This window comes from Hyphococcus luteus (assembly GCF_002943565.1).
Classification (GTDB): domain Bacteria; phylum Pseudomonadota; class Alphaproteobacteria; order Caulobacterales; family Parvularculaceae; genus Hyphococcus; species Hyphococcus luteus.
The window spans coordinates 167,934-282,330 of sequence record NZ_PJCH01000017.1 but is presented as its reverse complement, the minus strand read 5'-3'; the positions used below and the strand labels follow the sequence as shown (position 1 = coordinate 282,330).

General features: G+C 62.2%; 99 protein-coding genes and 1 riboswitch (2 of these 100 only partly in view). Of the genes, 66 read left to right on the top strand and 33 right to left on the bottom strand.

What is annotated here, in order from left to right; all coding sequences use genetic code 11:
- From CW354_RS23765 to CW354_RS21780, 3 genes are all read left to right on the top strand, one after another.
- Nucleotides 1–94 carry the end of a VPLPA-CTERM sorting domain-containing protein gene (locus CW354_RS23765; protein ID WP_207764949.1) on the top strand. Its footprint begins 590 nt before the window's first position, so 94 of the gene's 684 nt are visible here — the last part of the coding sequence; its start codon lies off the left edge, out of view; the stop codon is at nt 92–94.
- A 576-nt stretch (nt 95–670) separates the two neighbouring features.
- Nucleotides 671–1,192: an REP-associated tyrosine transposase gene (locus tag CW354_RS21785; RefSeq protein WP_104832213.1), complete on the top strand. Its 522-nt coding sequence runs from the start codon at nt 671–673 to the stop codon at nt 1,190–1,192.
- A 274-nt stretch (nt 1,193–1,466) separates the two neighbouring features.
- Complete coding sequence (locus CW354_RS21780) at nt 1,467–3,041, top strand: hypothetical protein (RefSeq protein ID WP_133162412.1); 1,575 nt, start codon at nt 1,467–1,469, stop codon at nt 3,039–3,041.
- A 21-nt stretch (nt 3,042–3,062) separates the two neighbouring features.
- Here the strand turns inward: CW354_RS21780 and uvrB are convergent, their stop codons facing one another.
- The gene (gene uvrB / locus CW354_RS21775; RefSeq protein WP_104832211.1) at nt 3,063–5,468 is read right to left on the bottom strand and encodes an excinuclease ABC subunit UvrB; all 2,406 of its coding nucleotides are present in this window, start codon (nt 5,466–5,468) and stop codon (nt 3,063–3,065) included.
- 96 nt (nt 5,469–5,564) lie between these two features.
- On the opposite strand from uvrB, the gene CW354_RS21770 reads away from it, so the two are divergent.
- On the top strand, nt 5,565–5,942 hold the full coding sequence (locus CW354_RS21770) for a hypothetical protein (protein ID WP_104832210.1): 378 nt from the start codon (nt 5,565–5,567) through the stop codon (nt 5,940–5,942).
- A 25-nt stretch (nt 5,943–5,967) separates the two neighbouring features.
- On the opposite strand, the gene CW354_RS21765 is transcribed toward CW354_RS21770, so the two are convergent.
- The 4 genes from CW354_RS21765 to CW354_RS21750 all read right to left on the bottom strand — a co-directional run bounded on the left by CW354_RS21765 (nt 5,968) and on the right by CW354_RS21750 (nt 10,374).
- Nucleotides 5,968–6,888 carry a transglutaminase family protein gene (locus tag CW354_RS21765; protein ID WP_104832209.1) on the bottom strand — a complete coding sequence of 307 codons (921 nt, stop codon included), beginning with the start codon at nt 6,886–6,888 and terminating at the stop codon, nt 5,968–5,970.
- Between the two features lie 102 nt (nt 6,889–6,990).
- Entirely contained in the window at nt 6,991–7,950 is a 960-nt protein-coding gene (locus tag CW354_RS21760; protein WP_104832406.1) for an alpha-E domain-containing protein, read from the bottom strand.
- The gene (locus tag CW354_RS21755) at nt 7,935–9,377 is read right to left on the bottom strand and encodes a circularly permuted type 2 ATP-grasp protein (protein ID WP_104832208.1); all 1,443 of its coding nucleotides are present in this window, start codon (nt 9,375–9,377) and stop codon (nt 7,935–7,937) included. The genes CW354_RS21760 and CW354_RS21755 overlap by 16 nt, the downstream gene beginning before the upstream one ends.
- A gap of 238 nt (nt 9,378–9,615) precedes the next feature.
- Entirely contained in the window at nt 9,616–10,374 is a 759-nt protein-coding gene (locus tag CW354_RS21750) for a TorF family putative porin (protein ID WP_165793894.1), read from the bottom strand.
- Between the two features lie 368 nt (nt 10,375–10,742).
- On the opposite strand from CW354_RS21750, the gene CW354_RS21745 reads away from it, so the two are divergent.
- The 20 genes from CW354_RS21745 to leuB all read left to right on the top strand — a co-directional run bounded on the left by CW354_RS21745 (nt 10,743) and on the right by leuB (nt 38,383).
- The gene (locus CW354_RS21745; RefSeq protein WP_104832206.1) at nt 10,743–11,081 is read left to right on the top strand and encodes a P-II family nitrogen regulator; all 339 of its coding nucleotides are present in this window, start codon (nt 10,743–10,745) and stop codon (nt 11,079–11,081) included.
- A gap of 27 nt (nt 11,082–11,108) precedes the next feature.
- Nucleotides 11,109–12,428 carry an ammonium transporter gene (locus CW354_RS21740; protein ID WP_104832205.1) on the top strand — a complete coding sequence of 440 codons (1,320 nt, stop codon included), beginning with the start codon at nt 11,109–11,111 and terminating at the stop codon, nt 12,426–12,428.
- A 33-nt stretch (nt 12,429–12,461) separates the two neighbouring features.
- On the top strand, nt 12,462–13,892 hold the full coding sequence (locus CW354_RS21735) for an NAD(P)-dependent oxidoreductase (protein WP_104832204.1): 1,431 nt from the start codon (nt 12,462–12,464) through the stop codon (nt 13,890–13,892).
- A gap of 50 nt (nt 13,893–13,942) precedes the next feature.
- A complete protein-coding gene (gltB, locus tag CW354_RS21730) occupies nt 13,943–18,457 on the top strand; it encodes a glutamate synthase large subunit (protein ID WP_104832203.1) in 4,515 nt (1,504 codons plus the stop codon).
- A 123-nt stretch (nt 18,458–18,580) separates the two neighbouring features.
- Nucleotides 18,581–19,765, top strand: a complete 1,185-nt coding sequence (locus CW354_RS21725; protein WP_104832202.1) for an LL-diaminopimelate aminotransferase — start codon at nt 18,581–18,583, stop codon at nt 19,763–19,765.
- A gap of 255 nt (nt 19,766–20,020) precedes the next feature.
- Nucleotides 20,021–20,863, top strand: a complete 843-nt coding sequence (locus CW354_RS21720) for an AraC family transcriptional regulator (protein ID WP_104832201.1) — start codon at nt 20,021–20,023, stop codon at nt 20,861–20,863.
- 18 nt (nt 20,864–20,881) lie between these two features.
- Entirely contained in the window at nt 20,882–22,153 is a 1,272-nt protein-coding gene (locus tag CW354_RS21715; RefSeq protein ID WP_104832200.1) for a SulP family inorganic anion transporter, read from the top strand.
- A gap of 108 nt (nt 22,154–22,261) precedes the next feature.
- A riboswitch (SAM riboswitch) is annotated at nt 22,262–22,386 on the top strand.
- Between the two features lie 88 nt (nt 22,387–22,474).
- Nucleotides 22,475–23,467: a homoserine O-succinyltransferase MetX gene (gene metX / locus CW354_RS21710; protein WP_104832199.1), complete on the top strand. Its 993-nt coding sequence runs from the start codon at nt 22,475–22,477 to the stop codon at nt 23,465–23,467.
- Nucleotides 23,464–24,690, top strand: a complete 1,227-nt coding sequence (metB, locus tag CW354_RS21705) for a cystathionine gamma-synthase (RefSeq protein WP_104832198.1) — start codon at nt 23,464–23,466, stop codon at nt 24,688–24,690. The genes metX and metB overlap by 4 nt, the downstream gene beginning before the upstream one ends.
- Complete coding sequence (locus tag CW354_RS21700; protein ID WP_104832197.1) at nt 24,681–25,712, top strand: homoserine dehydrogenase; 1,032 nt, start codon at nt 24,681–24,683, stop codon at nt 25,710–25,712. The genes metB and CW354_RS21700 overlap by 10 nt, the downstream gene beginning before the upstream one ends.
- An 11-nt stretch (nt 25,713–25,723) precedes the next feature.
- Nucleotides 25,724–26,881 carry a glutamate 5-kinase gene (proB, locus tag CW354_RS21695; RefSeq protein ID WP_104832196.1) on the top strand — a complete coding sequence of 386 codons (1,158 nt, stop codon included), beginning with the start codon at nt 25,724–25,726 and terminating at the stop codon, nt 26,879–26,881.
- The gene (locus CW354_RS21690) at nt 26,881–28,152 is read left to right on the top strand and encodes a glutamate-5-semialdehyde dehydrogenase (protein ID WP_104832195.1); all 1,272 of its coding nucleotides are present in this window, start codon (nt 26,881–26,883) and stop codon (nt 28,150–28,152) included. The genes proB and CW354_RS21690 overlap by 1 nt, the downstream gene beginning before the upstream one ends.
- A gap of 400 nt (nt 28,153–28,552) precedes the next feature.
- Complete coding sequence (ilvD, locus tag CW354_RS21685; RefSeq protein ID WP_104832194.1) at nt 28,553–30,232, top strand: dihydroxy-acid dehydratase; 1,680 nt, start codon at nt 28,553–28,555, stop codon at nt 30,230–30,232.
- 20 nt (nt 30,233–30,252) lie between these two features.
- Nucleotides 30,253–31,263 carry a ketol-acid reductoisomerase gene (gene ilvC, locus CW354_RS21680; protein ID WP_104832193.1) on the top strand — a complete coding sequence of 337 codons (1,011 nt, stop codon included), beginning with the start codon at nt 30,253–30,255 and terminating at the stop codon, nt 31,261–31,263.
- 8 nt (nt 31,264–31,271) lie between these two features.
- Nucleotides 31,272–33,068: an acetolactate synthase 3 large subunit gene (locus CW354_RS21675; RefSeq protein WP_104832192.1), complete on the top strand. Its 1,797-nt coding sequence runs from the start codon at nt 31,272–31,274 to the stop codon at nt 33,066–33,068.
- Nucleotides 33,065–33,619, top strand: a complete 555-nt coding sequence (gene ilvN / locus CW354_RS21670) for an acetolactate synthase small subunit (RefSeq protein ID WP_104832191.1) — start codon at nt 33,065–33,067, stop codon at nt 33,617–33,619. The genes CW354_RS21675 and ilvN overlap by 4 nt, the downstream gene beginning before the upstream one ends.
- A 120-nt stretch (nt 33,620–33,739) precedes the next feature.
- On the top strand, nt 33,740–35,338 hold the full coding sequence (locus tag CW354_RS21665; RefSeq protein ID WP_104832190.1) for a 2-isopropylmalate synthase: 1,599 nt from the start codon (nt 33,740–33,742) through the stop codon (nt 35,336–35,338).
- On the top strand, nt 35,335–36,765 hold the full coding sequence (leuC, locus tag CW354_RS21660) for a 3-isopropylmalate dehydratase large subunit (protein WP_104832189.1): 1,431 nt from the start codon (nt 35,335–35,337) through the stop codon (nt 36,763–36,765). Before CW354_RS21665 ends, leuC begins: the two co-directional genes overlap by 4 nt.
- Nucleotides 36,765–37,343 (top strand): 3-isopropylmalate dehydratase small subunit, encoded by a 579-nt coding sequence (leuD, locus tag CW354_RS21655; RefSeq protein WP_104832188.1) that lies wholly within the window; start codon nt 36,765–36,767, stop codon nt 37,341–37,343. The genes leuC and leuD overlap by 1 nt, the downstream gene beginning before the upstream one ends.
- Nucleotides 37,343–38,383 carry a 3-isopropylmalate dehydrogenase gene (gene leuB, locus CW354_RS21650; RefSeq protein ID WP_104832187.1) on the top strand — a complete coding sequence of 347 codons (1,041 nt, stop codon included), beginning with the start codon at nt 37,343–37,345 and terminating at the stop codon, nt 38,381–38,383. The genes leuD and leuB overlap by 1 nt, the downstream gene beginning before the upstream one ends.
- 109 nt (nt 38,384–38,492) lie before the next feature.
- Here the strand turns inward: leuB and CW354_RS21645 are convergent, their stop codons facing one another.
- Nucleotides 38,493–38,939, bottom strand: a complete 447-nt coding sequence (locus CW354_RS21645; protein WP_104832186.1) for a nucleoside deaminase — start codon at nt 38,937–38,939, stop codon at nt 38,493–38,495.
- 81 nt (nt 38,940–39,020) lie between these two features.
- Here CW354_RS21645 and upp point away from each other — a divergent pair, with 81 nt between their 5' ends.
- Nucleotides 39,021–39,656, top strand: a complete 636-nt coding sequence (gene upp / locus CW354_RS21640) for a uracil phosphoribosyltransferase (RefSeq protein WP_104832185.1) — start codon at nt 39,021–39,023, stop codon at nt 39,654–39,656.
- A 292-nt stretch (nt 39,657–39,948) separates the two neighbouring features.
- Here upp and ccmE read toward each other — a convergent pair whose 3' ends face one another.
- Nucleotides 39,949–40,398, bottom strand: a complete 450-nt coding sequence (gene ccmE / locus CW354_RS21635; protein WP_104832184.1) for a cytochrome c maturation protein CcmE — start codon at nt 40,396–40,398, stop codon at nt 39,949–39,951.
- 123 nt (nt 40,399–40,521) lie between these two features.
- Here ccmE and ccmA point away from each other — a divergent pair, with 123 nt between their 5' ends.
- From ccmA to ccmD, 4 genes are read left to right on the top strand one after another with little or no spacing between them, the layout of a single operon-like run.
- Nucleotides 40,522–41,139, top strand: a complete 618-nt coding sequence (gene ccmA, locus CW354_RS21630; protein ID WP_104832183.1) for a heme ABC exporter ATP-binding protein CcmA — start codon at nt 40,522–40,524, stop codon at nt 41,137–41,139.
- Nucleotides 41,136–41,804, top strand: coding sequence for a heme exporter protein CcmB (locus tag CW354_RS21625; protein ID WP_104832182.1), 669 nt, complete (start codon nt 41,136–41,138; stop codon nt 41,802–41,804). Before ccmA ends, CW354_RS21625 begins: the two co-directional genes overlap by 4 nt.
- A 7-nt stretch (nt 41,805–41,811) precedes the next feature.
- On the top strand, nt 41,812–42,582 hold the full coding sequence (locus tag CW354_RS21620; RefSeq protein WP_207764948.1) for a heme ABC transporter permease: 771 nt from the start codon (nt 41,812–41,814) through the stop codon (nt 42,580–42,582).
- Nucleotides 42,582–42,725, top strand: a complete 144-nt coding sequence (gene ccmD, locus CW354_RS21615) for a heme exporter protein CcmD (protein WP_104832180.1) — start codon at nt 42,582–42,584, stop codon at nt 42,723–42,725. The genes CW354_RS21620 and ccmD overlap by 1 nt, the downstream gene beginning before the upstream one ends.
- Before the next feature lie 98 nt (nt 42,726–42,823).
- Here ccmD and CW354_RS21610 read toward each other — a convergent pair whose 3' ends face one another.
- The 3 genes from CW354_RS21610 to CW354_RS21600 form a co-directional block, all read right to left on the bottom strand.
- The gene (locus CW354_RS21610) at nt 42,824–43,666 is read right to left on the bottom strand and encodes a DsbA family protein (protein WP_133162411.1); all 843 of its coding nucleotides are present in this window, start codon (nt 43,664–43,666) and stop codon (nt 42,824–42,826) included.
- A gap of 53 nt (nt 43,667–43,719) precedes the next feature.
- Nucleotides 43,720–45,198 (bottom strand): M48 family metalloprotease, encoded by a 1,479-nt coding sequence (locus CW354_RS21605; RefSeq protein WP_104832178.1) that lies wholly within the window; start codon nt 45,196–45,198, stop codon nt 43,720–43,722.
- Nucleotides 45,199–45,349: 151 nt separating this feature from the next.
- Entirely contained in the window at nt 45,350–48,262 is a 2,913-nt protein-coding gene (locus CW354_RS21600; RefSeq protein ID WP_104832405.1) for an Rne/Rng family ribonuclease, read from the bottom strand.
- 160 nt (nt 48,263–48,422) lie between these two features.
- Here CW354_RS21600 and CW354_RS21595 point away from each other — a divergent pair, with 160 nt between their 5' ends.
- The 4 genes from CW354_RS21595 to prfB all read left to right on the top strand — a co-directional run bounded on the left by CW354_RS21595 (nt 48,423) and on the right by prfB (nt 54,542).
- Entirely contained in the window at nt 48,423–48,800 is a 378-nt protein-coding gene (locus tag CW354_RS21595; RefSeq protein ID WP_133162410.1) for a hypothetical protein, read from the top strand.
- A gap of 200 nt (nt 48,801–49,000) precedes the next feature.
- Nucleotides 49,001–50,296, top strand: a complete 1,296-nt coding sequence (locus CW354_RS21590; protein WP_165793893.1) for an N-acetylmuramoyl-L-alanine amidase — start codon at nt 49,001–49,003, stop codon at nt 50,294–50,296.
- A gap of 539 nt (nt 50,297–50,835) precedes the next feature.
- Nucleotides 50,836–53,343 carry a penicillin-binding protein 1A gene (locus tag CW354_RS21585; protein ID WP_104832404.1) on the top strand — a complete coding sequence of 836 codons (2,508 nt, stop codon included), beginning with the start codon at nt 50,836–50,838 and terminating at the stop codon, nt 53,341–53,343.
- A gap of 88 nt (nt 53,344–53,431) precedes the next feature.
- Nucleotides 53,432–54,542, top strand: a protein-coding gene (gene prfB / locus CW354_RS21580) for a peptide chain release factor 2 (RefSeq protein WP_104832175.1) whose coding sequence is annotated in 2 segments (ribosomal slippage) — nt 53,432–53,500 and nt 53,502–54,542 — 1,110 coding nt in all. Because the reading frame shifts where the segments join, the coding sequence is not laid out codon by codon here.
- A 506-nt stretch (nt 54,543–55,048) separates the two neighbouring features.
- Here prfB and CW354_RS21575 read toward each other — a convergent pair.
- From CW354_RS21575 to CW354_RS21550, 6 genes are all read right to left on the bottom strand, one after another.
- A complete protein-coding gene (locus CW354_RS21575) occupies nt 55,049–56,464 on the bottom strand; it encodes an amidohydrolase (protein WP_104832174.1) in 1,416 nt (471 codons plus the stop codon).
- A gap of 141 nt (nt 56,465–56,605) precedes the next feature.
- Nucleotides 56,606–57,244, bottom strand: coding sequence for an outer membrane beta-barrel protein (locus CW354_RS21570; RefSeq protein WP_104832173.1), 639 nt, complete (start codon nt 57,242–57,244; stop codon nt 56,606–56,608).
- Nucleotides 57,245–57,392: 148 nt separating this feature from the next.
- Nucleotides 57,393–59,747 (bottom strand): S8 family peptidase, encoded by a 2,355-nt coding sequence (locus CW354_RS21565; protein WP_104832172.1) that lies wholly within the window; start codon nt 59,745–59,747, stop codon nt 57,393–57,395.
- Nucleotides 59,748–60,069: 322 nt separating this feature from the next.
- The gene (locus tag CW354_RS21560; protein WP_104832171.1) at nt 60,070–60,573 is read right to left on the bottom strand and encodes a hypothetical protein; all 504 of its coding nucleotides are present in this window, start codon (nt 60,571–60,573) and stop codon (nt 60,070–60,072) included.
- A gap of 121 nt (nt 60,574–60,694) precedes the next feature.
- The gene (gene cobS, locus CW354_RS21555; RefSeq protein ID WP_104832170.1) at nt 60,695–61,684 is read right to left on the bottom strand and encodes a cobaltochelatase subunit CobS; all 990 of its coding nucleotides are present in this window, start codon (nt 61,682–61,684) and stop codon (nt 60,695–60,697) included.
- 121 nt (nt 61,685–61,805) lie between these two features.
- The gene (locus CW354_RS21550; protein WP_165793892.1) at nt 61,806–62,459 is read right to left on the bottom strand and encodes a J domain-containing protein; all 654 of its coding nucleotides are present in this window, start codon (nt 62,457–62,459) and stop codon (nt 61,806–61,808) included.
- A gap of 72 nt (nt 62,460–62,531) precedes the next feature.
- Here CW354_RS21550 and CW354_RS21545 point away from each other — a divergent pair, with 72 nt between their 5' ends.
- The 3 genes from CW354_RS21545 (at nt 62,532) to CW354_RS21535 (ending at nt 64,019) form a co-directional block, all read left to right on the top strand.
- Nucleotides 62,532–62,810, top strand: a complete 279-nt coding sequence (locus CW354_RS21545) for a BolA family protein (protein ID WP_104832168.1) — start codon at nt 62,532–62,534, stop codon at nt 62,808–62,810.
- 25 nt (nt 62,811–62,835) lie between these two features.
- The gene (locus CW354_RS21540) at nt 62,836–63,432 is read left to right on the top strand and encodes a rhomboid family intramembrane serine protease (protein WP_104832167.1); all 597 of its coding nucleotides are present in this window, start codon (nt 62,836–62,838) and stop codon (nt 63,430–63,432) included.
- 152 nt (nt 63,433–63,584) lie between these two features.
- A complete protein-coding gene (locus tag CW354_RS21535) occupies nt 63,585–64,019 on the top strand; it encodes a hypothetical protein (RefSeq protein WP_104832166.1) in 435 nt (144 codons plus the stop codon).
- A gap of 3 nt (nt 64,020–64,022) precedes the next feature.
- On the opposite strand, the gene CW354_RS21530 is transcribed toward CW354_RS21535, so the two are convergent.
- Together CW354_RS21530 and CW354_RS21525 are read right to left on the bottom strand one after the other, a co-directional pair.
- On the bottom strand, nt 64,023–64,565 hold the full coding sequence (locus CW354_RS21530) for a J domain-containing protein (RefSeq protein WP_104832165.1): 543 nt from the start codon (nt 64,563–64,565) through the stop codon (nt 64,023–64,025).
- Between the two features lie 90 nt (nt 64,566–64,655).
- On the bottom strand, nt 64,656–64,877 hold the full coding sequence (locus tag CW354_RS21525) for a DUF2842 domain-containing protein (RefSeq protein WP_104832164.1): 222 nt from the start codon (nt 64,875–64,877) through the stop codon (nt 64,656–64,658).
- A gap of 71 nt (nt 64,878–64,948) precedes the next feature.
- On the opposite strand from CW354_RS21525, the gene CW354_RS21520 reads away from it, so the two are divergent.
- Nucleotides 64,949–66,040, top strand: coding sequence for a COX15/CtaA family protein (locus CW354_RS21520; RefSeq protein ID WP_104832163.1), 1,092 nt, complete (start codon nt 64,949–64,951; stop codon nt 66,038–66,040).
- 143 nt (nt 66,041–66,183) lie between these two features.
- Here CW354_RS21520 and CW354_RS21515 read toward each other — a convergent pair whose 3' ends face one another.
- Nucleotides 66,184–67,242 carry a class I SAM-dependent methyltransferase gene (locus tag CW354_RS21515; protein WP_104832162.1) on the bottom strand — a complete coding sequence of 353 codons (1,059 nt, stop codon included), beginning with the start codon at nt 67,240–67,242 and terminating at the stop codon, nt 66,184–66,186.
- A 96-nt stretch (nt 67,243–67,338) separates the two neighbouring features.
- Nucleotides 67,339–68,457, bottom strand: a complete 1,119-nt coding sequence (locus CW354_RS21510) for a hypothetical protein (RefSeq protein ID WP_104832161.1) — start codon at nt 68,455–68,457, stop codon at nt 67,339–67,341.
- 287 nt (nt 68,458–68,744) lie between these two features.
- On the opposite strand from CW354_RS21510, the gene rplM reads away from it, so the two are divergent.
- Both rplM and rpsI read left to right on the top strand, forming a co-directional pair.
- Nucleotides 68,745–69,218, top strand: a complete 474-nt coding sequence (gene rplM, locus CW354_RS21505; RefSeq protein WP_104832160.1) for a 50S ribosomal protein L13 — start codon at nt 68,745–68,747, stop codon at nt 69,216–69,218.
- Between the two features lie 3 nt (nt 69,219–69,221).
- Complete coding sequence (rpsI, locus tag CW354_RS21500) at nt 69,222–69,713, top strand: 30S ribosomal protein S9 (protein ID WP_104832159.1); 492 nt, start codon at nt 69,222–69,224, stop codon at nt 69,711–69,713.
- Between the two features lie 233 nt (nt 69,714–69,946).
- On the opposite strand, the gene CW354_RS23600 is transcribed toward rpsI, so the two are convergent.
- Together CW354_RS23600 and CW354_RS21490 are read right to left on the bottom strand one after the other, a co-directional pair.
- Nucleotides 69,947–73,771 carry a translocation/assembly module TamB domain-containing protein gene (locus tag CW354_RS23600; RefSeq protein WP_104832158.1) on the bottom strand — a complete coding sequence of 1,275 codons (3,825 nt, stop codon included), beginning with the start codon at nt 73,769–73,771 and terminating at the stop codon, nt 69,947–69,949.
- A complete protein-coding gene (locus tag CW354_RS21490) occupies nt 73,771–75,576 on the bottom strand; it encodes an autotransporter assembly complex protein TamA (RefSeq protein WP_104832157.1) in 1,806 nt (601 codons plus the stop codon). The genes CW354_RS23600 and CW354_RS21490 overlap by 1 nt, the downstream gene beginning before the upstream one ends.
- Before the next feature lie 453 nt (nt 75,577–76,029).
- On the opposite strand from CW354_RS21490, the gene CW354_RS21485 reads away from it, so the two are divergent.
- The 5 genes from CW354_RS21485 to CW354_RS21465 all read left to right on the top strand — a co-directional run bounded on the left by CW354_RS21485 (nt 76,030) and on the right by CW354_RS21465 (nt 80,684).
- Nucleotides 76,030–77,178 carry a sulfotransferase family protein gene (locus CW354_RS21485; protein ID WP_104832156.1) on the top strand — a complete coding sequence of 383 codons (1,149 nt, stop codon included), beginning with the start codon at nt 76,030–76,032 and terminating at the stop codon, nt 77,176–77,178.
- A complete protein-coding gene (locus tag CW354_RS21480) occupies nt 77,159–78,220 on the top strand; it encodes a hypothetical protein (protein WP_104832155.1) in 1,062 nt (353 codons plus the stop codon). The genes CW354_RS21485 and CW354_RS21480 overlap by 20 nt, the downstream gene beginning before the upstream one ends.
- The gene (locus tag CW354_RS21475; RefSeq protein ID WP_104832154.1) at nt 78,217–79,203 is read left to right on the top strand and encodes an NAD-dependent epimerase/dehydratase family protein; all 987 of its coding nucleotides are present in this window, start codon (nt 78,217–78,219) and stop codon (nt 79,201–79,203) included. The genes CW354_RS21480 and CW354_RS21475 overlap by 4 nt, the downstream gene beginning before the upstream one ends.
- A 44-nt stretch (nt 79,204–79,247) precedes the next feature.
- On the top strand, nt 79,248–80,114 hold the full coding sequence (locus CW354_RS21470) for a phytanoyl-CoA dioxygenase family protein (protein ID WP_104832153.1): 867 nt from the start codon (nt 79,248–79,250) through the stop codon (nt 80,112–80,114).
- A 90-nt stretch (nt 80,115–80,204) separates the two neighbouring features.
- On the top strand, nt 80,205–80,684 hold the full coding sequence (locus CW354_RS21465; RefSeq protein WP_104832152.1) for a universal stress protein: 480 nt from the start codon (nt 80,205–80,207) through the stop codon (nt 80,682–80,684).
- Between the two features lie 7 nt (nt 80,685–80,691).
- Here CW354_RS21465 and CW354_RS21460 read toward each other — a convergent pair whose 3' ends face one another.
- Complete coding sequence (locus CW354_RS21460) at nt 80,692–81,858, bottom strand: glycosyltransferase (protein ID WP_104832151.1); 1,167 nt, start codon at nt 81,856–81,858, stop codon at nt 80,692–80,694.
- Nucleotides 81,859–81,934: 76 nt separating this feature from the next.
- On the opposite strand from CW354_RS21460, the gene hpnC reads away from it, so the two are divergent.
- From hpnC to CW354_RS21440, 5 genes are read left to right on the top strand one after another with little or no spacing between them, the layout of a single operon-like run.
- The gene (gene hpnC / locus CW354_RS21455) at nt 81,935–82,831 is read left to right on the top strand and encodes a squalene synthase HpnC (protein WP_104832150.1); all 897 of its coding nucleotides are present in this window, start codon (nt 81,935–81,937) and stop codon (nt 82,829–82,831) included.
- A gap of 4 nt (nt 82,832–82,835) precedes the next feature.
- Complete coding sequence (hpnD, locus tag CW354_RS21450; RefSeq protein ID WP_104832149.1) at nt 82,836–83,723, top strand: presqualene diphosphate synthase HpnD; 888 nt, start codon at nt 82,836–82,838, stop codon at nt 83,721–83,723.
- Complete coding sequence (gene hpnE / locus CW354_RS21445; protein WP_104832148.1) at nt 83,720–84,991, top strand: hydroxysqualene dehydroxylase HpnE; 1,272 nt, start codon at nt 83,720–83,722, stop codon at nt 84,989–84,991. Before hpnD ends, hpnE begins: the two co-directional genes overlap by 4 nt.
- Nucleotides 84,988–85,194 (top strand): hypothetical protein, encoded by a 207-nt coding sequence (locus CW354_RS23230; protein ID WP_133162409.1) that lies wholly within the window; start codon nt 84,988–84,990, stop codon nt 85,192–85,194. The genes hpnE and CW354_RS23230 overlap by 4 nt, the downstream gene beginning before the upstream one ends.
- Complete coding sequence (locus CW354_RS21440; RefSeq protein ID WP_104832147.1) at nt 85,172–85,963, top strand: phosphorylase family protein; 792 nt, start codon at nt 85,172–85,174, stop codon at nt 85,961–85,963. Before CW354_RS23230 ends, CW354_RS21440 begins: the two co-directional genes overlap by 23 nt.
- A gap of 308 nt (nt 85,964–86,271) precedes the next feature.
- On the opposite strand, the gene hpnH is transcribed toward CW354_RS21440, so the two are convergent.
- Nucleotides 86,272–87,426 (bottom strand): adenosyl-hopene transferase HpnH, encoded by a 1,155-nt coding sequence (gene hpnH, locus CW354_RS21435; protein ID WP_104832146.1) that lies wholly within the window; start codon nt 87,424–87,426, stop codon nt 86,272–86,274.
- A gap of 42 nt (nt 87,427–87,468) precedes the next feature.
- The gene (gene ispH, locus CW354_RS21430) at nt 87,469–88,461 is read right to left on the bottom strand and encodes a 4-hydroxy-3-methylbut-2-enyl diphosphate reductase (protein WP_104832403.1); all 993 of its coding nucleotides are present in this window, start codon (nt 88,459–88,461) and stop codon (nt 87,469–87,471) included.
- A gap of 332 nt (nt 88,462–88,793) precedes the next feature.
- Between ispH and CW354_RS21425 the strand changes: the two genes are divergently transcribed.
- Both CW354_RS21425 and CW354_RS21420 read left to right on the top strand, forming a co-directional pair.
- Entirely contained in the window at nt 88,794–89,453 is a 660-nt protein-coding gene (locus tag CW354_RS21425) for a type III secretion system chaperone family protein (RefSeq protein ID WP_104832145.1), read from the top strand.
- A 177-nt stretch (nt 89,454–89,630) separates the two neighbouring features.
- A complete protein-coding gene (locus tag CW354_RS21420; protein WP_104832144.1) occupies nt 89,631–90,518 on the top strand; it encodes a polyprenyl synthetase family protein in 888 nt (295 codons plus the stop codon).
- A gap of 14 nt (nt 90,519–90,532) precedes the next feature.
- On the opposite strand, the gene CW354_RS21415 is transcribed toward CW354_RS21420, so the two are convergent.
- From CW354_RS21415 to CW354_RS21405, 3 genes are read right to left on the bottom strand one after another with little or no spacing between them, the layout of a single operon-like run.
- A complete protein-coding gene (locus CW354_RS21415) occupies nt 90,533–90,757 on the bottom strand; it encodes a hypothetical protein (RefSeq protein ID WP_133162408.1) in 225 nt (74 codons plus the stop codon).
- Between the two features lie 29 nt (nt 90,758–90,786).
- Complete coding sequence (locus CW354_RS21410; RefSeq protein WP_104832142.1) at nt 90,787–91,296, bottom strand: hypothetical protein; 510 nt, start codon at nt 91,294–91,296, stop codon at nt 90,787–90,789.
- A 4-nt stretch (nt 91,297–91,300) separates the two neighbouring features.
- Nucleotides 91,301–91,927 carry an MlaC/ttg2D family ABC transporter substrate-binding protein gene (locus CW354_RS21405; RefSeq protein ID WP_104832141.1) on the bottom strand — a complete coding sequence of 209 codons (627 nt, stop codon included), beginning with the start codon at nt 91,925–91,927 and terminating at the stop codon, nt 91,301–91,303.
- Between CW354_RS21405 and CW354_RS23965 the strand changes: the two genes are divergently transcribed.
- Entirely contained in the window at nt 91,920–92,045 is a 126-nt protein-coding gene (locus CW354_RS23965; protein ID WP_279303137.1) for a hypothetical protein, read from the top strand. The genes CW354_RS21405 and CW354_RS23965 overlap by 8 nt on opposite strands.
- A 69-nt stretch (nt 92,046–92,114) precedes the next feature.
- Here the strand turns inward: CW354_RS23965 and CW354_RS21400 are convergent, their stop codons facing one another.
- The gene (locus CW354_RS21400) at nt 92,115–94,697 is read right to left on the bottom strand and encodes an MMPL family transporter (protein ID WP_104832140.1); all 2,583 of its coding nucleotides are present in this window, start codon (nt 94,695–94,697) and stop codon (nt 92,115–92,117) included.
- A 62-nt stretch (nt 94,698–94,759) separates the two neighbouring features.
- On the opposite strand from CW354_RS21400, the gene CW354_RS21395 reads away from it, so the two are divergent.
- The 6 genes from CW354_RS21395 (at nt 94,760) to CW354_RS21370 (ending at nt 102,497) form a co-directional block, all read left to right on the top strand.
- Nucleotides 94,760–96,076 carry a hydrolase gene (locus tag CW354_RS21395; RefSeq protein ID WP_341476493.1) on the top strand — a complete coding sequence of 439 codons (1,317 nt, stop codon included), beginning with the start codon at nt 94,760–94,762 and terminating at the stop codon, nt 96,074–96,076.
- A complete protein-coding gene (locus CW354_RS21390) occupies nt 96,076–97,086 on the top strand; it encodes an arginine N-succinyltransferase (RefSeq protein ID WP_104832138.1) in 1,011 nt (336 codons plus the stop codon). The genes CW354_RS21395 and CW354_RS21390 overlap by 1 nt, the downstream gene beginning before the upstream one ends.
- A 4-nt stretch (nt 97,087–97,090) precedes the next feature.
- Nucleotides 97,091–98,554: a succinylglutamate-semialdehyde dehydrogenase gene (gene astD / locus CW354_RS21385; protein ID WP_104832137.1), complete on the top strand. Its 1,464-nt coding sequence runs from the start codon at nt 97,091–97,093 to the stop codon at nt 98,552–98,554.
- A gap of 94 nt (nt 98,555–98,648) precedes the next feature.
- A complete protein-coding gene (locus CW354_RS21380) occupies nt 98,649–99,074 on the top strand; it encodes an endonuclease domain-containing protein (protein ID WP_104832402.1) in 426 nt (141 codons plus the stop codon).
- Nucleotide 99,075: 1 nt separating this feature from the next.
- Nucleotides 99,076–100,383, top strand: a complete 1,308-nt coding sequence (gene astB / locus CW354_RS21375; RefSeq protein ID WP_104832136.1) for an N-succinylarginine dihydrolase — start codon at nt 99,076–99,078, stop codon at nt 100,381–100,383.
- 281 nt (nt 100,384–100,664) lie between these two features.
- Nucleotides 100,665–102,497 carry an ATP-binding protein gene (locus CW354_RS21370; protein WP_133162407.1) on the top strand — a complete coding sequence of 611 codons (1,833 nt, stop codon included), beginning with the start codon at nt 100,665–100,667 and terminating at the stop codon, nt 102,495–102,497.
- 10 nt (nt 102,498–102,507) lie between these two features.
- Here CW354_RS21370 and CW354_RS21365 read toward each other — a convergent pair whose 3' ends face one another.
- Nucleotides 102,508–102,984: an Lrp/AsnC family transcriptional regulator gene (locus CW354_RS21365; protein ID WP_104832134.1), complete on the bottom strand. Its 477-nt coding sequence runs from the start codon at nt 102,982–102,984 to the stop codon at nt 102,508–102,510.
- A gap of 154 nt (nt 102,985–103,138) precedes the next feature.
- On the opposite strand from CW354_RS21365, the gene CW354_RS21360 reads away from it, so the two are divergent.
- The 6 genes from CW354_RS21360 (at nt 103,139) to CW354_RS21335 (ending at nt 108,288) form a co-directional block, all read left to right on the top strand.
- Entirely contained in the window at nt 103,139–104,206 is a 1,068-nt protein-coding gene (locus CW354_RS21360) for a Glu/Leu/Phe/Val dehydrogenase dimerization domain-containing protein (RefSeq protein ID WP_104832133.1), read from the top strand.
- A 35-nt stretch (nt 104,207–104,241) separates the two neighbouring features.
- Nucleotides 104,242–105,429: an acetyl-CoA C-acyltransferase gene (locus tag CW354_RS21355; protein WP_104832132.1), complete on the top strand. Its 1,188-nt coding sequence runs from the start codon at nt 104,242–104,244 to the stop codon at nt 105,427–105,429.
- Nucleotides 105,429–105,785: a nuclear transport factor 2 family protein gene (locus CW354_RS21350; RefSeq protein WP_104832131.1), complete on the top strand. Its 357-nt coding sequence runs from the start codon at nt 105,429–105,431 to the stop codon at nt 105,783–105,785. The genes CW354_RS21355 and CW354_RS21350 overlap by 1 nt, the downstream gene beginning before the upstream one ends.
- A gap of 49 nt (nt 105,786–105,834) precedes the next feature.
- Nucleotides 105,835–106,542: a DUF4336 domain-containing protein gene (locus CW354_RS21345; RefSeq protein ID WP_104832130.1), complete on the top strand. Its 708-nt coding sequence runs from the start codon at nt 105,835–105,837 to the stop codon at nt 106,540–106,542.
- 1 nt (nt 106,543) lies between these two features.
- The gene (locus CW354_RS21340) at nt 106,544–106,975 is read left to right on the top strand and encodes a DUF1810 domain-containing protein (protein WP_104832129.1); all 432 of its coding nucleotides are present in this window, start codon (nt 106,544–106,546) and stop codon (nt 106,973–106,975) included.
- A gap of 113 nt (nt 106,976–107,088) precedes the next feature.
- On the top strand, nt 107,089–108,288 hold the full coding sequence (locus CW354_RS21335; protein ID WP_243396505.1) for an acyl-CoA dehydrogenase: 1,200 nt from the start codon (nt 107,089–107,091) through the stop codon (nt 108,286–108,288).
- Between the two features lie 256 nt (nt 108,289–108,544).
- Here the strand turns inward: CW354_RS21335 and CW354_RS21330 are convergent, their stop codons facing one another.
- The 3 genes from CW354_RS21330 to CW354_RS21320 form a co-directional block, all read right to left on the bottom strand.
- Entirely contained in the window at nt 108,545–109,600 is a 1,056-nt protein-coding gene (locus tag CW354_RS21330; RefSeq protein ID WP_165793891.1) for an NAD(P)/FAD-dependent oxidoreductase, read from the bottom strand.
- 71 nt (nt 109,601–109,671) lie between these two features.
- Nucleotides 109,672–111,789: a S9 family peptidase gene (locus CW354_RS21325; RefSeq protein WP_207764947.1), complete on the bottom strand. Its 2,118-nt coding sequence runs from the start codon at nt 111,787–111,789 to the stop codon at nt 109,672–109,674.
- 81 nt (nt 111,790–111,870) lie between these two features.
- On the bottom strand, nt 111,871–112,866 hold the full coding sequence (locus CW354_RS21320; RefSeq protein WP_104832128.1) for an NADPH:quinone oxidoreductase family protein: 996 nt from the start codon (nt 112,864–112,866) through the stop codon (nt 111,871–111,873).
- Between the two features lie 95 nt (nt 112,867–112,961).
- Between CW354_RS21320 and CW354_RS21315 the strand changes: the two genes are divergently transcribed.
- Entirely contained in the window at nt 112,962–113,273 is a 312-nt protein-coding gene (locus tag CW354_RS21315; protein WP_104832127.1) for a hypothetical protein, read from the top strand.
- A protein-coding gene (locus tag CW354_RS21310) for a spinster family MFS transporter (RefSeq protein ID WP_104832126.1) crosses the window boundary here: on the top strand, nt 113,270–114,397 show its 5' portion. It continues 186 nt past the right edge of the window; 1,128 of the gene's 1,314 nt are visible here — the first part of the coding sequence; the start codon lies at nt 113,270–113,272; its stop codon lies off the right edge, out of view. The genes CW354_RS21315 and CW354_RS21310 overlap by 4 nt, the downstream gene beginning before the upstream one ends.

The window sequence follows — 114,397 nt, the reverse complement described above, 5'->3', positions numbered from 1 at the left end:
TTCCGAAGTTCCGCTTCCGGCCGCGCTGCCCTTGTTCCTCGCGGGCGTCGCCGGCTTCGGCTTCGCCGGGCGCAAGCGCAAGGCCGCCGCTTAAACCGGACGGCTTCAGCACTGAACAAAGACCCCCGCTGCGGCGGGGGTTTTTTGTTGCGGGGGGCGCCGGACGCGCGCCGGACCGTGAAACAATCCGCGTGAAACATTTTGACGTGAAACCATCGCGCGATGTTTTTAAACGGCGTATTTGCTGGCTTTCGGAAGAGTTTGGCGCCATTTGCGCAAAATGTTCCACGGGGGCTTCTGGCGCTCCTTTTTTGTCTGCGCCCCGCGCAAATGCAGAGCGCCCGGCGCGCATTATGCGCCCGCCGGAAAGGCCGGGGACGGAATTTCATATATTAAATTTCATCCTCGCTTTCGCGTTCGGGCTTATCCTGGAAGGTTTGCCGGAAAAGCGGGAACCGCCGAAAACAGGAGCGATGACAGGCTTGCCCGCCCGGCGGCGGTCTATGGACCCTCGCGCTTAAAGCGCGGGGAGGCGGGCCCGCCGGGCGGAACCGTAGGGCGGGTTGAAGCCGCAGGCGCAAACCCGCCGATGGCGCATCAGCCGCGGGGCGGAACGGCCCTGCGCCGATAGCCGCTTTGCCGCCCCTTTCGGCTCCGGCATGCTTTGCCCATGCCCAATTACCGGCGCGTTTTCGTCGAAGGCGGAACCTATTTCTTCACCGTCAATCTGCGCGATCGGCGGCGCGGGGTTCTTGTGGACCGGATTGCGGATATGCGCGCCGCCTGGCGCGAAACCGCTGCGGCCTGGCCGGTTGAAACCGTTGCTGCGGTCGTCCTGCCCGATCATCTGCATTTCATCTGGCGTCTTCCGGAGGGCGACAGCGATTTTTCAACGCGCATCCGGCTTATCAAGGCGGGCTTTACGCGCCGCCTCCCGGCCGGTGAAAAGTCCGACGGGCGCAAGGGCGAGCGCGGCGTTTTTCAGAGTCGCTTCTGGGAGCATCTGATCCGTGACGAAAGTGATTTCGACCGGCACGTCGATTATGTGCATTTCAATCCGGTGAAGCATGGATATGTGACGCGCCCGGAGGATTGGCCGCATTCGACGTTTCAACAATGGCGCCGCGAGACCGGGCGCCCCATAACCACGCCGCCGGAAGATTGGCGCCCTTGCCATCTCGGCGAACGGTAAAGTAGGGCGGGTTGAGGCCAAAGGCCGATACCCGCCGATCACGCGTGAGGCGAGGGGAGATGGCGGAGAGGCCGGGAAAGCGTAGGGCGGGTTGAAGCCGCAGGCGCAAACCCGCCGATAAGCTGCGGCGGGGAATGGCGGGTATCGCTGCGCTCAACCCGCCCTACTTGCTACTTGCTTTGCCGGCTGGCGAGCCCCAGCAAATCAGATCTACTTGCTTGCTGTTTGTCTGGTCTATAGTAATTAAAATGCATTATTTATGGGAGGGATAATCTTGTCGGGCGCTCTTTTTAACGATGATGTTCAAGATTTGATTACGCTCATTGAGGAGTCCACGCGTGCGAGTAGCCTTACCTCACAGTACTTTGTTGAACCTGCGCCAGGTGTTCTTTCTCGTGCTAAATCACGTCGACATCACATTCTCTTTGGCAGAAGGGGTTCGGGAAAATCTAGTTTGCTAAATAAGATTCACTCTGAAAATTTAATTCAACGGACGCCGTCAGCTTTTGTGGATTTGGAGAAATTCAAGGGGCATATATATCCCGATGTCTTGCTGAGCATTTTGATTGAGACATTCACAGCCTACGAAGCATGGCTTAAGGAGGCTGCTATAGCTCCAGCCAGTAAAAAATCATTTTGGAGCAAGATAGCGCAGATTGGGCCGACAAAAAGAAAAGCAGAAAAGGCAAAAGCTAAAGAGCTTTCTGAAGAATTACGGGTAGAGATAGACACTTTAAATCAGCTTCTACAACAAGAAGAGAGAATATCCGTAGAAGATACAGCACATAATGAAGCCGAAAACTCTGATGAAGTTCAGATGGGGGCAAATCTTAACGGAGGGGGCGGTTCACTAGAAGCGTCGGCTTCTGCGGGGAGAAGAAGTCTTACTTCTCGAGAGAAACGGAAATCATATGAGACGCAGAAACATCAAATTCTGCAACGAAATATACTACGCTATCAGAGTCTTTTTGCGAAGATTAAGTCAGTTTCCGCATCTGAAGTGTTTCTAATATTTGATGATTTATATCATATTATAAGGTTAGATCAGGCAGACGTTATAGACTATTTTCATAAGATCGCAAAAGGTGGAAGCTTTTGGCTAAAGATAGGTACAGTACGGCATCGAACGAGCCATTATCGCAATGGAAACCCGCCTGTAGGGGTGAAGTTAAGCGATGATATTGATGCTATTGATCTAGATTTAACTTTAGAGAAATACGCAACCACAAAAAAATTCCTATTTGAAGTGCTTTCAGGATATGCAAACACGCACGATGTTCAGATAGCCAGTATTCTTACAGATGGTGCTCGGGACCGTTTAGTGCTGGCTAGCGGTGGTGTTGCTAGGGATTTTCTGAGCTTGTTTCGTAATTCGATTTATGAAGCGAGAGAGAGGCTTAATTCTGGTGACGTGGCGCGTGGCGAAAAGGTGACTGCTGAAGATGTTAATCGCGCGTCAGGGCAGTACTATAACGATAAACTTCAAGAGCTTGAGCGTGACACCGCGGAAAACGATCAGCATCAAATAGAGAGCGAAATTGAAAATTTAAGATCCTTTTGCTTTGAAAAATCAAATTCAAATATCGTCTTGATAAGGAAGGATGCTAATACCGAATTGCGGAATGTTATTGGAGAACTAGTGGATTTGAAAATCATCCATCAAGTGCGATCTGGAGTAAGTATTCGGACTGAGCCAGGAGTACGGTATGACGCTTTTATGCTGGACTATAGTTTTTATACTGGTGACCGAACAAAGAGGGGTTTTGAGATAATCGATTTTTGGAAATCTAAAACGCGAGACGATGAAATTAGAAAAAAGAGATTCGTTTATGTTCCAAAAGAGACGTAAAATGTGTTCGGGACTACAAGTCTAGCGCCGTTTCCTCTTCGCCCCCCGCGGCTTACTCCGCACATTGCTCACCGTGCCTTCAGACTTCTTGATCCTTCCCTCCGAGGCTTCTTCGACGCGGGCTTCCACTGTGGACTGACGCGCTAATGGATCGTCGGCGACGGCGAGCTCCACTTCCTGCAGGCGCTTGATTTCGTCCCTTAGGCGGGCGGCGGTTTCGAATTCGAGGTTGGAGGCGGCCTCGCGCATTTCTTTTTCGAGATGGGAGAGGACGGCCTTCAAATTGTGGCCCGCGCCGGCGAACTCGGCGCCGTCTTCGGCGAAGCCCGCCGCCATTTCGCCGCCATGGGCGCTGCGGACATTGCGGTGGCCGACGAAAGTCTGGCCCATGGCGGCTTTCGCGCCTTCGTCGTCGCTCTCGGCGATTTCGGCGATTTTCGCCTTCACCGTGGCCGGGGTGATCCCGTGCGCCTTGTTGTGGGCGAGCTGTTTTTCGCGCCGCCGCTCGGTCTCGCCCATGGCCCGCTCCATGGAGCCGGTGATGTTGTCCGCATAGAGAATGACCCGGCCGTCGACATTGCGCGCCGCGCGCCCGATGGTCTGGATCAGCGAGGTCTCCGACCGCAAAAACCCTTCCTTGTCGGCGTCGAGGATCGCCACGAGCTGGCATTCGGGAATATCGAGCCCCTCGCGCAGCAGGTTGATGCCCACCAGCACGTCAAATGCGCCGAGGCGGAGATCGCGGATGATCTCGATCCGCTCCAGCGTGTCGATGTCGGAATGCATGTAGCGCACGCGCACGCCCTGTTCGTGCATATATTCGGTGAGGTCTTCGGCCATGCGCTTGGTCAGCGTCGTGACCAGCACGCGCCCGCCCTTTTTCGCGACCGCCTTGCACTCGGCGATGACGTCGTCGACCTGGTTCGATTTGTCTCCCGTCACCGGGCGGATTTCCACCTCCGGGTCGACGAGGCCGGTGGGGCGGATCACCTGTTCGGTGAAGACGCCGCCCGTGCGGTTCAGCTCCCAGTCGCCGGGCGTCGCGGAGACATGCACCGTCTGCGGGCGCATCTTCTCCCACTCCTCGAATTTCAGCGGCCGGTTGTCCATGCAGGAGGGCAGGCGAAAGCCGTATTCGGCGAGCGTTCGCTTGCGGTTGAAGTCGCCGCGGAACATGGCGCCGATCTGCGGCACGGTGACATGGCTTTCGTCGCAGAAGATGAGCGCGTTTTCCGGGAGATATTCGAACAGGGTCGGGGGCGGCTCGCCCGGCTGGCGCCCGGTGAGATAGCGCGAATAGTTCTCGATGCCGTTGCAGGCGCCGGTCGCCGCCATCATCTCGAGGTCGAACTGCACGCGCTGTTCGAGGCGCTGGGCTTCGAGCAGGCGGCCTTCCTCGCGCATGATCGGCAGGGTCTCGTTCAGCTCTTTCTTGATGCCGGCGATGGCCTGCTGCAGCGTCGGGCGCGGCGTCACATAGTGGGAGTTGGCGTAGAGCGTCACTTCCTCGAGATCGCCGGTCTTCTGGCCCGTCAGCGGGTCGAACTCGGTGAGGCTCTCGATCTCGTCGCCGAACATGGAGACGCGCCAGGCGCGGTCTTCATAGTGCGCCGGGAAGACTTCGATGGTGTCGCCGCGCGCCCGGAACGCGCCGCGGGCGAAAGCGTTGTCGTTGCGCTTATATTGCAGGGCCACGAGATCGGCGAGCAGCTTCTTGCGCGAGAGCTCCTGCCCGACCTTCAGGGAAAAGGTCATGGCCGTATAGGTCTCCACCGAGCCGATGCCGTAAATGCACGAAACGCTAGCGACTATAATCACGTCGTCGCGCTCGAGGATCGCCCGCGTCGCGGCGTGGCGCATGCGGTCGATCTGCTCGTTGATGGAGCTTTCCTTCTCGATATAGGTGTCCGTGCGCGGAACATAGGCTTCCGGCTGGTAATAGTCGTAGTAAGAGACGAAATATTCGACCGCGTTGTCGGGGAAGAACGCCTTGAACTCGCCATAGAGCTGCGCCGCGAGGGTCTTGTTCGGCGCGAGGATCAGCGCCGGGCGCTGGCACGCCTCGATGACCTTGGCCATGGTGAAGGTCTTGCCCGTGCCCGTGGCGCCGAGCAGGACCTGGTCCCATTCATGGGTCTTGATCCCCTCGGAAAGCTCCTTGATCGCCTGGGGCTGGTCGCCGGCGGGCTCATAGTCCGAGACGACGCGCAAAGGCTTCGACAGGCCGGATTTCTCCGGGCGCTCGGGCCGGTGCGGGACCCATTCGTCGAGCGGCACAGCGAGCCGGTCGTGATAGGCGGCGACGGCTTCGGAAAAGCCGCCGGGCGTCACCGCCGCGCTGTCGGTGACGGGCTGGCTCGCGGGCCGTTTGGCTTTCGGGTCGTATCCGGGGCGGTGTCTGGATTTGGCTTTCGAGTCTGGGGGCATGGGCAGAACATAATGCGAACCCGCCGAAAGGGAAGGGGGGCGGGCGCCCGGAACCGGCTTGCGGCCGCCGTGTTTCCTGCGAAAAAGGAGGTTGTTATGACCCGCTGGATCACCGCCCTTGCGGCGATCGTAGCCCTGATCCTCATTTTCGTGTTTTTCACCGGCGAAGAGCCCTCGGAAAGAACCGAGCTGCCGGCGGCGGACGCGCCCGGCGCGGCGCTGGAAAGCAGCGACGGCGCCGACACGGAAATGGAGGTCAATCCGCAGCCAGGCGATCTCAGGCTCGAGACAGATCCCATTGAGCCCGGCGTGGGTGAAGACAAGCCGGACGCAGAGGCGCTCGACGTGACCATGCCGGAAGGCGAAAGCCGGCTCGACGGCGAGCTTCAGGACGCGCCGGGCGAATCCGGCCTTGCCGAGGAAGACGAAGAAGAAACCGGCGTGACCGGCGAAGACGAAGACCCGCAGCGCTAAGGCCGCGCAGCTTTAAGCGCCGCCCTTAGCTGTGCAGCGTCGGGGCGAGGGCCAGGATCTGCACGTCCACATCCATGCCGGTGAAGGCGTCCGTGGCGCCGTGGAACGAACCGTCCAGCGGCACGGCCTGACTTGGCGTGCGCGCCACGCCGGTGCGGATCAGATTGCCGCTCGCGACGAGGCCGTTGGTGGGGTCGAACTCGATCCAGCCGGCGCCGGGCAAGAACACCTGCACCCAGGCGTGGGTCGCGCCGGTGCCTTGAAGGGCGCCGCTCTGGCTGGCGACCGGATCGTAGAGATACCCGGTGACGAAGCGCGCCGCGAAACCGAGCTGGCGCACAGCCTCTATCATCAGGATCGCGAAATCCCGGCAGGAGCCGTGCCCGAGGTCAATGGTTTCACGCGGCGCCTGAATGCCCGGTTCCTCGCGTCGCCGGTATTCGAATGTTTTGTGTATCGTATTGTTGATTGTGGTCAGGATGGTCCAGGTGTCGGCGCCGGCTTCGCGCAGCAGCTTGTTCGCCCACTCGTTCACCGCTTCCGCCGGGTGATCGTATTCGGGCCGGATTAGCGCGATCAGATCGGGGATCTGTTCTTTCGGATAATCGAACGGATAGTTCTGCGCATTGAGCGCGATCGGAAAGACCGGCGCATAGACGCTGGTGCGAATGACATTAAAGACGCACAATATTTCCAGCGTGTCAGACAATGGCGCAGCATCGAAATTGAGGATGACTTTTGAGTTGGAAAACACGTCATGAACCCAGTGCTGCTTTGCGGGCGGGTTCGTCGTGATGTCAAAAGCCGTCAGGCGCAGGTCATTGCTTTCATGCGGCCTGAACATGGCGCGATGCGGACCGAAGGCGACAGGCTCGCTGTAGCGATAGCGCGTCGTGTGTCGCACTTGCAGAATATCGGTGCTGACATTCGGTGTGGGAGCGTTCATGTTCGGGTCTGACACAATTTTTTATACGGTTACTGTTTTGTGCGCCGGCATTTAAGGTCAGGCGCCCTGACGATTGGTTAACACCGCCCGGCCGGCATGCGCTCAGGCCGGCGAAAAATAGCGGTCATCGAGGACGTTGGCGAGGGTTATGATCTCCTGCTGGATCTGGTCGAGATACCGGTGGAGAGAGCGCCCCGAAAGCCGCGCCGGCGGGGCGTCGAGCCGCTCCCGCAGGGCCTTGGCGGCGCGGGAGACAGCGGCCCCCGGCCGGGCGCCGAAATCCTCGTCGAGGCGGGCGAGCTGTTCGCAGGCGGCCTCGACCGCATTCGTCACAGACAGCGGCAAGTGCTTGTCGCAAATAAGAAAACGGGCTGCATCCGCAGGGTCTGCATTAAAAGAATACCGGCGCTGGAAGGCGTGATAGCCGGAGGCCGAGCGCAACAGGGTGTTCCACCAGGCGACGTCCGGCGGGGCGGGCTCGTCATCGTCGTCGTCGCGGTCGAAGCGGAAATATTTGATGTCGATGAGGCGGGTCGACTGGTCCGCCCGCTCGAGCGCCGCGCCGAGCTGCAGGAAGCGCCAGACCTCATCGCGATAGCAGGTGGCGTCGAGGACGCCCCTCAAGGTGCACGAGCCGTCGCGGATGTCGGCGCAGATTTCGCTCATCTTGGAGAGGGCGAAACGGCGCTTTTGCAGGGCGGCGACGCTTTTTTGGAAAAGCGAGACCTGGCGCCAGCTTTCGGTGCTGAGAAGATGACGCAGGGACCGCGCATTCTCTTTCATCATGGTCGCGGCGAGAATGACCGAATTCGAATTGTTCGGGTCGGCGAGATAAAAGCGCGCGACATTGAGCGCGGTGAGCGGCTTGCCGCGTTCGGAGAAAGCGTCCGTATCTGCGAAGACCTGAAGAATCGGCGCCCAGGCTTCGTCGCTTTCCTGATCGGCGGCGAAACTTTCGGTCACCATCAATAGGCGCGCAAGACTTTCGGCCCGCTCCAAATAGCGGCCCATCCAGAAAGCGCTGTCGGCGAACCGCGAGAGCAACATCAGCGCATCACCCATGTGTCTTTGGAGCCGCCGCCTTGCGAAGAATTGACGACGAGCGAGCCCTCGCGCATGGCGACGCGGGTGAGCCCGCCGGGCAGGACCCAGGGCTCTTCGCCGGTGAGCACGAAAGGACGCAAATCCACATGGCGCGGGCGAAGCCCCGCCTTGGTCAGGGTCGGCGAAACGGAAAGGCGGATCATCGGCTGGGCAATGTAATTCGACGGATTCTTTTTCAGCTCGCGGCGCACGGCGGCGAGTTCGGCCTTGGTCGCCATGGGGCCGATGACGATGCCGTAGCCGCCGCTCTCGCCCACGGGTTTCACCACCAGGTCCTCGAGATGCTCGAGCACATAGGCGAGCGCGTCTTTCTCGCGGCAGATCCAGGTCTCCACATTGTTGAGCACCGGGTCTTCGTCGAGATAATATTTGATGATGCGCGGCATATAGGCGTAGACCGCCTTGTCGTCGGCGACGCCGGCGCCGACCGCATTGGCGATGGCGACCTTGCCGGCTTTGAGCGAGCGCATGAGGCCCGGCGCGCCGAGCATCGAATCCTTGCGGAAGACTTCCGGGTCGAGAAACGCGTCGTCGATGCGCCGGTAAATCATGTGGACGCGCTCAAGCCCTGAGATGGTTTTCATGAAGACCCGGTCTTCCTCGTCGACGACGAGGTCGCGGCCTTCGACCAGCGGCACGCCCATCTCCCGGGCGAGAAAGACATGTTCGAAATAGGCGGAGTTGAAGACGCCCGGCGTTAACAGCACGACCTGCGGGTTCTGGTATCGCGCCGGGGTGGTTTCGGTGAGCGTGGCTTTCAGCCGCTTGCCGTAATCGGAGACCGGCATGACTTTCACGCCTTCCATGAGGTCGGGGAAGGAGCGCATCATCAGGTGGCGGTTCTCAATCACATAGGAAACGCCCGAGGGAGACCGGCAATTGTCTTCGAGGACGAGAAATTCGCCATGCTCGTCGCGGATGAGATCGACGCCGCTGATATGGGTGTAGGTGCTGTGGGGCAGCTTCACCCCGACCATTTCCTTGCGGAAATTCTTGTTGCCGGTGACGAGGGCCTTCGGGATGATCTTGTCTTTGAAGATCTTCTGTTTGCCGTAGACATCGGCGAGAAAGGCGTTGAGCGCCATGACGCGCTGACGGCAGCCTTTTTCGAGCACCTTCCAGTCGGCCTGCGAAATCTGCCGGGGAATCGGGTCGAAGGGCAGGATGCGGTCGATGGCGCCGGAATCGGAATAGACGGTGAAAGTGATTCCGAGATTGTGCAATTCGCGCTCGGCGGCGCTGTTGCGCTGGTTGAGCGTGCGGATGTTGTATTTGGAAAGTCTTTGTGCAAGCGGGTTTTGGGTCTGCTTGCCGTCCGCCGGGCCGAAGATCTCGCAAAAGTCGCCGTCAGGGTCGTATCCCTGAAACGCATCGTTCTTCTTCATGGATGAATGTCTAAATCATTCCGTGGTTGATGGCAAACAAAGCGCGCTGTTTTATTTAAACGCTGCCGGGGAACTTTTCGGCGGCGACGGTGTTGACGGCGGCTGGCGGGAATTCATTGCACGGATGAACCGGATGGAATCATGGCCGGCGGTCGCCCGCCGGCCATGATGTTTGCGCAAGGAATGCTCCTGCCTTGCGCCGGACGCCCCCGATGCGCCCGAACTCTTGACTTAAGCTTTAGAACGACGCGTTGAAGCCGAGCCCCCACCAAACGGCGCTCGACTTGGTCGTGCCGGCGATGGAGTCGTCGATGACGGAGCCGCCCGGAAGGTCGGAGCCGCCGTACCGCACGCCCGCATAGAACGAGCCGTTGTCGGAAATCGCGTAGGAAATGTCGGCGGACGCCGTGCCGTAGACATAGTCCGTGCCGCCCGTGTCGTCGATCACGTAGCCGATATAGCCGCCGACATCGAAGCTGGTCTTTTCGGCGAGCGGAAAGGAATATGACCCGTTGGCCTGGAAGGTCGTCGTGTCGAAATTGAAGTCATGATAGACATAGATCGACGGCGACAGCGGGATGTCGAAGGCGAGGCCGGCGTAAGGCTCGAGCGTGTTGGCGCCCATGCCGTCGCCGTCTTCTTCGTAAAGATCGAAGAAGCCGCTCGCGAGATCCGGGAAGGTGTAATAGGTCAGGCCCACATCGAATGAGACGACGTCGCTTATGGGCGCGCTGTAGCCGACCACGAGGTCGAGCTCTTCGCCGCCGGGCGTCACAACGAGGTCGTCATCGCCGATCGGCAGGTTCAGCCAGGCGGTTCCATAGAAATTGCCGTAGCCGAGGTTGATGGCGGGCTGAAAGCTTGTTTCGGCGAACTGAACGCCGCGGAACAGGTAACGTGATTCAAAGCCGACAGTGGTGGAAACCTCCAGGGATTCCGCGGCCGCCGGAAGGGCGACGGTTGACAGAACTAGTGCAGTGGCGAGTGAGCGCAGCATAGACTCCTCCTTTTTTTTGCTCGTTTTCTGGGAAACGAGGTATACGGAACACATAAGTTTGTTTACGGAGAAAGCTTGTCCAAGAATGCCGCATCGCACAATAACATTTTTGCAACAGCTGCCATGAACTGCGAAAAACGCAAGAAATCTACCTATAATTAGAGTATATGGTTATAAATATAGCATTATATTCCAATTCAATTGGTTTTTTTTCGCCCCTGCAGCAAAATTCAGTTGCGTGACATATTTATGATTGTTAGCGTTGCTTCCGAATCGGCGCCGTCGAGGCGGCCTTGGGGCGGCGGTTGGAACGGCGTAAAGTAAAAAAGAGGCCGCAAAAAATAGAGTGCGGGAAAGGGGCTAAAACGATGAAATATATAATAGCTGTAGTTAAGCCGCATCGTCTGGACGAGATCAGGACCGCTCTGACCTCGATCGGCGTCGAGGGCATGACCGTCTCGGAGGTCAAAGGCTTCGGTCGGCAAAAAGGCCATAGCGAAGTTTATCGGGGTGCGGAGTATCAGGTTGATTTCGTGCCGAAAGTGAAGCTTGAGATCGCCGTGGAGGCGAGCCAGGCGGCGAAGGTCGTCGAGGCGATTCGGGACGCGGCCAAGACCGACCGGATCGGCGACGGCAAGATCTTCGTTCTCGCTCTGGAAGACGCCGTGCGCGTGCGCACCGGCGAAAGCGGCGCGGCGGCGCTGTAGACTTAGAACAAGAACAGGAAAATCATCATGAAAAAGAAACTGTCTCTCGCCGCGCTCGGCGGCGCAGCCCTGGCGACGTTTGCGCCTGCAATGGCGTTCGCGCAGGAAGCCGCGCAAGCGGCCCCCGCGCCCGCGTCCGACACCTCTTTGTTTGTTTTCAACACGCTCTTGTTCCTCATCATGGGAATGGTCGTCATGTTCATGGCGGCCGGCTTTTGCATGCTCGAGGCGGGGCTCGTTCGCTCGAAAAACGCGGCGACCATCTGTCTGAAGAACATTGCGCTTTATTCCGTGGCCGGGCTGATGGTCTATTTCATCGGCTACAACCTGATTTACGGGATCGCCGAAGGCGGCGTCATCGCGCCGTTCGACTTCTTCTGGGCGGCTGACGATTCCGATCCTATGGGCGTCGGTTACGGCTCGCACTCGGACTGGTATTTCCAGATGGTGTTCGTGGCGACGGCGGCCTCGATCGTCTCCGGCACGCTCGCCGAGCGCATCAAGTTGTGGCCCTTCCTGATCTTCACGGCGCTCCTGACCGGCTTCATCTACCCGATCCAGGCCTCCTGGGAATGGGGTGCGGGCTGGCTCGACGCCATGGGCTTTTCCGATTTCGCCGGATCGACTCTGGTGCATTCCACCGGCGGCTGGGCGGCGCTTGCAGGCGCGCTCGTGCTGGGCCCGCGCGTCGGCAAATATGTCGGCGGCAAGGTGCATCCGTTTCCGGGCTCGAACCTGCCGCTCGCGACGCTCGGCACGTTCATTCTGTGGCTCGGCTGGTTCGGCTTTAACGGCGGTTCGCAGCTTGCGCTCGGCACCATTGACGACGCGGTTGCGGTGGGCCGGATCTTCGTCAACACCAATACGGCGGCCTGCGCCGGCGTGGTGACGGCGATGATCGCGACCCAGCTGGTCTACAAGAAGGTCGACCTCACCATCGCGCTCAACGGCGCGATCGGCGGTCTCGTCTCGATCACGGCGGAGCCGCTGGCGCCGACCATCGGCTTTGCGATTTTCGTCGGCTTTGTGGGCGGGCTCATCGTCACCTTCGCCGTGCCGGTCCTCGACAAGCTGAAAATCGACGATGTCGTCGGCGCGATCCCGGCGCACCTTCTGTGCGGCATCTGGGGCACCTTCATTGTCCCGGCGTCGAACGCCGAAGCGACCTATGGCGTGCAGCTGCTCGGCATCGTCGCCATTGGTGTTTTCGTGTTCTTTGTTAGCTTAATCTGCTGGCTTGCGCTGAAATACACGACTGGAATCCGTGTCAGCGAGGAACATGAGCGTGAGGGGCTCGACAAAGTCGAACTTGGACTTGAAGCTTATCCAGAATTCTCTAAAGGGTGATTTGAACTCTGGGAGGCTCATATTTCTGAGCGCATGCTGAAATTCGTCTCGCGCGACCGCGAGACCCCGACGAAGCGAAATCCCGGCGTAAGGCGCCGGGATTTTGATGAGATCTATGCGCCTTTCGCCCGGGATCGCGCGGCGGCGCAGGCTGCGCGCTGTTCGCAATGCGGGATCCCGTTCTGTCAGGACCATTGCCCGCTCGGCAACGACATTCCCGACTGGCTGAAGCTGGTCGCAGAAGGCCGCCTCGAAGAGGCCTACGCCGTCTCCTCCGCCACCAACAACATGCCGGAAGTGTGCGGCCGGATCTGTCCGCAGGACCGGCTTTGCGAAGGCTCCTGCGTCATCGAACAGTCCGGCCACGGCACGGTGACCATCGGCGCGGTGGAGCAGTTCATCACCGAAACCGCCTGGGAGGAGGGCTGGATCAAGCCGGTTAAGCCCGCCGTCGAGCGCGCTGAATCCGTCGGCATTATCGGCGCCGGCCCCGCCGGTCTCGCCGCCGCCGAAGAGCTGCGCAAGGAAGGCTTCCAGGTCAAAGTTTACGACCGTTACGACCGCACCGGCGGGCTCCTCGTTTACGGCATTCCGAATTTCAAACTCGACAAACACGTCGTCGGCCGGCGCACGGAGCATCTCGAAAAGAGCGGCGTCGAGTTCGTGCGCAATGTGGATATCGGCAAGGATATGGCGTTCGGCGAAATCCGCGCCGAGCATGACGCGGTGCTGATCGCCACAGGCGTTTACAAGGCGCGCGATCTCGTCTGCCCCGGCTCGGGCAGCGCAGGCGTCGTCGCCGCGCTCGATTATCTCACCGCCTCGAACCGCGAAGGCCTGGGCGACAAGGTCGACGCGTTCGATTCGGGCGAACTCAATGCGGACGGCAAAAAAGTCGTCGTCATCGGCGGCGGCGACACCGCCATGGACTGCGTCAGGACCGCCGTGCGCCAGGGCGCGACGTCGGTCACCTGTCTTTACAGGCGCGACCGCAAGAACATGCCGGGCTCGGCCCGGGAAACCGCCAACGCCGAAGAAGAGGGCGTCATTTTCGAATGGCTCGCCGCGCCGAAAGCGGTCCGCGGCGACGCGGCGAAGGCCGCCGGCATCCGCGTCGCGCGCATGGAGCTTGGCGCGCCGGACGCGAGCGGAAGGCGCGCGCCGGTGGAGATCGACGGCGCGGAATTCGATCTTGAGGCCGACCTCGTCGTCAAGGCACTCGGTTTCGAGCCGGAAGACATGCCGGCGCTGTTTGACGCGCCGGAACTGAAGACGACCGCCTATGGCACGTTGCGGGTCGATGGGGAAACCCTCGAAACCGCGCTGCCGGGGGTTTATGCGGCGGGCGATATTGTCCGCGGCGCCTCGCTCGTAGTATGGGCGATTGTGGACGGGCGGAAAGCCGCCGCGGCCATTACAGAGCGGCTTAAAGACGCGCGAACGCGTCCTCTCGCCGCCCAGTAAGCCGCCGCCAAACCCCGCCCTCGCAACAACAAAATAAGAAGACCAAGCCGATGACTGACTGCGTATCGACCTATCTGCGCCGCCGCGACCGCCTGATCGAGGCGAACGCCTATGATCCGTCGTCCGAGCATGACGCCTGCGGCGTTGGTCTCGTCGTGGCGCTGGACGCCGAGCCCCGCCGGGAAATCGTCGACATGGCGATCGAGGCCCTGAAAGCCGTCTGGCACCGGGGCGCCGTGGACGCAGATGGAAAAACGGGCGACGGCGCGGGGATCCGCCTCAACGTCCCGCAGGATCTTTTCCGGTCTTTCGTGGAGCGCACCGGCCATAAGGCGGGCGAGGAAGACATCTGCGTCGGCATGGTGTTTCTGCCGCGCACCAATTTCGGCGCGCAGGATGCGGCGCGCGCGATTGTCGAATCCGAAATCCTGCATCGCGGCTTTTACATCTATGGCTGGCGCCAGGTCCCGGTGCAGTCGCGCGTGCTCGGCGACAAGGCGAACGCGACGCGTCCCGCCATCGAACAAATCCTGTTCTGCGATCCGAAAGGCCGCAGCCAGGAAGAGCTCGACCGCATTCTCTATGTGGTCCGCCGCCGCATCGAAAAGCGCGCGCGCGAAAAGGGGCTGCACGAGCTTTACGTTTGCTCGCTCTCCTCGCAGGACATCGTCTACAAGGGCATGTTCCTCGCCGAGGAAATCGATAATTTCTACACGGACCTTAAGGATCCGCGCTTCATCTCCCGCGTGGCGATCTTCCACCAGCGCTATTCGACGAACACCTTCCCCGAATGGCGCCTCGCCCAGCCTTTCCGCATGCTCGCCCATAATGGCGAGATCAACACGCTGAAAGGCAACGTCAACTGGATGAAGAGCCATGAAATCCCCATGGCCGCCGAAGTCTTCGGCGACGACGGCGAGGACATCAAGCCGGTGATCCAGCCGGGCTCGTCGGATAGCGCGACCCTCGACCAGGTGTTCGAGCTTCTGGTGCGCGCCGGCCGCACGGCGCCCATGGCGAAAACGCTGCTGATCCCTGAGGCGTGGTCGAAGCGCCTCGGCGCCCTGCCGGACAAATGGCGCGCGCTTTACGAATATTGCAACGCCGTGATGGAGCCCTGGGACGGGCCGGCCGCGATCGCCGCCTATGACGGCAAATGGGCGGTGGCGGGGCTCGACCGCAACGGTCTTCGCCCCTTGCGTTACGCCATCACCGAGGACGGCATTCTCGCCGTCGGCTCCGAAACCGGCATGTGCCCGCTCGACGGGCGCGAAGTGAAAAAGCGCGGCGCGCTCGAGCCGGGGCGCATGATCGCCGTCGATCTCGAAAGCGGCGAATATTACGGTTCGGGCTCCATCGTCGATCTCCTCGCCGATAAACATCCCTATACGGAATGGCTGGAAAACATCGTCGAGCTCGAACAGAAAATCGGGCCGGGACCGGAAGAGCGCCTTTACGAAGGCGATGAGCTTTTGCGCCGTCAGGGCGCGGCCGGCTACGATCTCGAAGAGCTCGAGCTCATTCTTCGCCCCATGGCCGAAGACGCCAAGGAGACCATCGGCTCCATGGGCGACGACACGCCGATCGCCGTCCTGTCGGAAAACTATCGTCCGCTGTCGCATTTCTTCCGCCAGAATTTCAGCCAGGTGACGAACCCGCCCATCGATCCGTTGCGCGAAGACGGGGTGATGAGCCTCAAGACCCGGTTTAAAAATCTCGGCAATATTCTGGTTACGGATAAAACCCAGACCGATGTTTTCGTGCTGGAAAGTCCGATCCTGACCAACGGCATGTTCAAACGGCTGTGGGACTATCTCGACACCAAGATCGTCGAGATCGACTGCACCTATGACGTCGCCGACGTCAAGAACAACGGAGAAGCGCTCGCCGCCGCGCTCGACCGCATCCGCAAGGATGCGGAAGAGGCGGTGAAAGACGGCGCCGGCTCGATTGTCCTGACCGACGAACGTCAGGGGCCGGAGCGTCTCGCCGTCCCGATGATCCTCGCCGCCGGGGGCGTGCACGCCCATCTCACCAATGTCGGCGTCAGAACCTATTGCTCGATCATCGTGCGCTCGGCCGAGTGCATCGACTCCCATTATGCGGCGGTGCTGGTCGGCGTCGGCGCGACGGTGGTGAACCCTTATCTTGCTTTCGACTCGCTGGCCCAGGCGCATGCGCAAGGCCGCTTCGACGGCATGTCCATGGGGCGGTGCGCCTACAATTATAAAAAAGCGCTGGAAGCCGGGCTCCTCAAGATCATTTCGAAGATGGGCATCTCGGTCATCTCCGCCTATCGCGGCGGCTGCAATTTCGAGGCGCTCGGCCTGTCGCGCACGCTGGTGCAGGAATTCTTCCCGGGCATGACCAGCCGCATTTCCGGCATCGGTCTCGCCGGTCTTGAAAAACAGTCGGCGGCGCTGCATGCGCGCGCCTGGGAAAGCGGCGTCGCGCGCCTGCCGGTGGGCGGCTTTTACCGTCACCGCCGCCGCGGCGAACAGCATATTCTCGAAGCCGATCTGATCGCCGATTTGCAGGAGGCGGTCCGCAATGACGACGCGAGCGCCTATGCGCGCTATTCGGCGGCGCTGGAAAAGCAGCGTCCGGCGCAGATCCGCGATCTTCTCGATCCGCATCCGCTGCGCGACCCCATCGGCGTCGACAAGGTCGAAACCGCGAACGACATTCGCCGCCGCTTCGTGACGCCCGGCATGTCGCTGGGGGCGCTTTCGCCGGAAGCCCACGGCGCGCTCAACATCGCCATGAACCGCATCGGCGCGAAGTCGGTGTCGGGCGAGGGCGGCGAGGTGCCCGAGCGCTATCAGCCCCTGCCGAACGGCGACAACGCCAATTCCGCGATCAAGCAGGTCGCTTCAGGCCGTTTCGGGGTGACCGCGGAATATCTCAATCAATGCCGTGAGTTGGAGATCAAAGTTGCGCAAGGGGCGAAGCCCGGCGAGGGCGGCCAGCTCCCAGGCTTCAAGGTCACCGAATTCATCGCCCGGATGCGCCATTCGACGCCGGGCGTCACCCTGATCTCGCCGCCGCCGCATCACGATATTTATTCCATCGAGGATCTGGCGCAGCTGATTTACGATCTGAAACAGATCAACCCGGAAGTGCGGGTCTGCGTGAAGCTCGTCTCCATGACCGGCATCGGCGCCATCGCGGCGGGCGTGGCGAAAGCCAAAGCCGACATCATCCTGATCTCCGGCAATGTGGGCGGCACCGGCGCCTCGCCGCAGACCTCGATCAAATTCGCCGGCGCGCCCTGGGAGCTCGGTCTTTCCGAAGCCCATCAGGTGCTGACGCTGAATAACCTGCGCGACGGCGTGACCTTGCGCACCGACGGCGGCATCCGCACCGGCCGCGACGTCGTCACCGCCGCGATGCTCGGCGCCGAGGAATACGGCGTCGGCACGGTCTCGCTCCTGGCGCTTGGCTGCCTCATGGTGCGCCAGTGCCATTCCAACACTTGCCCTGTCGGCGTGTGCACCCAGGATGACGCTTTGCGCGCGCGTTTCACCGGCTTGCCGGAACATGTGGTTCATCTGATGACCTTCATCGCCGAGGAGACGCGCCAGATTCTGGCCTCGCTCGGCGCGACCTCGCTTGAAGAGGTCATCGGGCGCTCGGACCTTCTCGATCAGGTCTCGCGCGGGGCGCAGCATCTCGACGATCTCGATTTGAACCCAATCCTCACCCTCGTTGACGCCGGCGAGCGGCCCATGCGCTCGACCCGCACCGGGCGCAAGGAAGTCACCGATACGCTCGACCAGCGCATTGCGCCGGATCTCGCGCCGTTCTTCGAGCGCCGGGAGAAAGTGCAGCTTTCCTATCCGGTGAAGAACACCGACCGCGCCATTGGCGCGCGCACCTCGTCCTTCATCACGCGCAATTACAAGCGCGAGGATCTGACCGAAGACCACGTCACCATCCGCCTGAAAGGCTCGGCCGGCCAGTCGCTCGGCGCCTTTTCCGCCTACGGCCTCAAGATCATCGTCGACGGCGACGCCAACGACTATGTGGGCAAGGGGCTTTCCGGCGCGACGCTGGTCGTCCGGCCGGAAGAGCAGAGCGTCGACCGCAATGACGCGATCATCGGCAACACCTGTCTTTACGGCGCCACGTCGGGCGCGCTGTTTGCGGCGGGCCGGGCCGGCGGGCGTTTCGCGGTGAGGAATTCCGGCGTCCATACGGTGGTCGAGGGCTGTTCGGCCAATGGCTGCGAATATATGACCGGCGGCGTTGCGGTGATCCTCGGCGCCGTCGGCGCCAATTTCGGCGCGGGCATGACCGGCGGCAAGGCCTATGTCTATGACGATAAGGGCGACTTCGAAGAAGCCGTGAACCCGGAGAGCGTCGTCATTCGCGGTTTCCTCGACGGCGAGGACGACCAGGAATGCCTGGCGCTGATCGAACGCCATTGGCGTGAGACCAAGTCGCCGAAGGCGCGCGGCGTTCTCGACGACTGGGCCAATGCAAGGGCGAAATTCTGGGTGATCGAACCGCGCGAGATTCTTGCGCGCCAGAAAAAACTGGAAGCCGCCGCCAAATCGGCGTGACGATGGTTTGTACGCCCCGGGCGCCTTCTTTAAATCAAGGCAAGGCCCCGGCGGCGCCTTGAAACCGCGCCATTCGCCCGCAATAAGCTTTGTTGTAGTCAGGATCGGGCAAGCCCAGCCATCATGCCGACAGAAGAAGAATTCTACCGCATCCAGAAGCTGCCTCCTTACGTCTTCGAGGAGGTGAACAAGCTGAAGGCGAAGCTGCGCGCCGAAAAGCACGACATCATCGATCTCGGCATGGGCAATCCCGACATGCCGACGCCGGCGCATATCGTCGACAAGCTGTGCGAGACCGCGCGCAATCCGAAGGCGCATCGCTATTCCGCCTCGCGCGGGATCGTCGGCTTGCGGCGCGCCATGGCCCGTTATTACGAGCGCCGTTTCAACGTCTCGCTCAATCCCGAAACGGAAATCGTCGCCACCATCGGCTCCAAGGAAGGCTTTGCGAACCTCGCCCAGGCGATCACCGGGCCGGGCGACGTCATCCTCGCGCCGAACCCGGCCTATCCGATCCACGCTTTCGGTTTCATCATCGCGGGCGGGGTGATCCTGCCCGTGCCCGCGCCGTCGCCGGAGGACTATCTTTCCGGCTTGTCCGAAGCCATCGGCAAGGCGCATATGAAGCCGCGGGCGATGGTGTTGAATTATCCCTCGAACCCCACGGCGCAGACGGTCGGCCTCGATTTCTACAAGGACGCCGTGGCGCTCGCGAAAAAGCACGAGATCATCATCCTCTCCGACCTCGCTTATGGCGAGATCTATTTCGGGGACGTTCCGCCGCCGTCGATCCTCGAAGTCGAGGGCGCGAGAGACATCGCCGTCGAGATCAACTCCCTGTCGAAAACCTTCGCCATGGCGGGCTGGCGCGTCGGCATGGCGGTCGGCAATGAACGGCTCATCAATGCGCTCGCAAGGGTGAAATCCTATCTCGACTACGGCGCCTTCACGCCGATCCAGGTCGCGGCGGTCGCCGCGCTCGACGGGCCGTGGGAGTGCGTCGAGGAAATCCGCGAGACTTATAAGCGCCGCCGCGACGTTCTGATCGACGCTTTCGCCATGGCCGGCTGGGACATCCCGACGCCCGAAGCGTCCATGTTCGCCTGGGCGGAGATCCCGGAAAAATACAAGGCCATGGGGTCGGTCGAGTTCTCCAAGATGCTGATCGAGCGCGCCGACGTCGCCGTCGCGCCGGGGCTCGGCTTCGGCGAATATGGCGAAGGGTTTGTGCGCATCGGGCTTGTCGAAAACCAGCAGCGCATCCGCCAGGCGGCGAGAAACCTGCGCAGAGTGTTTCAGGGAAACTGAAACGCTCCGCGCAGGCGCCAAGGGGGACTAACCCTTACCTGTCTGTTCGCATTCGCAGCGCGCAGCCAATTGCGCCGTCGCCTCGAAGGCGAAGCGCAGCTGCTTTACGCAACTCATCGTAATTTTTCGCCGCGACATTTTTACGGCCATGGCGATCATGGCTTCAATCGCATGCGGAGGATTGTAAATTCTCGACACCAACCCTTAAAAGCAGGGAAGACGAATTTGGCGCGCCGACGCCCATGGAGCGGTTGAGTGGAATTTTCGTATTATGAACCCGCGCCGGCCCTGAGGGAGCTCGTCAGCAGTTATTATTTCGTATCGCTCCCCTTTGAGGTTTCCGACATCATGCGCGCGGAGATCGCTAATGTGCGGTTCATTCTGCAGGGGCATGTGGCGTCCAATCTCAGCGGCGAAGACGCCGATTTCCAGCCGGGCGACGCGGCGCTTTGCGGGCCGACCTATGGCTGGAGCCGGATCAAGTTCGCGGCCGGCACCCGCATTTTCGGCGCTGCGATCACGCCGCTCGGCTGGCGGCGCCTGTTTTCCGTCAGCGCCGAAAAGCTCGCCGACGACCACGCCCCGCTTCAGGAATATGTGCCGTCAGCGGCGAAACCGCTGATCGCGGAAATCTTCGGCCAGAAGGACAATGACGCCGTCGTCCGGGCGGCGGACGCTCTGTTTTCGTCCTTCGTATCCGAAAAACGTCTGGTTCATGACGATTTTATTGAGCAGGCGACGCATTGGATCGTCGATCCCGAGCCGAACGAGATCGAACATCTCCTCGACCATGTGGACCTGTCTCACCGGCAGATCGAGCGGCTGTGCAAGGCCTATTTCGGGGCCGGGCCGAAACGGCTTCACCGCAAGTTCCGGGCCTTGCATGCGGCGAACCGGCTCACCTGGATGAACCTTTCCGACTGGCGCGACATCGCCCGGGCCGCTTATTATGATCAGGCGCACTTCATTCGCGAGTTCAAACAGTTTAATGGCCGCACGCCGCAGGAATTCATCAACGGGCCGCATATCCTCGTGCGCATGACCCTTGAAGAACGGCTCAAGATCAATCACGGCTCGCCCTTCAGCCTGGTCGGGTGAGGGACAAGACGCCAGCTCATGAAGCCCAAACTACTGACGACCCTTGAAAACTACTCGCTGAAGCTTTTTTGGGGCGACCTCTTTGCCGGCGTCACCGTCGCCATGGTGGCGATGCCCCTGAGCCTCGCCATCGCGATTGCGTCGGGCGCGAGCCCCGAAAAGGGGATCGTCACAGCGATCATCGGCGGCTTTCTGATTTCGGCGCTCGGCGGCAGCCGGTTCCAGATCGGCGGACCGACCGGCGCCTTCATCGTCGTCGTCTACGACGTCATCGCCAATCACGGCTATGACGGGCTGGTGCTCGCGACCTTCATGGCCGGGATCATCCTTCTGGTCTCGGGGGTTTTGCGCGCCGGCCGGCTGATCGCCTTCGTGCCTGAGGCGGTGGTCAACGGCTTCACTATCGGCATCGCCGTCCTGATCGCCTTCAGCCAGGTCAAGGACCTCTTTGGGCTTTCCGCCGATCACCTTCCCGCGGCGTTTTTCGAGAAACTGCCTGTCCTGTGGCAAGCGAGAGCGAGCTTCAGTCCCGCGGCTTTCGGTCTGGGCGCGGCGACAATTGCGTGCATCGTCCTGTTGCGCCGCCTCGCGCCGAAATTGCCAGGCCTCATCGTCGCTGTCGCGGCGACCTCGGCGGCGGCCGCGATCATGGGGGGGCCGGTGGATACGATCGCCTCGCGCTTCGGCGACTTGCCGAACCATTTGCCGGCGCCGTCCTTGCCGGCGTTTACGTCTTATGAGCGGGTGCTCGAGCTCCTGCCGTCGGCTTTCGTCATCGCCTTTCTGGCGGGCGTTGAATCGCTGCTTTCCGCCATGGTCGCCGACAAGATGAGCGGCGACGGAAGGCACCGTCCCAATGCGGAGGTGCTGGCGCAGGGCGCGGCCAATGTCGGCTCGGCGCTTTTCGGCGGCCTGCCCGCGACCGGCGCCATTGCGCGCACGGCGACGAATATCAGGGCCGGGGGCAAGACCCCGATGGCGGGGATCGTCCATGCGCTGACGATTTTGATCGTCATGCTCATCGCCGCGCCGCTCGCCGGCTATCTCGCCATGCCGGCGCTCGCCGGGCTGTTGATGATCACCGCCTGGAACATGAGCGAGCCGCATAAATGGAAGGCCCACTTTCTCGAAGGGCGGCTGTCGGACCGCGCGCTTCTGGTCACGACCCTGGTTCTTACCGTCGCCACGGACCTCACCATCGCCATCGGGGTGGGCGTCTCGCTCGGCCTCGCCATCCGGCTGCAGCGCCGCCATGTCCCGCCCGCCGAATGGGAGACGCCGGAGCGGTGAGGGCGCCTTCGCCCGATTATTTCATCATAGAAGCTTTTTCTGCTAAAATTAGGCAACGCTTACGATATCCTGTTGACGGCGCCGCGGGCGCAAAGTATCACCCTGATCAACTCATCAAGACCAGCTGAGGGATAGGCCCGTTGACGCTGGGGCAACCGCCGAAAAGCCTGACCGGCTTTTAGGAAAGGTGCCAATTCCTGCGGGAAGGTTTCTTTCTTCCCGAGAGATGAGTCGGACGACGACCGACGATGATCGTCCGATGAGGTCTCTCAAGCGAATTTCCTGATCGAGTTGAACGGGTTTGACGCGGAGAGACTAGGCATGTCAGCAGCGACAGAAGAACGGACCGGCAAAGAGGGGCTGAAGTCTCAGCCTTTCTGTGACGTCACCGTGTTTCTGCCTTCGGATTTCATTCTGGACAGCGGCGAAAGCTTGAGCCGCCCGGAGCTGAAAGTCCGCGTTTACGGCGATCTTGAAAAGCCGGCCATCGCCGTCGCCGGCGGCATTTCCGCGGGCCGCGTCGTTGCGACTTGCAAGGACGGCGAGGGCTGGTGGCGCGACATGGTTTCGCCCGGCGGCTTCATCGATCTCGACCGGTACTGCGTCATCGGGTTCGACTTTCTGCCGAACGCCGGCGAGGCGGCGAAAACGGTGACGACGCGCGATCACGCCCGCGCGCTCGCCGACGCTCTCGACACCCTCAATATCGAAAAACTCCACGGCTTTGTGGGCGCCTCCTATGGCGGGATGATCGGTCTCGTCTTCGCCGAACTTTTCCCGGACCGCATCGAAAAGCTGTGCGCGATTTCCGCGCCCGACCGGCCGCACCCTTCCGCCACGGCCCTGCGCGGCGTGCAGCGGCGGATCATCGATTTCGCCCTGAAGCACGGCGACGGCGAAGGCGGCGTCGCGCTCGCCCGCCAGATCGGCATGATCACCTACAGAACGCCCGAGGAATTCGGGGCGCGCTTTGAAAGCGCCCCCGGCGCCGCGGCGGGCGACCCTTACGACATCTGCGACTATCTGATCGCGCGCGGCGACGCCTACGGCATGGATGCGCGCCGCTATGTGACGTTGTCGGACTCCATCGACCGTCATCGCGCCGACCCGGCGAAGATTTCCGCCGACAGCCTCATCATCGCCGCGGAAACCGACCGGCTGGCGCCGCTCGCCGATCTGGAGCGTCTCGCCGGCGCCGTCGACGGCGCACGCTTGATCAAGGTTCCGTCTCTTTACGGCCATGACGCGTTTTTGAAGGAAACGGCTGTCATCGGCCCGCACATCAAAGAATTCCTCGAGGAGAAAACATCATGAGCGACGCTCAGCACACTGACGCCCTGCGCCCTGAAACTCTGATCGCGACGGCGGGCGTCGCCGATGATCCGGCGTTCAACTCGGTGTCGCCGCCGATCCATCTATCGGCGAACTACGCCTGGCGCGACCCGTTGGAAAAGCCGCAATACGACTATGCGCGCTCCGGCAACCCGTCGCGCACGCAGCTTGAAGACGCGCTCGCGCAGCTCGAAGGCGGCGCCCGCGGCGTTGTCGTCTCCTCCGGCATGGCGGCGCTCGACCTTCTCCTGAATCTTGTCGATCCGGGCGAAGTGGTGATCGCGCCGCACGATTGTTACGGCGGCACGCACCGGCTTCTGACGGCGCGCGCCAAGCGCAGCCAGTTCGAGCTTGTCTACGCAAACCAGACCGATCCGGAAGAGCTCGCAAAAGCTTTTGCGCGCAAACCGAAACTGGTGCTCGTTGAAACGCCCTCCAACCCGCTCCTGCGCATCACCGACATTCGCGCGGTGGTCGAACTGGCGAAGGAATGCGGCGCCATCGTCGCCGCCGACAACACCTTCCTGTCGCCGGCGCTGCAGCGTCCGCTCGATCTCGGCTGCGACATCGTCGTGCATTCGACGACGAAATTCATCAACGGCCATTCCGACGTTGTCGGCGGCGCCGTTGTCGCCAGGGATCAGGCGCTCGGCGACGATCTCGCCTGGTGGGCGAACTGCACCGGCGTTTCCGGCGCGCCCTTCGATTCCTTTATGACCCTGCGCGGCCTCAGGACCTTGTTCCCGCGCATCGAGCGCCAGCAGGCGACGGCGGGTGAAATCGTGACGCATCTCGAGAACGATGCGCGCATCGAAAACATTTATTTCCCCGGTCTCAAATCCCATCCGGGTCACGAGACCGCGAAAGCGCAGCAAAAGGGTTTCGGCTCGATGTTCTCGATTGAATTCGCTGAAGGCGTCGATGTCATCGAGCTTCTGCGCCAGTTGAACCTGTTTACCATCGCTGAATCCCTCGGCGGCTTTGAGAGCCTTGTGTGCACGCCCGCGACCATGACCCATGCGGCGATGACGCCGGAAGCGCGCGAAACGGCGGGCATTTCCGACCGGCTCGTCCGCTTTTCCATCGGGCTTGAGCATGCCGAGGATCTTGTGCGAGACATAGAACAAGCGCTCGACGTTGCAGGGAAGGCGGGCGCCGGCAAAGTGGCGTATCTGTCGAAGGGGACGGCAAGCAAATGTGCGTAGATGTAGATGACAAGGTTGTTGTGAGCGTTGGTGAAAAATTAAGCGCGCCCCGGCGTTTGCGCGTGGCGGTGGCGGGACTTGGCGTGATCGGCGAGGGCGCGGCGTTGCGTCTTGCCGAGGAAACGGGCGCCTATGCGCTGTGCGCCGGGCTTGTGAATAACCCGGACAAGGAGCGTCATGAACGGCTCAGTGGCCTGCGCACCTATTCCGATCCCAATGTGTTTCTGGTCGAACAGCCGGATGTGGTGATCGATGCGCTGCCTTCCGGCGAGGCGGGGCTGAAGCTCATCGCGGCGGCGCTCGCCCGCGGCGTTCATGTGGTGACCGCCAACAAACAGGCGATCGCCGGCCATCTCGCCGATCTGCACAAGCTTGCGCAGCAAAACAATGTGACGCTCGCCTATTCGCCGTCTGTCGGCGGCGGCGCGCCCATGGTCGAAACTGTGCGCCGCGCGCGCGAAGCGGGCGACGTGCGCTCCATCACCGCGATCCTCAATGGCACGGTGAACTATATTCTCTCCGCCATGAAAGACGGCGCCTCTTATGAAGGCGCGGTCAAAGCCGCACAGGAGGCCGGTTTCGCCGAACCCGATCCCACGGCGGACTTGTCCGGCGAGGACGCGCGCGCGAAAATCTCGATCCTCACTTATGAAGCGTTCGGCCGCGAATTCCCGCAGGATTCGATTCGCATCGAACCCTTAACGGCCGAACGGGCCGACGAATTCGTGAAGCTCGGCGGCGTCTGGAAGCAATTGTCCACGGTGAAAAAATCGCCCGACGGCGGCATTTCCGCCCGGGTGCGTTTCGAGCGCGTCGACGACGATGCGTTCCTCGCCGGGGTTGACGGCGAGGGCAATGCGGTCCGCGTCATCAACACCAATGGCGAGGAGTTCACCTGCACGGGGAAAGGCGCCGGGCGCGCCCCGACGGTGGCCAGCATCTTCTCCGATCTTGAACGCATCGCCATGACGCCGCCGCCGGACAGCGAAAAGACTTTGCGCCGCATCCAGACGTTCAGCTAAAGACAAGTCCCATGTCTTCGAATTTGAACCGGAACGCGGCGCAGGGCGCCGCGTCTGCAGCCGCGCATGCCGCAAAACGCCTTGTCATCAAGGTGGGCTCGGCGATTTTGTGCGGGCCCGACGGCGTGCGCGAGGCCTGGCTTTCAACGCTCGCCGCGGACATCGTGGAATTGCGCGCCGGCGGCGTCGAGATTGTGGTGGTGACCTCCGGCGCCATTGCGATCGGGCGAAACCGCCTTGGCCTCAAGGGCGCGCTTCGGCTCGACGAAAAACAGGCGGCCTCGGCGGCGGGACAGGCGGCGCTGGCGCAGGGCTGGCAGGCGGCCTTCACGCCCCATGACATCGCCATCGCGCAGGTCCTGTTGACGCTCGAGGACACGGAAAACCGGCGGCGTTATCTCAATGCGCGCGCGACCTTGCGCACGCTGCTTGGATTGGGCGCCCTGCCGCTGGTCAATGAAAACGACACCATTGCGACAAGCGAAATCCGCTATGGCGACAATGACCGGCTGGCGGCCCACGCCGCGCAGCTCGTGGAAAGCGATCTCCTCGTCATCCTGTCGGACATAGACGGTCTTTACACGGCCGATCCGAGAAAAGACGGGTCGGCGAAACATATTCCGCTGGTGGAAGCGATCACGCCCGAGATCGAACGCGCCGCGGGCGGCGTCAATCAGAGCGCCGGCGTCGGCTCCGGCGGCATGGCCTCGAAAGTGGCGGCGGCGAAGATCGCCGGCGGCGCGGGCTGCGATACGGTGATCGCGCCGGGGCTCGTGGACCATCCCCTGAAAGCAGTGCTCGACGGCGGGCCGGCGACGCTGTTCCGCGCCTCGATCACCCATGAAGGGGCGAGGCGGCAATGGATCGCCGGACGGTTGAAGCCGTCGGGCCGCATCGTCATCGACGACGGCGCCGCGAAAGCCCTCGAAAACGGCGCCAGTCTGCTTCCTGCAGGCGTCAAAGACGTCGAAGGCGCTTTCGCCCGCGGCGATGCGGTGGAAATCGTCACGCTTGACGGCCAGTCTATCGGCCAGGGGCTCATCGCCTTCGATGCGGGCGACGCGCGCAAAATCGCCGGCGCCAAATCGGACCGGATCGAGGCGCTGCTCGGCTATCGCCGCCGCCCGGCCATGGTCGAAAAAGACGATCTCATTTTGAGGAGCGAGTAATGACCGATGCCGGGTCGCTTGACGATTACATGGAAGGCCTTGCGGCGAAGGCGCGGGCCGCCGCGCGCCTCATGGCCTCTGCCCCGACGGAGCGCAAGAACGCGGCGCTGACAAAGGCTGCGGAACTGGTTCGCGAACGCGCCGGCGAGATTCTTGAAATCAACGCCGCCGAGATTTCCGCCGCCAAAGCGCGCGGGACGGAAGAAGCCTTTCTCGACCGCATGACGCTCAATCCCGAACGGATCGAAAGCATCGCCAAGGCGCTCGAAGACATCGCCGCGCTCGATGATCCCGTGGGCAAATCGATCTCGAAATGGCCGCGGCCCAACGGGCTGGAGATCGAGCGGGTGAGAACGCCCATCGGCGTCATCGCCATGATCTATGAAAGCCGTCCCAACGTGACCGTCGATGCGGCGGCGATTGCGGTGAAGGCCGGCAACGCCGTCATCCTGCGCGGCGGATCGGAATGCATCAAAACCTCGAAGGCGCTTTACGACTGCTTCCATGACGCGCTCGGCGTCGCGGGCCTGCCTGAAGACGCGGCGCTCTTCATCGAGACGACAGACCGCGCCGCGGTAGGCGCCTTGCTGTCGGGGATGGGCGGGCGCATCGACCTCCTCATTCCCCGCGGCGGCAAGTCGCTGGTGGCGCGGGTGCAAAAGGAAGCGCGCGCGCCCGTGCTCTCCCATCTCGACGGCGTCTGCCATGTCTATGTGGACCGCGATGCGGACCTGGAGAAGGCGGTGGAGATCGCCGTCAATTCGAAGATGCGGCGCACCGGCGTCTGCGGCGCCATGGAGACGCTGCTCATCGACGAGGCGGTTGCGAAAAAAGCCTGGCCGCCGATTGTGGACGCTTTGCGTAAAAAGGGCTGCGAGATCCGGGGCGACAATGCGCTGCGCAAGATCGACCCGACGGTCGTTCCCGCTGCGGAGGAAGATTTTTATACGGAATATCTGGCCCCTGTTTTGTCGGTTGCGGTTGTCGACGGCGTCGCCGGGGCGATTGACCACATCGCAAAATACGGGTCCGGCCACACGGACTCCATCGTCACCGAAAATGAGGAGACGGCCCGGCGCTTCCTGACGGAAGTCGACAGCGCCATCGTCATGCACAACGCCTCGACCCAGTTCGCGGACGGCGGCGAATTCGGTCTCGGCGCGGAAATCGGCATCGCCACAGGCCGCCTTCATGCAAGGGGGCCGGCGGGCGTCGAGGAGCTCACCACCTACAAGAATTTGGTGCGCGGCACGGGGCAGACGCGGCCCTAAGACGATCCGATTCCCGAGGGAGCAGAATCTGCTAAGCCTTTGCGCGCACCCAGCGCCCATCGGGAAAAAATTGACGCATCCGGGCATTTTTTGCTTGTTTGTTAACGGGGCGGGTTGTAAGCGGGGTTCGGCGCTGCAAAACGGCGCAAAAGGTAGTGAAATGCGGGCTTTGGCGGATATCGGCATCAAGGGAGAGGGCGTGGCGTTTGTCGCGGAGCCTCTGCTTATGGCTGTAAGCCTCCTTCCGCTCGTACTCGTACTCCTTATTAGCCCCATCCGGGGAGCGGCCATGGAGCCCGCGCGCTAACTTAGCAGCACGGACCTCCGGATAGCCCGCTCCCGAAAGGAGCGGGTTTTTTCATGTCCGGCGGTCCGTTCAACAAAGAACGAACGGACGATAATGACGAGTAAAAGATCAGACGCCATCACCAAGGGAGCCGCCAAGGCGCCGGCGCGGGCGATGCTGCGCGCGACGGGGCTGGGCGACAAGGAGCTCGACCAGCCGATCATCGCCGTGGTCAACACCTGGTCGACGGTGACCCCCTGCAACATGCATCTCGACAAGCTGGCCGAGCCGGTGCGCGAGGGCGTGCGCGCGGGCGGCGCGACCCCGGTCGACTTCAACACCATCGTCGTTTCCGACGGCATCACCATGGGCGGCGAGGGGATGCGCGCCTCGCTGATCTCGCGCGAGGTGATCGCCGATTCCATCGAACTCGCCGTGCGCGGCCATTCGCTCGACGCGGCGGTCATTCTCGTCGGCTGCGACAAGACCCTGCCGGCCGCCGCGATGGCGCTGGCGCGCATGGATATTCCCGGCGTCATTTTCTATGGCGGCACCATCATGCCGGGTCACTGCAAATTCCGCGGCGAAGAAAAAGACATTTCCATCCAGGACGTGTTCGAAGCGGTCGGCGCCCATTCGAAAGGCGATTATTCCGACCAGGAGCTCGACCAGATCGAACGCGCCGCCTGTCCGGGCGCCGGCGCCTGCGGCGGCCAGTTCACGGCGAACACCATGGCCATGGCGCTGGCCTTTCTTGGCCTCGCGCCCATCGGCGCAGGCGACCCGCCGGCGATCGCCGAAGAAAAAGCCGCCGAGGGCGTCAGATGCGGCAAGCTGGCCGCGCAATTGGCCAATGAAGGCAAGACGGCCCGGCAGTTCATCACTGAAAAATCCATGCGCAACGCCGCGACCTCGGTTGTCGCTTCGGGCGGCTCCACCAATGCGGTGTTGCACCTGACGGCGATTGCGACGGAAGCGGGCGTGCCATTTTCCATCGATCTTTTCGACGAGCTGTCGCGCACGACGCCGGTGATCTCCAATCTGAAGCCGGGCGGACAGTTTCTCGCGAAAGATCTTTACGCCGCAGGCGGCGTGCGCCTCTTCGGCAAACAGTTGATGGAAGGCGGCAAGATCGAAGATGCGCCGACCGTTTCCGGCGCGTCGCTGTTCGAGGAATTTGGCAAAGCCGAAGCAACGCCGGGCCAGCAGGTGGTGCACTCCGTCGCCGAACCGTTCAAGGAAACCGGCGGCTTGCGCATTCTTTACGGCGAGGTTGCGCCCGAAGGCGCGGTCTTGAAAACCGCCGGCTATGCGGACAAGCCGTTCGAAGGCGTCGCGCGCGTCTTTGAAGGCGAGGAAGCGGCGTTCAAGGCGATTTCCGCCGGCGAGATCAAGGAAGGCGATGTCGTCGTCATCCGTTATGAAGGCCCGAAAGGCGGACCCGGCATGCGCGAAATGCTGGCGGTCACCGCCGCCGTCGCGGGCCAGGGCCTTGCCGGCAAAGTGGCGCTGATCACCGACGGGCGCTTCTCCGGCGCCTCCCACGGCTTCGTCATCGGTCATGTGGCGCCGGAAGCCGCCTTTGGCGGGCCCATCGCGCTCTTGCAGGACGGCGACAAGATCACCATCGACGCCGAAGCGCGCCGCATCGACGCCGACATCGACTGGGATGCGCGCCGCGCCGCTTATCAGCCGAAAAAGCCGCACCGCATGGGCGGGGTTTTCGACAAATACGCCGTGCTGGTTTCTTCGGCGTCGAAAGGCGCCGTCACCATTCAATCGTTCAACGACTAAACCGTAAGAGGAATTTTGAAATGAGAGTTTATACGGAAGATGACGCCGATCCGAAGATCGTGAAAGACGATGTGGTCGCGGTCATCGGTTACGGCAGCCAGGGCCGCGCCCATGCGCTGAACCTTCATGATTCCGGATGCAAGGTGCTGGTCGGCGTGCGTCCCGACGGCCCGGGCGCGAAACGCGCGACCGAAGACGGCCTCGAAGTCGCGACGGTCGCTGAAGCGGCCCGTCAGGCGAAGCTGATCGCCGTCCTGACGCCGGACATGACGCATGAACAGATTTTCAAGGACGACATCGAGCCGAACCTGAAAGACGGCGATGCGCTTTTGTTCGCCCACGGATTTACGGTGCTTTACGGCCGCGTCACGCCGCCGGAAAATGTGGACGTCATTATGGTGGCGCCGAAAGGCCCCGGCGGGCTGGTGCGGTCCGAATATGAGCGCGGGCGCGGCGTGCCGAGCCTTTTCGCCGTCCATCAGGACGCCACCGGCAAGGCCAAGGAAAAAGCGCTCGCTTATGCGAGCCTCATCGGCGGCGCCTCGGCGGGCGTCATCGAGACGACCTTCCGCGAAGAGACCGAAACGGACCTCTTCGGCGAGCAGGCTGTGCTTTGCGGCGGCGCCTCGGAGCTTGTCATCGCCGGCTTCGAGACGCTGGTGGAAGCCGGCTATCAGCCCGAAATCGCCTATTATGAATGTCTTCACGAGCTGAAGCTTATCGTCGACCTCTTCTATGAGGGCGGGATCAGCCGCATGCATGACTTCATCTCCGAGACTGCGAAATACGGCGATTTCGTTTCGGGCCCGCGCGTCATCAATGCGGAAACGAAACAGCGCATGAAGGAAGTCCTCAAAGACATTCAGAACGGCTCCTTCGCCCATGACTGGATCGTCGAAAACCAGGCCGGCAAGGTTCGCTACAACCAGATGCTGCGGGCCGACCTGGAGCACCCAATCGAAAAGACCGGCAAGGAGCTGCGCGCGCGCATGTCCTGGTTGAAGCCGGGCGCCAACACCAAAGAGAACTGAGGCCAACCATGACTGCTCCTCAAGCAAAGCAAGAGACCAAGACGGCGGCTCAGATTTTGAAATCGGGCGCCGAACTTCTCCTTGATGCGCTGGAGGAGCAGGGCGTGGAGGTGATTTTCGGCTATCCCGGCGGCGCCGTCTTGCCGATCTATGACGCGCTTTACGAACGCGACACGATCCGCCACGTTCTGGTGCGTCACGAACAGGGCGCCCTGCACGCGGCGGAGGGATATGCGCGCTCGACCGGCAAGGTCGGCGTCGCGCTGGTGACGTCGGGCCCCGGCGCCACCAACGCCGTCACCGGCCTCGCCGACGCGCTGCTCGATTCCATTCCGGTCGTCTGCATCTCCGGGCAGGTGGCGCGGCCGCTGATCGGCACCGACGCCTTTCAGGAATGCGACACCACAGGGATCACGCGTTCATGCACCAAGCACAACTATCTCGTGAAGTCGGCGCACGGCCTGCCGACCATTGTGCATGAAGCGTTTCACATCGCCCGCAACGGCCGCCCCGGGCCGGTGCTGATCGACATACCGAAAGACATCCAGTTCGAAAAAGATCGCTACACCGCGCGCGAAGACGCGCAAAAACGCAATTGCATTGTCACGCCGGAGATCAGCGCCCACCAGATCGAACAGGTTGTCGACTTGATGCGCTATGCCCGTCGGCCGGTTTTTTATACGGGCGGCGGCGTCGTCAATGCGGGGCCGGAAGCGTCGAAAGTCCTGCGCGACCTGGCGAAAGCGACCGGCTTTCCGGTGACCTCGACCCTGATGGGCCTCGGCGCTTTTCCGGCCTCCGATCCGCAATGGCTCGGCATGCTGGGGATGCATGGGTCTTATGAGTCCAACAACGCCATGCACGATTGCGATCTGATGATCGCGATCGGCGCGCGTTTCGACGATCGGGTGACGGGGCGCCTCGACGCTTTCTCGCCGAATTCGCGCAAGATTCACATCGACATCGATCCGTCCTCCATCAACAAGAACGTGCCCGTCGATATCGGCATTGTCGGCGATGCGGGCGCGGTGATGCAGGCGATGCTCGATGAATGGAAACGCCGCGACAAGTCGGAAGCCCATGACAAGGCGCGCATTAAAGATTGGTGGGGCCAGATCGACGGCTGGCGTGCGCGCAAATCCTTCGCCTATGCGAACAGCGGGACCTTTATCAAACCGCAATATGCGGTCGAGCGGCTTTACGCCCTGACCCGCGACAAGGACGTTTATGTGACGACGGAAGTCGGCCAGCATCAGATGTGGGCGGCGCAGCACTTCCATTTCGAAGAGCCGAACCGCTGGATGACCTCAGGCGGGCTCGGCACCATGGGCTACGGATTGCCCGCCGCGCTCGGCGTCCAGGCCGCGCATCCGGACGCCCTCGTCATCGACATCGCCGGCGACGCCTCGGTGCAGATGACCATGCAGGAGATGTCGGCGGCGATCCAGCACGAACTGCCGATCAAGATCTTCATCCTGAACAACGCCTATCTCGGCATGGTGCGCCAGTGGCAGGAGCTCCTCCATGGCGGGCGTTATTCGCATTCCTATTCCGACAGCCTGCCGGATTTCGTGAAGCTCGCCGAGGCTTATGGCGGCCACGGCATTCGCGCAACGGACCCGGCGGAGCTCGACGAAAAGATCATGGAGATGATCGCATCGCCCAAGCCCGTGCTGTTCGACTGCGTCGTCACGCAGGAAGAAAACGTCTTCCCGATGATCCCGTCGGGCGCGGCGCATAACGAGATGCTGTTTGGCGAGATGAAAGAGGATTCCGTTTCGGAGCAGGGGAAGACGCTGGTATGACCGCCTCTAGCACTCAATCGCAATCGGTCTATCCGGTCACGCGCGACGAAGGCGCGGAGCGCGAGGTTATTCTCGCGGTCATTGTCGACAACGAGCCGGGCGTCTTGTCCCGCGTCGTCGGTCTCATCTCCGCGCGCGGCTACAATATCGAAAGCTTGACGGTCGCCGAGACCGACATGGAAAAGCACACCTCGCGCATCACCGTGGTGACGCGCGGCTCGCCCTCGAAAATCGAGCAGATCAAGGCTCAGCTCGGCCGCCTGGTGCCGGTGCGCCGGGTCGTCGACGTTTCCGCTGAAACGGATGCGCTCGAACGCGAGCTGGCGCTTATCAAGGTGGTCAATGAAGGCGAACAGCGCGTCGAAGCCATGCGCCTGGCTGATATTTTCCGCGCCAAGGCGCTCGATACGACGCATCAGTCTTTCGTCTTCGAGATCACCGGCGCGCGCGAAAAAATCAACGCCTTTATCGATCTGATGAAGCCTTTGGGGCTCTCCGAAGTTTCCCGCACTGGCGTCCTTTCTATTCGCCGCGGCGTTGAAAGGGACTGATGTCATGTTTTTGCGTCATTCGTTGAACAGCCTGTCGAGCCTGCTCCTTAGCCCCGCGCGGTGAAATCTCCGCGCGATAGAAGTCGGCGTTATGAAGGAACAGAACGAAGGGATTCAAAAGTGACCAGGACCGAAACAGAAGAAAGCGACGTAAAGGCGAAACCCGCCGATCACGTCAAGATTTTCGACACCACCTTGCGCGACGGCGAACAGGCGCCGGGCTTTTCCATGGCGACGGACGCCAAGATGGTCGTCGCCCGGGCGCTTGAGGCGCTGAATGTGGATATTATCGAGGCGGGCTTCGCCGCGGCCTCGCCCGGCGATGCGGCGGCGATCTCCGCCATTGCGTCCGAGATCAAGGGGCCGACGATCTGTTCGCTCTCGCGCCTCAACGACAAGGACATCGAGGCGTCGGCCAAGGCGCTGGAGCCGGCGCGCCATAAGCGCATCCACACCTTCATCGGCACGAGCCCCCTGCATCGCGACGCCAAGCTGAAGATGACCAAGGACGAGATCATCGAGAAGATTGGCCGTCTCGTCGCCTTTGCGGTTCCCCTGTGCGACGAAGTCGAGTTCTCGCCCGAAGACGCTATCCGCACCGAACGCGATTATCTGATCGAAGCGGTGAATACGGCGATCGAGGCCGGCGCCACGACGATCAACATCCCCGACACGGTCGGTTACACGACGACGGAGGAGATCGCCGATCTCTTCCGTTTTCTCAAGGAAAACGCCAAGGACGCCGACAAGGTGACCTTCTCGACCCATTGTCATGACGATCTCGGCATGGCGGTCGCCAATTCGCTGGCCGCCGTGCGCGGCGGCGCCCGCCAGATCGAATGCGCCATCAACGGCATCGGCGAGCGAGCCGGCAATTGCTCCCTGGAAGAGGCGGTCATGGCGCTGGAGACCCGCAAGGACTTTTTCGGCCTCGGGACCCAGATCGACACCACCAAGATCTATCCGGCGAGCCTTGCTCTGTCGCGCGTCACGCACAACCCGATCCCGCGCAACAAGGCGGTCGTCGGCAAGAACGCTTTCGCCCATGAAAGCGGCATTCATCAGCACGGCGTCTTGGCGAACAAGCGCACTTACGAGATCATGGATGCGGAGTCTGTGGGCATGCCCGCAAATTCCATTGTCCTCGGCAAGCATTCCGGCAAGCACGCCGTGCGCGCCCGCGCCGAAGCTTTGGGTTTCAAGATTTCGCCGCAGAAGGTGGAGGACATCTTCCCGGCGTTCAAAAAACTCGCCGATACGACGCGCGAGGTCAGCGACGCACAGCTCATCAAGCTGGTCACTGGCAATTCCGTCGTCGACGGGCGGGTCGGCCCCTGGCGCATGCGCCGCACGGAGCTGCGCATCGATATGGAGGAGGGGACGAAGCCTTATGCGCGCATCACGCTCGAACATGACAGCGGCGAGCAGCACACGGTGACCCATGAAGGCGCCGGGCCCATCGACGCCGCTTTCGCGGCCGTCTGCGCCATCACCGATGTGTCCGGCGTCATCAAGACGCTCGATCTTCATCACGAGGCGGAGGAGGGCGTCGTGCGCGCCGACGCGGTCGTGACCGTGGACGGGCGCGACTACGCCGGCAAGGGCAAGGAAGTGGACATCGCCGACGCGGCGGTCGCGGCCTTCGTGGCGGCGATCAATCAGGCGGCGGCGGTCCGCGCCGGTCTCGGTGTTGTGGAAAGCGAGGCGGCGGCGTCATGAGTATTGAGGGTTCCAGTCCAAAGTCCCTGTTCGACAAATTGTGGGAGCGTCATGTGGTCGTCGAAGAGACGGCCGAGGCGCCGGCGGTGTTGTATATCGACCTGCATCTTATTCATGAGGTGACGTCGCCTCAGGCCTTTTCGGTGCTTGAAGGGCGCGGGGTGAAAGTGCGCCGTCCCGACAAGACTTTCGGCACGCTCGATCATTCGACGCCGACCCTGCCGGCGAATGACCGGGGCGAGCTGCCTTACGCGACGCCGGAAGCGAAAAGCCAGGTGGAAAGGCTTATTGAAAACTGCGCAGAGCACGGAATCGAGCTTCTCAATATGGGCGATCCGCGCCGCGGCATCGTGCATGTGATCGGGCCGGAGTTGGGCCTGACCCAGCCGGGCAAAACCATCGTCTGCGGCGACAGCCACACCTCGACCCACGGCGCCTTCGGCGCGCTCGCCTTCGGCATCGGCACCACGGAAGTGGGCCATGTGCTGGCGACGCAATGCGTGCTTCAAAGGAAGCCCAAATCCATGCGCGTCGTCTTTGACGGGCTTTTGCCGGAAGGCGTCGGCGCCAAAGACATGGCCCTCGCCATGATTGCGCAGATCGGCGCAGACGGCGGGCAGGGCTACGCCATCGAATTTGCAGGCGAGGCCGTGCGCGCCCTTTCCATGGAAGCGCGCATGACGCTGTGCAACATGTCGATCGAGGCGGGCGCGCGTTTCGGCATGATCGCGCCGGACGAAACCACTTTCGAATGGCTCCATGGCCGCGACTATGTGCCGAAGGGGTTGGCGTGGAACGAAGCGCTTGCCGACTGGACGGATCTCAGAAGCGAGATCGGCGCCCATTTCGACAAGGAAGTGCATGTGGACGCGACCAAAATCCGCCCCATGATCACTTATGGCGTGTCGCCGGACGCCGCCGCGCCGGTGGACGCGCTCGCGCCGGAGCCCCATTCGGAGGCGGAAAAACACGCCGCCGATTATATGAAGTTCAATGCGGGAAAACCGTTTCATGACGTTGCGGTCGACCGCGTTTTTATCGGCAGCTGCACCAATTCGCGGCTTTCCGATTTGCGCGAGGCGGCGGCGGTGATGCGCGGGCGCAAGGTGAAAGAAGGCGTCGTCGCGCTCATCGTGCCGGGATCGGAAGCGGTGAAGCACGCGGCGGAGGCGGAGAAGCTCCACGAAGTGTTCCTGGCCGCCGGCGCCGAATGGCGCGAGCCGGGCTGCTCCATGTGCATCGCCATGAACGGCGATTCAGGAAAACCGGGCGAACTTGTGGTCTCGACTTCGAACCGCAACTTTATAGGCCGCCAGGGCAAGGGCGTTCGCACCGTGCTCGCAAGCCCCGCCACGGCGGCGGCCTCTGCCATTGAAGGCCATATCGCCGATCCGCGGCCCTATCTCTTTGCGAAGGAGAGCGCGTAATGTCATTCGATCCGATCAAGACGTTGACCTCGCGCACGGTTGTTCTGAGCCAGGAGAATATCGACACCGACCAGATCATTCCGGCGCGGTTCCTGACGACCACGGTGAAGGACGGACTTGGCGCCTCGGCCTTTTACGATTGGCGTTACGACGAAGACGGCCGACCGAAAAATTCCTCCGTCTTCAACGGCGTCGACCCCGAGACCCATAAAATTCTCGTCGCCGGATCGAATTTCGGCTGCGGCTCGTCGCGCGAGCATGCGCCCTGGGCGCTGGCCGATTTCGGCTTTCGCGCGGTGATCAGCTCCGACATCGCCGATATTTTCAAAAGCAACGCCCAGAAGAACGGGCTCCTGCCCGTCGAAGTCGACGAAGAAACTCACAAGAAACTGCTCGCTTCGCCGGGCGCGCAAGTCACCATCGATCTCGAGACGTGCGAAGTCACGTTCGGCGACGGCGAAAAGGGAAGCTTCCCGATTGAAGCTTTCGCGCGTCGGTGTCTCCTCGACGGCGTCGACCCCCTTGGCCACCTCATCAATCAGATGCCTGCCATCGAAGACTACGAAAGACAAAGATAATGGCTTCGAAAATCGCATTCCTGCCTGGCGACGGCGTCGGTCCCGAAGTCGCAAACGCGGCGAAAAAGGTGCTCGACGCTGCGGCGAAGAAACACGAACTGTCGCTTGAATATGCGGACTGTTTCTTCGGCGGCGCCGCCATCGACGCCATGGGCGATCCGTTCCCGGCGGAAACCAAAGAGGCGTGTCTGTCGGCGGATGCGATTTTCCTCGGCGCCATTGGCGGGCCGAAATGGGACGGCGCGAAAAAACGGCCCGAGGCGGGACTTCTCGAAATGCGAAAAGCGCTCGGCGTTTTCGCCAATCTGCGGCCCGTTTCCGTGGCGCCCGGCATGGAGCAGCTCTCGCCCCTGCGCGAGGAACGCGCGAAAGGCGTCGATCTCCTGATCGTGCGCGAACTGACCGGCGGGCTTTATTTCGGCGAACGCACTGAAGGCTACGATCTCGCGACGGATCAATGCCTTTACACGAAAGACGAGGTGACGCGGGTCGCGCGCATCGCCTTCGAAGCGGCGAAAAAGCGCGGCGGACGCGTCGCGTCGGTGGACAAGGCCAATGTGCTGGCGACGAGCCGGCTATGGCGCAGCGCCGTCAAAGAGCTTCATGAAGCGGAATACAAAGACGTTGAATTAACGCATGTCCTTGTCGACGCCATGGCCATGAAGCTCATCCAGGCGCCGGCGGAGTTTGACGTCATCCTCACCGAGAACCTTTTCGGCGACATTTTGAGCGACGAGGCGAGCGTCCTGTCGGGCTCCATCGGCCTTGCGCCTTCGGCGTCATTGGGCGAGGGGCCGCGCGGGCTTTACGAGCCGATCCACGGCTCCGCGCCGGACATTGCCGGGCAGGGCAAGGCGAACCCCGCCGGCGCGATCATGAGCGCAGCCATGTTGCTGCGCTATTCGCTGGGAGAAAGCGCCGCCGCCGACAATATCGAAGCGGCGGTTTCAAAGGCGCTCGCCTCGGGGCGCGGCACCGGCGACATCGGCGGCGAGGACGATACGGCGTCGTTCACCGATGCGGTTGTTGAGTTGATATAAGATTCTCCGCTCATCCCCGCGCAAGCGGGGATCCATTCCAGTCAGTTATCTGATCAGTTGCTTTTCTGGATTCCCGCTTGCGCGGGAATGAGCGGGGAGAGAGTGTCTCTCACTCCATAATATCCTCGTTCCACAAGTCCGGTTTTTCACGGATGAAGCGCGCCATCAGCTCGAGCGAGGCGGGGTGCGCGGCGTCGATCACCTCGACGCCGCGTGACTTGAGGAACTCTTCATTGCCGCCGAAATTTTCCGTGTCGTTGATGACGACGCGCGGGATCTTGAACTGCACGATGGTTCCTGAGCACATCATGCAGGGCGAGAGCGAGGTATAGAGCGTCAACTCGCGATAGCTTTTCTGGCGGCCGGCTTTGCGCAAGCAGTCCATCTCGCCATGGGCGATAGGATCGCCTTTTTGCACGCGCTGATTATGGCCTTCGGCGATCAGCTCGCTCCCGCGCGCCAGCACCGAGCCGATGGGAAGCCCGCCCTCGTCATAGCTCTTTTTGGCTTGGGCGTAGGCGCGCTCAATGAACTCCTGATCCCAGTCTTCCAGCATCTGGCCCTCCCGATGGACAAGCTCCGCCCCATGATCGATAAAGGCGCCAGGCGATTATGACAATCAAGGGCGCTTAAAGCCATGTCTGACAATCTCACCATCGTCGATCATCCGCTGATCCAGCACAAGCTCACGATCCTCAGAGACAAGACCACCTCGACGGCGCAGTTCCGCCAGGTCATTCGCGAGGTCGCCTTCGTGCTCGGCTGTGAGGTGACGCAGGATTTAAAGCTGAAAGAGGTGGAGATCGAAACGCCGATTGAAAAAATGACGGCGCCCTATCTCGAGGGCAAGAAACTGTGTTTCGTCTCGATCCTGCGCGCCGGGAACGGGCTGCTTGATGGATTGCTCGATCTCATCCCGTCGGCGCGCGTCGGCCATGTGGGCATTTACCGCGATCATGAAACGCTTGAGGCGCACCGTTATTATTTCAAGACGCCGGACAAGCTCGGCGAGCGGCTTGTGGTGCTTGTCGATCCCATGCTGGCGACGGGGAACACCGCCATCGACGCCGCCAATGAACTGAAGAAAGCGGGTGCGAAAGCCATGAAATTTTTGTGCCTCGTCGCCGCGCCGGAAGGGGTCGAAAAATTCTCGGCGGCGCATCCCGACGTGCCGATCATCACCGCAGCGCTCGACCGCCAGCTCAACGATGTCGGCTATATTATGCCGGGCCTCGGCGACGCCGGCGACCGGATTTACGGGACGAAAGGGTAAAATGGGGTTGGGGGCTCATTCTTCGAAATATCGATTTTACGAAACTTTCACTCCGCTAATCCCGGCGTAAGCCGGGATCCAGCGTAGGAGACTTTCAATAGAATGTCTTAATTCACCAATTGCGCCTCGCCACGCTTTAAGCGTGGCGTCCAGCATCTCAGACCTTTTGAAGGGTGACCCCACGGTCAAGCCGTGGGGAATCGATGATGGAGAAGCTTGGCGCCCAAACGGAAACCGATCTGGATCCCGGCTTTCGCCGGGATGATCGGTGAAAAGACATCGCCCGGAAAAGTTAATTCGTCAGCGGCGCGTTTTCAGCCGGCAATTCGTGGCTGATGCCCTGAAGCTCTTTCGGGATGTAATTCTCATCGTGCTTGGCGAGGATCGTCTGCGCGACGAAAACGCCCTCGGCGTTGAACGCGCCTTGCGCGATGACGCCCTGGCCCTCGCGGAAGAGGTCCGGCACGATCCCGGCATAGGTGACCGGCATGGTCGCGGTCCCGTCCGTCACGCGGAAGGAGATCGCAAGCCCGTCCCCATGTTCGACGCTGCCCGTCTCCACGAGCCCGCCAAGGCGGATGCGCGTGTCGGGCGCGACGCCCGCTTCCTGCGCCTCGCTTGGCGTATAAAAGTAAGAGATATTGCGCTTGAGGGCGGTAAAGACGAGCCCCGCCGCGGCGGCGAGGAGGACGCCCCCGCCGACCACAAGGCCTAACCGCCGGTTCCGGTGGATCGGTTTCATGGGCCCTATTTAAGGCGTCCCGGGCCCGGCGCCAAACGCTATCGCAAGGCGCTCATTGTCGCGGCGTTTGAGGGGCGCCCGCGCCTGTCCAGCGCGGGCGAATTGCCCTAAACCCTTGAGCCCATGGACCGATACCGGCGCGACATCAGCCTTTCCGCCGAGAACGCCGGGTGCGACCGCGCCGGGGCGGCGATTGTGCGCGGGGTGAGCTTCGCCCTGAAGCCGGGCGAGGGGCTGCAGCTTTTCGGGCCCAACGGGGCGGGCAAGTCTAGCCTTCTTTCCATGTTCGCCGGGCTTATCCGCCCGGCGGAGGGGGCTTTGCGCTGGCGTGAGGGTGGGGCCGAGACGGACCGGCCGCCGGAGGGGAGCGTCTTCTTTCTGGGTCATGACGCCAGCGTCAAACCGGCCCTGACGGCCAAAGAGAATCTGGACTTCTGGGCGAAGACTTATGGCGGCGGAGATGTGCGGGCGGCGCTCGAGGCCGTCGACGCTATGGCCTTCCGCCATTTGCGCGCGCGGTCCCTGTCGGCGGGCCAGCGCCGCCGGGTGGACCTTGCGCGGGCTTTTCTGGCGCAACGCGAGGTCTGGCTCCTCGACGAACCCGCCGCCGCCATCGACCGCGACGGCGTCAAAATCATCCGCAAGCTGATCGCCGATCACCTGGCGCGCGGCGGCGTCGCCATTGTCGCGACCCATGACGATCTCGGGAACGGCTTCAAGCGCCTGGAGCTGGCGCGATGAAACTGGGCGCCGCCATCTTAACGCGCGATCTCGCGCTTGCCTTCCGCTCCGGCGGGGGCTGGTTTTACGCGCTCTTCTTCTTCGCGGTCTTTACCGCGCTGGCGGGCATCGCCTTCGGTCCGTCCCTGACAGCGCTCGCCGCGGCGGCGCCGGCGGCGATCTGGCTCGCGGCGGCGCTGGCGATCCAGTTTGCGGCGGCGGATCTTTTCGAAAGCGATCTTTCGGACGGCTCCTTGCGCGTCTTCGCGGCGGAGCAAAAAAGCCTCCTGCCGTATTGGTGCGCCAAGGCGGGGCTGCTGGCGCTGACCGCCGCCGCGCCCATGATTGTCGCGGCGCCGTTTTTCCTGACCATGCTCGGCGTCGCCTTCGGGCAGGGGATCGGGCTCGCTGTCCTGCTTCTACTCGGCGCGCCGGCGCTGGTCTTCATCGCGATCCTCACCGCCGCCTTGAGCGCGGGACTGAGGGCCGGCGGGCTTCTGGCCATGGTCATCGCCGCGCCCTTCGCCGCGCCGGTGCTCGTTTTCGGCGTCATGGCCGCGAAGGCGTTTCTTCTGGGCGGCGTTCTCGCTTCGCCCGAGGCCTTGATTTTGGCGGCCCTTAGCCTGTTTATGGCGGCCGTGACGCCCGCTTTCGCCATCGCGGCGCTGCGCGTTAGCCTCGAATAAGCGAGCCGTGACAAGGGAACGAAACGCAACCATGTGGAGCCGGTTTTCCAATCCAGCGAAATTCGAAGGGCTTGCGCGCATAGCCGGGCCGATCGCCTGCGGCGTGTTCGTTCTTTGCGCCGCTTTCGGTCTTGTCGCCGGTCTTTTCTTTTCGCCGGCCGATTACCAGCAGGGCGATTCGGCGCGCATCATGTATGTGCATGTGCCCGCCGCCTGGATGGCCATGGCGTCTTACAGCTTCATCGCGATGATGAGCCTCATCGCCTTTGTCTGGCGTCATTCGCTGGCCGATGTCGCCGCGCGCGCCGCCGCCGCGCCGGGAACCATATTCACCGCATTGGCGCTCTTTACCGGCGCCGTGTGGGGCAAGCCGACCTGGGGCGCATGGTGGGTGTGGGATGCGCGGCTCACCTCCATGCTGCTCCTCTTGTTTATCTATTTCGGTTATATGGCGGTCTGGCAGGCGGTCCCGGAAACGGCGCGCGCGGCGCGGTTCGCGCGCATTCTCGCGCTGATCGGCTTCATCAACATTCCGATCATCAAGTTTTCCGTCGACTGGTGGAATTCGCTGCACCAGACGGCGAGCATCATCCGCGCCGGCGGTCCGACCATCCATCCGAGCATGCTGACGCCGCTTTTCGCGATGATCATCGCTTATACGGCGCTCTTTGTCTGGCTCGTCTTTCTCGGCATGCGCGCGGCCCTCGCCAGACGCCGGATCGAGGCGCGCGGCGCGCGGGCGCCGAGCCGGCCGGCGGCGCCGGCGGAGGCGACATAATGGATTTCAGCGCCCACACGACGCCTTACGTCCTCACGGCCTATGCTGTGTCGCTCTTCGCGCTCGCCGTGCTGATCGTCTGGCGCGTGCGCGAATTCAAAAAGGCGAAGCGCGAAGAAGAGCGGCTCGGCGAACGCGATTAGAGCATCCTGCACATTAGTTGATTTAACAGGATGCTCTAGATTCTTTTGCGCGCGTTTTGAGACGGAAAACCGGTAAACCACTTTTCCTTCAAAACGCTCTAGCGCGCCGCCTTTTTCGCTTCCTTGATTTTCTCTTCCAGCGTGTCGCGGTCGAAGCCCGGCACCACGTCGACATAAGAACCGTCAACGGCGGCGACGATAAAGGCCGGCGTGCCTTCGACGCCGAGCGCCGAAGCCATCACATGATTGTCGGTGATCATTTTCGGAATGCCGTTCTTTTCGATGGCGGCCTGCATTTTCTCGACATCGAGGCCCTGCTTGCGGGCGATGTCGTTGACGCGCTTTTCGGTCAGGACGCCCGAGGCGTCGAGCAGCGCAAAGTGGAAATCGAGAAACTTGCCCTGGTCGCGGGCGGCGAGCGCCATTTCCGCCGCATATTCGGATTCCTCGCGCAGGATCGGCAATTCGCGGAAGACGACTTTCACATCCGCGTCTTTCTTGACCATGTCGCTCACGATGTCGGCGGCGCGTTTGCAGTAGGTGCAGTGATAATCATACAATTCGACGACCGCGACTTTCGCCTTGTCGGGGTTTTTGCCCGCGACATAGCTTGTCTTCGGATCGAGCAGCGCCGGCAGGCTGTCCGCCGCCGCCGCCTTCATCTGCTCTTCCGCGGCGGCGCGCTGTTCGTAGCTGTATTTGTTCACCGCCTCGATGATGACTTCCGGATTTTCCATCAGATAGGCGCGCACGATCTTGCCGATCTCTTCTTCCTGCAAATCGGAGAATGAAGTCGTGACTTTCGACGGGGCGTGAGACATGGCGTCTTCCGCCGGCGCTTCATCCTGTTTCGGCTGGGCGGCGGAATAGGCGACCGCAAGCGCGCCGAGAAGAAACGCGCCGCCAAGGGCGGCGCCGACGGCGATCTTCGATTGCAGCATGAAACTCTCCTTTTTGCGGCGCTCGGGGCCCCCCGCGCGCAATCTCTGGCGTTTTAGTTGGTGTTGTGGTCTTCGATGATGATCGGATCGGGAACGTCCGGCGTTTTGGGCTCTTCCTGCGGGACAGGTTTGGGCTCGCCGCTCTCTTCAGGCTCCGCTTGCGGCAGCGGCGGGGCGCCTTCGGCCGGCTGGGTTGCGAGAATGATGTCCATGGCGCGGCGCCATTCCGGCGTGCCGCGCTCAAGCCCGCGCAGAGCGCGCCGCGCGAACTGGTTGGCGTCGGGTTTGGCGCCGCTGTAATAGCGCGCTTCCGCCGTGGCGAGTTGCGCTTTCGGCTCGTCGCCCATTTGCGAATAGGCGCGCGCCAGTTCGAACCAGGCGAAGCCGTTGTCGGGTTCGAGCGTGGTTGCGCGTTTCAATTCCACCGCCGCTTCCTCGACGAGGTCGGGTTCATTGCTGGCGAGCAGCGTGCGGCCCAGCTGTATGCGCATCAGGGCGTTGGCCGGCAAGAGCTTCACCGCCTTGCGGCTCGGCGCGACCGCTTCGTCGGCATGACCGTATTCGAACAGGATCTGACCTTCGAGTTCGTGAAAATAGGGATAGTCAGGGCGCTCCCCGGTCAGGGCGCGCACTTCCTTCAACGCCTTGTCGATGTCCGAATAGCGGTAATAGGCGACGGCGCGGGCGTAATGGGCGGGCTCCGACTGATCCGACAAAGGATAATCGCGCAGCACCTGGTTCGGATCCTCGAGAAAGCCCTTGATCTTCGCCTGAATGAGTTTGAGGCGCGCAATTTCCTCCGGGCTGTCTTTCTTTTCGAAATAGGGCGAAGCTTGCGCGCGTTTGGCGAGCGCCGCATAGCGGTCATTCGCCAGCGGGTGGGTTTGCAGGAAAGGATTGGCGCGCCGGCCGGTGATAATCTGGTAATTGCGCATCCGGCTCCACAGATCCATGGCGCCTTTCGTCGATTTGCCGAGACGGTCGAGATAGGTGATCGAGAGCTGGTCGGCGGTGCCTTCCTGGCTGCGGCTGTAGACGAGATAATCGGCGATGGCGACGTTCTGGCCGAGGCCGAGAATCCCGATGCCTGCTTCCGGCGACCCGGCCGCGATGGCCGCGGCGCCGAGGAGAAGCCCTAAGATCATCGGCCGGCTGGCGTTGGCCATGGCTTCGGCGGAGCGGGTCGTGTGGTTGGCCGCAAGATGGCCGGCTTCGTGGGCGATCACCGCGTCGACTTCGCTCGGCGTTTCGGCGAAGGTCAGCATGCCGGTGTTGACGCCCATATAGCGCGCCCCGGCGAAGGCGTTGAAGGTCTGGTCGTTGACGAGAAGGATTTCAATCGAGTTGGGATTGATCCCCGCCGCCTTGAAGATCGGGCGGGCGTGATCATCGAGGAATTTTTCGGTTTCCGCATCGCGCAAGAGCGAAATGCCTTGCGCATTGGCGTTCGCAATCGGCGCCGTCGCGGAAACCGCCGCCGCGAACGCCAGAAAGGCCTTCTTCAAACGCAACCCGAACTGACCTGACGCCATCCTTGACCCTCTTCGCACGGCCCCCCGTGGATATATCGTCCCCTCAAGGCCTCGCGCGCTTATATCTTAAGGGCGCTTTGCGGCGATTTCGAGATGCGCACGCCCCTGGGCGCCGCATTTGTGAGGCGGAAAAGAAGGGGATTTGCGCCCGTCAGGCGTCGCTTCCCCGGCTCCACCAGCCTTTTTTGCGCGGTTTTTTCACTTCCGGCTGCGGCGCTTCGGCAAGGTCGGTCTCAGCCCCGGCTTCAACCCCGGTCTCTTCCTTGGCGGGCTTTTCGGCGGCTTTCGCCGCGTCCTCGGCGACATCATGCCCGTTCGCGGCCGGTTCGGCTTCGTGCGGCGCTTGCTCCGCCGGTTCTTCCGGCGCGGGCTCTTGCGTCTCAGCCGCTTCAGCCGGCGCCTCTTCAATCGACGTTGCTTCAAGCGACGTCTGGGGCGCCTCTTCGACCGCTGCTTCTACGGCTTCCATGACGGCGACTTCTTCGACCGCATCGTCCTTGCCGGAGGGCTGGTCGCCATCCTGCGCAGCGTCGCTTTGGGCGGCCGCCTGGTCGTCGTCTTGCGCCTCAGCATTATCGCTGCGATTGCGGCGGTTGCGCCGTCCGCCGCGGCGACCCCGCCTGCGCCGGCGCTTGGTCTGGCCGTCTTCGTCAGCATTGTCGCCGCCGCTGGCTTCAGCCTTGTCGTCGGACTTGTCTTCGTCGCCGCCGTCTGACTCTTCGCCGCTGTCGTCCGCCTCGCGGGCCTCGGCCTGGTCTTGATCCTGATCCTTGTCCTTGCGGCGCCGCCGGCGGCCGCGGCGCTTCTTGCGCTCGCCCCCCTCGCGGTCTTCGCTTTCCGCCTCGGCGGTCTCGGCTTCGGGCTCAGGGATTTCGTCGGTCGCATCGAAGTCGGCCTGGTCGGCGCGGATCACCTGGGCGGTTTCTTTCGGCTCGCGCGGGACGCCGCTCTTTTCAACCGAGAAGTCGTCGCCGGCGCGCTCGGGATCGGGGATGAGCTGGATGGTGACGCCGTTCTGGTCCTCGATGCGTTTCAGCCATTCGCGATGCTGGTTGAGCACATAGACCGCAACATCGGTCGGCGCATGCACGGACAACAGGCCCGCCTTGCCGGACACGGCCTCGCCTTCGACGGCGCGCAGGATCCTGAGCGCCGCCATTTCGGACGAGCGGATGGCGCCGGCGCCGGCGCAGGTCGGGCAGGCCTGGGTGGTGCCGTCGACAATGCCGGAGCGCCTGCGTTGTCTCGACATTTCGAGAAGTCCGAAATTCGAGATGCGGCCGAGCTGGATGCGCGCGCGGTCGTTTTTGATGGCGTCTTTCAACGCTTTTTCGACCTTGCGGTTGTTGCGTTGCTCTTCCATGTCGATGAAGTCGAGCACGATCAGCCCGGCGAGGTCGCGCAGGCGGAATTGGCGCGCGGCTTCGTAAGCCGCTTCGATATTCGTCTTCAGTGCGGTTTGTTCGATATTGCGTTCGCGCGTCGCGCGGCCGGAGTTCACGTCGATGGCGACGAGGGCTTCGGTCTGGTGAATGACGATATAGCCGCCGGATTTCAGCCGCACGACCGGCTGATACATGCCGTCGAGCTGGGTTTCGACCCCGTATTTCAGGAAGATCGGCGCATTGCCCTTATAGGGCTGCACATACTTGGCGTGACTGGGCATCAGCATCTTCATGAAGTCTTTGGCTTCGCGGTAGCCCGCTTCGCCTTCGACCTGCACTTCGCCGATATCCTTGTCGTAAAGATCGCGGATCGCGCGCTTGATGAGGCTTGCTTCCTCGTAAATGAGGCAGGGCGCGATCGACTTTAACGTCAGGCTGCGGATGGTCTCCCACAAGCGCAGGAGATAATCGTAGTCGCGCTTGATTTCCGTCTTCGTGCGCTTGGCGCCGGCGGTGCGGATGATCAGCCCCATGCCCTGGGGCACGTCGAGACTGTCGACCACGCGGCGCAGGCGCTTGCGGTCCGCCGAATGGGGGATCTTGCGGGAAATGCCGCCGCCGCGGGCGGTGTTCGGCATCAAAACGCAATAGCGGCCGGCCAGCGACATGTAGGTGGTCAGCGCCGCGCCTTTGTTGCCGCGCTCTTCCTTGACGACCTGCACCAGCAGGATCTGGCGGCGCTTGATGACTTCCTGGATCTTGTAATTACGCAAAAGGTTCGAGCGGCGGCGTTTGGCGTCCTTGTACTTTTCGAACAGCGCCGCGCGTTCTTTCGCCTTTGTACGTTTCGTCTCGGGCGTTTCGTCTTCGTCGTCCTCGCCGTCGTCTTCAGCGCCGTCTTCGTCATCATCCGAGTCGGCGTCTTCGTCTTCGTCTTCAGCGCTCGCCTCGGCGGCGTCCGCGTCATCTTCTTCACTGTCTTCGCTGGAAGCGGCTTCGACGGCGTCTTCTTTGCCGGAGACGGCGTCAACAGAATCCTGTTCGCTTTCGCTGTTTTCGGATGCGGCGTCTTCGTCTTTGGTTTTCACTGCGGCGGGCGCGGCGTCTTCGTTCTCTTCGCCGTCTTCTTCTTCCTCTTCTTCCTCGTCGCCGCCGGACGCATCGCCCGCGATTTCATCGGTGGGATCGCCGTCATCGTCCTCGGCGCCGGCTTTTTTCAGATTCTTTTCGTCTGAATCCTCGTCGTCGCCGTCCTGTTCCTTGCGGCGGCGGCTGCGCTTGCGCGGCGGCCGGCGATTGTCCTCTTCGTCATCGCCGTCATCCTCGTCATCATGGTCGTGATCGTCTTCGTCGCCGCGCGAGGAGAGCTCGAGCTGCGAGGCGAGTTCGGCCACTTCCGCTTCGGCGGCCTGCAGCGCCTGCCGGTCGGAAACCGGGATCTGGTAATAATCGGGATGGATCTCGCTGAAGGCGAGAAAGCCGTGGCGGTTGCCGCCATATTCGACGAAGGCCGCCTGCAGCGATGGTTCGACGCGCGTGACGCGCGCCAGATAAATATTGCCTCTAAGCGGTTTGCGGGAGGCGGATTCGAAGTCGAAGTCCTCGACTTTGCCATTGTCGAGAACCGCGACGCGCACCTCTTCCGGGTGGGCCGCGTCGATCAGCATTTTTTTTGTCATTGAATAAGGCTCCGCAATGCGGGCGCGTAGCCGGCGCATTGCTCATGTTGGATCGCCGATCGCGACGCGCGCGCTCGTCTCCGCGCGCCGGACAGCCTTCACGGCTGGCGGCGGGGGAGAGTCTATGGGCGGTCACTGTCATCAGCGAAAGCTGTTTTCCATGCCGGAAATCCGGCGGGTTCCATTGCCGGAAAATCCGGCGTTAATTTGCGCCGGCAATCCGGCGTTTTTTTATTCGTGGCGCACATGCGCCGGGTGTTTGGCCCCCAGTCATCATTCGACGGGCGCCCGTTTGTTTTTGCTCCTCGCGCCGCCGGAGGGTTCCGGCATCGCGGGCCGGCTTGGGGAGCTTGCCGGCTTCAAGTTTCTGGAAAGGCTTGTCTTTTCGCCGTTTCCCGAAAAATTCCTTCTAAAAGCGCAGGGCTCTGGCGCCCCTTCGGTCACCCCTTTAAATGGCCCCTGCGCGGCCAGATATCAACTGCCTGGCATTTGGCCGATGGATCGGGCCGGGCGCAAGCGAATTTTCACACTGCCATGAGTGCGGGGAAAAAGAAAACCCATGGTTAACGCCGACTCAGTGTTGCATATGAAAATCGAATGAATGATTAACGCGGCGTTAACGCTGGCGAAATCACAATGCCGCCATTAAAGATCAAGCCGGGAGCATCCGGGGCGACAAGGCGGCGTTTATCGCGGCGGCGCGCGGCGCGTGTTGAAGCGGGCGTATGGATGGGCATCATGGCCGGATTCTTCAAATCAGGACAAAGGGTTGCGAGAGCCGTCGCGGCGCTCGCCGGGTTTGCGCTGGCGTTGTCGGGGCTCGCCCGCGCGTCCGATCTTCTGGATGTGCGCTTCGGCCCGAAACCGGACGAAACGCGAATCGTCTTCGACCTCATGGGCGCGCCGGATTATCGCGTCTCCGGCGATGAAGCCGGCGCGGGCCGGATCTTTGTGGATTTTTCAAGCCTTGAGGGCTCTCTCGCGGCGCGGGGCGGGCGGGGCCATATCGCAGACGTCAGCTTCGTCAAAATTGGCGGGTCCCGGGTCCGGGCTGTGGTGAATTTCAAGAAAACCGCGAAAATCAAAGACTTGTTCGTTCTCGACCCGCAAGGCGGCGTGACCAAGCACCGTCTCGTCATCGACGTCGCCACGGCGGACAAGAAAGCCCTCATGGCGAGCCTGCCGGCGTCCAAGGACGACATCGCCGACATCATCGCGCAGGTTGCGCCGGATGAAGCCGCGGCCAGTGAGGTCGCCCGTAAAACTGCAAGCCTTTCTCCGCCGCCGGCGCCGAGCCGCAAGGATGCGGAGGCCGCCGCCGACGAGAAGAAAATTGTGGTGATCGATCCCGGCCATGGCGGGCGCGATCCCGGCGCGCTGGGGCAAAGCGGCACGCAGGAAAAGAATGTGACGCTCGCCGCCGCCAAGGCGCTCGCCGAGTTGCTGGAGGCGCGCGGCGACTACAAGGTCGTCATGACCCGTAATGAGGACGAGACCATCCGTCCCGACGCGCGCGAGACGCTGGCCCGCGCCGCCGGCGCCGATCTCTTCATTTCGCTGCATGCGGACGCCATCGACCAGCACGCCGTGCGCGGCGGTTCGGTCTACACCCTCGCCGAAGAAAGCACGGCGCGCACGGCCAAGCTCGCCAAATCCCAGGGCGATTACCACGTCTTCGACGTCGCCCTGAACGATTACGAATCGATCGCCGGCATCCTCCTCGATAAAGCGCAGGAAAAGACGATGTCGGAATCGTCGAAATTCGCCGAGCTGTTGATCCACAACCTTTCCGGGAAAACGCCGCTATTAAACCGCTCGCACCGCAAGGGCGATCTGCGGGTTCTCCTGGCGGCGGACGTGCCGGCGGTGCTGTTTGAAATGGCGTTTATTTCCAACGCCAAGGACGAAGCGAACCTGAATTCGCCGGTCTGGCGCGAACGCGCCATGACTGCGGTCGCTGCGTCGATCGACTCCTATTTCGAAGGCGTCACCCTGCAGCGCCATGCACAATATGCGCCCGCGGCGGGACAGTAATCAAAACCTTACGAAAATAAGGGATTTATGCGGCTATTGCGCCTCGCTGCCGTCCAATTTATGCGGTAAAAGGGCGGAATATGGAGCGCATGGGGGCGGCAGCAAGCGTACGGCGGCAAGCGTAAAGACAGATGAGCGATCACAAAGACGACGAGCCTAAAAAAACGCCGCCGGGGGGCGGCGAGCGCCTGTCTTTTGGCGATGCGCCGGAAGAGGACGGCGCGCGCCGCACAGCGCAGGCGTCGTCTGAAGACGATGCGGAGCCCATCGAAGACGATATGTTCTCGCGCGACGAGGCGGCCAGGACGGAAGACCCAGAGGCGGCGAAAGCCGGCCCGGCGCCCGCGCCCGGCCCCAAGCTTGGCGATGACGCCGATGGCGACGACGAAGTCGTGCTGGGCGAGGCGGAGGAAATCCGGGACGAGCAACCGGCCGAAACGCTTTCCGCGCCCAAGCGCCGCGCTGCGGCGCCGCCGCCGCCGGAGCCGGCGCCTGAACCCGCCTCCGGCGGCGGCGGTAGCGGTCCGGGCGGCTGGGCGATGTCGGCCATGAAATTCATCGGCTTTGTTTTTGCGGCCGGCGCCCTTGGCCTGATCGGCGTCGCCGGGTTTTCCGCCTGGTATCTCCACAATCTCAACAAGGACCTGCCGGACTATCAACAGCTTGCGGAATACGCGCCGCCGGTCACGACGCGCGTCTACGCCGGCGACGGCTCGCTGGTGGCGGAATTCGCCCGCGAGCGCCGGCTTTTCGTGCCCATCGAAGCGATCCCCGATCACGTCAAATACGCCTTCGTCTCGGCGGAGGACAAATCCTTCTACGATCATGCGGGTCTCGACTTCCGCGGGCTCTTGCGCGCGCAGATTTCGAATGTGAGCAACGTGCTGCGCGGCCGGCGCCTCGAAGGCGGCTCGACCATCACCCAGCAGGTGGCGAAAAACTTTCTCCTGACCAGCGAGCAGCGGGTCGAGCGCAAGCTCCGGGAAATGCTCATTGCACGGAAGATGGAGCGGACCTTCACCAAGGACCACATTCTCGAGCTCTATCTCAACGAGATTTATCTCGGCAACCGCTCCTATGGCGTGGCCGCTGCGGCGCTCAACTATTTCGACAAGTCCCTCGACGAACTGACCATCGCCGAAGCCGCTTATCTCGCCGCCATCACCAAGGGGCCGAGCAATTATCATCCGATCTATAACGAAGACCGGGCGGTGGAACGGCGCAACTGGGTGATCGGGCGCCTCTATGAAGACGGGCGCATTACGCAGGAAGAAGAGATCGAGGCGCAGGCGCAGCCGCTCGGCGCCGACATCGCCCAGCCGCTCGGCGCGCGCGACTGGACCATGGAGTATTTCGCCGAGGAGGTCCGCAAACGGATCGTCGATCTTTACGGCGTCGAAGCGCTTTACGATGGCGGCCTCGCCGTCAGGACCTCGGTCGATCCGAACCTGCAGAAAAAAGCCGGCGAGGCCTTGCGCCGCTGGCTCGTCGACTATGACCAGCGTCACGGCTGGCGCGGCGCCATCGATGCGATGGAGGTCGGCGAAGACTGGGTCGAGCCGTTTGCGGAAAAAGTCGACGATCTCAAAAACGCCCGCAAGGTCGCCGACGACATGGCGCCCTGGCGTCCGGCGCTGGTGCTGTCCGCCGGCGCGCGCCAGGCCGAAATCGGGTTCGAGGACGGCGAGACCGCTGTCCTTCCGCTCGACCTGATGCGCTGGGCGCGCGAATACATCTCCGCCAACAAGCGCGGCGAGGACGTGCGGTCCGTCGCTGACGTCTTAAAGCGCGGCGACGTGGTCTATGTTGTGAAATATGACGGGGACACGCTGCCGCTGCCGGAAGACGCCGCCGACGGCGCGAAAGCCAAGCCGGCGCCGGAAAACGCTTACGCCCTGCGCCAGGTCCCGGCGGTCAATGGCGGTCTCATCGCCATGGATCCGCATACGGGCCGGGTTCTCGCCATGGTCGGCGGCTTTTCGTTCCAGATGTCGGAATTCAACCGCGCGGTGCAGGCCGAGCGCCAGCCGGGCTCGGCTTTCAAGCCGTTCGTTTATTCGGTGGCGCTCGATAATGGCTACACGCCGTCCTCGACCGTGCTTGACGCGCCCTTCGTCGCGCCGGGCGTCGACAGCTGGTACCGCCCGGGCAACTATATCGAAGGCCGGTTTTACGGTCTGTCGACCTTGCGTCTCGGCATTGAACAGTCGCGCAATACGATGACCGCGCGCCTCGCCCAGGATCTCGGCATCGGCCGCATCATGGACTATGTGGAGCGCTTCAAACTCTCCGACCGCCTGCCGCGCGAGCTGGCGATTTCTCTGGGCGCCGCTGAAACGACGGTGATGCGGATTACTGCGGGCTATTCGGTCTTCGTCAATGGCGGCAAGGGCGTCGACCCGGTGCTCATCGACCGCATTCAGGACCGCACCGGCGAGACCATTTACAAGCGCGACAGGCGCCAATGCCCGGCCTGCAATGTCGAGGTCTGGTCCGGCCAGTCCGAGCCGCAATTGCCCGACATGCGCCGCCAGGTGATGGACCCGCGCACCGCCTATCAGATCACCTCGATCCTTGAAGGCGTCGTCCGCCGCGGGACGGGCTCGGCCGTGCGCCGGGTCACGAACAAACCCATCGCCGGCAAGACCGGCACCACCAACGATTACAAGGACGCCTGGTTCGTCGGCTTTTCGCCGGACCTCGCCGCCGGCGTCTATGTCGGCTTCGACATGCCGCAAACGCTCGGCCAGGGCGAGGCGGGCGGCCATGTGGCGGCGCCGATTTTCGCCGATTTCATGGTCGAGGCTCTTAAGGATACCCCGGGCATTCCGTTCCGCGTGCCGTCGGGCGTGCGTCTCGTCAGGGTCAACGCCAAGACCGGCAAGCCGGCGGGGCCGGGCGATGGGAACGTCATTCTCGAAGCGTTCAAGGCCGAAGACGATCCCAATCACAGCCGCTCGCTCGACGACGATTACGCGCTCGACCCGCTGTTGAGCGCCGCGCCGAACGACGCAGAGTCGGAAGACGAGCTCAACGGGCTTTACTAGGGCTGCGATCTCAATATATCGAAACAGCAGAAGATGACTGCGCGGCCCTTGCGGCGTTGATGCGCAGTCCAGGCAGGAGAGACCGATCATGCGCGCGGAAATCACGGCGCTCACGGACGACATCAAGCAGTCGCTGGAACTGCTGAGGAGGCGTCTTTGACTGGGATAAGTCAGAAAAAGAATTAGCCGAGCTGAACGCCAAGGCCGAAGACCCCAATCTCTGGGACAATCCGGAAGAGGCGCAGGCGCTGATGCAAAAACGCACGGCGCTTGAGAGTCAGATGAACGCGGTCGGCGAAATCCAGACCGAACTCGACGATCTTTCGGGCCTTGCTGAAATGGCCTGGGAGGAAGAAGACGCGGCGAGCCTCGACGAGGCGCAAAGCTTGATCGCCGATTTGCGCGAGCGCGCCCAGAAAGCCGAGATCGAGGCGCTCTTGTCGGGCGAGGCGGACGCCAATGACTGTTTCGTTGAAATTCATCCGGGCGCCGGCGGCACGGAGTCGAACGACTGGGCTTCGATGCTTATGCGCATGTATGTGCGCTGGGCGCAAAAGGCAGGCTACAAGGTCGACGTGATCGAAGAGCAGCCCGGCGAGGAAGCGGGCATTAAATCCGCGACCATTCAGATCAAGGGCCACAACGCCTATGGCTGGCTCAAGACGGAATCCGGCGTGCACCGGCTGGTGCGCATCTCGCCTTATGATTCGAACGCGCGCCGGCACACCTCTTTCGCCTCCGTCTGGGTCTATCCGGTGGTCGACGACAAGATCGACATCGAGGTCAATGAATCCGAATGCCGCGTCGACACCTTCCGCGCCTCGGGCGCCGGCGGCCAGCATGTGAACACCACGGACTCAGCCGTCAGGATCACCCACGAACCCACCGGCATCGTCGTTCAGTGCCAGAACGAGCGCTCGCAGCACAAGAACCGGGCGACCGCCTGGAACATGCTGCGCGCCCGGCTTTACGAACGCGAGCTGCAAAGGCGCGAAGAAGAGGCGCTGGCCCAGGCGTCGAGCAAAACCGACATCGGCTGGGGCCACCAGATCCGCTCTTACGTGTTGCAGCCTTATCAGCTGGTGAAGGACACGCGCACCGGCGTCGAACACACCGACCCGGATGCAGTGCTCGGCGGCGACATTGACGGTTTCATGAGCGCCGCGCTCGCCCAGCGGGTGGGCGGCGACGCCTCCTGACAGCGCATTGCGGCGGTTTCGGCGCCGGAACGCCAGTGATTCCGCGCCGAAATCTTAACAAAACCTTAAAATGTGAAAATGGTTAACGTTGTTTTCGATTGACGGTCCCGCGCTTTCGTTATTCGATATTCCTTGTAGGTACTAATTCCCTCCCTGTACCGACAATTTGTGATCGAAGCAGAACGGAGCCTTGCTTTCGCAACAAAGCTTTTACATCAAGGGACATGAATCCCGGACCACGCAACAGAACACACTCATCAATCATGCAGTCTGTGATGCTGGCCAGGGACGAATGGAAAACGCGCGGGCGCAGCACAGCGCTCGCGCGTTTTTATCTGGCGAAGGGTATTAAAGTCGGTTGTCGATGAGATGGTTCATTAAGCCTTCATCCTGAGGAGCGCAAATTTCGTCGTCCTTCGAGACGGTCTCACGGCCTCCTCAGGATGAAGAAATTTGCGCGTCTCGAAGGACGAAGGCTCCTTTTAAGCACGCATCTTCGTGACGTTTCAGTCGCGATAGTCGAGCGGCGGCTCGCGGTCGCCGAGGAGCGAGGAATATTCATAGTCTTCGCCGCGCGCTTCTTCGAACTCGGCGCGCGCCGCGTCGCGCAAATCGGGATTGGTGTAAAGCTCAATGGCGGCGAGGGTGAGAGTTTTCGCCGCGACCTGCGCGCCTTTATAGCCGATCGACATGCCGCTCGCCGCAACCGCCTGCCAGGAATGGGCGGACGTGCCCGGCGCCCAGGTGGCGGTCCGCAAGCCCACAGTCGGCGCGGCGTAGGAAACGTCGCCCACATCGGTGGAGCCATAGCCGAGGGAGCGCGAATAGGGCTTGATCTCTTCGGCGCTTTCAAGGCTCGGAACATCCCCGTCGAAGCTTTCGCGGATCTTGGTCGCGAATTTGCGCTCCGCCGGGGTGTAGGTGACGCCGCCGACTTCGCGCAGCTTTTCATCCATCATGGTCGCCAGCGTTTCATTGATTAAGAGCGGGTTGTTGCCGTGGATGACCTCCCATTCGACCTCCGTGCCGGTGCCCAAGGCCGCGCCCCGGGCGGCGTCTTCGACCCGCGTCCAGATTTTCTCGACGCCTTCGGCTTCGGGGTGGCGGACGTAATAAAAGACTTCCGCGAAATCCGGCACCACATTCGGCGCGAGGCCGCCTTGCGTGATGACATAGTGGATGCGCGCATCCTGCGGCACATGCTCGCGCATCAGATTGACCATCATGTTGAAGGCCTCGACGCCGTCGAGCGCCGAGCGCGCCCGGTGGGGCGCGCCGGCGGCGTGGGCCGACTGTCCGTGAAAGCGGAATTTCGCCGAGCGGTTGGCGAGGCTGGTGCGCGCGGCGGCGGAGTTTTCGTCATCGGCGTGCCAGTGCAGCGCGATGTCCACATCGTCGAAAAGACCGGCGCGCACCATGTAGACCTTGCCGCTGCCGCCTTCTTCGGCGGGCGTCCCGTAAAACCGGATGCGCCCCGGCGTTCCCGTCTCTTCGAGCCAGTCGCGGATGGCGAGCACGGCGGTTAACGATCCCGCGCCGAACAGATTGTGGCCGCAGGCCTGGCCCGCCGCCTTGCCTTCAATGGGTTCGCGCGTCGGGACGTCGTCCTGGTTGATCCCGGGCAGGGCGTCGAACTCGCCGAGAATGGCGATCACCGGCCCGCCTTTTCCATATTCGGCGATGAAGGCCGTGGGGATGCCGGCGACGCCCTTGCGGATATCGAAGCCGGCGGCGTCGAGCTTCGACTGCAGGAGCGCGCTCGATTTCTCCTCCTTGTAGCCGACCTCGGCCCATTCCCAGAGCTGGCGCGCGACGGCGGCCGTATCGTCATAGCGCGCGTCGATATCTGCGAGGACGGCGCTGTCATCGGCAAAAGCGGCGGCGGGCAGGAAGGCGATAAGAGATAAAAGGGCGCGGCGCATGAAATGGTCCTTTTTCGATAAATTTTCGCGCCCGCGGGCGCGTGACTCTTGCGACTATAAAAGACCCGGCCCGAGACGCAAAAAGGGCGGCGCACCGGGGGATGCGCCGCCCGCGGGGGCTTTAGGGGAGAGAGAAGAGGGTCAGCCCCCGAATTTTACTTCCAGGTTGAGGCCGAAGCTTTCGGCGTTGGAATCGCTGAAATCGTAGTGGGTGTAGTCGGCCCTCAGCGACAGATTTTCGGTGATGTCGTAGGCCGCCGACCCGCCGAAGGCGAAGCCGTCGTCGGAGCCGCCGAAGACAAGCTGATTGCCGCCGAGCGTCTGAACCGTCGAATCGATTTCCGCGAAGGCGTAGCCCGCGCGCGCTGACAGGTCGACCTTGTCGCTGACGGGAAAGATGAACCGGCCATAGCCGCCGACCAGATAGTCGAGGCCGAGATCGCCCGGGCCCGCGATCACGTCGTTGAAGTCATCGTCGTTATTGTCGTCGAAATCGAGGTCGTCTTCGTTACGGTTGAAGTCGAACCCGCCATCGTCAACGCCGAAGGAAATGTCGCTTTCGATGGCGAAAAACCGGGCGAACTGCCAGCCGCCGCGCGCGGTGATCGCGCTGATGTCGGCGTCGCCGCCGACCTTTTCGTCGAAATCCATATAATTGTAGCCGGCGGACAGATAAGGCCCGACGCTTTCCTCGCCGGCTCCATAGCCTTGCGCCTGCGCGGCGCCGGCCGCGCACAGCGATGCGGCGCTGAGGAACAGGATTGTTTTCTTTTTACGCATGAAACGCCTCCGGGAGGTTGCAAAACACGGTGTCTCGCCCCGCCAACAAGCCGGCCCCGGCGCGGTTCCAATCCTTCCAAAGGTTCATGTTCGTTAAAAAAAGCCCGCCGAAACCGGCGGGCTTTCCTTCTTGCGTTAGACGGCGGGTTTAGCGGCGGTGGTCATCATCATGCCAGCCATAGCCGCGGCCCCAGCCATTGTTCCAGCCATGGCCCCAGCCGGCGCCCCAGCCATGATGGCCGCCATGACCGCGGTTGAATTTCTTGAGCGCGGCTTTGGCGTCGACCATGCCGAAGCCGGAATCGAAATCGAAACCGCCGAATCCGACTTCGTCGAACACCTGCACCGTTTCGCCGGTGCCGTTGTCGGCCCTGACGCTCATATTTTGCGCAGTGGAGCGCATGACCCAATAGATCTCCTCCGGCTCGGTCCTGTCGCAGGGGCCCAGCAGGGCGCCGTCATCGACAAGATCCTGAACGTCTTCAGGCGATACGTGAAGGTCGCGCCCGCGGATCCGTTCCGAGCGCGGATGGTGTTTACGGAAGAAGCCGTGTCCTCGCGGATGCTTTTTGCGCGGCATGCACATCCTGTAGAAGACATCGCCATTATAGGCGGTTTTGATGATCTGCGAATTTTCAGAATCGATCATCAGGGCCGCGACGGACGCGGCATGGGGCGCTGCGGCCGAGGTGCCGAAGAAGTTCGGGAATTCTCCCGGCTCGCCGGTCTCGAACACGCCATCGCCGTCATCGTCGTCGCGGCTGGTGTCATTAAAGAAAAACGACGTGTTGGTTCCGTCCGGCGCGGTGACGCCCGGCTTCAGGCGAATGTCCGGCCATCTGAGGCGGTTGCCGTCCGTATCGAAGAAGATCGGCGTGCCGCCTGCGGAGGAGAAGTCGTTAAGGCAGGCGGGGACGCATTCCGGTTCGCCGGCTTCGGCCCGCAATTGCTGCGTCGAGGGATCGCCGATGAATTCTTCGGTGAAGTAAAACGCCGCCGCGCCGACGCCTTCCGCGCCGGCCGCATTGTTGTGGCCATAACCGGAAGGCGCGTCGATTGCATATTCCGAAGACGCAAAGCCGCCGCCTGCAATGACGAATTTCACGAAGCCGGGCGCATCGCCGGACTGCGTTTCAAAGCCGAGCTGCACGGTTTGGCCGCCGATAAAGTCGACGAGCGACAGGAACTCGATCGCGTCGCCGCCGCCGCCGCCGTCAATCGGCACGCCGCCATCGGTGAAGATGAACTGGCAAAGGCCGTTCGGGGGGACGACAAGCGGTCCGCCGCCGGGGAAGCAGTCGGCCACCCGGTCGCCGGCCTGGTCGAACATGATGACGTCGACGTCATTTTGAGCGCCGTCGCCGCCCGACACCGAAAAGTTCGGGCTGTCCCACTGGAAGGACAGGTTAGTCTGGAGCGAGCCGTCAAGCTGGACGGTCATCAAGGGATCTTCGCCCGGGCCCGGATCGAAATCGTGGAAGGTCGAACCGTCAAAGGCGACCGCCCGGTATTTCGACTGGTAAGAGTCGCGGGCGCGGTTGCCGTTGGAGGAATAATAGGGAACGCCGAGGCGCGAGACTTCATCGGCCGCCTGCGCGATGATGCCGTCCTGGAACATCGGTTCGGTGAAATAGATCACGTCGTCGACGATCACGTCTGCGCCCGCTAGCGCGAGCTCCACGATGCCGCTGGCGAAATCCGCTTCGCCGCCAAAGGCCGTGTGAAACAGGATTTTCGCTTCCGGCGCGACGTCATGGATCAATTGCGCCATGCCGCGGCCTTCATCGATGCAATCGGGATCGGTGGTCGGAAGGTCTGCGAGAATGCCGACATTAGGCGGAATGTCGTTATTGGCTTCGTCTTCAGCGGGCGTCGTGTAAACGCCGGCGGCGTTGAGCGGGCCGGGATCGCAGGCGAAGCTGTCGGAGAGGACGCCGATGGTGAGGCCCGAACCGTCATAGCCGAATTGCTGGCGGACGATGTCAGTGCGCATGGAGCGGTCGCCCTGCGATGTCACCAGGCCGACATTGGTCGTCGCCAGGGCGGGGCGCGCAAAGGCGAGATAGTGGCTGCCGGCGAGATCGCCGAGGCGGTCCACCGGGAAAGAAGCGGAGACGGTTTTGCCCAGGCTCGAGACATTGCGCGCGCCCATAGCCTCCATGGTGGCGGAAAGATCTTCGGTCGCGCCGGACGCAATGGCGTCTAGCCGCACATATCCGTCTTCGCTCACATTCGCGATGACAAGCTCTTGTTCGCCGGCGGCGCGCGCGCGCCCAAGCTCGACGCCTTCACCGGACCAGTCGGGCCGTGTTTTCACGGCGGGCGCGGCGCGGCGGGCGCTGCGCAGCGCAACGGCGGATTGGTTCTTGCTGTAAACGACCTGCAAGGCGCCGCCTATTTTTCGCATCTGGGAATCTTTTCCGCCGTCCTGGGCGTTCGCCAGCGATGGAGCAGCGCTTAACGCTGCGGCCATGCCGACGCCGAGAAATAATTTTCTAAGCATCGTTATTCCTTTCCGGTGTTACAGAAATCGCCCTTGCGTCGTTCAATGACGAGAGAAACGTAAGAGCGTTTGCGTATGCTGCTTTTATGGAAAGCGCCCGAATAAAGGACGGTCTCCCCCAAGCGCTGTATCAGTATCATGAGCGTGAAATATCGTGCAAGCAAACATTCATTGCGATCATGAAAATATAAGAATGATGCAATTAAAGGAATTTATTGCGCTAAAATTTCATCAATTTTTAGATGCAACGCCTATATGCACAAATATCAGTACACGGAATATTTTTCGCCGCAGCGCAAACCGCGTGATATAACATCACTCATCACTGCTGCGGCGCCCGGCAGGATCCCGCGTAAACGGCGACGCCGCCTTCGGCGGCGGGGCCATAGGCGATAAACGACAAATCTTTTTCAAAGGCGATGGTGACGCCATCCTGGTGAAAGACGTGCAGATCGGCGGAGCGCAGCGCCTGTGCAGGCGCAGCAAAAATGTCGGGCGTTATGCTTGCACTGAACATGCGGCGGGGCTCGGGTTCGTAGCGGTCGGTTTCTCCGCTGAGATCGCGGTCTAGGCCGCGTAAAGGGCCTTTGCGCAACTCTTCCGGCGTGACTGGCGACTCATAGGCGGAGAACACAAACGCCGCCGGGGCGCGATCCAGGTCATAGCTTTCGGCGGATGAGGTGACGCCGGCGGTCTCGTCAATGTTGCATTGATAGTCGCCGAAGCTTGCAATTGGCGGCTGCGGGACTTGAGAGGTCGCGCAGGCGGGCAGGGCGGTCGCCGCGAAAGCCGCGATGCAGGCGGAAAAACCGAAGACGCGCTGCATGGGCAGAGGCCTCCTCAAGCCAAAACTTGGATGAGGCCAGCCTAATCCCGCCGCCTGATCAGGAAAAGAAAAAACTGCAGCCGCGAAAACCGCCAAAAGGCGATAAACGCCGCATCCTGTTTTACGCGACGGAGACCTGCGGCGCCGCTTCGGGCAGGTCTTCGCCGAAGGCGCGCTGATAGAATTCCGCGACCGTGGGGCGCTCGAGCTCGTCGCATTTGTTGAGGAAGGTCACGCGGAAGGCATAGCCGATATTCTGGAAGATCTCGGCGTTCTGCGCCCAGGTGATGACCGTGCGCGGGCTCATGACCGTGGAGATGTCGCCGGCGATGAAGGCGTTGCGCGTCATGTCGGCGACGCGAACCATGGCGTTGATCGCCTCGCGGCCTTCTTTCGAATCGTAAAGCGGACATTTCGCGATCACGATTTCCGCTTCTTCGTCATGTTCGAGATAGTTGAGCGTCGTCACGATGGACCAGCGGTCCATCTGGCCCTGGTTGATCTGCTGCGTGCCGTGATAGAGGCCGCTCGTGTCGCCAAGCCCGATGGTGTTGGTCGTCGAAAAGAGCCGGAAATAAGGGTTCGGCGTTAAGACCTTGTTCTGGTCCAAGAGGGTGAGGCGGCCTTCCGCTTCGAGCACGCGCTGGATGACGAACATCACGTCCGGGCGGCCGGCGTCATATTCGTCGAAGACGAGCGCCACCGGGCGCTGGAACGCCCAGGGCAGGATGCCTTCCTTGAACGCCGTCACCTGCTGGCCGTCTTCAACGACAATGGCGTCCTTGCCGATGAGATCGATGCGGCTGACATGGCTGTCGAGATTGATCCGGATGCAGGGCCAGTTAAGGCGCGCCGCCACCTGTTCGATATGGGTCGACTTGCCGGTGCCGTGATAGCCCTGGACCATGACCCGGCGGTTCCTGGCGAATCCGGCGAGGATCGCCATGGTGGTCTCCGGGTCGAACCGGTAGGCCTCGTCGAGCGGCGGCACATAGGTGTTCGGCTTCGAAAAGGCGGGGATATCGATATCCATGGCGACGCCGAAGACCTCCTTGGCGGAGACGGTCTTGTCGGGCGCGTCCATGAATTCTTCGTCGGTCATTTCGGCCATAGCGGCGGCTTTCGTTTGTTGCACTGCACTTGCGGGCGGACCCTCGCCTGAAAGGGACGCCATGACAAGGCTCTAAGGCGCCACAAATGGCGGCGCCGCGGGGCTCTGTAAAGGCTTGGGGCTAGAGGAACTGGCCCTTTTTCAGGATCTGGTGGGCCTTCACAACCTCGGCGAGCTGCTGCTCGGCGCTGCGGTCGCCGCCATTGGAATCCGGGTGGAAGCGGCGCACGAGCTCCGCATAGCGGCGGCGGATCTCCCCGGAAGAGGCGGAATAGGACAGCGCCATGGTGTCGAAGGCGTTGACCTGCAGCTTGGTCAGCCGCTTGCCGCCGCGATAATGGCCGCGGGTCTCTGTCTGGACCTTCGCCTCTTTGCCGAAGACGCCGAAGCTATCCTCCATATCCGCCGGCCCGCGGGCGTTGGCGGCGGCCCGGGCGCGGTCGTTCTTGCCCATAGACCAGGTCGGGCGGTCGCCATACTGGCTCGCCTCGCGCACTTTCTGGGCCTCGCCTTCCGAGAGGCCCTCGAAATAATTCCAGCTGCGGTTGTGCTCGCGGGCGTGGGCCATGCACAGCCAGATCCGCTCGCGCGGCTCGCGAGGGGATTTCGGCAGGCTGCAGGCGGCCTTCGACTCGCAATCCGGCGCTGCGCAGTCGTGTTTGGACGGATCTTCGCCCGACTGCGCCGCGGAGGCGGTCTTCTTCTTCTTTTCCTGGCCGGGCGGTTTGACCCGAATGTCGAAACCGAGGCGGGGCTTGTAATTTCTCTCAGACATCGGGGCAATATGGGGGCGGTTGCGTCTTGACACAATCTTGACGTCTATGGCTGTTATGTCGTTTCTGGGCCCATGCCGGTTTCCGATTCCATCCATGAGAAATTAACCAAGGGGCTCGCGCCTCAGCGGCTCGAGGTGATCGACGAATCCCACCTCCATGCGGGGCACGCCAGCGCGCCGGAAGGGGGCGAATCGCATTTTCGGCTCCTCATCGTTTCCGCCGCTTTCGAGGGCTTGAGCCGCGTCGCCCGCCAGCGCCTCGTCAACGGTCTTCTCAGCGAAGAGCTTTCCGGCCCCGTCCACGCCCTCGCCATGAAGACGCTGACGCCGGACGAAGCGGCGGCGGCGTAAGAAAAGAGCGGGACCGAAAACAGCCATGGAACTTCCCGGCGCGCCCGCCACCTACGCCCTGATTATCGCCAATCTGGTCGCCAGCATTTATGGGCTTTCCTTTGACCGGGGTTTTGTCGGTTCTTTCGCCTTCAATGTCGGCGCGCTGGCGAAAGCGAAGCAGCATTACCGCGTCTTCACCTCGTCCTTCCTGCATGGCGACTATTTCCATCTCCTGTTCAACATGATGACCCTGTGGTTTTTCGGGCCCCAGGTTGAAAGACTTCTGGGTACGGACGGGTTTCTGGTGGTCTATTTCGGCGCGGTGCTGGCGAGCGGCATCGTCTCCTTTTATGTGAACAGGAAGAATTACGCCTATACCTCGCTCGGGGCGTCGGACGGGGTTTCGGGCGTCGTTCTGTCTTTTTGTCTGTTTTATCCGCTGGCGCCGATCTATTTCTTTTTGATTCCCATCGGCATCCCGGCGATCCTGTACGGCGTCTTTTACATTCTCATTTCCGCCAACATGATGGGCCGCTTCGGCGGCAAGACCGCTCATGAGGCGCATCTCGCCGGCGCGATCGCCGGCGTCGTGCTGACCGTATTGATGCGCCCTGACGTGATCACATATATCTTCGGTTGAGGCGCCGTCTCAATTTTCCGGGGAAACCCGCCGGAATACAGAGGGTTGTGCGGGCTCGCGGATATTGCGTTTAACGCGAATATGAGCCTGCAAACTTTTCAGCGCCGGATGAGTGCTATAGGCTCTCCAAAGGAGTAATGGGGGCGTAGTAGATGAGCCGACCGAGGCTTCCGGACGCGGTTCCGCCGGACAATCAGACCAAATCCTTCGGCCCGTCCAGCTTACCCGGCGCCGGCGGAGAAGAGGAATTCAAGGCTCCCGATACGGCGACGCCCGATTTCGCCATTCCGAATTCGAACGCCGGTCCTGAGGCGCAGAACGATGCGCCGTCCTTCGCGCGCCCGCCCGAACCGGCGCCGTCTTTCGCGAAAGTCATCATCGAGACCGACGACGAGGAAGACGAAGAAGAGGAGGAAGAAGACCATCTCATGGGCGGTCATCAACATCCTTCCTACCGGCTTTTGATTGTCATCGGCGTGCTATTGATCGCGCTTGCGGCGTTCGTCGCCTCGCGCAATCAGGGGCCGGACCTGCCCGATTGCGCCAGCCAGCCCGAATGGAACCAGTATAACTGCCGGAAGAGCTGAGCTTTAAGCCACGCGGTCGGTCTGCGTCGCGCCGCGTTCGCGCATGATTTTCTGATAGGCGTAATTGACTTTTTGCGAGGCGTGCACGGCCGCTTTCGCGATCTCTTCGTCGAGGCCGAGCGAAGACAGGCGGTCCGGATGCACCGCTTTCATGCGCGCCTTGTAGGCGCTGCGGATTTCCTCATCGGACGCCGACGGCGCGACGCGCAGAGCGGCGTAGGCGTCGAACGGCTTCATGGGTTTTTCTTCAAGCTTCGGCTCGCCGGAAAAGTCTTCGCCGTGCAGATTGGATTTCTTTTTGTCTTGGGCTTCGGTTTCTTTCTCTGTGATCGAGGCGATCTGGCTTTTGGCGATGATCATCGTCTCGCCGGAGGCAAGGCGCACCGGGATAAAGGCGCGGGAATCGTTCAACAGGTCGGAGGCGCGCTCGCCTAGGCTCGCAAAGACGGTGGCCGCCACCGGCTCCTCGCTGGTCGACATGCGCAAGGTGACGCAGATCTCGTTGCGGTGGCGGTAGGTCCGCTGCTTTGCATCGAAGGCGCTCATCTTGGGTCCCCGTTTCGCCGCCCATACCCAAAAGGCGGGTCTCGCGAGAGGGACTTGCAACCGGCTTGCCAGATTAACCTTTGCGGGGCTTTAACTATCGAGGCCCTTCTTTTTGCGGGGCTCGGCTTCCATCCATTGCATCGCGTAACGGGCCGGAAACGCCCAGGCGACGCCCGCAACGAGAAAGTAAAGGGCTTTCAGAAGCTGGTTATTCGGGACATATTCGCCGAGCGCGGCGGCTGCGAAAAAATACAGCATTAGCGCCGGCAGGAAGGCGAGAAAGCCGATCAGCTTCTTGATGCGCGGGCTCATTCGGGACCGTTTGTTGAGGCCGCGACGCAGCGCCGCGTGCGAAATGGGCGGGAATGCCCTAAAGGACGGCCATGGCCTCTAGCACGTCTTCCCAGCCCGCGCCAAACAGCGCCGCGCCCGGCGCCTCCCGCAGCAATCGGCGCATCGCGCTCTGGCTGTTCTTCATGTGCGGGCTCGTCGCCGCCATGGTGATCGTCGGCGGCGCGACGCGGCTCACCGATTCCGGTCTTTCCATCGTCGAATGGCGGCCTGTCACCGGCGCGATCCCGCCCATGAGCGAAGCGGACTGGCTTTCGGAATTCGAGAAATACAAGACCATTCCCGAATACGCCCAGGTCAATTTCGGGATGAGTCTCGCCGAGTTCAAACGGATTTACTGGTGGGAATGGGGCCACCGGCTGCTCGGGCGCATTATCGGCTTCGCGTTCCTCCTGCCGCTGATCTTTTTCGCCGCGACGAAACAGCTGACGCGCGATCTTTCCGTCAAGCTGGGGGGACTTTTTGTCTTGGGCGGGATGCAGGGCGCGCTCGGCTGGTGGATGGTGACGTCCGGTTTCGCCGACCGCATCGATGTCAGCCAGTACCGGCTTGCGGCGCATCTGTCGCTCGCCGTCCTGCTCTTCGCGGCGATGTTCTGGCTGGCGCTCGATTTGTGGCCGCAAAAGAAAATCGGGGTTTCCAAAAATCTGCAGCTTGGCGCCATGGCGCTCGCGGCCGGCGTTTTTCTTCAGATGGTGCTCGGCGCCTTTGTGGCGGGCTTGCGCGCAGGGCGCACTTTCAACACATGGCCCCTGATGGACGGCAAGTTTTTCCCGGACGGGTATTTCAACACCCCCGCCACCTTCCACGATCTTTTCGAGACCATGGCGGCGGTGCAGTTCAATCACCGCATCGGCGCTTATCTTCTCGCCGCCGGCGCCGTCTGGTTTTATCTCGCTGCGCGCAAGGGCGCCTATAAACACCGCGCGCATCTCATTCTCGCAGCGTTGGGCGTGCAGATCCTTTTAGGAATATGGACCGTTATCGCCGCGACGCCGATCGCGCTCGGCCTTTTGCACCAGGCCGGCGCACTGATCGTTTTCGCAACGGCGCTTTACGCCGCCCATGGCGCCAAACGGGCTGAGAGCCCGCCCGAAAATTCAATAAAATGCGTTCATGCCTGACGGTCAGACGTCCGCCAGCGCGAACCCGATGCTCCTCGGGCTCTCATTGTTTAGAACGAAGAGCCTGATGCGCATCGTATCCTGGCAAGCGAACGTCCGATTACGCCTCCTCTCGGAAGCTTGCTGCATTTTCGGTCAGGCTCTTAGGCCCGCGCTTCGAGCACCATATTGGTGGGCGTCTCGCTCGCCCGGCGCACTTTCGTGAAGCCCGCTTCATTGAGGACTTGCGTCAGGCGCTTTTCGCCCGCCTGCGCGCCGAGCCCGAGACCCACTTCCTGGGCCAGCGAGGCGGGCACGCACGCGGTCGTCGAAAAGCCGTAGAAGATGCGGCCCAGCGGATGCAGGTTTTCCTCCAGCTTGTCGCCCGCCATGGGCTCGACCAGCATGAAAACGCCGTCCGGCGACAGGGTTTCGCGGATATGCGCCGCCGCGCCGACGGGATCGCCCATATCGTGCAACGCGTCGAAGATGCAGGCGAGATCGTAATCCGACCCCGGAAAATCCTTTGCCGAGGCGACTTCGAATTTCACATTGGCGACGCCTTCCTTCGCCGCCTCTTCGCGCGCTTTCTCGACCGACGGTTCGTGGAAATCGAAACCGGTGAAAGTCGAATTCGGAAAAGTCTTGGCCATGAGGATCGTCGAGCTGCCATAGCCGCAGCCGATATCGGCGACCGAGCCGCCGGCTTCGAGCTTGTCCTTGACGCCCGTTAAAGACGGGATCCACGCATCCATGAGATGCGCCGCATAGCCGGGCCGGAAGAACCGGTCCGTTGCGCAAAAGCAGCAGGGCGGCTGGTCGCTCCACGGACGGCCCTTGCCGGACTTGAACGTGTCGACAATTTTCTCGTGAGATTCGAACTGGGAAACGATCGCCTGGAAGAACCCTTGCATGCACATGGGCTGGCCTTCGCGCCCGAAAATCGTCGCCTGCTCCGGCGACAGCGCGAAAGTTTCGTTCTTGGCGTCATAATCGACATAACCGGCCGCGGCGTTGACGCTCAGCCATTCGCGCAGATAACGCTCGTTAAGGCCGGTCTTTTTGGCGAGTGTTTCGGACGTCATCGGCCCTTCGCCGTCCATGGCGTCGTAGACGCCGGCCTGATCGCCGAGATAAGCCATGAGAACGCCGGTCGCGCCGGCGATATCGCCGATGACCTTTCCGGCCAGCTCTTCCAGCTTTGCTTCGTTCGGTGCTGTCATGAGTTCACTCCCCGTGATTGCTTATAGCGGGCTGAGCGCCCGCAGCCGGGGGAGGCTAACACGGAATTCGATGACAGTTGACGGGGGAGCTGTCGCTTATTGCTGATCGAAGTTGGCGGGGATGATAAGTCCGCCGTCTTCGGTCGTGGGCGCCTCGCCCCGCGGAGAGACCGGCTCGCCGAGCGGCAGCGAAAGCGCGTTCTTCACCGTGCTCGCCGGCGCGATGCGGATCGCCGGACCGTCTTCCGTTTCGGCGACGCCGAAGGCGATGACGCCGTTGCGGTAAAGCGCGCCGAGATTGGCGCCGGTCGCGCCGAAGACCTCAGCTTCGCCGACCGCCGGGAGCGAGCTTGTCTCGATAAGCCGCACCGAGCCCAGCGCGGCGCCGGTTTCGCGGTCGAAGACATGGACTTCGCCTTGCGCAAGGCCGGCGAGGAAGAGGTGGCCTGTAATGCCGGAGGCGTCTTCTTCGCCGGCGGCGGGAACAACGCTGAGATCGCCGGTCCGGTCCGCCGGGCCTTTCGCGAAGGGCGCGGCGAAGCTGTTATCGCCGGCAAGCCGGTAGATGTCGCCAGTGTCCGCCGCGGCGAGAAGCGCGCCGTCGAGATCGACGGCGCAGCTGACGAGGTTGTCCGGCGCGGCGATTTCGGTTTGGCTGTCGACGGCGACGCCGCTTTCGCTGGCGGCGAGATTGAAGACTTGGATCTTGTCTTTCTGAATGACGAAGAGCGACGGCGCCGCGACGCCCAGTCCGCGGCCGAGACAGAAACCGCGCACCGCGCCGCGAATGGCGGGGCCGGCCTCGAGCGGCAGGAAGGCGCGGCTCTGATTGTCGACGCCGTAAAACCGGAATGTGTTTTCGTCGCCGTCGAGAAACGCGATGAAGCCTGCCGCCGCATCGCCGAGGCCGAGATAGCCCGTGGCGACGCCGTCCGCGTTAAACCCGTCGATGCGCGAGACTTCCGTTCCGTCCTCCATGGAATAGGAGAGAACGCCGTCCTCCGTCGCCACGATCATCAGCCCGTTAAAGGAAAGCGTCGGGTGATCCCAGAAGGCGATCCCGGTCGCCGGCGCGGGCAGGCCCGGCAGTTCGTCGCTCACCGGCGCGGTGACGGAGGGAGCTTCCTGCGGCGCTTCGCCCGGCGGGGACGCTTCGCGCTCGCAAGCGGCGGCGAAAAGCAGAAGTCCGGCGAGGAGAGGGGCGGCAAGACGCATGATAGGGGCCTATTTTCGGTTACGGGCTTGGCGTCCTTGTCCGCTGCGCGCCTGGCGCCGTCAAGGCTGAGCCGATGACGGTTTGCTCAGCTTGACAATGAGGTATCAAAATACCTCATAAATAATGCCCTGATTTCCATATATTTATTGGAAGGGTGTTGACGCAAACGCGCCGGACGGGTACCTGCCGCGCTTCCAGCGGCGGGATGCGCCCGAAACGCGGCGTTCCGCCCCATGAATTCAACCGAACCGCTCCCTTTACGGGAAAAGACCCCAGGATTGGACCAATGAAAACCTACGCCATGAAACCGGCGGAAGCGGATGCGCAGAAGAACTGGATCCTGATCGATGCGGAGGGCCTTGTCGTCGGCCGCCTCGCGACGGTCATCGCCACGCGCCTTCGCGGCAAGCACAAGCCCGCCTATACGCCGCATGTGGATTGCGGCGACAATATCGTCGTCGTCAACGCCGACAAGATCGTCTTCACCGGCGACAAGCTGTGGAACAAGAAGTTCTACTGGCACACCGGTTATCCGGGCGGCATCAAGGAGCGCACCATGGAGAAGATCCTGGGCGGGGCGCATCCCGAGCGCGTTCTCATGAAAGCTGTCGAGCGCATGATGCCCAAGGAATCGCCGCTCGCCCGCAAGCAGATGACCAACCTTAAAATCTACGCCGGCGCGGAGCATCCGCACGAGGCGCAAAGCCCCGTCAAGCTCGACGTCGCCGCGATGAACGTTAAGAACAAGAAAGAAGCCTAAGCCATGAGCACGACTTCCCTTGAAGACCTGAAAGACGTCGCGACCGAAGCCGGCGTCGTTGAAGCCGCGCCGGAAGAAACTGCGCTGCCCGAGCCGAAAATCGACGCGCAAGGCCGCTCCTACGCCACCGGCAAGCGCAAGACCGCCGTGGCGCGCGTGTGGATCAAGCCGGGCGCCGGCAAGATCACCGTCAACGGCAAGGACCAGACGGAATATTTCGGCCGCGCGGTGCTGCAGATGATCATCAAACAGCCGCTCGTCGCCGCCGAACGCAACGACCAGTATGATGTCTTTTGCACTGTCACGGGCTCGGGCCCGTCGGGCCAGGCCGGCGCCGTGCGCCACGGCATCGCCCGCGCGCTCACCTTTTACGAGCCGTCCCTGCGCTCTGTGCTGAAAAAGGGCGGGTTCCTGACCCGCGACAGCCGGACCGTCGAACGCAAGAAATACGGTCGCAAGAAAGCCCGCCGCTCGTTCCAGTTCTCGAAACGTTAATCACGTTTCCGGGCCGGTTTTCCAAGCGCTGATCGGCGCTTGGAGGGCGGTTCTCCAAACGCTGGGAGATCTGTGGCGGAGGCTTTCCAAAGGTTAATCCTGGAGCGCTTTCGTGTCCGATTGGTAATTTGCGTTTTGAAGGCCCGGGGCCGATTCTGCCGGTCCCCCACACAACTATCCCAAAGCGCCGTCCCTGTTTTCACGGGGGCGGCGCTTTCGGGTTTGGGGCGTCCCTAAAAATCCTTTTTCCAGTTCGCCGAGACGGTCTGGTCGCCGTTCTGTTCAAGTTCGGTTTCAACGACGATATTGTCGGTGATCTCGTATTTGACCGAGACCGAGCCGTTGCGGCCTTCCGCGTCCTGACTGGCGGAGACGAAAAATCCCTCCGCCACATATTTGCCGACGGTTAGCGAGCCGCCGCCGCTTTGCGGATCGACATCGATATTCAAAAGATCGAGTCCGACCGCGCGGCGCAGTTTCCCGGTGATGCCGCCGCCGCCCCCGCCGAACGGGCCGATGCCGCTGAGCGAGGCGAGGGCGAGCGCGGCCTGCGCCGATTCCGTTTCCGACAGCTCCTGGGCGGGTTTGCCGAACAGGACGAAGGCCATGATGTCTTCCGACGGCATGGAAGGCGTCGACGTCAGCTCGATATCGGGATCGTCGGCCCGGCCCGAGACGGTGATGACGGCGGTGATGTCGGCGGTGCTCAGTTCGGCGCGGATGTCGATGCGCGGATTGTTCGGCGCCAGCCGGTCGAAGTCGACGGATCCGCGGGTGAGGTCGAAGCGCCGGCCCGAGAAATCGACCCAGCCGCGGCGCAAGGAAAGCGAGCCGAGCACCAGCGGCGCCTCGCGGCCGGTGACGGCGTTGACGTCCGCCGACCATTCGCTTTCGAGCCCGCGTCCGCGAATGAAAATGCGGTCGTCCGCCGACACATGGATGTCGTAGTCGAGATTGGGCTCGGACGCCGCCGCTTCCGTTTCCTGCGCCGCCTGGGGTTCGTCATTATAGGCGATGACCTCGATATCGACGAGGCCGGTGGATTCCGGGGAGGCGATTTCCGCATCGAGTTCGGCGACGGTGATCTCGCCTTCGGCCTTTAAGGCGCCGAGCGGCCCCGACAAGGAAAGATCGCCGTCGGCGCGCACCTTGTTCACCGGATGGGCGGAGAGTTCGGCGCCGTCGAGCTTGACCGCGAGCGTGATCTTCGACTCTTCGCCGAGCGTCAGATCGCCGTTGAAGGTAATCGTATCCTTGCGCGACTGCCCGGCGCCACTTGCGCCGCCTTTGAAGGTCAGGGCGCTCGCCCCGCCGCCATAGGAGGCCTGTGCCTCGGCATGCAGGCCGTCGAGCGAAAAGCCGGATTCGATTTCCGTATAGGCGCCGTCGGCGAGATCGGCGCGGCCCGAAAGGTCCGGCGCCTCGAGCGTGCCGGAAAGTCTGAAATCGGCGGCGAGATCGCCTTCGACGCTTTGCAGGACCGGCGGCATATAGGCGGCGAGCGCCTGAATGTCGCCTTCATAACGCACCCGGCCGTCGAGCTCTTCGGATGTGTCGACCGACAGCGCCGGCGTTTTGACCAGCTTCGCCGGCAGGCGCACGTCCATTTCGAGCGATTTTTCATCGCCGCGGTCGGTGAGGCGCAGGGTTTCGCCGTCCCAGACGAGACGGCCGTCGATCGAGGCCTCCTCGTCGGCGACCAGCAGCGAACGCAGATAAAATTCGCCGCGGCCGGGCGTTTCGGCCTCCGTGTCGAGGGCGACGGTCGCCGTCACCTGACTGTCGGCGCCCGGAATATTGGCGTTAGTGAACGCCGCGTCGGCGCGCCAGCGCGTTTCGCTGAAACCGCCGTCCAGGGAAATGACGCCGTCCTTGCCCCAATTCATGCGCAGATTGCGGATATCGACGCCGTCTTCGAAATCAAACCGGGCCGGGGCTGTCAGCTCCGCCCGGTTGTCGCGGATAACCGCCTCGAAGGCGGTGAGGGTCAGGGTCGGCGCGCCGCGCGCATTGAACTGGCCGCGCGCCGAAAACCCGGTGATCGCGCCGGCCTGGGGCGTCGTCACGCTGTCGCTCGAAACGGTGAGCTCCATGGCGCCGGGCGGGCCTTCGGCCGTCGCTTCGGCGCCGCTGACCGCTATCTCGTTGACGCGCAGCCTGCCGGCGCTCGCCTGCATCTTGCTGAGCGCGCCTTCGCGGGAAAGAACGCCCTTGATCGCAAGATCGCCGGCGGCGTTCACGCCGGGCCAGGGCTCGGCGTCTTTGTCGCCTTCATAGGCGAGGTCGAGATTTACTGTCTGGCGGTCGGGCTCCACGCGCCCGGTCCCTTTGAGCTCAAAGCCGCGCCCGGCGTAAAGCAGTTGCGGGAGCCGAACCGTTCCGTCCTCGGAGGACCGGAACCGGACCTCGAGGCGGCGCGGCGCATCGTTCGCAGCGCGCGCTTTCACCTCGCCATTGGGATAGCGCGGCAGGCCGGACAGCGCCGCCTGCGCATTCATCGGCGGCAGCGTGCTGTCGTTCATCTTGATGGCGGGCGTTTCGAACGCAGTGTTGAGCGTGAAGAGATCGAGCGGGCCGGAAAGATCGATGTCGCCGGTCACGGCGCCGGAAAAATCCGTTCCCGGCGCCAGTTTTTCGGCGACCTCCGCCGGCAGGATGATGTCGCCTTTCAGGGCGAGCGAGTCGTCTTCGAAGCCGTAAGCGCCGGCGCCCGTAAAGCGCGCGCCGCCGCCGGTTTCAAAGCGCGCATTCGTGAACTCTGCGCGGGTTTCGAAATCGGCGTCGAGGCCGGCTTCGAAAACAAAGCCGTCTTCAAGCCAGACAGGCGCGTTGTCGCGGGGGCCGGCCTCAAGCCTCGCATCGCCGGAAATCAGATGGCGCAGATCCGTTGCGCCGTTTTCAAGGGTGAGCGTCGCCAGCGGCCCGGCGAGCGTTCCTTTCAAGGCGTAGTCGTCGCGCCGCCAGTCGAGCACGGCTTTGAGGGCGAGCTCATCGCCGGCGATCTCCTGAATCTCCGGGCGGTAGTCTTCGGCGAGCTGGGCCTTCACCTCCACATTCAGCCTGTCGACGAAGCCGCGCGGCGCGCGCCACCGGAGCCCGCCTTCGATCTCGCCCAGCGCCGAGGTCAGCTTGCGAATGGCGAGGGCGCCGCCGCGGTTTTTCACGTCATAGCGCGCATCGAGCGCCACCGGCCCCGACAGCTCGGTGACCGAATTGAGCCGGGGGCCGGGCGCGAGGCTCAGCTTGATGTCCGCGCCGTCGAAGCCGTCGAAATTCGCGACGATCTGCGCTTCGATATCGCCATAACCGCCGATGGCTCCCGCGATGGTCATGGGGGCTTCATTGACCGGGCCGTCGCCGGCCGCATGGAGGGAGAGTGGGCCTTCAAGCCCGATGAGCGTGGTCAAGGCGCCGCCGGGCGCGCCCTTGATCGTTGCATCCAGTTTGAAATGGCCTTGCGAGGGCGATTTATCGAACAGGATGTCGGCCTCGTCGGCGCCGTCCCGGCTTGAGAGATTGAGCGCCAGCGCAATCTCGGGGCCGTCGAGACGCACTGCGCCGCCGCCGTCAATGCGCCGCTCGACGCCGTTCACGCGCGCCGTGAAACCGTCGACGACGAGACGGCGAATGTCGATATGCGGCGCCTCGCCGAAAATCTTGAATTGCCGCGCCTCGTCGTTTTGCGTTTCGCCTTCCGGCGGCGCGCCTTTCAGATCGGCGCCGGTCAGCACAGCCTCGTCGATGATAATCCGTTTACGGAGGAGGGCGAAAGGCCGCCATCTCAGCTCGAGCTTTTCTGCGGAAAGCCAGGGATCGGCATCGTCAGGCGATGTCGGGTCCCAAAGAGCGACGCCGTCGAGAATGATATGACCGGGCAGGCCGCCCTTGAGCGCGCCGACATCCGCGCGGCTGTCAAGCGCGCCGCCGAGCTGGCTTTCCACGATTTCCTCCAGGAACTCGCGTCCCGGCGGCGTGTGGAAGAGTCCGATCCACGCGCCGATGACGACGGCGATGACGGAACCGAGCGCAACGAGGGATATGACGATCGCATGGCGCATCAGAAGGGCTGCCCCAGCGCGATGTAAATCTGGAAGTCGCTGTCGGTCTCGCGCTTGTCGAGGGGAAAGGCGACATCGACGCGGATCGGCCCGATCGGCGTCAGATAGCGCACGCCGCCGCCATAGCCGATGAAATATTCATCGGTGAAATCGGGAACCGCTTTGGTCGAAACCGAGCCGGCGTCCACGAAGCCGGCGAGCTGCACTTTCTTGATCACCTTGACCCGCGCCTCGAAGGCGCCTTCGACTTTGGAGCGCCCGCCGATGGGATCGTTGTCGGCGTCGAGCGGGCCGGCCTCCTGGTAGCTGTAGCCGCGCACCGACCCGCCGCCGCCGGCATAGTAGCGCTTGTTGAGCGGCAGGTCGGCGAAGTCGATCGCGTAAGTGGAGCCGAGCGCGGCGCGCGCCGCCAGGGTCACAAGATCGTTCTTGCCGATATGGACGCGCCCGCGGGTCGAGAAATCCATCTGCGTAAAGCTCTTGGACCCGGTGTAGGGCGCGACGGTGAAAGCGGCGCGGAAGCCTTTGCTCGGATCGAGTAAGTCGTCTTCGGAATTCCAGATCACCGACAAGGGCGTTGAGACCAGATAATTCCGCTCTTCCTCGCCATTGTTGCGCACATTCGAGGTTTCAAGCGCAAGCGTTCCGCGGGTTTCGAGCTTGTCTTTGAGCCATTTCTTCGAAAGCCCGGCGGACAGCTCGAGTGAGCGCGCATTATAGGCGTCGGTCGTCTCATTGGTGAAGGCGGCGTTTCCGAAAGCCTCGCCGCCCAGACGGGGCAGGGGGCGGGAGAGCTTCACATTGGCCGACTGCTCGATTTCCGAGCCGCGAAATTCAAGGCGGCCGTTTTCGCCATGGCCGAACATGTTGCGATGTTCGAAGAACAGGCGCCCGCCAGGGCCTTCCGAGGTGGAATAGGAAAGGCCGGCGCCGATGGTGCGCTGCTTGCGCTCTTCGAGATTGACGACGATCGGCGCGGCGCCGTTTTCGTCGAGCGGGCCCGCATGAACGTCGATTTTGGAATAAAGGCCGGTCTTGCTGAGACGGTCGTAATAGGCGGTCAGTTTCTCCCGGTCGAACTCCTCGCCTTCTTCCCAGGTTTTCATGCGCGCAATGAAGGACGGGTCGGACTTGCCGTCGACATTGACGCGCGGCTTGCCGAATTGCGCTTTGGGACCGCTCTGGAAAACGAAGACGGCGTGAGCTTCGCCGCTTTCGAAGTCGGCGATGGCGCGGCGCGCAACAATTTGCGCTTCGGGAAATCCGTTGTTCAGAAGATAGGTGACGAAGGCTTCCTGATGCGCGCGCAAACTCGCGCCGTCGGCCTTGCCTCTTGTCTTGATTTTCGCCTCTTTCAAGGTTTGCGGCCGGCCTTCGGCTTCGTCCTTGTAGAGGACTTCATATTCGACGACCTTGAAAGCCTCGCCGGGCGCGATCTTGAACACGACCGTCGGGTCGCCGCCGCCGTCTGGATAGACCAGCTCGAAATCGGCCTTGCCGGCGTAATAGCCGGCGGCGCTCAGCGCCTCGTCGAAAGCTTCTATATCCCGCCGCGCGGCGCGGCGCAGCGCCGCAGCGGTTGGATAGTCGCGCTTGCCTTTGACCAGATCGGAGATCAACTGGAGCTTCGGCTTAAGCCCTTCGGGCGCGCCTTCGATCCTCGTGGAATAGGAGAGGTCGGGCGCCGCCTCGTCCTCCTCCCCCTGGGCGGCGAAGGCGGGCGCGCTGGCGGCGGGAATGAGGCTCGCGGCAAGGCCGCAGAAAACCGCCGCTTGCCAGTATGATCGCCGCTGGAAACGCAACATGTCCTTGCTCAATTCACGCCTGACCCGCAGCCCCGGTGCGGGGCCCGGCCGCTCCCTCCATGGAGTGTTTCTGCGCAGCCTGTCACGCCATGGTTAACCATGTGCTGCAAATAGGCCCGGGAGGCCGGCGTTTCCGCCGAAATGAGGGTATTCAACGGCTTTGCGGCGATTTTCCGGCGGTCCTCCCGGTCTCCTCAGCTTGGCGGGGGCGGGCGGGGTGCGCTATGCCCGTCCAGAGCCCGGCTCAAAAGTTCGCAACGCCGTGAGGAACCGGATGGACAGACGTTCGCTAGCCGAAGACCCGATGCCGCCAAGGCTCTTCTCCTTCAAGAGCAGAGCCGGCCTCGCATCGTGGCGTGGAAAGGAACGTCTGATCTTCCTCTTTCCTCACAGGGTTGCTGGCAGTTCGACCCCGGCTCTGAAGCGTTAACAGGCTGAAAGGCGAAACATTCCATGGCGCATCCTCTGAGCGGAGCCAATCCCGGCACTCTGGCGACGGTGATGGGCCGGTCGGGCCTGCCCAGCCACCCGCTTCAAGGGGCGGCGATCGGGCTCTCGGCGCTCGCGCGCTGGCCGTTTTCCACCGCCGAGCGGCTGATTATGGACGGCAAGCTGCCGAAACTCGAAGACATGCCGGCGCCGGTCTTCATTCTCGGTCACTGGCGCTCAGGCACGACCCATCTCTACAACATCATGTGCGAGAGCGGCGAGTGGGGCTATGTGCCGCCGGTGGCGACGGGCCTGCCCTGGGATCTTTTCGGGCTCGCAAAAGTCTTCAACCCGCTGCTCGAACGCGCGCTCCCCAAGCACCGTTATATCGACAATATTCCGGTGACGCCGACGAGCCCGCAGGAAGACGAGATCGCCATCGCGAACATGTCGGAAGTCTCGTTCTATCACGGCATCTATTTTCCGAAGGCGTTCGCCGAAAACGTAACGCGCGGCCTTTTCTTCGACGGCTGCACGACGGCCGACATTCGCGGCTGGCGCAAGCAGTTCTCATATTTCCTGAGGAAGCTTTACCTCTATCAGGACGAAAAGCCGCTCCTTATCAAGAACCCGGTTTATACGGGCCGCTTCGCCATGCTGAAGGACATGTTTCCCGACGCGAAATTCATCCACATTCACCGCAATCCTTACGACGTTTTCGTCTCTATGCGGAATTTCTATAAAAAACTTTTGAAGGAATTCGCGCTGCAGGGCTACGATCATGTGGATATCGACGAGACCATCCTCTCCGTTTACGAGCGGATGATGACCGATTATCTGCGCGATGCGGAAGGCATGGGGCCGGACAAGCTTGTGGAGCTGCGCTATGACGAACTAGACGCCGATCCGATGGCGTCGGTGGAGACAGTCTACGACCGGCTGGGGCTGCCCGGTTTTGAGGCGGCCAGGGGCAAATTCGAGGCCTATCTTGCCTCCGTCGCGACCTTCGAGAAAAATAAGTTCGATTATTCCGACGAAGCGGCGGCCAAAGTAGAGGCGCGTCTGAAGCCCTTCATCGACAAATGGGATTATCGCCGGCCGGGCCGGAAACAAGAAAAGCCCGCCGGCGATGAAGGGAAGGGCGAAGGGGCGCATGGGGAAGACGCTGCTTAAAATCGCGGCTTTGGCGTTGCTTCTCGCCGCCTGCGGGCGCGCGGAAATCGGCGCGGCGAAATACGGGGGCGATGACTGCCGCCGCGTTTCGCTGATCGACGCCGCGACGGGCGCGGCGGTGCGCGGCGCCGAGGATTTCGCCCTCGACGCCGAAAACGGACGGCTTTTCATTTCCGCCTATGACCGGCGCGCGGTCGAAAAAGCCGCGCGCAAGAAACGCGAGACGCTGCCCCAGGGCGGGCTTTACGCCGTGGCGCTCGCCGATCTTTTCAACCCTGAGACACAGGCGCTGAAAGCCGAGTCGCTCGCTAGTCCGGCGGACTTCGCCGGGGGCTTGCATCCGCACGGGCTTTCCTTCGATGCGGCGAACCATGAGCTTGTCTTCATCAACCGCGCTTACAGGCGCGACGGGCGCAAATGGACAATGACGCCGCATCTGAGGCGCATCGGCGCCAATGGCGAAGTTTACGTGGGTGTGGCGGAAGCAGCCCATTGCGCCGCCAATGATGTGGCGGCGGACGCAGACGGGGTCGTGACCAGTTTCGATCATGGCTCCTGCGGGCTGGGCGCCGGGTTTGAAAACGTCTTCGGTCTGAAACGCAGCGGCGTTGCGCGCCGCGGTGAGACGCTTTTCGACAAGGCGCTTTTCGCCAACGGCCTCGCGCATCGTCAAAATGGCGATCTCGTGATGGCGGCGACGCGCGAAGACGCGCTCCTGACCCTCGGCGACGACTTTGCGGAAACCGGGCGCATCGCCATTCCCGGCGGACCCGACAATCTCACGATCGCTGATGACGGCGACATCGTCGCGGCGGCCCATCCCTCGCTTTTCAAGCTGATGCTGACCCGTAAATTCGGGTTCGGCGCGGCGCCGTCGCGCATCGTCAAAGCGGACCCGGAGACGGGGGCGGTCGAGATCCTGTTCGACGATCCCAAAGGCGCGCTGTTCAGCGCCGCCACCGTCGCCATCGAAACCGAAAACGGCCTCGCCGCCGGATCGGTCACCGATGAAGGGCTGCTTGTCTGTCAGGCGGCTTCATGAGCGGCGTGACGCTGGTCACCGGCGGCGCCGGCTTTGTGGGCAAGGCGCTGGTTGAACGCTTGCGCGCCCAAGGCGAGCGCGTCCGCAGTTTCGATCTTGCAGCGCCCGTTCATGAAGACGACATGCAGGGGTCCATCACCGACAGGGACGCCGTAACGCGCGCCATGGCCGGCGCCTCCTCCGTCTTTCATCTCGCCGGCAATGCCCAGCTCTCGGCGCGCGACGACACGGTGTTCGATCTCGTCAATCATCAGGGAACGATCCTCGTCGCGCATTCTGCTAAAGATGCTGGCGCGCGCCTCGTCCATTGTTCGAGCCTGACGACGCTGGTCAGCGCAAAGACTCCTATCGGCGCGTCAAATGCGGACGAAACGCTCCGCTGGACGCCGGAAGACATGCTTGGACTTTATCCGCGGTCGAAATTGCTGGCCGAACATGCTGTCGAACAGGCGGCGCGCGAGGGCCTCGACGCGGTCATCGCGCTGCCGACGGAGCCTTTGGGGCCGGGCGATGACGTCATTACGCCGCCGACGCAGATGATCCTCGATTTCGCCAATGGCGAGACGCCGGCCTTTATCGACTGCGTCCTGAATTTCGTGCCCGTCGACAGCCTCGCCGAAGGGCTGATCGCTGCGCGCGATAAGGGCCGCAAGGGCGAGCGCTATCTTTTGGGCGGCGAGAACATTCCCATGACGCGGCTTCTTGCGATGATTGAAAAGCAGACCGGGCGTCCGGCGCCGAAAACCAGAATGCCTTACTGGGTGGCGCTCGCCGCAGGCGCCGTCGATACGGGGATTGTGTCAGCAATTACCGGCAAGCCGCCGAAAGCGCCGCTCACCGGCGTGCGCCTTGCGGGGCGTCAGGTGTCGTTTTCTTCTGAAAAAGCGGCGAGAGAACTCGGCTGGCGCGCCGCGCCCGCCGAACCGGCGCTCGCCGCCATGCTCGTCTGGGCGCGTGAAAAGGGACTGCTGAAAGCGGTTTAACCTGTCGTCAAAAAGTCCCATCATCGCGTGCAGGAGAGGTTGCGATGAGCGCTGTTGAAGAAAAACAACCCGTTGAATACGCACGCTGGCTCGGCGGGCGCGATTTCGATGACTGGCGCGAGGAGTTCGACCGCGAGGGCTATCTCATATTCAAAAATGTCCTGAGCGGCGAACAACTCGCCGCAATCAAGGCCGCGCTGGCGCCTTATCTCGATCAGAACGTCAGGGGGCGCAACGAATTCGAAGGCCGGGAGTCGAACCGTGTTTACGCCATGCTGGCGAAGTCGCCGGTCTTTGCGGACCTGGTGACGCATCCCCTGGCCATGGCTTTCGCAGAGGCCGATCTGGGGCCGGACTGTCTTCTGTCCGCCTGCCTCGCCATCAATCTCCATCCCGGCGAGACCGCCCAGCCCTGGCATTTCGATGACAGTCATTGCGGGTGGCCGCGCCCGCGGCCATCGCTTGGCGTCTCGACTTTCTGGGCGATCACCGACACGATGGAGACCAACGGCGCCACGGAAATCCTGCCCGGCAGTCATCTGTGGGCGGAGGACCATATCGAAGGCGCCATCGCTGAAGACGATTTCTCGAAGACCGGCAAGCGCGAGGGGGATCCTGGTTTCCGGCCCGATGCGGTGAAGGCGGTGATGCCCGCAGGTTCTCTTATGGTCGCCAAAGGGACGCTCTGGCACCGCGGCGGCGCCAATGTCTCGGATCAGGACCGCCTCCTCATCACGCCGCAATATTGCCCGGGCTGGACGCGTCCCCTTGAAAACATGTCTCTCGCCGTCCCCCCGGCCATCGCGCGGACCCTGCCGGTCCGGGCGCAGGAGCTCCTCGGTTATTCCATTCATCCGCCTTTCATGGGTTATGTGGACGGGCGGCACCCGAAACGCCTGCTTGGCGATTAAGTTCTTGATCGCGATCAAGTCATTGCGCCGGCGGCGGTTTAAGCTGCAAAATAGGATGCTTATATAGGCTAGAGGCCAGGGAGCGCAGCTATGCAGTTCAAATCCATTATCGCCGCCATCGATCTCGACGACGATCTCGCCGAAGGCGTGGTCAGCGCCGCCGCCAGTCTCGCCCATAAGGACGGGGCGGGGCTGCAGATCGTCAGCGTCTGGCCGCCGCTGACCACGGCGACGCCCGGCTTTTCCGCCGAGCTCGGCGCCAGTTCGTCCGTGGTCACCGAAGCGCTCATGGAGCAGCACAAGGAAGGCCGTGCGGACGCGGTCAAGCAGCTCGAGGCGATGACCGAGAAGCGCGCCCCCTCGGCCAAGTCGGTCATGCTCGACGGCGAAGCGCCGGACGAAGTCGCCCAATATGCCGCCAAGATCGGCGCCGACGTCATCGTGACGGGCTCGCACCAGCGCAATTTCTGGGGCTCGCTATTCCAGGGCAGCGCCTCCATGGAGCTGGTGCGCGAGGCGCCCTGCGCGGTGTTCCTCGTGACCAAGGCCTTCGCCGAAAAGCACAAATAAGAAGCTCTCAGGCGCCGGGCCGGGAATAGGTCCGGCCTTTCCATTGTCCGCCTTGCCCCTGTTCGTGGCGCAGGGCGGAGGAAACCGTCATGGCCGAATAAAACCCGGCGGCGACGGGCAACAGCGCCGCCTCCCAGGGCGCGCGGCCGTAAAGCCGCAAGGTTGGCCAGTAAGTGTAGCCCATGAGGGCGCAGGCCCCCGCGGCGTAGGCGAGCGCCGCCAGATTCCAGTGTGAAAACAGGGTGAGGATGATCAGCGGCGGCGCCAGATAGATCAGCGCCATGCCGAGCGCCGTCCCCGCCAGCATCAAGGGCGAATAGTCCAACTGCGCATAGGCCGTGCGCGCCACCATGTTCCAGATCGAGGACAGCTCGCGATTGTCGCGCAGAGAGACGGCTTCGTCGCGCGCGAGCCCGATCCAGATTCGGGTCGCGGGCGTCAGGTCCTTCACGGCTTTCGCGAAAGTGCAGTCATCGATGAGCGCGGTCCTGATCGCGCCCATGCCGCCGATCGCCTCGATCGCTGCGCGCCGCGCCAGCATGCAGCCGCCCGCCGCCGCCGCCATGTTGTCGTCGGGGTCGTTGGCGCGCGGGAAGGGATAAAGTTTCTGGAAGAAATAGACGAAAGCGGGAATGAGGAATGAGGCCCAGGGCCCCCGCGAATCGAGCCGCGCCATCAGCGAGGCCAGCGCGAGATTTTCTTTTTCAGCTTTCGAGACGAGCCGGGCGAGCGTATCGCGGGAAAGCACGATGTCCGCATCAGTCAACAGGACGTATTTTGCGTCCGGCGCGATTTCTTTTGCGCGCTCCAGACCGTTTTCGACGGCCCAGAGCTTGCCGGTCCAGCCATCGGGCAGGGGCGGGACCGTGACCACGTCCAAAGCCCGCTCATCGCCGGCCGCGGCGGCGAGCGCGATGTCCGCCGTTCCGTCGCTCGAGCCGTCATCGGCGAGGATCACCGTCAGCTTGCCCGGATAATCGGCGGCCATATGGGCGCGGATGACCGCACCGATGGTTTCCGCCTCGTCCCGGGCGGGGATCACCGCAACGATATCGGGCCAGGCCTCAGGCGCCGGGGGATCGCCGAGGCGTTCCGAAGCGCGCCAGAAATCGCCGCGCAGGAGCGTCAGCCAGCCCCAGGCGGCGAGCGTGGCAAAGGCGATGAAGGTCAACATGGAGCTCCAATAGCGGCTTTCAGGGAGCGGCAAAACCCGCCTTGGAAAAGCGGTCGAAATCCGTAAGGTGCGCCCCATGTCAACCGCACGGGATATTGCTGTCGATGCGCCCGCCTCAGCCGGGGCGGAGACCCCTTCAGGAAAAGGCGCGAAGGACGAGAATTTTCCCGTCGGGTCTTTCCTCCTGCCGAAACATCTGCGCCCCCATGTGGCGGTTTTTTACGCCTTCGCCCGGGCCATCGACGATGTCGCCGACAACGCCGCGCTTTCCTCCGAAGAGAAGATCAAACGCCTTACCGCTTTCGATGCGGCCCTGAACGGCGCGCCCGGCTATGGCGAGGCCTATCACAAGGCCCACGCCTTACGCGAAAGCCTGCAGGAAACGGGCGTCACCACCAAGCATGGTTCGGATCTCGTCGCCGCTTTCATTCTCGACGCCGAGAAAAGCCGTTACGCCACATGGGACGAACTCCTCGGTTATTGCGAGCTTTCCGCCAATCCGGTGGGCCGTTATCTCCTTGACCTTCATGGCGAAGACAAAGCCGGCTACCGCTATTCCGACGCGCTGTGCACCGTGTTGCAGATCACTAACCATTTGCAGGATTGCGGCGACGACAAGCGCGAGCTCGACCGCATTTACATGATCGGCGACTGGCTGAAGGAAGAGGGCGAAGATTTTACCGTGGTTGAACGCGATGCTGTCTCACCCGGGTTCCGCAAGGTCATGGACCGGATGCTCGACGGCTGCGAAGAGCTGATGAAAGACGCGCGCAAACTGCCTTCCGCCCTCAACTCGAAACACCTCGCCATGGAATCGGCGGTGATCGTGCGGCTCGCCGAACGCCTTATTCAGATTCTGCGCAAAGGCGATCCGCTGGCGCGGCGCGTGGCGCTCACCAAGCTTGATTTCGCATCAGCAAGCCTGCGTGGCGCGGCGGCGGGCTTTTTCTCAGCGGGCAAAGGCGCGGAGTGATTTCGTGGACGCGGCCATGATCAGCCCGGAGGATGCGCGCCGTCACGCCGAAGAAACGGTGCGGCGCTCGAAAACCTCTTTCGGGCCGGGCATGCGCATTCTTTCCAGGGATCGGCGCGACGGCATGTACGCCGTCTATGCCTTCTGCCGCGAGGTGGACGACATCGCCGACGAAGGCGGGACCCGCGAGGAAAAACTTGCAGGGCTCAAGGGCTGGCGCGAGGAAATCGACCGGTTGTTCGAAGGACGCCCTGAATATCCGACAGGCATCGCGCTCTTGGAGCCCATGCGCCAGTTCGATCTGCCCAAGGAGGAATTTATCCTCATGATCGAGGGCATGGAGATGGACGCAAAAGGCCCCATCGTCGCGCCGTCAATGGACGAACTTGCCGCCTATACGCGGCGGGCGGCCGGCGCGGCGGGTCAGCTTTCCATGCCGATCTTCGGCGCGCCCAAGGGCAAGGCGTCCGACGATTTCGCGATATCGCTCGGCGACGCGCTGCAGCTAACCAATATTCTGCGGGATGTGGAACAGGACGCGAAAGAAGGCCGCCTCTATTTGCCGCGCGAGCTTCTTGAGAAACATGGCTGCCCGTTGACGCCGGACGCGATCGCCGCGGCGGAAGGGCTCCCCGCCGTGCGCGCGGAGCTTGCCGAGCTGGCGCGGGAGAAATTCGCCGCCGCGCGCGCAGCGTTGAAATCCCTCGACTGGCGCGTGCTCCGGCCCGCTCTTCTTATGATGGGCGTTTATGAGCGCTATCTCGATAAGATGGCGGCGCGCGGCTGGGCCAACGGCCAGCCGCGGGTCATGCTGTCAAAACAGGAAAAAACCATCATCGCGATCCGCTGGCTCATCGCGCCGAAATTGACCCGCGAGGCGCCCGGCCAATGACCCGCGTTCATATTATCGGCGCGGGGCTGTCGGGCCTCGCCGCAGCCGTGCGTCTCATCGAACACGATGTGCCGGTGACGGTTTACGAAAGCGCGGGCCAGGCGGGCGGGCGCTGCCGCACCTTTTACGACCGCCATCTCGAATGCGAGATCGACAACGGCAACCATCTGATCATGTCAGGCAACAAGTCGGCATTGTCTTACCTCGCGCGCATCGGCGCGGAAGATCCGCTCACCGGCCCGCCCTTCGCGCTCTATCCGTTCGTGGACGTTAAATCGGGCAAGCGTTGGACGGTGCGGATCAATGAAGGGCCGATCCCCTTCTGGGTCTTCGACAGGAAATGGCGCGTGCCCGACACGAACGTCATGGATTATGTGAAGGCGGCGGGAATCGCCTTCGCCGGTGACGGCAAGACTGTGGCGGAAGTTGTTGATAAAAATAGCGTTCTCTATCCCTGCTTCTGGGAGCCCCTGACCCTCGCCGTCTTGAATACGACGCCGGAAAAGGGCCAGGCGAAACTGCTCTGGCGGGTGATCCGCGAGACGTTCCTTCTGGGCGGGCAGGCTTCCGTGCCGCTGACCGCGAAGACCGGGCTTGGCCACGCCTTCATCGAGCCGGCGGTGAAGTTCATCGAGGCCCATGGCGGGACCGTGCGTCTCGGCGCGCGGGTGCGCGGCGTCTGGATGGAAGGCGGCGAAGTGACGACGCTCAACTTCGCCGACGAGACCGTAACTTTGGAGGAAGGCGACAAGGCGATCTTCGCCATTCCGCCGACGCGGCTCAAAGACTTGCTGCCCGATATCGATCCGCCGAATGACGACGCCAGCATTTTGAACATTCACTACCGGCTCGGCAAACCGGTTCCGCGTGCGGCGGTCGGCGACGGGCCGTTCATCGGCATGGTGTCGAGCCTCGGCCAGTGGGCCTTTGTGCGCGACGACGTCATCAGCCTGACGACCTCGGCCTCCAACGCCATTGGCGCCGACGATCAGCCCAATGACGATGTGGTTTCGAAAATCTGGCGCGAAACGCAGATTGCGCTTGGGTTAGAGGATACGGAGTATGAGCGCGTGCGCGTCATCCGCGAAAAGCGCGCCACGCCGGACCAGAGCCCGGAAGGCGCGCGCAAGCGCCTGAAACCGGAAACGCAGTGGCGCAATCTCTTCCTCGCCGGCGACCATACGGATACGGGCGTGCCCGCGACGATTGAAGGATCGATCAGGTCGGGAGACCGGGCGGCGGAGTTGGCGATTCGGAGTATTTCGTGAAAGACGGAAACAATATTCAGGATAAAGTTAAGGCATGGGTAAAAGCCTTCGAAGACCTTAGACAAGGCAAGCGCGACGTAAAATGTCCTGAATGTGGCGTAGGTGAAATGGCTCTTCAGAATATCGAGCATAATGGTCAAATTGTAGAGGTTAGGATCTACTGTTCTGAAGATCCAACTCATGAAAACTATGTGCGCCTCTGATACTAATAGCTCCAATTTCATCGGCGTCATTTGCGGGTTGAAATCCGAAGCGCAGGCTGTTGCGGCGGGCGTCGACAAATCCAAGATCCGCATCGGGGTTTCCGGCGCTAATGCGGCGCGTGCGGAAGACATCGCTCGGGACTTCTGCAATGAGGGCGCGAGCGCGATCTTTTCCATCGGCTTTTCCGGCGGCCTCGATCCGGCGCTGAGGCCGGGCGATCTCGTCATCGGCGAGACGATCATCGCCGATGACGGGTCGGTCTATGCGGGCGACCGTTATCTGCTCGGTTGTCTCAATCCCGCTCTTTCCCGCGAAAGCGGGAATCCAGGAAGGTCTGCAAAAATGGATCCCCGCCTGCGCGGGGATGAGCGGGGGAAGGTAGAAGCAAGATTGGCGGCGCTGTTCGGCGCGGACGAGATCGTCGACAGCACGCTGAAAAAGTCCGCGCTGTTTCAGAACCACGGCGCCGTCGCCGTCGACATGGAAAGCCATGGCGCGGCGCGGGCCGCCGCACGCGCCGGCGCGCCGTTTCTCGCCATCCGCGCCATCGCCGACCCGGCGGACCGGGCCCTGCCGCCGGCGGCCTTGAACGCCGTGGCGCCGGACGGGTCCGTGCGCGCGCTCGCCACGGTCGGCGCGGCGCTGCGCGATCCCAAACAATTATGGGCGTTGAGAGAGCTCGGGCAGGACTCGGCCGCCGCGGCGAAAACTTTACGCCGCAGCCTTGGCCCGCTCTTTAGCCGCCTTTTTCTCAGCCTCGATCTTTGATTTGTCGCTTTTTGCTAAGGGCCTGTCTTGTTCTGGCCCTCTTCTAACCGCTTTTGCATTATGGGTGATGGACAGCGGTCGCCCATTAACATCTCGCATCCTGCCCCAACAAGAACCACTATTAGTATCAAGGCCAATGGTGCGAAGATAAGTTGGTACGCTGGAAGTCGTCCCAAATCTCCGAGTTTCAGTACCCATCTTAATAATCCAAATAGAAAAACAAGAACTGCAATCGCAGCGGCAGAGTATTGAAGTAACTCAGTGGCTGTAACGTTGTTCATTCCCAAGCCCCCCCACTGCTTCTGCCGCTACGCCGCAGCCTCGGCCCGCTCTTTGGCCGACTTTTTCTCAGCCTCGATCTTTGACATCTCGGCTTCGACCAGTTCTTCGTGCATGTCCTCGGCGGGCCGCGCGTTCGACAGATCGATCTCCGGCGCCATGGGGCCCTCGGTCTTGATCTTGAACATGTTCGGGATGCGGAACATCTTGAAGGGATGCTTCACCGCGTCCATGGCCGCCGTCGGCTCATAGCCGCAATGGGCCATGCAGTTCGAGCATTTCTCGTATTTGCCGGTGCCGTATTTGTCCCACTCGGTCGTCTCCATCAGCTCCTTGAAGGTGGAGACATAGCCTTCGCCGAGAAGGTAGCAGGGCTTTTGCCAGCCGAAGACATTGCGCGTCGGCGAGCCCCAGGGCGTGCAGTGATATTCTTCATTGCCGGCGAGGAAATTGAGGAAGAGCGAGGAGTGCGACAGGTTCCATTCGCGCCCGCGTTCCTTGCCGATCTTGAAGATGTCGCGGAAGAGGTTCTTGGTTTTCTCGCGCGACAGGAAGTGTTCCTTGTCCTCGGCGCGCTCATAGGCGTAGCCCGGCGAGATCGAGATGTTGCAGCCGAGATCGGTGGCGAAATCGAGATAGTCCGCGACCTGCTCCGCGGTCATGTTGTCGAAGATCGTTGCGTTGACATTGACCTGGAAGCCCGCGTCCTGCGCCGCCTTGATCGCCTTGACGGCGATCTTGAAGGTGCCTTTCTGGTCGACCGCGCGGTCGTGCTCTTCCTCGAGGCCGTCGAGATGAACGGAGAAGAAGAGGAAAGGCGACGGTTTGAAGAGGTGCAGTTTCTTCTCGAGCAGCAGCGCGTTGGTGCAAAGCGACACGAATTTCTTGCGCTTGACGATGCCCTCGACGATTTCGCCGATTTCCTTGTGGATCAGCGGTTCGCCGCCGGGGATCGCCACCACGGGCGCGCCGCATTCGTCGACAGCGTCGAGGCATTCCTGCGCCGACAGGCGCTTATTGAGGATCGGCGCCGGATAATCGATCTTGCCGCAGCCGGGGCAAGCGAGGTTGCAGCGGAAAAGCGGCTCAAGAAACAGGACCAGCGGATATTTCTCGCGACCCATAAGGGTTTGCTTCGCCACATAGGCGCCGACGCGGATCTGCTGGTGAAGCGATACTGACATGAGCGGGTCTCCGGAGTTTTTTCTAATTCAGGGTCGGATGAGTTAGGCGCTGCTGACGGCCCAGGCTTCCAGCGCGTCTTTCGGGCGCGGCGTGTCGGCGAGTTCCTTCGGCAATTTGAAGTGGACGTTTTCTTCGACGCCGTCGAGCAGGTCGACCGTGACGTCGCAATGTTGCTTGAGGCGCGAGATCGTGTCCTGCACCAGGGTTTCGGGCGCCGAGGCGCCGGCGGTGAGGCCGATGGTTTCAACGCCGTCGAGCCAGGCCGGATCGAACATCCGCGCATCTTCGATGAGATAACTCGGAATGCCGAAATTCTCGCCGATCTCGCGCAGGCGGTTCGAGTTCGAGGAGTTGTGCGCGCCGACGACGAGCAGGAGATCCACCTGCTTCGCCATGGCGATCACCGCCGTCTGGCGGTTCTGCGTCGCGTAGCAGATGTCGCGGGTGTCGGGCCCGACGATATTCGGGAAGCGTTCCTTGAGGGCCGCGATGACGTCCTTGGTGTCGTTCACCGACAGCGTCGTCTGGGTGACGAAAGCGACGCGCTCGGGGTCCGCCACGTCGAGGCCGGCGACGTCTTCCGGCTCGGAAATCACATGAACGGGGCCGGCGATCTGGCCCAGCGTGCCTTCCACTTCCGGATGGCCGATATGGCCGATGAGGACGATGTCGTAGCCCTTCTCGGCGTAGCGGCGGCCCTCCTTGTGGACTTTGGTGACGAGCGGACAGGTGGCGTCGATGACGTCGAGATCGCGCTCCAGCGCCCCGGTTTCGACCTTTCGGGCGACGCCATGGGCGGAAAAAACGGTGACCGCGCCGGTCGGGATTTCGTCGATTTCCTCGACGAAAATCGCGCCCCGGGCGCGCAGGGTCTCCACCACATATTTGTTGTGGACGATCTCGTGGCGGACATAGACGGGGGCGCCGTATTTCTCCAGCGCCCGTTCGACAATGTCGATGGCGCGCTCGACGCCGGCGCAGAACCCCCGCGGCTGGGCCAGAACGACTTTGATTTTCTTATTATCCGTCGCCATAAAATCTCGCCCCTCCGCCATACACGCTCAAACGACAGCCGCTTTATTTCATGGGCCCGGCCAGCCTTCAACCGGGCGGCGGCCTGATTGAAGGCCGGGCCCGTATTTTCATTTCCCCTTCTATATCGCGAGTTGCGCTGCAGTGCAAAAGAACCCAGCGCGCCTTACTCGGATTTCAGACGCCCGTTGCGCCGCGGGCACGTCCGCCCAGAAGCCAGCCGGGGCCCGTCCAGACGCCGCGATTCGGACTTCTTGGCTCAAAAGGTCCCCTCGTGTAGCGTTCCCGGCGAGGGTGTATGTGGGTAACGATTGGGTGAGGGGGCCCGGCAATCATGTTTCGCAAATTTACAGGCGGGGCGCGCGAGGCGTCCTGGCCGGTCGACAAGGTCGTCGCCGCGCTGGAGACGCAATATGGCGGTCTTCACAAGCTGGGCGAGGACGGGCCGCTTTCGGTCTATGGCGTCCAGCATAATGGAATCAATTTTATCGTCGCCCTGATGCAGACCGCGGAAGGCTCCGGCAAGGTCGAGGAGATGGGTTTTCTCGCCCGCTTTGTCGGCTTTGAGGTGAGCGAGTTCCAGGTCGAGGCGATCAACCGCAATCTCCACATCTCCGTCGCCTCTATCGAAGACAGCGGCGATCTTTTCCTGATGGCGGGGCTCGAGGTCGCGGGCGCCTTCGATCAGGCGCAGTTCATGATGATGCTCGAAAGCTGGAAGCGCGATCTGATGATGACGCTCGCCCGGATTTCCGGCGACGGCGCCTCCATGGCGGCGGCCTTTCCGGCGGCGCGGATGGAAGCGGCGCGCGAATTCGCCGTCAACGCCGCCCCGGCGCCGGTGGAGGGAAGGCCGGTGGACATGCTGGCGAGTTTCCTCGGCGGCAAAGAAAAGCGCGCGATCTGTTCCGATTGCGGCGGGCGCGGCAAACGCGGCTTCTTTGCGCGCCTGTGCGGCGAATGCGACGGCTCAGGATTCGTGAATGCGCGGTGAGGGTGGCGTTTTCTGAAAATGCTGCATATTCATCTGCTCATCCCGGCGTCCTTCGAGACGCGCCCAATCCCTTCATCCTGAGGGCGTTCGCGGAGCGAACGCGTCTCGAAGGACGAAGGGATTGGGCGCTCCTCAGGATGAAGAGACGGTAAGAACGGAAAAGAAAGACCAGTCTGAATGTCAGCCTTTGCGAGCACCATCAAAGAAACCGCCGCCCTTGTCGAAGACGCGCTCGACGGCTTCCTGCCGACGCGCGGCGGGCCATTGGGCCGGGTCGTCGACGCCATGCGCTGGGGGGCGCTCGACGGCGGCAAGCGGCTGCGTCCCTTTCTGGTGATTGCGGCGGCGGATATGTTCGACTGTCCCCGGTCGCGCTCGGTGCGCGTTGGCTGCGCGGTGGAAATGATCCATTGCTATTCGCTGATCCATGACGACCTCCCCGCCATGGACGATTCGGACCTGCGCCGCGGCCGCCCTTCGGTGCACAAGAAATTCGACGACGCGACAGCGATCCTTGCGGGCGACGCGCTTTTGACGCAGGCCTTCGAAATTCTCGCGGAAAAGGAAACCCACTCTTCCGGCGACGTGCGCTGTGCGGTCGCGCTGGAGCTCTCCCGCGCCGCCGGCAAGATCGGCATGGTGGGCGGTCAGATGATCGACATCTACGCCGAGCAGAAGGAATTCGACATCGAAGGCATCGAGGAGCTGCAGCGCCTCAAGACCGGCGCGCTCATTCGTTTTTCCGCCGTCGGCGGCGGGCTGATCGGCGAGGCGTCGGCCGATGAAATCGCGGCGCTCGCGGCTTACGCCGAAGATCTGGGGCTCGCCTTCCAGATCGTCGACGATATTCTCGACGCCACCGCCGACGCCGAAACCCTTGGCAAGCCCGCCGGCCAGGACGCGGAGATGGACAAGGCGACCTTCATCAAGCTTCTCGGCATGGACGGCGCGAAGTCAAAGGCGGCGGACCTCGTCGAGCGCTGCAAGTCGCATCTCGACCGCTTCGGCGATGCAGCGGAGCCGCTCAAAGGCGCGGCGGATTTCGTGTTCGAGCGGAAGAGTTAGTCTGAATGGCGGAATTACTTCTGCTGCGTAGGCTCTGTGCGCTTTTCGGAAGCTACTGTGAAATAGACGCCTTCGCGCTGATTAAGCATACGAATCTGATCGGCAAACGACGAAATAAGATGGCTGAACGCAATACGGTCATCCCGCTCCGCACGCAGACTAAATGTTAATGCTGCGCCGATGGACCACGCCGCCACTGTCATGCCTAGTACGGTTAAGGAAAGCTCAAATTCTGACATACCGAACTCCATGTTCGTAATTTCGCAATTCAGGGCGACTTTTTCAAGTCATTGATTAAGCGGCTGAGTTTACGTGAGTCTGCCTTCTTTTTCGTTGATTTTTGCCGCTGCACGCTTGCGGAGACGGCGCCAACGCCAATACTGAAAAGCCCGCCAGCGACGGCGACGACAGCTCCAACCCCGCCGGATGCGAGAATCGCTGCTATACCGGCTCCGGCCGCCACGAGACCAGTTCCCGTAACCGATTGGTCGAGTAGTTTCGCAGTTGTACTATGCTTTTCTGCTTGGTCCGACGCTTCATCGGCGATGTCCTCAAGAAACGTGACTATAATGTCGCGCAATTCTTCATTTTGACATTGTTCGCGTACCAGCGCCTTAAAACGAGCGCGTGAGGATGGGTATTCTATTATTTTCAGAAAGGTTGGGCTGTCGAACTCAATTCTTTGTTTGTCGCCAAGCATAACCGCGCGAGCGTCTTGGAAGAATAATTCCGCCAATTCGAACTCGCGCGAGTTGTGTGATGATGACGTGACCGTCATGCGATTAAGCCGCCGCGTCTTCCTCCAAGCGATCCAGCAAGGGATCGACGCCGTTCGACGCGATAAAGGACGAGAACTCCTCGCGTTTCACCAGCATGATGGAAACGCCGGAAACGATGATGTCGATGGCCTTGCGCTCGCCCGAGCGCAGCTGGCGCACGCGCCAGTCGACCATGATCGGGCCGCCGTCCTTGCGGTCGAATTTCGTCCGGACGATCACATCCTTGGCGCCGAGCTGTTTGGCCTCGATGACCTGCAGCGGCTTGCCGACAATGTCCTGGAACTGTTCGGCGTAAAGCTTGGTGAGATATTGCGGGAAGACCGCATTGTAGCGAGCGAGCTGCTCCTCGCTCATGGTCTTGCGGGTATCGCCGATCATGAACCGGCCGATGACGTCGAGGGCCATGCCGTCGGACAGCACGGCGCGGAAATCTTCGAGCTGGTCGGCCTCCGGCTTGTCGGAGGTCAGCGCCGTGGTGGCGTTCGCCGTCAGCTCCTTGGCGAAGGCAATGGCGCCGTCGACAGCGGCGCTCTCCGATTCGGCCGCCGGCTCGGGGTCTTGCGCGGCGGCGGGCATGGCGGAGGTTGCGGCGATGAGCGCGGCGAGAATGCGGACGCGAGACATGAACATGCGGATAGCCCTCGAGATTTGCGGCGCGCCGGAAGGCGCTGAAATGAAGTCCGACCAATATGGGACGATTGCGGCGGAAATCCAGCAGCATTGGGACCGCGCCCGCCCCGGCGCATGACATTTGCGTTAGGCGGGTTAACGTTCTCGTTCGGAGAGGCCGCCGAAATTTTCCACAATAGCTTGAAAATCAAGTCTTTTTCGACGCCCGCGTCTCTTCGTAGTGGAAGGCGGCGGGCAGGACGATGAGCGTGCAGATCAGCGTGAAAGCGATGGCCACAGAAAGAAGCTCGCCCATGGAGGCCGTGCCCCGGTGCGGCGACAGCATCAGGCTGCCGAAGGAGGCGACGGTGGTGAGCGCCGAGAAGAAGACGGCGCGCGGCGTCGACGTGCCGTAGACGCCTTCGCCCGCCTTCACCTGCTCGTTCCTGAGGACGAGGTGAATGCCGCTGTCGACGCCGATGCCGATCAGGAGCGGCAGGACGATGACATTGGCGTAGTTGAACGGAATGTCGAGGAGGACGCCCGCCGCCGAGGTCAGCACCGCCGCCAGGGCGAGCGGAAACAGCATCAGGAGAACGGTCTTGAAGCTGCGCACCAGAAGCCACAGGAAAATCGCGATGGCTGCGAAGGCGATGCCGGTCGCTTCCAGCATGGCGTTGGAAATCGTTTCGCCTGCTTTCTTCGCCTGATAGGCGCCGCCGGCGAGATCGGGAATGACCGCTTCGACATCGTCGACGAAACGATCGAGCGCGCGGTGGTCGCGCACATCCTCGCTCGGCAGAATGTCGACCCGCCATTTGCCGCCGGCGCTTAAATAGCGGCTGCTCAAGGCGTCGGGCACGTCTTCGAGCGCCACATAATCGGCGTTGAAACCGGCGCGCAGCTGCGCCACCAGCTGCGGCCAGAAGGCGAAGACGTTTTCCTGCATTTTCGCCTGCGCGGCGTCATTGTTCTGAAGCTCGCCGAGCAGCGCCGCCAGCCGCGCGGCGGGGCCGTCGCTATAGGCTTCGTCGAGGCGCGCCTTGAGGGCGGCGACGCCGTCCGCCGTTGAGGGGCCTTCCACCGATCCCGGCTCGGCGTCGAGAGCGAAGATCAAAGTGCCTGCGCCGAAATCGATGAGCTCCAGCTTTTCGTCCTGGTCCTCGGGCACGTAGTCGGTGAGGGCGCGCACGCTTTCGACCGTTTCGAGATCGTTGAGGAGGTCTTCGGTTTCCGCCACGTCCTCTGCGCTGGAAACGATGCGGCTTAACCGGTAGGGCGCGGTTTCCGCGTCGTCGAAAAGATAATTGAAGCCGACGACCGACTGCGCTTTCGGATTTCGAAGCGCCATCTGGTCGGCGTCGAACCGCACCTGCGGCATCAGGAACAAAGCGGCGACGCCGAAAACGACCGTGGCGCCGGCGATGGGGCCGGAATGATTGCTGATCCAGTTGAAGACGGCCCTGACCGCGCCATGGCCCGCCGCGCGCGGCTGTTTCCTGAACAGGAACAGCGCCGCCGGCGCGAAGGTGACGGTGACGAGGAAAGCGATGACGACCCCGGCGCCGGCGATGATCCCGAGCTGGGCGATGCCGTCGAAGCGCGTCGGCACGAAGGAGAGAAAGGCGAGCGCCGTCGTCGGCGCGGCGAGGGTGAGCGCCGGGCCCACCTCATGCACGGTCCGCCGCAGGGCGCTCATATTGTCGCGGCCCGCGGCGCGGTGTTCCTGAATATGGAGAAGGAGGTGAATGGCGAAGTCGAGCCCGAGCCCCACCAGCAGCACGGTGAACGCGACGGAAACGAGATTGAGCTCGCCCACGGTCAGCGCCGCAAAGGCCGAGGTGAGGGTGAGCGTGACGACAAGGCCGGCGAGCGTCAGCAGCGCCATGGCGAGAGAGCGGTAGCAGACAAGCAGGAGGAAGGTGACGAGCACGAAGGACAGGAGGAAGGAAAGGCCGATCCCCGTCGTCACCGCCTCGAGCTCCTCCATCCTCAGCGCCGGATCGCCGGTGACGTAAGTCTCGACCCGGCCGCCATAGGTCTCGTCGAGCTTTGCGGTCTGCGCCCGCAGCGCGTTGATCGCCGCCTTGGCGGGCTTCAGCTTCGAATAATCGAGAACCGGCGTTGCATAGACGAGGCGCGTATGCGTTTCCTCGTCTCTGGTTTCTTCATCGAGCGCGCCCATCCATGAAAAGGGCCGCCGCTCGCCTGCAAGGCTGGCTTCGGCGACATCGGCAAGCTCGGCGTAAATCTGCTGCAGGGTCTCCTGGCCGAGATCGGAGCGTTCGGCGAGTTCGTCATTGTCGGCGAGGGTGGTGAACAGCGTCCCCAGCGTCGGCGACTGGATCAGGGTTTCGATCAGCCCCGCGGCTTTCGACATCTGCGTCAGCCGCGATTCCAACTCGTCCGAGCTTAAATAAAGAAGCCCGTTATTGCGGAAGAACGGTTCGGCGGCGGGCGCGAAGACGGCGGTGAAGTTTTCCGTATCGGCGAGGATGGCGCCCCGAAGCTCGGCCGAATAGGCGTCGGCTTCGTCGAGGGTCGGCGCGCGCACCAGGATGAGAATGTCGTCCTTGATCTCCGGGAAGGCGTCGCGCAGCTCCGTCGCGCGCTTCTGGAACGGCAGGTCCGGGTCGAGCATGGCGCTCGTGTCGGTGTTAACCTTGAGATGGGTCGCCGCGTAATAGCCCGCTACGCCCGCCAGGAGCAGGATCAGCGCCGCCAAAAACGGCCCGCCCCGGCGCGCCGTCTCAGTCCACGCCGCCAGCACTTTTTCGATGAATGTCAGCATCCGCCTACAAGAATGACTCGCGTTTTGGCGGACTATAGGCCGCTTCGCGCCGGGAAGAAACGATGCGCGCCCATATCTGCCCAAGGCCCTCACTTGCGGGGATTCGCAAGGATCGCTACTGCTCTTGGCCCATGACAGCCGCCCATAATTATAAAGCCGACCTCGCCTTTCTGGACGACAGGCGCGGGCCCATGACCGAGACCTTGCGAGCCTGGTGCGCCATCAATTCCGGCAGCGCCAATCTCGCCGGATTGAAGCGCATGCACGCCGCGCTTTGCGAAGGTTTCGCCGGTCTCGGCGCCGAGATCGAAACCGTTCCCTCGCGCCCGCATCAGATCGTCACCGAAGACGGCGAGGTGGTTGAACAGCCCGTGGGCGATATGCTGCGGCTTGTGAAGCGCCCCCAGGCGCCGGTGCGGGTGCTCCTGACCGGGCACATGGACACGGTCTTCGGCGAAGACCATCCGTTCCAGTCCGAACGGTTTCTCGATGACGACACGCTGAATGCGCCGGGCGCCGCCGACATGAAGGGCGGCCTCCTCGTCATGCTGAATGCGCTGATGGCGATTGAGAACTCCCCCCTCGCCGAGCGCGTCGGTTATGAAGTGCTGATCAACGCTGACGAAGAGATCGGCTCCATCGGTTCGGCGCATATGCTCACCGAAGCGGCGAAGCGCGCGCAGTTCGCCTGCGTTTACGAACCGGCGCTCGCCGACGGGACGCTCGCCGGCGCGCGCAAAGGCAGCGGCAATTTCTCGGCGGTCATTCGCGGGAAAAGCGCCCATGCCGGGCGCGAGCATCATCTGGGACGGAACGCCCTCGTCGCGGCGGCGGATTTCATCGCCGGCATCGACAAGCTGTCGGGCCAGCGCGAAGGCCTCACCGTCAATGTCGCGCGCCTCGACGGCGGCGGGCCAAACAATGTGGTGCCCGACCTTGCGGTGGCGCGCTTTAATGTCCGCCTCGAACAGCCCGCGGATTCCGACTGGCTTCTGGAACAGGCCAACGCCCTGATTGCGGAGATCGACGCCCGCGAGGGCTATTCGGCGAAACTCGAGGGCGGGTTTACCCGTCCGCCGAAGCCCATGACGGCGCAATTGGAAGCGTTCTTCCTCGCTCTGCGCGCGACCGGCGAGGAACTGGGGATCAATATCGACTGGGTTCCCACGGGCGGCTGCTGCGACGGCAACAATATCGCCGCCGCTGGCATTCCGGTCATCGACACGCTCGGCGTCAGGGGCGCCAATATCCATTCGGCGCAGGAAATCGCCAAGCTCGACAGCCTTGTGGAGCGCGCGAAACTTTCCGCGCTCTTGCTTTTAAAGATTGCGGCCGGGGACCTTCCCAATCCCGGCGCCTTTGTTGCGGAGAAAACCTGATGTCGCACGCCTTTATGCGCCCGGTGCGGCGCGAGGATTTCGATGAGATTCTTGCGCTCGCCAAACAGTCGGGCGGCGGCATGACCAACCTTCCGTCCGATCCGGACTCGCTGCGCAAGCGTGTGGAGTTCGCTGCAGCGAGTTTCGAAGCCAACGCGACGGCGCCGAATGGCGAGGTCTACACCATGGTGCTCGAAAAGGACGGCAAGGTCATCGGCCTGTCCGCCGTGTTTTCGTCCGTGGGTCTTGAATACGGTTTCGTCAATTACCGCATCAACAAGGCGGTGCATGTCTCGAAACAGCTTTCGAAGCGGTTCGAGCAGCGCCAGCTCGTTCTTTCTTATGATTTCACCGGCGCGTCGGAGGTGGGATCGCTGTTCCTGTCGCCGGACGTGCGCGGCGGCGGTTATGGCAAGATGCTCGCAAGGGCGCGTTATCTCTTCATCGCCCAGCATCGCGCACTCATTGCGGATCCGGTCTGCGCGGAGCTTCGCGGCTGGCGCGGCCCCAATGGCGAGCAGCCCTTCTGGGAGGCGGTGGGGCATAAATTCTTTGAAATGGATTTCGAAGACGCCGACTCCGCAAACTCCTCTCTCGGCAACCAGATCATCAACGATCTCCTGCCGCGCTATCCGATCTATGTGGCGATGCTGCCCGATGCGGCGCGCGAGATTCTCGGCCGGCCCCATGACAGCGCCCGGCCGGCGCTCAACATGCTGCTCGCAGAAGGGTTCGCCTTCAATCACTATATCGATGTGTTCGACGGCGGCCCGCTGGTCGATGCGGCGATCGACGACATCAAGACGATCCGGGAAAGCGGGATTTACAAAGTCGCTGTGGGCGACCCGGGAGACGCGCCGCTGCATTTAATGGGGGCGGGGCGGCTGCAAAGTTTCCGGGCGACGCGCGGCCATGGCAAGACGCAAGGCGACGTCATGACCATATCGCAGGAGGCGGCAAGCGCGCTCGGCGTTAAACCGGGCGATGAAATCCGCGCAGTGGAGTGGTGAGACGATGAGCAATCAGATCCTGATCAACGGCAAATGGCGCGACGGCGCCGGGGCGGAATTTTCGAGTTTCGATCCGTCGACGGGCGAGACCGTCTGGACCGGCGCGGGCGCGACCAAAAATGATGTCGAGGAGGCCGTCGGCGCGGCGCGCGGCGCGTTCGAGAAATGGGCGCTGACGCCTTTGGCCGAACGCATCGCGATCATGGAGCGCTATCGCGATCTCATCAAACGCGATTCCGAGCTGCTGGCGCGCCTCATCTCCCGCGAGACCGGCAAGCCGTTCTGGGAAACGAAGACGGAAGCGGCGGCGGTCGCCGGCAAGGTCGATATCTCGATCCGCGCCTATCATGAACGCACCGGCGAGAAAGCGAATCCGGCGGGGCCGACGACCGCGGTGCTGCGCCACAAACCCCATGGCGTCATGGCGGTGCTCGGGCCGTATAACTTCCCGGCGCATCTTCCGAACGGCCACATGGTGCCGGCGCTCATCGCCGGCAACTGTGTGGTCTTCAAGCCGTCGGAAATGACGCCGGGGCCGGGCGCCTTCATTATCGAGCGCATGGTCGAGGCGGGCGTGCCCGAAGGCGTCGTCAATCTGGTGCAGGGCGGGCGCGAGACCGGCGAAGCGCTGACCGGCGCAGAGGTGGACGGCGTTCTCTTCACCGGCGGCGCCAAAACCGGGCTCGCCATCAACAAGATGTTCGCCGACCGCCTCGACGTTATTCTCGCCCTTGAACTTGGCGGCAACAATCCCCTGATCTGGTGGGACACGGATGATCTCGACGCCGCCGCCTTCGCGGTGGTGCAGTCGGCGTTCCTGACGAGCGGCCAGCGCTGCACCTGCGCGCGCCGGCTGATCGTTCCTGAAGGGCCGGAAGGCGACAAGGCGCTGCTGGCGCTCGGCAAGTTGACGGAGCGTCTTATCGTCGGCGCGCCTTTCGACGAGCCGCAGCCCTTCATGGGCCCGGTGATCTCGCCGAAGATCGCCGAAAGCTTGGAGCGCGCCTTCGACCAGCTGGTGGATCGCGACGGCGTGCCTGTCAAAAACCTCTCGGTCATCGACGAGGGCAAGGCGTTCGTCTCGCCGGGCATTATCGACGTTTCCATGTTCGCGGATCAGGTTCCCGACGAAGAACATTTCGGGCCGTTCCTGAAAGTCTATCGCGTGAAGACGTTCGACGACGCCATCGCGCGCGCCAACAAAACGCGTTTCGGGCTCTCCGCCGGCGTTCTCACCGACGACAAGGCCAAATGGGACAAGTTCCTGGCGCTCTCGCGCGCCGGCATCGTCAACTGGAACCGCCAGACCACGGGCGCGTCGGGCTCCGCGCCCTTCGGCGGCATCGGCGACAGCGGCAATCACCGGCCCTCCGCCTATTACGCCGCCGACTATTGCGCCTATCCGGTGGCGAGCATGGAGGGCGAGGCGCTTCTTCCCATGGCGGAGGATCAGGTGGGGGTTAAGTAATTCGCTTAATGCAGAGACAAATCTTCCCCCTCACCCGAAATTTGCTTTGGCAAATTTCGACCTCTCCCCGATGGGGAGAGGTGAGGATGACGAGATGAGCAATGCTTTTGCAAAAAATCTTCGGCGAAGTCAGACGGAAGCCGAGCGCACATTATGGTCGAAATTGCGCAACAGACAATTGGGCGGGTTCAAGTTCAAAAGACAGGTTCCAAAGGGGCCGTATGTCGTTGATTTCTACTGCGCTGAAGCACATCTGGTCATTGAACTTGACGGCGGTCAACATGCAGATGAAGAAGCGGTTGCGCATGATGCGAAACGCACCTCTTTTCTTCAAGAGAGTGGTTTTCGGGTTTTAAGGTTTTGGAATTCAGACATAGCTGAGGGGATCGAAGGAGTTCTCGAAACGATATGGGCCAAGCTTCAGGAGCCGCCTCTGCCGGATCGCACGGCGCATTCCCTCTCCCCATCGGGGAGAGGGTTAGGGGGAAGAAAAGGCGCATGCGGAATGACAGACGAATAAAATGACCTACGCCGAATACAATTTCGACGGCCTCATTGGACCCACGCATAATTATGCGGGGCTCAGTTTTGGCAATCTCGCCTCGGCGAAGAATGCGGGCGCCGCGTCGAACCCGAAAGAGGCGGCGCTGCAGGGCCTTGCGAAAATGCGCGAGGCCATGGGGCTCGGCCTCAAACAGGGCTTCCTGCCGCCGCATGACAGGCCGCATCTGAAAACCCTGCGCGCGCTTGGCTTTTCGGGAACCGACAAAAAGATCATCGAAAGCGCGGCCAGAACCTCGCCGGAAATTCTCGCCAATTGCTACGCCGCCTCGCCCATGTGGACGGCGAATGCGGGCACCGTCGCGCCGTCGCCGGACACGCTCGACAAGAAGGCGCATTTCACGGCGGCCAATCTCGCCGCGAATTTTCACCGCGCCATTGAGGCGGACGTGACCGCGCGCGTCCTCGCTCATATTTTCGATGACGATACTCATTTCGTTCATCACCCGCCGCTGCCCGGCGGCATGCATTTCGGTGACGAAGGCGCGGCGAACCATGGCCGCCTTTGTGAAAACCACGGGCAAAAGGGCGTGCATCTTTTCGTCTTCGGCGAGGACGGCGAAAAATTCCCGGCGCGCCAGAAACTGCGCGCCTCCGAAGCGGTCGCGCGCAATCACCGGCTCGATCCGGCGAAAACCGTTTTCCTGAAACAATCCGGCGCCGCGCTCGACGCCGGCGCTTTCCATAATGACGTCGTCGGCGTCGCTAACGGAACGGTGCTGTTCCTGCACGAAGAAAGTTTCGCTGACAAAGAAACCGCCTACAGGGAAATCCGCGAGGCCGCGCCCTTTGTCGAAATCATCGAAGCGACGGCCAAGGACGTTTCGCTCGAGGACTGTATCAATTCCTATCTCTTTAACTCACAGCTCTTGACCCTGCCCGGCGGGGAAATGGCGCTGCTCCTGCCGGTCGAGGCGGGGGAGAACCCCCGCGTCAAAGCTTTCGTCGACGAGACGCTCTCGAAGAACAATCCCATCAACCGCGCCATCTACAAGGATGTGCGCGAGTCCATGAGGAATGGCGGCGGGCCCGCCTGCCTTCGCCTGCGCGTCGTTCTTTCCGAAGAAGAGGCCGCTGCGGCGAACCCGAATTTCATTCTCGATGAAGACCGGATCACGCAGCTGGAACACTGGGTGAAAGCTCATTACCGCGACCGTCTCACCCCCGACGATCTCGCCGACCCGGCGCTGATGGAGGAAAGCCTTGCCGCCACGCAGGCGCTCACCGATCTTCTCTCCATGGGCGCCTTTTACGATTTCCAGCGCTGACTTTGGGCAGGGGGCGGCGTGACGGGAGCTCCGGCAAGTTTACGGCGAAGACGGCGGCGGTGATCATTTTTTCGGCGCCGGCGCCGTGAGGCTCGTCATCTATATTTTGCGGCCTCGCTCAGGCGATAAGCCGCATACGCTCTGCAAACCTGTCCCAAAGCGGAACAGCGACGGGTAGGCGGCGCTTAAGAATTTCCGGCTACATGTAACGGGTGGAATTGGTGCGCGTGCGCGGTGACGGCCAGGCGGCCGGCTGCGCGAAGTCCAAACCGGAGACGTTGATGACGAATGTCGCGCCTCAACATGAAGGAGCCGGCGCCCAGGCTCACGCATCGGTCCTTTCCGGACTGATCACCACGGCGCAGACCCGCAAGCGCGAGCTCAAAACCCGCTTTATCATTGCGGCGATCGGCGCCGTTATTTTGTGGGGCGTGGCCAATCCCGTTTACGCGGCCGCATGGTTCCTGGCGATTGTGGTGAGCCAGATCGCCGATATTTACACCTGGCGCGGCTTCACCGACTTGTCGCGCACAAAGCCGCCCTCAAAAACCGAATGGATCACGCTTTGCGTCTCCGCCGTGCAGGCGACAATGATTTACTCCATCTTTCCCGTCATGATGTGGTTCATGTGGGACGATCCGGGCAAGATTTTCGCGATGTTGTGGCTCGCCGGGGCGCTTTTGCATGTCACTATGCATATGCATCATGAAAAGCGCACATATACCGCCGCGGTCATGCCGCACGCCGTTTATTTTTTCGCCTTGCCGCTTTATTCGCTGATTACCGGCGACACGCCTGGGCGGATCGGCAGTCTCGCCATTCTCCTTGCGCAGATGCTTTATGTCTCGCATCTCCTCGTGGCGTTTCGCGCCTATGAAGCGGCGAGCGCAGGGATGCGTTTTGAGCGCGAACGCGCGCTTGAAAAACAGATCGCCGCGGAACAGGCGAACCGGGCGAAATCCGCGTTTCTCGCCAATATGAGCCATGAAATCCGCACGCCCATGAACGGCATTCTCGGCATGGCGGCGGTGCTTGAAGACAGCGAACTGACGCCGGACCAGCAGGACAAGCTGAAGATTATCCGCGATTCCGGCGACCTTCTAATGATGGTGCTGAACGACCTCCTCGATTTTTCGAAAATCGAGGCGAACAAGATCGAGCTCGAAACGACGCCTTACCGTTTCACCGATATTCGCCGGCGCGTGGAGAATCTGCATGCGCTGAAGGCCAGAGAAAAGGGGCTGGATTTTTCCGTTGTCTGCGAATGCGCCTGCGCGACCGTCCGCATGGGCGACGAGCATCGCATTTTGCAGGTGCTGCACAATCTTGTCTCGAATGCGATCAAATTCACAGAGAAAGGCGCCGTGCAGGTGCGCGTCATGAGCTCTCGCGAGGAACCCGACCGGGTGCGGATTATCGTCAGCGACACCGGCATTGGCCTTGAAGCGGATCAGCGCGACCGGATATTCGAGCCGTTCGTCCAGGCCGACGTGACGACGACGCGCAAATATGGCGGCACCGGCCTCGGCCTCGCCATCACCAAGGAGCTCGTTGAAGCCATGGGCGGCGCCATCCATGTGGAATCGGCGCCCGGCGAAGGCTCGCGCTTCACTGTCGATCTTCCGGCGCCGGTTGTTGAATTTGAAAGCGCAGACGCGGCGCTGGCGGCCGCCGTGACGCCCATGCCGCCGCAGGCGCCGGGCCTGGCGTCCCGCTTGCGCATCCTTGTCGGCGAAGACAACATGGTGAACCAGGCGGTGCTGAACGCGTTTTTAAGCCAGCGCGGCCATGACATCGTTTTCGCCGAAGACGGCCTCAAGACGGTCGAGGCGTTCGAGAAAGGCGCCTTTGACGTCGTGTTGATGGACATTTCCATGCCCGGTCTCGACGGCGTGGAGGCGATGCGCCGGATACGCGACATCGAAGAAAAGCGCGGCGGGCCGCGCGCGCCCGTGCTCGTTGTTTCCGCCCACGCCATTAAGCAGGAGATCGATGACTATCTTGCGCTTGGCTTTGACGGCTATATCACCAAGCCGGTCCATGCGGAAAAGCTGCATGCGGAAATCGCCAGGGTTGTGAACGCGCCCGCCGGCGGCGCCGCGAATGTCGCCTGACGAAAACGTCCTAGCGAATGATCGACTGGGGCAGGGGCGTCACCACCTTGCGCGAGACCTCCCGCAGCGTGAAGCTTGATTCCACCGTTGCGATATTCGGCATGCGGAGCATCGTTTCCGACAGGAAGGTTTCATAGGTCGCCAGCGACGGCACCACGACGCGGATGAAATAATCGAACTTGCCGGTAACGAGATAGCACTCCATCACCTCTTCGCGGTTCTTGATGGCCGTCTCGAATTCGCGCAGCGTCTTGTCGTCCTCGCGCTCAAGCTTGACGAGAATGATCACCGTCACATTAACGCCGAGGGCTTCGCGGTTGATCTCCGTGCGATAGCCTTTAATGATCCCCTCGGTCTCGAGCCGTCTCAAGCGCCTGAGACAGGGCGTCGGCGACAGGCCCACCCGCTCGGCGAGTTCGGCGTTGGTGATCCGGGCGTTTTCCTGAAGGTGCTTCAGGATCTTGTGGTCGATATGGTCGAGCTTCATAGGTCCGCTTTCGCTAATCCGTCCTGTATTTAGCATTATATGCTAAGCGTCAAGGAGGAAAGCCCGATATTTGACCGGAAGCGCTCCGTGAAATTGGCTAGGAGAAAGTCTGTCCGGGACGGCGCCCAGCGGTCCCATAAGGAGGAAAGCCCCCATGAAGTCTGAGGTGTTGCCGGTCGAGGGCTGGCGCAAGGTTGTCCGTTTTACCGATGAAGCCTCGGGGCTCGATGCGATAATCGCCGTTCACGACGCCACGCTGGGGCCGGGCTGCGGCGGCTGCCGGATTTACCCTTATCCGAGTTTCGAGGCGGGCCTGGAAGACGTCAAAAACCTCTCCCGCGGCATGACCTACAAGAACGCCCTTGGCGGCATTCCTTTCGGCGGCGGCAAGGCGGTGATCTTCGCCGATCCGAAGAAAGACAAGACGCCGGAGATGCTGAAGGCTTTCGCCCGCGCCGTGGACAGCCTTGAGGGGCTTTATTACACGGCGGAGGATTCCGGCGTGACCGAAGCCGATCTCGCCCTGATTCGCTCCGTCACGAATTACGCCGCCGGGATGGAGACCAAAGGCGTCGGCGGCAATCCGTCGCCCTTCACCGCGCGCGGCGTCTGGCGCGGCATGCAGGCGGCGGCCAGGCACAAATTCGGCGCGGACAGTCTCGATGGCCTCACCGTCTCCATTCTCGGCGTCGGCGCGGTCGGCATGGAGCTCGCCCGCTTGATCCATGAAGAAGGCGGCAAGCTCGTCGTTGCGGACGTCAACGCCGAGGCGGTGAAGGAAGCGGTCGCCCGCTTCGGCGCGGAAACGGCGACGCCTGAGGATGCGCCCGGCGTCGATGTGGATATTTTCGCGCCTTGCGCGCTCGGCGGCGCGATCAATGAAGTGACGATTGCGCAGCTCAAGGCCAAAATCGTCGCCGGCGCCGCCAATAATCAGCTGAAAACGCCCGATATGGACCAGCGCCTGAAGGACATGGGCGTGCTTTACTGCCCCGACTATGTGATCAATGGCGCAGGCGTGATTTCCGTCGGGCTTGAAATCACCGGCGAGTGGACGACATCGGAGATGACAAAGCGCATCGATCATATCGGCGTGCTCTTGAGCGACATCTTCAAGCGCGCCGAAGCGGAAGACCTGCCGACAGGCGCGGTCGCCGACAAAATGGCGCTGGAAGTGATCGCCCGCGGCCCCAAGACCGCGCAAATAAAAGCGGCTGAATAAAGGCGCAGTATCGTGCTGCAAAAAGGAGATCCGTCATGACTGCATCCGATCCCATCGTCATCGCCGGCATGGCGCGCACGCCCATCGGCAATTTCCTCGGCGCCTTTGCGAGCGTGAAAGCGACTGAGCTCGGCTCAACAGCGATCAAGGCGGCGCTGGAGCGAGGGCAGGTGAAGGCGGACGGGATCGACGAAGTGCTCATGGGCTGCGTCCTCCCGGCGGGGCTCGGCCAGGCGCCGGCGCGCCAGGCGGCGCTCGGGGCGGGCGTGCCGAAATCGGCCGGCTGCGTCACCGTCAACAAGGTCTGCGGGTCGGGCATGAAGACCGTGATGATGGCCCATGACGCGATCCTCGCGGGCTCGATTTCCGCCGCCGTCGCCGGCGGCATGGAATCCATGACCGGCGCGCCGCATCTTCTTCCTTCGGGCCGCACCGGCATCAAATTCGGCAATGGCCAGGTCTTCGATCACATGTCTTATGACGGCCTTGAAGACCCTTATAACGATCATGCGTCCATGGGCATTTTCGCCGAAAAATGCGCCCGCGAATGGCAGTTCTCCCGCGAGGACCAGGACGAGTATTCCATGCGCTCGGTGACCCGCGCACAAGAGGCGATCAAATCCGGCAAGTTCAAGGACGAAATCGTTTCCGTCGATGTCGTCGGCCGCAAGGGAACGGTGACGGTTTCAGACGATGAAAAGCCCGGCCTCGTCGACGCCTCGAAAATTCCCTCCTTGCGTCCGGCTTTTGAAAAAGACGGCACGGTGACGGCGGGCTCTTCCTCGGCGATCTCCGACGGCGCCGCGGCGCTGGTCGTCATGCGCCAGTCGGAAGCGCAAAAACGCGGCGCCAAGGTGGTTGCGAAACTTCTCGGCCATGCGACTCACTCCCAGGAGCCGGAATGGTTCACCACGGCGCCGGTCGCCTCGATCAAAACGCTCTTGGAAAAAGTCGGCTGGTCGGCCTCCGACGTCGATCTTTACGAAGTTAACGAAGCGTTCTCGGTCGTGCCCATGGCGGTGATGCGCGAGCACAAGATCCCGGCCGAGAAAATGAACATCCATGGCGGCGCGGTCGCGCTCGGCCACCCCATCGGCGCCTCGGGCGCGCGCATCATCGTGACGCTGATCAACGCGCTGCGCGAGACCGGCGGCAATAAAGGCGTTGCATCTCTTTGCATCGGCGGCGGCGAAGCGACCTCCGTAGCTGTCGAATTAGTGTGATGGAAGGGCCGAAGGACGTCATCAAAGGCTGGGTCGACGCCTTCAATTCAGGCGAGGCGGATCGCATCGCTGAATTTTATGTGGACGATGCTGTGAACCATCAGGTGACGCAGGATCCGGTTGTCGGCAAAGAGGCGATCCGCGAGATGTTCGCGGCGGAATTCGCCAGTGCGGACATGACGTGCCTTATTGAAAACATCTTTGAAGATGGCGAATGGGTCGCGCTGGAATGGAAGGACCCGAACGGGTTGCGCGGTTGCGGTTTTTTTCATGTGAAGAATGGAAAAATCGCTTTTCAGCGCGGCTATTGGGACAAGCTTTCTTTTCTTCGACTGCATAATCTGCCGATAGAGTAGCTTGTCTCGCAGTCATGGAGGCAGGCGGCGTTATGCACTGTGAATTTGCATGACCGATAGTGGGCCGGTTGAACGTTTAAGCGAGAACATCTGGCTCGCCGAAGGCGGCATTGTCGATTTCTACGGCTTTCCCTATCCGACGCGTTCGGTGATCGTGCGCCTGCCCGGCGGCGCCTTATGGATATGGTCGCCGATCGAGCTGACGCCGGACTTGCGTGAAGCCGTCGAAGCGCTCGGGGCGCCGGCCCATCTCGTCAGCCCGAACAAGATCCACCATCTGTTTCTTGGCGAATGGAAGGACGCTTATCCGCAGGCGAAGCTCTGGGGGCCGGCGTCGACCATCAAAAAGCGCAAGGATCTTTCTTTCGAGGCGCCGCTCGACAACGATCCGCCTGCGGACTGGGACGGCGCGTTTGAGATGCAGCGTTTCACCGGCTCGCGTTTTATGGATGAAATCGCTTTCTTCCATAAAGAAAGCCGCACGGCGATTTTCGCCGATCTTTCCGAAAACTTTTCGGAAGCGTTTTTAAAAGAGCATTGGTCCTGGTGGGCGCGCCCGATTGCGCGTCTCTGGAAGATCGTCGAGGGCTACGGCTATGCGCCGCTGGAATGGCGGCTGTCCTTCAACAAGAAGACGGCGCGCGCCGCGAAAGAAAACGTCATCGCCTGGAACCCGGAGCGCGTGATCATGGCTCATGGCGAATGGATCCGCGAGAACGGCCAGGCTTATCTCAAACAGGCTTTCGCGTGGTTGTAAGATGAGCGATCGGCTGGACCGTTTTGTCGAGGCGCAGGACCCGGTGATTGACCGGGCGCTCGAAGAGTTGCGGGCGGGCCGCAAACAAAGCCACTGGATGTGGTTCGTCTTTCCGCATATTGCAGGGCTCGGACGCAGCCCCATGGCGCAGAAATACGCGCTTGCCTCGCTTGACGAAGCGCGGGCCTATCTCGCCCATCCAATTCTCGGCCCCCGTCTTCATGAGGCGACAGAGGCGGTGCTGATCCACTGCGATCAGAATGGCCGCCCAAATCGCAGCATTCACGAAATCTTTGGCTCGCCCGACGATCTGAAATTTCATTCGTCCATGACGCTGTTTCACAAGGCCGCGCCCGACGATCTTCTGTTCGCTCAGGCGCTCGATGCATTCTTTGACGGCGTAGAGGATGAGGAAACTCTCAAGCGCCTCTGACATACGGCCTGATCGGCCTGAAAACGCCTGAAAATCGCAGGAAAATCACATCGCTGGCGCATTGCGGGCGCCTGCCGCCGGAGCTACATACGGGGCTGAATAAGGAGAATTCCATGGCCGACGCAGGCGATTCAAAAATGCAAAAACAAACCTTCGACTGGCAGGATCCGCTGTTTCTTGAAGGCCAGTTGAGCGACGAGGAGCGGATGATCCGCGACGCGGCGCGCGGCTACGCCCAGGACAAGCTCATGCCGCGCATTCTCATGGCGAACCGCGAGGAGCGTTTCGACAAAGAAATCATGGCCGAGCTCGGCCAGCAGGGTCTCCTGGGCGCGACCGTGGCGGAGGAATATGGCGGCGGCGGCGCGGGCCATGTGGCCTATGGCCTGATCGCGCGGGAAGTGGAGCGCGTTGATTCGGGCTACCGCTCGGCGATGTCGGTGCAGTCTTCGCTCGTGATGTATCCCATCGAAAGTTTCGGTACGGAGGAGCAGAAGCAGAAATATCTGCCGAAACTCGCGACCGGGGAAATGATCGGTTGTTTCGGCCTCACCGAACCCGACGGCGGCTCCGATCCGGGCGCCATGCGCACCAAAGCCGAGAAAGTGTCGGACGGTTACAAGCTCAATGGCGCGAAAATGTGGATCACCAATTCGCCCATCGCCGACATCGCCGTGGTCTGGGCGAAGCTTGACGGCGAAATCCGCGGCTTCATCGTCGAACGCGGAACCAAGGGCTTCGAGACGCCGAAGATCGAAGGCAAGCTTTCCTTGCGCGCCTCGATCACCGGCGAGATCGCGCTCGACGACGCCGTCGTGCCCGAAGATGCGCTCTTGCCCAACGTTAAGGGACTGCGCGGGCCGTTCTCCTGTCTCAACAAGGCGCGCTACGGCATTTCATGGGGCGCCATGGGCGCCGCGGAATATTGCTGGATGGCGGCGCGCGATTACGCCATGGAGCGCGTCGTTTTCGGCAAGCCGATTGCGGCGACGCAGCTCGTGCAGAAAAAACTCGCCGACATGCAGACCGAGATTGCGCTTGGGCTACAGGGCGCGCTTCAGCTCGGGCGTCTTTTAGACGAGGGCGCTTACGTCCCCGAGGCCATCTCCATGATGAAGCGCAACAATTGCGGCAAGGCGCTCGACATTGCGCGTCTTGCCCGCGACGTTCACGGCGGCAATGGCATTTCGGACGAATATCACGTCCTCAGGCACGCCATGAATCTCGAAACCGTCAACACTTATGAAGGCACGCACGACATCCACGCCCTTATTCTCGGGCGCGCCATGACCGGGCTGCAGGCGTTTCAGTAAGAGGAAAAGGCGGCGCCGGCTGCCCCGACTTGATAGCGGGACTGGCCGGCGCCTGGCGCCGTCCTGAGGGCGTTTCCTCTTCAGGGCGTTTCCTCCCGGGGACGGCGCATCCGCGTTCTGACCCGTGCTTCGGACGCGGGCCGCGCAGCTTTTTGTTGCCTCCCCGGCGGGGGATTTAACACGAGTACGGAGGAAGGTCATTTTGCAGCGCGGCATAGCCCCCGCGCTGTTTTCTATTGCTTCGAATGGAAAGCATTTAGCGGGCGATTTGCGCCTGCAGACCTTTCGCGGAAGTTGTGTGCTGGAATTTCAACTTCTTGTCGGGGAAGGCGTAGTGAAACGCCCCGTGTGACATCAGCGCGGCTTCGTGAAAGCCCGACAGGATGAGTTTCAGCTTGCCGGGATACCAGGCCATGTCGCCGATGCAGAAGATGCCGGGGACCGAGGTCTCGAATTTCTCCGTATCGACCTCAATCCGGTTTTCGGCGAGGTTCACCCCGAATTCGGCGATGGGGCCGAGCTTCATGGTGAGGCCGTAAAAGGCGAGCATCGCCTCGCAGGGGATGTCGTATCGGCCTTTGCCCTCGGCCTCGACCGTGACGGCGGAAATCTGTCCTCCTGAGCCTTTGAGGCCCTTGATCTGCGCCACATGGAAATCGATTTTCTCTTCATTGGCGAGGGCGCGCATCCGCTCGACGCTGTCGGGCGCGGCGCGGAAATCCGGGCGGCGGTGAATGAGGGTCACCGATCTGGCGACGGGCTCCAGGTTCAACGTCCAGTCGAGGGCGGAATCGCCGCCGCCGGCGATGACGATGTCCTTGTCCTTGAACGTCTCGCGTTTTCTGACGGCGTAGAAAACCGTTTCGCCTTCGAAGTCCTCGACGCCGGGAATGGGCGGCTTTTTCGGCTGGAACGAGCCGCCGCCCGCGGCGATGCAGATGACCGGCGCCGTGACCCGCGTGCCGAGATCGGTTTCGATCAGCCAGCGGCCATCTTCTCCCTTGTCGAGAGAGACCGCCATTTCGCTTAAATGAAATTTCGGCTCGAAAGGCGCGATCTGTTCGAGCAGCTTTTGGGTCAGGTCTTCGCCGGTGATCGATTTGATCGCCGGAATGTCGAGGATCGGCTTTTCCGGGTAAAGCTCCGCGCACTGACCGCCGGGCTTGTCGAGAATGTCGATGAGATGCGCCTTTGCGCCGAGCAGCCCCAGTTCGAAAACCGCGAAAAGGCCGCAGGGACCTGCGCCGATGATGATGACATCGGTCTCATGCGCCCCGCCGGGCGGCATGCTTTCCACGGTCGCTGCGGCCATGCCAGTCCTCCCGTGAGTGAGGAAGACCCTAGACGCGTTTTGAGGGGCGTGGGAAGGGCGCCCGGCCCCGGCTAGTTCTCCCCGCCTTCTTCTTCCTCATTGGCGTCCGCTGCTTCCTCTTCCTCGTCATTGGCGGGATCGTATTTCTCGAACCAGCCCATGATATTGTCGGTCTTGGCGATGAGCCGGCTCGGGCGGCTGGCGATGTAATGCGGCGAGCCGGGCACGCGCACCAGCGCCGTGTCGATCTTGCGCATTTTCAGCGCCGTGTAGAACTGTTCCGACTCCCATGTCGGCGTGCGCCAGTCCTCTTCGCCGACCATCACCATGGTCGGGGTCTCGACATTGCCGACGAGGGAAATGGGCGACAGTCTCCAGTAGGCTTCCGGGTCGTCCCACGGGTCGGCGCGGATCCAGTGGCGGCGCACATAGGCGGCGATATCCCCGGCGAGCGCCATGGTGAACCAGTTGATCACCGGCTTGACGGTGACGGCGGCCGCAAAGCGGTTCGTCTTGCCGACGATCCACGCTGTCAGAACGCCGCCGCCGGACCCGCCGGTGACGAACAGGCGGTCCGGGTCGACATAGTTTTTGTCGATCACCGCATCGACGACGCTCATCAGGTCGTCATAGTCCTCGCCCGGATAGGCGAGGTCGATGAGCTGCGCGAACTCTTCGCCGTACCCGGTCGAGCCGCGGGGGTTGACGTAAACGACGACATAACCTTCGGCGGCGTAGCGCTGGATTTCCGCCGCAAAATAAGGGCCGTACATGGCGAAGGGTCCGCCATGGATTTCGAGCAGCAGCGGATAGCTTCCGTCGGCTTTAAACCCGTGCGGCAGGGCGATCCAGGCTTCGATCTCCCGCTCGTCATATGAGGATTTGACCTTGATCTCTTCGATTTTCGCCATGTCGAGATAAGGGAGAAGGTCGTCATTGAGCGAAGTCATGACGCGGCCCTGGCGATTGCCGTTAAGGCCCGGGATCAGGCTCGGCTGATAAAGCCCGACTTCCGCGGGGCGGTCGGGGCTGCCCGCCGTATAGGCGACGGCGCCGTTCCGGGCGGCGGAAAAAGAGCCGGCGGCGTAGGGACGGCCGATGGAGGTTCCGCCGACGCCTGTGATCAGCGTCGAAACATTTCCGTTGGCCGGGACTTCCAGAATTTCGATATCGCCGTCGACTTCGGCCTGGGCGAGAAGCGAAGAGCCGCTCCATTTGAAAGAGCCGATGCTGCGGTCGTAATCCGCGGTCAGATTGGCGACGTTCGATCCGTCGGCGTTCATGACGTAAAGGTCGGTCTGCTGATAGGATTTGACCTCGTCGTCATAGCCGAGAAAGGCGATGCGCCGCCCGTCGGCGGAAGCGGCGGGCGCCGTGTCCGGACCGTCGCGGCTCGTGAGCGCGGTCATGGAGAGATCGTCGAGGCTGACGGCGTAGATTTCGCTCTCCACAGGATCGAGATCGGCGTTCGGAACGTCATTGCCGACAACCAGCAACGTGTCGTTGCCGAGCCAGGCGGGGCTGTTGAAATCGGTTTCGCCATGGGTGATCTGGCGCGGCGTGCCGCCCTCGGCGGAGATGACGTAAACATGCGTCGCGCCTTCGCGTAGGTAGCCCGCCCCGTCGAAACGGAAGGTGAGATCGTCGAACACGCGCACCGGCTTTGACCATTCGGCCCCCTCCGGCTGTTTCGGCGGCTTGGCGAAGCTCGGGCCTTCCGCCGGCGTGAACATGGAAAAGGCGATGGACTGGCCGTCCGGAGACCATTTGGGCGCGCTCGGCGCTTCTTCGAACTGGGCGAGGGAAAAGCTTTCGCCCGAGTCCATGTAAAGCACGCGCAGCTCGGGTTTTCCGTCTTTCGCGCCGAGATAAAGCAGGCGATCGCCCGATGGCGACCAGCGCGGGGAAGCGATGGAGCCTTCGCCGTCGATCAGCGGGCGGTGCGCGCCCGAGCGCGTATCGATGGACCAGATGTCGGCGGACATTCTGTCGGTGAGCTTGTCCATATGGGTGCGCGCATAGACGATGGTGCGCCCGTCCGGCGAGATTTGCGGATCGTTCGCGTATTCAAGATCGAAAACGCGTTCGGCGGTGAATTTTCTGTCTACGGATTGATCGTCGGGTTCGCCCGCCGCCATTGCCGGCGTGACGAGCGCCAGGGCGGCGCATGCAAAAGCTGATCGGATCACGGGTCTCTCCAATGTCGTGTCTGGGGGCGTGCTTGGCGCGCAGTTAAGCGGTTTTTCGACAGAGAGGCAATGAAGCGGGATTTACTCCACCGTCAGCACGATCTTGCCCATGACCTTGCGGTCTTGAAGCATTTCAAGCGCTTTCGCCGCTTCTTCGAGCGGAAAAACGCCCGTCACATGGGGACGGATCTTGCCCTCTTCATAAAACCGGAAAAGCTCGGCGACATAGTCCGCATTCTTTGCGGGATTGCGCATGGTGAAGGCGCCCCAGAAAACGCCGACGATCTCGCAGGATTTAAGCAGCGTCAGGTTCAAGGGGATTTTCGGAATGCCGGCGGGAAATCCGACCACGAGGAAGCGCCCTTCCCAGGCGAGGGCGCGCAGGGCGGGTTCGGCGTAATCGCCGCCGACGGCGTCATAGACGATGTCCGCGCCTTCGCCGCCGCAAAGTTTCTTGATTTCGCCCGACAGCGCTTTTTGCGCATCGCGGTCGAGCGCGCGCGGATAGACGAGCGTTTCGTCGGCGCCGATCTCCTTGCAGAAGGCGGCTTTGTCTTCCGAAGACACCCCGGCGACGACTTTCGCGCCGAAGGCCTTGCCGAGCTCGATCGCCGCCGCGCCGACGCCGCCCGCCGCGCCGAGGATAAACAGCGTGTCGCCTTCTGTTATCTTCGCGCGGTCCTTCAGCGCATAGTGCGACGTGCCATAGGTGAGCATGAAGGAGGCGGCTTCATCGAAAGGCATGGCGTCCGGAATCTTGTGCGTGCGCGCTGCTTCGGCGATGAAATGCGTCGCAAAGCCGCCATTGATCCCTCCGGAAAGCACGCGGTCGCCGGCTTCGAACCCTTCGACGCCGTCGCCGACCGCTTCGACGGTCCCGGCGACCTCGCCGCCCGGCGCGAAGGGGCGGGGCGGTTTGAACTGGTAAAGGTCCTTGATGATGAGGGTGTCGGGAAAATTGACGCCCGCCGCCTTCACCGCAATGCGCAGCTGGCCCGGCCCGGGCTCGGGCGTTTCGGCTTCAGTCAGTTTCAATGTTTCCGGCCCGCCGGGCTCGTGGCTCATCATCGCTTTCATGGGGCGCCCTTCTTCCTTGCGTTGCAGTGTGATCTTACGCATTGTTGCGGGCCACATAAATGATCAATCGCAGAAGACGAGGGAAGGGACGCCGGATGCCAAAATGGATATTTGCAGCGCTCGCTGCAGCGATGATGGCGGGTTGCGCCACGGCGGCGCGCTATACGCTGCAGGACCGGTTCCGCGCCATCGGCATTCCGGCGGGGACCGCCGACTGCATGGTCGACGAACTCGATGAACGGCTTTCCAGCGAAGATTTGCAGGATCTCGCCCGCTACACGCTGCGTCTGTCGCGCGCCGATTCAACGCTCGCGGCGATCCGTTCACTGATGACGATCGACAATCCGCGCGCCGTGACGGCGGTCGGCTCCTCGGGCGTCGCCTGCGTGACGGGCTTTCGGCTGTGACGGCGGAGAAAAACGCGCCGACAGCGCCGGCGCCGGAACAATCCGCAAGCCGCTACAGCTATTTCGTGCTGGGCTTGCTGACGCTGGTTTACACTTTCAACTTCATCGACCGGCAGATCATCGCGATCCTGTCGCCGGCGATCAAAGAAGATCTCGGGCTTTCGGACTCCGTTTTGGGCCTGTTGAAAGGCCTCGCTTTCGCCGTTTTGTATACGACGCTGGGCATTCCCATCGCCTGGGCGGCGGACCGCTGGAACCGGGTCAACATCGTGGCGGTTTCGCTCGGCTTGTGGTCGGCCTTTACCGCGCTTTCCGGCCTGGCGATGAATGCAACGCAATTGATGCTGGCGCGCCTTGGCGTCGGCATCGGGGAGGCGGGCGGATCGCCGCCGGCGCATTCGCTTATTTCCGATTATTTTCCGAAGGAAAAACGCGCAAGCGCGCTCGCCATTTATTCCCTCGGCATTCCCTTCGGGCAGATGTTCGCTTTTCTCGCCGGCGGCTGGGTGCTGTCTCAATATGGCTGGCGCGGGACGTTTTTTATTGTCGGCGTGCCGGGCGTGCTTCTCGCCATTCTTTTAAAGCTGGCGGTGAAGGAGCCCATACGCGGCGTTCATGACGGCGCGGCGGCGGCGGTGAAAGTCGGATTCAAGCAAGGGCTCGCACATCTTCTGTCGATCCCGACCTATTGGGGCGTTACGATTGCGGTGACGTTCGCGTCTTTCACGGGCTACGGCACGGCGATGTGGATCGTCGATTTTTACCGCCGCACTTACGAGCTCGGCTATCTCGAAATCACCGTGCCGCTCGGCATTTTGAATGGCGTCGTTTACGGGATCGGCACCTGGGCGGGCGGCTGGCTCACCGACCGCTTCGGCAAAAACGATAAAGGCGCTTACGCCTGGTTGCCGGGGCTCGGCATGTTGCTGACCATTCCCGTGGGCTGGGCGACGATCTGGGCGCCGGCGCCCTTCTGGGCGTTTTTCTGGTCGGCGCCGTTTCTGATCGGGCTGGGCTTTTATCTGGGGCCGAGCTTTTCGCTGGTGCAGACGCTGGCGCCGGTGCGGTTCAGGGCTGTCGCGACGGCGTTTTTCTTTTTCATCCTCAATCTCATTGCGCTCGGT

What these genes read in the sequence shown, in the direction of transcription:
- CW354_RS21785 (WP_104832213.1), top strand. Translation starts at nt 671, where the DNA reads ATGCCCAATTACCGGCGCGTTTTCGTCGAAGGCGGAACCTATTTCTTC.
- uvrB (WP_104832211.1), bottom strand. Translation starts at nt 5,468, where the DNA reads ATGCCCCCAGACTCGAAAGCCAAATCCAGACACCGCCCCGGATACGAC.
- CW354_RS21770 (WP_104832210.1), top strand. Translation starts at nt 5,565, where the DNA reads ATGACCCGCTGGATCACCGCCCTTGCGGCGATCGTAGCCCTGATCCTC.
- CW354_RS21765 (WP_104832209.1), bottom strand. Translation starts at nt 6,888, where the DNA reads ATGAACGCTCCCACACCGAATGTCAGCACCGATATTCTGCAAGTGCGA.
- CW354_RS21760 (WP_104832406.1), bottom strand. Translation starts at nt 7,950, where the DNA reads ATGGGTGATGCGCTGATGTTGCTCTCGCGGTTCGCCGACAGCGCTTTC.
- CW354_RS21755 (WP_104832208.1), bottom strand. Translation starts at nt 9,377, where the DNA reads ATGAAGAAGAACGATGCGTTTCAGGGATACGACCCTGACGGCGACTTT.
- CW354_RS21750 (WP_165793894.1), bottom strand. Translation starts at nt 10,374, where the DNA reads ATGCTGCGCTCACTCGCCACTGCACTAGTTCTGTCAACCGTCGCCCTT.
- CW354_RS21745 (WP_104832206.1), top strand. Translation starts at nt 10,743, where the DNA reads ATGAAATATATAATAGCTGTAGTTAAGCCGCATCGTCTGGACGAGATC.
- CW354_RS21740 (WP_104832205.1), top strand. Translation starts at nt 11,109, where the DNA reads ATGAAAAAGAAACTGTCTCTCGCCGCGCTCGGCGGCGCAGCCCTGGCG.
- CW354_RS21735 (WP_104832204.1), top strand. Translation starts at nt 12,462, where the DNA reads ATGCTGAAATTCGTCTCGCGCGACCGCGAGACCCCGACGAAGCGAAAT.
- gltB (WP_104832203.1), top strand. Translation starts at nt 13,943, where the DNA reads ATGACTGACTGCGTATCGACCTATCTGCGCCGCCGCGACCGCCTGATC.
- CW354_RS21725 (WP_104832202.1), top strand. Translation starts at nt 18,581, where the DNA reads ATGCCGACAGAAGAAGAATTCTACCGCATCCAGAAGCTGCCTCCTTAC.
- CW354_RS21715 (WP_104832200.1), top strand. Translation starts at nt 20,882, where the DNA reads ATGAAGCCCAAACTACTGACGACCCTTGAAAACTACTCGCTGAAGCTT.
- metX (WP_104832199.1), top strand. Translation starts at nt 22,475, where the DNA reads ATGTCAGCAGCGACAGAAGAACGGACCGGCAAAGAGGGGCTGAAGTCT.
- metB (WP_104832198.1), top strand. Translation starts at nt 23,464, where the DNA reads ATGAGCGACGCTCAGCACACTGACGCCCTGCGCCCTGAAACTCTGATC.
- CW354_RS21700 (WP_104832197.1), top strand. Translation starts at nt 24,681, where the DNA reads ATGTGCGTAGATGTAGATGACAAGGTTGTTGTGAGCGTTGGTGAAAAA.
- proB (WP_104832196.1), top strand. Translation starts at nt 25,724, where the DNA reads ATGTCTTCGAATTTGAACCGGAACGCGGCGCAGGGCGCCGCGTCTGCA.
- CW354_RS21690 (WP_104832195.1), top strand. Translation starts at nt 26,881, where the DNA reads ATGACCGATGCCGGGTCGCTTGACGATTACATGGAAGGCCTTGCGGCG.
- ilvD (WP_104832194.1), top strand. Translation starts at nt 28,553, where the DNA reads ATGACGAGTAAAAGATCAGACGCCATCACCAAGGGAGCCGCCAAGGCG.
- ilvC (WP_104832193.1), top strand. Translation starts at nt 30,253, where the DNA reads ATGAGAGTTTATACGGAAGATGACGCCGATCCGAAGATCGTGAAAGAC.
- CW354_RS21675 (WP_104832192.1), top strand. Translation starts at nt 31,272, where the DNA reads ATGACTGCTCCTCAAGCAAAGCAAGAGACCAAGACGGCGGCTCAGATT.
- ilvN (WP_104832191.1), top strand. Translation starts at nt 33,065, where the DNA reads ATGACCGCCTCTAGCACTCAATCGCAATCGGTCTATCCGGTCACGCGC.
- leuC (WP_104832189.1), top strand. Translation starts at nt 35,335, where the DNA reads ATGAGTATTGAGGGTTCCAGTCCAAAGTCCCTGTTCGACAAATTGTGG.
- leuD (WP_104832188.1), top strand. Translation starts at nt 36,765, where the DNA reads ATGTCATTCGATCCGATCAAGACGTTGACCTCGCGCACGGTTGTTCTG.
- leuB (WP_104832187.1), top strand. Translation starts at nt 37,343, where the DNA reads ATGGCTTCGAAAATCGCATTCCTGCCTGGCGACGGCGTCGGTCCCGAA.
- CW354_RS21645 (WP_104832186.1), bottom strand. Translation starts at nt 38,939, where the DNA reads ATGCTGGAAGACTGGGATCAGGAGTTCATTGAGCGCGCCTACGCCCAA.
- upp (WP_104832185.1), top strand. Translation starts at nt 39,021, where the DNA reads ATGTCTGACAATCTCACCATCGTCGATCATCCGCTGATCCAGCACAAG.
- ccmE (WP_104832184.1), bottom strand. Translation starts at nt 40,398, where the DNA reads ATGAAACCGATCCACCGGAACCGGCGGTTAGGCCTTGTGGTCGGCGGG.
- ccmA (WP_104832183.1), top strand. Translation starts at nt 40,522, where the DNA reads ATGGACCGATACCGGCGCGACATCAGCCTTTCCGCCGAGAACGCCGGG.
- CW354_RS21625 (WP_104832182.1), top strand. Translation starts at nt 41,136, where the DNA reads ATGAAACTGGGCGCCGCCATCTTAACGCGCGATCTCGCGCTTGCCTTC.
- ccmD (WP_104832180.1), top strand. Translation starts at nt 42,582, where the DNA reads ATGGATTTCAGCGCCCACACGACGCCTTACGTCCTCACGGCCTATGCT.
- CW354_RS21610 (WP_133162411.1), bottom strand. Translation starts at nt 43,666, where the DNA reads ATGCTGCAATCGAAGATCGCCGTCGGCGCCGCCCTTGGCGGCGCGTTT.
- CW354_RS21605 (WP_104832178.1), bottom strand. Translation starts at nt 45,198, where the DNA reads ATGGCGTCAGGTCAGTTCGGGTTGCGTTTGAAGAAGGCCTTTCTGGCG.
- CW354_RS21600 (WP_104832405.1), bottom strand. Translation starts at nt 48,262, where the DNA reads ATGACAAAAAAAATGCTGATCGACGCGGCCCACCCGGAAGAGGTGCGC.
- CW354_RS21595 (WP_133162410.1), top strand. Translation starts at nt 48,423, where the DNA reads ATGCCGGAAATCCGGCGGGTTCCATTGCCGGAAAATCCGGCGTTAATT.
- CW354_RS21590 (WP_165793893.1), top strand. Translation starts at nt 49,001, where the DNA reads ATGGCCGGATTCTTCAAATCAGGACAAAGGGTTGCGAGAGCCGTCGCG.
- CW354_RS21585 (WP_104832404.1), top strand. Translation starts at nt 50,836, where the DNA reads ATGTCGGCCATGAAATTCATCGGCTTTGTTTTTGCGGCCGGCGCCCTT.
- CW354_RS21575 (WP_104832174.1), bottom strand. Translation starts at nt 56,464, where the DNA reads ATGCGCCGCGCCCTTTTATCTCTTATCGCCTTCCTGCCCGCCGCCGCT.
- CW354_RS21570 (WP_104832173.1), bottom strand. Translation starts at nt 57,244, where the DNA reads ATGCGTAAAAAGAAAACAATCCTGTTCCTCAGCGCCGCATCGCTGTGC.
- CW354_RS21565 (WP_104832172.1), bottom strand. Translation starts at nt 59,747, where the DNA reads ATGCTTAGAAAATTATTTCTCGGCGTCGGCATGGCCGCAGCGTTAAGC.
- CW354_RS21560 (WP_104832171.1), bottom strand. Translation starts at nt 60,573, where the DNA reads ATGCAGCGCGTCTTCGGTTTTTCCGCCTGCATCGCGGCTTTCGCGGCG.
- cobS (WP_104832170.1), bottom strand. Translation starts at nt 61,684, where the DNA reads ATGGCCGAAATGACCGACGAAGAATTCATGGACGCGCCCGACAAGACC.
- CW354_RS21550 (WP_165793892.1), bottom strand. Translation starts at nt 62,459, where the DNA reads ATGTCTGAGAGAAATTACAAGCCCCGCCTCGGTTTCGACATTCGGGTC.
- CW354_RS21545 (WP_104832168.1), top strand. Translation starts at nt 62,532, where the DNA reads ATGCCGGTTTCCGATTCCATCCATGAGAAATTAACCAAGGGGCTCGCG.
- CW354_RS21540 (WP_104832167.1), top strand. Translation starts at nt 62,836, where the DNA reads ATGGAACTTCCCGGCGCGCCCGCCACCTACGCCCTGATTATCGCCAAT.
- CW354_RS21535 (WP_104832166.1), top strand. Translation starts at nt 63,585, where the DNA reads ATGAGCCGACCGAGGCTTCCGGACGCGGTTCCGCCGGACAATCAGACC.
- CW354_RS21530 (WP_104832165.1), bottom strand. Translation starts at nt 64,565, where the DNA reads ATGAGCGCCTTCGATGCAAAGCAGCGGACCTACCGCCACCGCAACGAG.
- CW354_RS21525 (WP_104832164.1), bottom strand. Translation starts at nt 64,877, where the DNA reads ATGAGCCCGCGCATCAAGAAGCTGATCGGCTTTCTCGCCTTCCTGCCG.
- CW354_RS21520 (WP_104832163.1), top strand. Translation starts at nt 64,949, where the DNA reads ATGGCCTCTAGCACGTCTTCCCAGCCCGCGCCAAACAGCGCCGCGCCC.
- CW354_RS21515 (WP_104832162.1), bottom strand. Translation starts at nt 67,242, where the DNA reads ATGACAGCACCGAACGAAGCAAAGCTGGAAGAGCTGGCCGGAAAGGTC.
- CW354_RS21510 (WP_104832161.1), bottom strand. Translation starts at nt 68,457, where the DNA reads ATGCGTCTTGCCGCCCCTCTCCTCGCCGGACTTCTGCTTTTCGCCGCC.
- rplM (WP_104832160.1), top strand. Translation starts at nt 68,745, where the DNA reads ATGAAAACCTACGCCATGAAACCGGCGGAAGCGGATGCGCAGAAGAAC.
- rpsI (WP_104832159.1), top strand. Translation starts at nt 69,222, where the DNA reads ATGAGCACGACTTCCCTTGAAGACCTGAAAGACGTCGCGACCGAAGCC.
- CW354_RS23600 (WP_104832158.1), bottom strand. Translation starts at nt 73,771, where the DNA reads ATGCGCCATGCGATCGTCATATCCCTCGTTGCGCTCGGTTCCGTCATC.
- CW354_RS21490 (WP_104832157.1), bottom strand. Translation starts at nt 75,576, where the DNA reads ATGTTGCGTTTCCAGCGGCGATCATACTGGCAAGCGGCGGTTTTCTGC.
- CW354_RS21485 (WP_104832156.1), top strand. Translation starts at nt 76,030, where the DNA reads ATGGCGCATCCTCTGAGCGGAGCCAATCCCGGCACTCTGGCGACGGTG.
- CW354_RS21480 (WP_104832155.1), top strand. Translation starts at nt 77,159, where the DNA reads ATGGGGAAGACGCTGCTTAAAATCGCGGCTTTGGCGTTGCTTCTCGCC.
- CW354_RS21475 (WP_104832154.1), top strand. Translation starts at nt 78,217, where the DNA reads ATGAGCGGCGTGACGCTGGTCACCGGCGGCGCCGGCTTTGTGGGCAAG.
- CW354_RS21470 (WP_104832153.1), top strand. Translation starts at nt 79,248, where the DNA reads ATGAGCGCTGTTGAAGAAAAACAACCCGTTGAATACGCACGCTGGCTC.
- CW354_RS21465 (WP_104832152.1), top strand. Translation starts at nt 80,205, where the DNA reads ATGCAGTTCAAATCCATTATCGCCGCCATCGATCTCGACGACGATCTC.
- CW354_RS21460 (WP_104832151.1), bottom strand. Translation starts at nt 81,858, where the DNA reads ATGTTGACCTTCATCGCCTTTGCCACGCTCGCCGCCTGGGGCTGGCTG.
- hpnC (WP_104832150.1), top strand. Translation starts at nt 81,935, where the DNA reads ATGTCAACCGCACGGGATATTGCTGTCGATGCGCCCGCCTCAGCCGGG.
- hpnE (WP_104832148.1), top strand. Translation starts at nt 83,720, where the DNA reads ATGACCCGCGTTCATATTATCGGCGCGGGGCTGTCGGGCCTCGCCGCA.
- CW354_RS21440 (WP_104832147.1), top strand. Translation starts at nt 85,172, where the DNA reads ATGAAAACTATGTGCGCCTCTGATACTAATAGCTCCAATTTCATCGGC.
- hpnH (WP_104832146.1), bottom strand. Translation starts at nt 87,426, where the DNA reads ATGTCAGTATCGCTTCACCAGCAGATCCGCGTCGGCGCCTATGTGGCG.
- ispH (WP_104832403.1), bottom strand. Translation starts at nt 88,461, where the DNA reads ATGGCGACGGATAATAAGAAAATCAAAGTCGTTCTGGCCCAGCCGCGG.
- CW354_RS21425 (WP_104832145.1), top strand. Translation starts at nt 88,794, where the DNA reads ATGTTTCGCAAATTTACAGGCGGGGCGCGCGAGGCGTCCTGGCCGGTC.
- CW354_RS21420 (WP_104832144.1), top strand. Translation starts at nt 89,631, where the DNA reads ATGTCAGCCTTTGCGAGCACCATCAAAGAAACCGCCGCCCTTGTCGAA.
- CW354_RS21415 (WP_133162408.1), bottom strand. Translation starts at nt 90,757, where the DNA reads ATGTCAGAATTTGAGCTTTCCTTAACCGTACTAGGCATGACAGTGGCG.
- CW354_RS21410 (WP_104832142.1), bottom strand. Translation starts at nt 91,296, where the DNA reads ATGACGGTCACGTCATCATCACACAACTCGCGCGAGTTCGAATTGGCG.
- CW354_RS23965 (WP_279303137.1), top strand. Translation starts at nt 91,920, where the DNA reads ATGAACATGCGGATAGCCCTCGAGATTTGCGGCGCGCCGGAAGGCGCT.
- CW354_RS21405 (WP_104832141.1), bottom strand. Translation starts at nt 91,927, where the DNA reads ATGTTCATGTCTCGCGTCCGCATTCTCGCCGCGCTCATCGCCGCAACC.
- CW354_RS21400 (WP_104832140.1), bottom strand. Translation starts at nt 94,697, where the DNA reads ATGCTGACATTCATCGAAAAAGTGCTGGCGGCGTGGACTGAGACGGCG.
- CW354_RS21395 (WP_341476493.1), top strand. Translation starts at nt 94,760, where the DNA reads ATGCGCGCCCATATCTGCCCAAGGCCCTCACTTGCGGGGATTCGCAAG.
- CW354_RS21390 (WP_104832138.1), top strand. Translation starts at nt 96,076, where the DNA reads ATGTCGCACGCCTTTATGCGCCCGGTGCGGCGCGAGGATTTCGATGAG.
- astD (WP_104832137.1), top strand. Translation starts at nt 97,091, where the DNA reads ATGAGCAATCAGATCCTGATCAACGGCAAATGGCGCGACGGCGCCGGG.
- CW354_RS21380 (WP_104832402.1), top strand. Translation starts at nt 98,649, where the DNA reads ATGAGCAATGCTTTTGCAAAAAATCTTCGGCGAAGTCAGACGGAAGCC.
- astB (WP_104832136.1), top strand. Translation starts at nt 99,076, where the DNA reads ATGACCTACGCCGAATACAATTTCGACGGCCTCATTGGACCCACGCAT.
- CW354_RS21370 (WP_133162407.1), top strand. Translation starts at nt 100,665, where the DNA reads ATGACGAATGTCGCGCCTCAACATGAAGGAGCCGGCGCCCAGGCTCAC.
- CW354_RS21365 (WP_104832134.1), bottom strand. Translation starts at nt 102,984, where the DNA reads ATGAAGCTCGACCATATCGACCACAAGATCCTGAAGCACCTTCAGGAA.
- CW354_RS21360 (WP_104832133.1), top strand. Translation starts at nt 103,139, where the DNA reads ATGAAGTCTGAGGTGTTGCCGGTCGAGGGCTGGCGCAAGGTTGTCCGT.
- CW354_RS21355 (WP_104832132.1), top strand. Translation starts at nt 104,242, where the DNA reads ATGACTGCATCCGATCCCATCGTCATCGCCGGCATGGCGCGCACGCCC.
- CW354_RS21350 (WP_104832131.1), top strand. Translation starts at nt 105,429, where the DNA reads ATGGAAGGGCCGAAGGACGTCATCAAAGGCTGGGTCGACGCCTTCAAT.
- CW354_RS21345 (WP_104832130.1), top strand. Translation starts at nt 105,835, where the DNA reads ATGACCGATAGTGGGCCGGTTGAACGTTTAAGCGAGAACATCTGGCTC.
- CW354_RS21340 (WP_104832129.1), top strand. Translation starts at nt 106,544, where the DNA reads ATGAGCGATCGGCTGGACCGTTTTGTCGAGGCGCAGGACCCGGTGATT.
- CW354_RS21335 (WP_243396505.1), top strand. Translation starts at nt 107,089, where the DNA reads ATGGCCGACGCAGGCGATTCAAAAATGCAAAAACAAACCTTCGACTGG.
- CW354_RS21330 (WP_165793891.1), bottom strand. Translation starts at nt 109,600, where the DNA reads ATGGCCGCAGCGACCGTGGAAAGCATGCCGCCCGGCGGGGCGCATGAG.
- CW354_RS21320 (WP_104832128.1), bottom strand. Translation starts at nt 112,866, where the DNA reads ATGAAAGCGATGATGAGCCACGAGCCCGGCGGGCCGGAAACATTGAAA.
- CW354_RS21315 (WP_104832127.1), top strand. Translation starts at nt 112,962, where the DNA reads ATGCCAAAATGGATATTTGCAGCGCTCGCTGCAGCGATGATGGCGGGT.